The sequence below is a fragment of the Actinomyces slackii genome (genome assembly GCF_900637295.1).
Taxonomy (GTDB): domain Bacteria; phylum Actinomycetota; class Actinomycetes; order Actinomycetales; family Actinomycetaceae; genus Actinomyces; species Actinomyces slackii.
Genome location: NZ_LR134363.1, coordinates 518,688 through 634,030, shown reverse-complemented (window position 1 = coordinate 634,030; position 115,343 = coordinate 518,688). Strand labels below are relative to the sequence as shown.

The 115,343-nt window shown below is 69.8% G+C and carries 94 protein-coding genes, 1 tRNA gene, 1 other RNA gene and 2 pseudogenes (2 of these 98 cut by a window edge); 56 read left to right on the top strand and 42 right to left on the bottom strand.

The features are described from left to right. Positions 1 to 436 carry the final stretch of a hypothetical protein gene (locus tag EL266_RS13475; protein WP_051280938.1) on the top strand. It extends 446 nt beyond the left edge of the window, so only the last 436 of its 882 coding nucleotides appear in the window; its start codon lies beyond the left edge, outside the window; its stop codon occupies positions 434 to 436. 24 nt (positions 437 to 460) lie between these two features. Beyond that, positions 461 to 1,951, top strand: coding sequence for a glycoside hydrolase family 36 protein (locus tag EL266_RS02595; RefSeq protein ID WP_026426243.1), 1,491 nt, complete (start codon positions 461 to 463; stop codon positions 1,949 to 1,951). A gap of 46 nt (positions 1,952 to 1,997) precedes the next feature. On the opposite strand, the gene EL266_RS02590 is transcribed toward EL266_RS02595, so the two are convergent. Together EL266_RS02590 and gabT are read right to left on the bottom strand one after the other, a co-directional pair. After that, positions 1,998 to 3,548 (bottom strand): DUF4832 domain-containing protein, encoded by a 1,551-nt coding sequence (locus tag EL266_RS02590; RefSeq protein ID WP_051280937.1) that lies wholly within the window; start codon positions 3,546 to 3,548, stop codon positions 1,998 to 2,000. Between the two features lie 86 nt (positions 3,549 to 3,634). Beyond that, positions 3,635 to 4,975, bottom strand: a complete 1,341-nt coding sequence (gene gabT / locus EL266_RS02585; RefSeq protein WP_026426241.1) for a 4-aminobutyrate--2-oxoglutarate transaminase — start codon at positions 4,973 to 4,975, stop codon at positions 3,635 to 3,637. A 292-nt stretch (positions 4,976 to 5,267) separates the two neighbouring features. Here gabT and EL266_RS02580 point away from each other — a divergent pair, with 292 nt between their 5' ends. The 10 genes from EL266_RS02580 (at position 5,268) to EL266_RS02535 (ending at position 18,726) form a co-directional block, all read left to right on the top strand. Then, positions 5,268 to 6,725, top strand: coding sequence for an aminobutyraldehyde dehydrogenase (locus EL266_RS02580; RefSeq protein WP_051280936.1), 1,458 nt, complete (start codon positions 5,268 to 5,270; stop codon positions 6,723 to 6,725). A gap of 46 nt (positions 6,726 to 6,771) precedes the next feature. Next, positions 6,772 to 7,653: a universal stress protein gene (locus tag EL266_RS02575; RefSeq protein ID WP_051280935.1), complete on the top strand. Its 882-nt coding sequence runs from the start codon at positions 6,772 to 6,774 to the stop codon at positions 7,651 to 7,653. Then, a complete protein-coding gene (locus tag EL266_RS02570; RefSeq protein WP_084500441.1) occupies positions 7,650 to 9,257 on the top strand; it encodes an APC family permease in 1,608 nt (535 codons plus the stop codon). Before EL266_RS02575 ends, EL266_RS02570 begins: the two co-directional genes overlap by 4 nt. Before the next feature lie 140 nt (positions 9,258 to 9,397). Continuing rightward, on the top strand, positions 9,398 to 10,774 hold the full coding sequence (locus EL266_RS02565) for an aspartate aminotransferase family protein (RefSeq protein ID WP_026426238.1): 1,377 nt from the start codon (positions 9,398 to 9,400) through the stop codon (positions 10,772 to 10,774). Positions 10,775 to 10,993: 219 nt separating this feature from the next. Further along, entirely contained in the window at positions 10,994 to 12,394 is a 1,401-nt protein-coding gene (locus EL266_RS02560) for an ATP-binding protein (protein ID WP_026426237.1), read from the top strand. A gap of 249 nt (positions 12,395 to 12,643) precedes the next feature. After that, positions 12,644 to 13,723 (top strand): 3-phosphoserine/phosphohydroxythreonine transaminase, encoded by a 1,080-nt coding sequence (gene serC / locus EL266_RS02555; RefSeq protein ID WP_026426236.1) that lies wholly within the window; start codon positions 12,644 to 12,646, stop codon positions 13,721 to 13,723. Beyond that, complete coding sequence (locus EL266_RS02550) at positions 13,723 to 14,904, top strand: phosphoglycerate dehydrogenase (protein ID WP_026426235.1); 1,182 nt, start codon at positions 13,723 to 13,725, stop codon at positions 14,902 to 14,904. Before serC ends, EL266_RS02550 begins: the two co-directional genes overlap by 1 nt. A 58-nt stretch (positions 14,905 to 14,962) precedes the next feature. Beyond that, complete coding sequence (locus EL266_RS02545; RefSeq protein ID WP_026426234.1) at positions 14,963 to 16,273, top strand: MFS transporter; 1,311 nt, start codon at positions 14,963 to 14,965, stop codon at positions 16,271 to 16,273. Positions 16,274 to 16,513: 240 nt separating this feature from the next. Beyond that, the gene (locus EL266_RS02540) at positions 16,514 to 16,738 is read left to right on the top strand and encodes a hypothetical protein (RefSeq protein WP_026426233.1); all 225 of its coding nucleotides are present in this window, start codon (positions 16,514 to 16,516) and stop codon (positions 16,736 to 16,738) included. After that, positions 16,735 to 18,726 (top strand): hypothetical protein, encoded by a 1,992-nt coding sequence (locus tag EL266_RS02535; protein ID WP_051280934.1) that lies wholly within the window; start codon positions 16,735 to 16,737, stop codon positions 18,724 to 18,726. Before EL266_RS02540 ends, EL266_RS02535 begins: the two co-directional genes overlap by 4 nt. A gap of 90 nt (positions 18,727 to 18,816) precedes the next feature. Here EL266_RS02535 and EL266_RS02530 read toward each other — a convergent pair whose 3' ends face one another. Beyond that, positions 18,817 to 19,224: a phage holin family protein gene (locus tag EL266_RS02530; protein WP_026426232.1), complete on the bottom strand. Its 408-nt coding sequence runs from the start codon at positions 19,222 to 19,224 to the stop codon at positions 18,817 to 18,819. Positions 19,225 to 19,326: 102 nt separating this feature from the next. Here EL266_RS02530 and hisC point away from each other — a divergent pair, with 102 nt between their 5' ends. Beyond that, complete coding sequence (gene hisC / locus EL266_RS02525; RefSeq protein WP_197719262.1) at positions 19,327 to 20,418, top strand: histidinol-phosphate transaminase; 1,092 nt, start codon at positions 19,327 to 19,329, stop codon at positions 20,416 to 20,418. A 42-nt stretch (positions 20,419 to 20,460) separates the two neighbouring features. Then, complete coding sequence (locus tag EL266_RS02520; RefSeq protein WP_051280933.1) at positions 20,461 to 22,275, top strand: glycoside hydrolase family 13 protein; 1,815 nt, start codon at positions 20,461 to 20,463, stop codon at positions 22,273 to 22,275. Between the two features lie 34 nt (positions 22,276 to 22,309). Here EL266_RS02520 and EL266_RS02515 read toward each other — a convergent pair whose 3' ends face one another. The 5 genes from EL266_RS02515 to EL266_RS02495 form a co-directional block, all read right to left on the bottom strand. After that, on the bottom strand, positions 22,310 to 23,143 hold the full coding sequence (locus tag EL266_RS02515; protein WP_051280932.1) for a polyphosphate polymerase domain-containing protein: 834 nt from the start codon (positions 23,141 to 23,143) through the stop codon (positions 22,310 to 22,312). Between the two features lie 18 nt (positions 23,144 to 23,161). Further along, the gene (locus EL266_RS02510; protein ID WP_026426230.1) at positions 23,162 to 23,926 is read right to left on the bottom strand and encodes a DUF4956 domain-containing protein; all 765 of its coding nucleotides are present in this window, start codon (positions 23,924 to 23,926) and stop codon (positions 23,162 to 23,164) included. A gap of 378 nt (positions 23,927 to 24,304) precedes the next feature. Beyond that, the gene (locus tag EL266_RS02505; protein WP_051280931.1) at positions 24,305 to 26,008 is read right to left on the bottom strand and encodes a carbohydrate-binding domain-containing protein; all 1,704 of its coding nucleotides are present in this window, start codon (positions 26,006 to 26,008) and stop codon (positions 24,305 to 24,307) included. 33 nt (positions 26,009 to 26,041) lie between these two features. Continuing rightward, positions 26,042 to 26,908, bottom strand: coding sequence for a polyphosphate polymerase domain-containing protein (locus EL266_RS02500; RefSeq protein WP_051280930.1), 867 nt, complete (start codon positions 26,906 to 26,908; stop codon positions 26,042 to 26,044). A gap of 73 nt (positions 26,909 to 26,981) precedes the next feature. Further along, positions 26,982 to 27,635 (bottom strand): DUF4956 domain-containing protein, encoded by a 654-nt coding sequence (locus EL266_RS02495; RefSeq protein ID WP_084500439.1) that lies wholly within the window; start codon positions 27,633 to 27,635, stop codon positions 26,982 to 26,984. A gap of 611 nt (positions 27,636 to 28,246) precedes the next feature. Between EL266_RS02495 and nrdH the strand changes: the two genes are divergently transcribed. The 6 genes from nrdH to EL266_RS02465 all read left to right on the top strand — a co-directional run bounded on the left by nrdH (position 28,247) and on the right by EL266_RS02465 (position 32,835). Beyond that, positions 28,247 to 28,492, top strand: a complete 246-nt coding sequence (nrdH, locus tag EL266_RS02490; RefSeq protein ID WP_026426228.1) for a glutaredoxin-like protein NrdH — start codon at positions 28,247 to 28,249, stop codon at positions 28,490 to 28,492. A gap of 17 nt (positions 28,493 to 28,509) precedes the next feature. After that, positions 28,510 to 28,920, top strand: a complete 411-nt coding sequence (gene nrdI, locus EL266_RS02485) for a class Ib ribonucleoside-diphosphate reductase assembly flavoprotein NrdI (protein WP_026426227.1) — start codon at positions 28,510 to 28,512, stop codon at positions 28,918 to 28,920. Then, positions 28,905 to 31,061 (top strand): class 1b ribonucleoside-diphosphate reductase subunit alpha, encoded by a 2,157-nt coding sequence (nrdE, locus tag EL266_RS02480; protein ID WP_026426226.1) that lies wholly within the window; start codon positions 28,905 to 28,907, stop codon positions 31,059 to 31,061. Before nrdI ends, nrdE begins: the two co-directional genes overlap by 16 nt. 322 nt (positions 31,062 to 31,383) lie before the next feature. Next, entirely contained in the window at positions 31,384 to 31,629 is a 246-nt protein-coding gene (locus EL266_RS02475) for a FitA-like ribbon-helix-helix domain-containing protein (RefSeq protein WP_051280929.1), read from the top strand. Then, positions 31,629 to 32,048 carry a PIN domain-containing protein gene (locus EL266_RS02470; RefSeq protein WP_026426225.1) on the top strand — a complete coding sequence of 140 codons (420 nt, stop codon included), beginning with the start codon at positions 31,629 to 31,631 and terminating at the stop codon, positions 32,046 to 32,048. Before EL266_RS02475 ends, EL266_RS02470 begins: the two co-directional genes overlap by 1 nt. A gap of 301 nt (positions 32,049 to 32,349) precedes the next feature. Then, positions 32,350 to 32,835, top strand: coding sequence for a pyridoxamine 5'-phosphate oxidase family protein (locus EL266_RS02465; protein ID WP_169719933.1), 486 nt, complete (start codon positions 32,350 to 32,352; stop codon positions 32,833 to 32,835). 135 nt (positions 32,836 to 32,970) lie between these two features. Here EL266_RS02465 and EL266_RS02460 read toward each other — a convergent pair whose 3' ends face one another. Then, a complete protein-coding gene (locus EL266_RS02460; protein WP_026426223.1) occupies positions 32,971 to 35,715 on the bottom strand; it encodes a lysylphosphatidylglycerol synthase transmembrane domain-containing protein in 2,745 nt (914 codons plus the stop codon). Positions 35,716 to 36,087: 372 nt separating this feature from the next. On the opposite strand from EL266_RS02460, the gene EL266_RS02455 reads away from it, so the two are divergent. Together EL266_RS02455 and EL266_RS02450 are read left to right on the top strand one after the other, a co-directional pair. Beyond that, positions 36,088 to 37,059: an alpha/beta hydrolase gene (locus EL266_RS02455; RefSeq protein ID WP_026426222.1), complete on the top strand. Its 972-nt coding sequence runs from the start codon at positions 36,088 to 36,090 to the stop codon at positions 37,057 to 37,059. A 476-nt stretch (positions 37,060 to 37,535) separates the two neighbouring features. After that, the gene (locus tag EL266_RS02450; protein ID WP_331852940.1) at positions 37,536 to 39,227 is read left to right on the top strand and encodes a DUF5979 domain-containing protein; all 1,692 of its coding nucleotides are present in this window, start codon (positions 37,536 to 37,538) and stop codon (positions 39,225 to 39,227) included. A gap of 224 nt (positions 39,228 to 39,451) precedes the next feature. Here the strand turns inward: EL266_RS02450 and EL266_RS02445 are convergent, their stop codons facing one another. From EL266_RS02445 to EL266_RS02435, 3 genes are read right to left on the bottom strand one after another with little or no spacing between them, the layout of a single operon-like run. Then, a complete protein-coding gene (locus EL266_RS02445) occupies positions 39,452 to 41,968 on the bottom strand; it encodes a heavy metal translocating P-type ATPase (protein ID WP_034514610.1) in 2,517 nt (838 codons plus the stop codon). Positions 41,969 to 41,976: 8 nt separating this feature from the next. Continuing rightward, a complete protein-coding gene (locus EL266_RS02440) occupies positions 41,977 to 42,246 on the bottom strand; it encodes a heavy-metal-associated domain-containing protein (RefSeq protein ID WP_026426219.1) in 270 nt (89 codons plus the stop codon). A 41-nt stretch (positions 42,247 to 42,287) separates the two neighbouring features. Further along, positions 42,288 to 42,569, bottom strand: a complete 282-nt coding sequence (locus EL266_RS02435; protein ID WP_026426218.1) for a metal-sensitive transcriptional regulator — start codon at positions 42,567 to 42,569, stop codon at positions 42,288 to 42,290. 114 nt (positions 42,570 to 42,683) lie between these two features. On the opposite strand from EL266_RS02435, the gene EL266_RS02430 reads away from it, so the two are divergent. Further along, on the top strand, positions 42,684 to 43,502 hold the full coding sequence (locus EL266_RS02430) for a variant leucine-rich repeat-containing protein (RefSeq protein WP_026426217.1): 819 nt from the start codon (positions 42,684 to 42,686) through the stop codon (positions 43,500 to 43,502). Positions 43,503 to 43,590: 88 nt separating this feature from the next. On the opposite strand, the gene EL266_RS02425 is transcribed toward EL266_RS02430, so the two are convergent. After that, positions 43,591 to 44,295: a response regulator gene (locus tag EL266_RS02425; RefSeq protein ID WP_034514609.1), complete on the bottom strand. Its 705-nt coding sequence runs from the start codon at positions 44,293 to 44,295 to the stop codon at positions 43,591 to 43,593. A gap of 270 nt (positions 44,296 to 44,565) precedes the next feature. Between EL266_RS02425 and EL266_RS02420 the strand changes: the two genes are divergently transcribed. The 8 genes and pseudogenes from EL266_RS02420 to EL266_RS02385 all read left to right on the top strand — a co-directional run bounded on the left by EL266_RS02420 (position 44,566) and on the right by EL266_RS02385 (position 54,123). Beyond that, positions 44,566 to 45,915: a YcaO-like family protein gene (locus EL266_RS02420; protein ID WP_026426216.1), complete on the top strand. Its 1,350-nt coding sequence runs from the start codon at positions 44,566 to 44,568 to the stop codon at positions 45,913 to 45,915. Positions 45,916 to 45,940: 25 nt separating this feature from the next. Then, positions 45,941 to 46,561, top strand: a complete 621-nt coding sequence (locus EL266_RS02415; protein WP_034514608.1) for a TOMM precursor leader peptide-binding protein — start codon at positions 45,941 to 45,943, stop codon at positions 46,559 to 46,561. Beyond that, the gene (locus EL266_RS02410; protein WP_026426214.1) at positions 46,562 to 48,304 is read left to right on the top strand and encodes a TOMM precursor leader peptide-binding protein; all 1,743 of its coding nucleotides are present in this window, start codon (positions 46,562 to 46,564) and stop codon (positions 48,302 to 48,304) included. It abuts the gene before it with no gap. After that, entirely contained in the window at positions 48,294 to 49,064 is a 771-nt protein-coding gene (locus tag EL266_RS02405) for a nitroreductase family protein (RefSeq protein WP_051280928.1), read from the top strand. The genes EL266_RS02410 and EL266_RS02405 overlap by 11 nt, the downstream gene beginning before the upstream one ends. Positions 49,065 to 49,214: 150 nt before the next feature. Next, positions 49,215 to 49,307 (top strand): annotated as a pseudogene (locus tag EL266_RS13610) (thiocillin family RiPP); the annotation flags it as partial. Between the two features lie 192 nt (positions 49,308 to 49,499). Next, the gene (locus tag EL266_RS02395) at positions 49,500 to 50,684 is read left to right on the top strand and encodes a PqqD family protein (protein ID WP_026426213.1); all 1,185 of its coding nucleotides are present in this window, start codon (positions 49,500 to 49,502) and stop codon (positions 50,682 to 50,684) included. After that, positions 50,681 to 53,206: a lantibiotic dehydratase gene (locus EL266_RS02390; RefSeq protein WP_026426212.1), complete on the top strand. Its 2,526-nt coding sequence runs from the start codon at positions 50,681 to 50,683 to the stop codon at positions 53,204 to 53,206. The genes EL266_RS02395 and EL266_RS02390 overlap by 4 nt, the downstream gene beginning before the upstream one ends. Further along, positions 53,206 to 54,123, top strand: a complete 918-nt coding sequence (locus tag EL266_RS02385; RefSeq protein ID WP_034514607.1) for a thiopeptide-type bacteriocin biosynthesis protein — start codon at positions 53,206 to 53,208, stop codon at positions 54,121 to 54,123. The genes EL266_RS02390 and EL266_RS02385 overlap by 1 nt, the downstream gene beginning before the upstream one ends. Positions 54,124 to 54,610: 487 nt before the next feature. On the opposite strand, the gene EL266_RS02375 is transcribed toward EL266_RS02385, so the two are convergent. Beyond that, entirely contained in the window at positions 54,611 to 55,393 is a 783-nt protein-coding gene (locus EL266_RS02375) for a transposase family protein (protein ID WP_126412096.1), read from the bottom strand. A gap of 126 nt (positions 55,394 to 55,519) precedes the next feature. On the opposite strand from EL266_RS02375, the gene EL266_RS02370 reads away from it, so the two are divergent. Both EL266_RS02370 and EL266_RS02360 read left to right on the top strand, forming a co-directional pair. Then, positions 55,520 to 55,924, top strand: a complete 405-nt coding sequence (locus EL266_RS02370) for a DUF3800 domain-containing protein (protein ID WP_170175874.1) — start codon at positions 55,520 to 55,522, stop codon at positions 55,922 to 55,924. A 210-nt stretch (positions 55,925 to 56,134) separates the two neighbouring features. Next, positions 56,135 to 57,430 (top strand): integrase catalytic domain-containing protein, encoded by a 1,296-nt coding sequence (locus tag EL266_RS02360; RefSeq protein WP_232011975.1) that lies wholly within the window; start codon positions 56,135 to 56,137, stop codon positions 57,428 to 57,430. A 504-nt stretch (positions 57,431 to 57,934) separates the two neighbouring features. On the opposite strand, the gene purB is transcribed toward EL266_RS02360, so the two are convergent. Both purB and EL266_RS02350 read right to left on the bottom strand, forming a co-directional pair. Then, on the bottom strand, positions 57,935 to 59,380 hold the full coding sequence (gene purB, locus EL266_RS02355; protein ID WP_026427103.1) for an adenylosuccinate lyase: 1,446 nt from the start codon (positions 59,378 to 59,380) through the stop codon (positions 57,935 to 57,937). Between the two features lie 117 nt (positions 59,381 to 59,497). Then, the gene (locus EL266_RS02350; RefSeq protein WP_026427104.1) at positions 59,498 to 61,090 is read right to left on the bottom strand and encodes a S8 family peptidase; all 1,593 of its coding nucleotides are present in this window, start codon (positions 61,088 to 61,090) and stop codon (positions 59,498 to 59,500) included. Positions 61,091 to 61,630: 540 nt separating this feature from the next. On the opposite strand from EL266_RS02350, the gene EL266_RS02345 reads away from it, so the two are divergent. After that, positions 61,631 to 62,302 (top strand): hypothetical protein, encoded by a 672-nt coding sequence (locus tag EL266_RS02345; protein ID WP_026427105.1) that lies wholly within the window; start codon positions 61,631 to 61,633, stop codon positions 62,300 to 62,302. Here the strand turns inward: EL266_RS02345 and EL266_RS02340 are convergent. The 3 genes from EL266_RS02340 to EL266_RS02330 form a co-directional block, all read right to left on the bottom strand. Further along, positions 62,299 to 63,630: a hypothetical protein gene (locus EL266_RS02340; RefSeq protein WP_026427106.1), complete on the bottom strand. Its 1,332-nt coding sequence runs from the start codon at positions 63,628 to 63,630 to the stop codon at positions 62,299 to 62,301. The genes EL266_RS02345 and EL266_RS02340 overlap by 4 nt on opposite strands. A gap of 80 nt (positions 63,631 to 63,710) precedes the next feature. Then, on the bottom strand, positions 63,711 to 64,448 hold the full coding sequence (locus tag EL266_RS02335; protein WP_026427107.1) for a glutamine amidotransferase-related protein: 738 nt from the start codon (positions 64,446 to 64,448) through the stop codon (positions 63,711 to 63,713). Positions 64,449 to 64,549: 101 nt separating this feature from the next. After that, on the bottom strand, positions 64,550 to 64,987 hold the full coding sequence (locus EL266_RS02330) for a DUF4190 domain-containing protein (protein WP_126412094.1): 438 nt from the start codon (positions 64,985 to 64,987) through the stop codon (positions 64,550 to 64,552). Between the two features lie 230 nt (positions 64,988 to 65,217). Between EL266_RS02330 and EL266_RS02325 the strand changes: the two genes are divergently transcribed. Then, positions 65,218 to 66,606, top strand: coding sequence for a uracil-xanthine permease family protein (locus EL266_RS02325; protein WP_026427108.1), 1,389 nt, complete (start codon positions 65,218 to 65,220; stop codon positions 66,604 to 66,606). A 189-nt stretch (positions 66,607 to 66,795) separates the two neighbouring features. Here EL266_RS02325 and EL266_RS02320 read toward each other — a convergent pair whose 3' ends face one another. Both EL266_RS02320 and EL266_RS02315 read right to left on the bottom strand, forming a co-directional pair. Continuing rightward, positions 66,796 to 67,410, bottom strand: coding sequence for a LytR C-terminal domain-containing protein (locus tag EL266_RS02320; protein ID WP_034514959.1), 615 nt, complete (start codon positions 67,408 to 67,410; stop codon positions 66,796 to 66,798). Positions 67,411 to 67,493: 83 nt separating this feature from the next. Further along, positions 67,494 to 67,838, bottom strand: coding sequence for a hypothetical protein (locus EL266_RS02315; protein ID WP_026427110.1), 345 nt, complete (start codon positions 67,836 to 67,838; stop codon positions 67,494 to 67,496). A gap of 775 nt (positions 67,839 to 68,613) precedes the next feature. Between EL266_RS02315 and EL266_RS02310 the strand changes: the two genes are divergently transcribed. The 4 genes from EL266_RS02310 (at position 68,614) to EL266_RS02295 (ending at position 71,169) form a co-directional block, all read left to right on the top strand. Further along, entirely contained in the window at positions 68,614 to 68,901 is a 288-nt protein-coding gene (locus EL266_RS02310) for a hypothetical protein (protein ID WP_197719261.1), read from the top strand. A gap of 134 nt (positions 68,902 to 69,035) precedes the next feature. Then, on the top strand, positions 69,036 to 69,458 hold the full coding sequence (locus EL266_RS02305) for a hypothetical protein (RefSeq protein WP_034514960.1): 423 nt from the start codon (positions 69,036 to 69,038) through the stop codon (positions 69,456 to 69,458). A gap of 105 nt (positions 69,459 to 69,563) precedes the next feature. After that, a complete protein-coding gene (locus EL266_RS02300) occupies positions 69,564 to 70,445 on the top strand; it encodes a hypothetical protein (protein ID WP_026427112.1) in 882 nt (293 codons plus the stop codon). 259 nt (positions 70,446 to 70,704) lie between these two features. Beyond that, on the top strand, positions 70,705 to 71,169 hold the full coding sequence (locus tag EL266_RS02295; RefSeq protein ID WP_051281233.1) for a hypothetical protein: 465 nt from the start codon (positions 70,705 to 70,707) through the stop codon (positions 71,167 to 71,169). A gap of 66 nt (positions 71,170 to 71,235) precedes the next feature. Here EL266_RS02295 and EL266_RS02290 read toward each other — a convergent pair whose 3' ends face one another. Both EL266_RS02290 and ffs read right to left on the bottom strand, forming a co-directional pair. After that, the gene (locus tag EL266_RS02290) at positions 71,236 to 71,709 is read right to left on the bottom strand and encodes a septum formation family protein (protein ID WP_026427113.1); all 474 of its coding nucleotides are present in this window, start codon (positions 71,707 to 71,709) and stop codon (positions 71,236 to 71,238) included. 104 nt (positions 71,710 to 71,813) lie between these two features. After that, an RNA gene (gene ffs / locus EL266_RS02285) (signal recognition particle sRNA small type) lies at positions 71,814 to 71,908 on the bottom strand. Between the two features lie 474 nt (positions 71,909 to 72,382). Here ffs and EL266_RS02280 point away from each other — a divergent pair. The 7 genes from EL266_RS02280 (at position 72,383) to EL266_RS02250 (ending at position 81,234) form a co-directional block, all read left to right on the top strand. Then, positions 72,383 to 72,467 (top strand) — tRNA-Ser (locus EL266_RS02280). Positions 72,468 to 72,722: 255 nt separating this feature from the next. Next, positions 72,723 to 74,288 (top strand): SLC13 family permease, encoded by a 1,566-nt coding sequence (locus tag EL266_RS02275; RefSeq protein WP_026427114.1) that lies wholly within the window; start codon positions 72,723 to 72,725, stop codon positions 74,286 to 74,288. 94 nt (positions 74,289 to 74,382) lie between these two features. Continuing rightward, entirely contained in the window at positions 74,383 to 77,646 is a 3,264-nt protein-coding gene (locus tag EL266_RS13845; protein WP_034514961.1) for a DNA polymerase III subunit gamma and tau, read from the top strand. Position 77,647: 1 nt separating this feature from the next. Next, on the top strand, positions 77,648 to 78,250 hold the full coding sequence (gene recR, locus EL266_RS02265) for a recombination mediator RecR (RefSeq protein WP_026427116.1): 603 nt from the start codon (positions 77,648 to 77,650) through the stop codon (positions 78,248 to 78,250). A 96-nt stretch (positions 78,251 to 78,346) separates the two neighbouring features. Next, complete coding sequence (locus tag EL266_RS02260; RefSeq protein ID WP_126412092.1) at positions 78,347 to 79,006, top strand: hypothetical protein; 660 nt, start codon at positions 78,347 to 78,349, stop codon at positions 79,004 to 79,006. Positions 79,007 to 79,387: 381 nt separating this feature from the next. Next, the gene (locus EL266_RS02255) at positions 79,388 to 80,071 is read left to right on the top strand and encodes a hypothetical protein (protein WP_232012088.1); all 684 of its coding nucleotides are present in this window, start codon (positions 79,388 to 79,390) and stop codon (positions 80,069 to 80,071) included. A 359-nt stretch (positions 80,072 to 80,430) separates the two neighbouring features. Then, entirely contained in the window at positions 80,431 to 81,234 is an 804-nt protein-coding gene (locus tag EL266_RS02250) for a hypothetical protein (RefSeq protein WP_232012087.1), read from the top strand. 28 nt (positions 81,235 to 81,262) lie between these two features. Here the strand turns inward: EL266_RS02250 and EL266_RS02245 are convergent, their stop codons facing one another. Next, complete coding sequence (locus EL266_RS02245; protein ID WP_026427120.1) at positions 81,263 to 82,318, bottom strand: ABC transporter permease; 1,056 nt, start codon at positions 82,316 to 82,318, stop codon at positions 81,263 to 81,265. Beyond that, positions 82,315 to 83,283 carry an ABC transporter ATP-binding protein gene (locus tag EL266_RS02240; protein ID WP_026427121.1) on the bottom strand — a complete coding sequence of 323 codons (969 nt, stop codon included), beginning with the start codon at positions 83,281 to 83,283 and terminating at the stop codon, positions 82,315 to 82,317. Before EL266_RS02240 ends, EL266_RS02245 begins: the two co-directional genes overlap by 4 nt. 403 nt (positions 83,284 to 83,686) lie before the next feature. Between EL266_RS02240 and EL266_RS13605 the strand changes: the two genes are divergently transcribed. Beyond that, positions 83,687 to 87,169: a DUF4011 domain-containing protein gene (locus EL266_RS13605; RefSeq protein WP_051281235.1), complete on the top strand. Its 3,483-nt coding sequence runs from the start codon at positions 83,687 to 83,689 to the stop codon at positions 87,167 to 87,169. Between the two features lie 79 nt (positions 87,170 to 87,248). On the opposite strand, the gene EL266_RS02225 is transcribed toward EL266_RS13605, so the two are convergent. Both EL266_RS02225 and EL266_RS02220 read right to left on the bottom strand, forming a co-directional pair. After that, on the bottom strand, positions 87,249 to 89,318 hold the full coding sequence (locus EL266_RS02225; RefSeq protein WP_126412090.1) for a DUF6571 family protein: 2,070 nt from the start codon (positions 89,316 to 89,318) through the stop codon (positions 87,249 to 87,251). Between the two features lie 5 nt (positions 89,319 to 89,323). Then, the gene (locus EL266_RS02220; protein ID WP_126412088.1) at positions 89,324 to 89,644 is read right to left on the bottom strand and encodes a hypothetical protein; all 321 of its coding nucleotides are present in this window, start codon (positions 89,642 to 89,644) and stop codon (positions 89,324 to 89,326) included. Positions 89,645 to 90,288: 644 nt separating this feature from the next. On the opposite strand from EL266_RS02220, the gene EL266_RS02215 reads away from it, so the two are divergent. After that, the gene (locus tag EL266_RS02215; RefSeq protein ID WP_026427123.1) at positions 90,289 to 91,830 is read left to right on the top strand and encodes an aspartate kinase; all 1,542 of its coding nucleotides are present in this window, start codon (positions 90,289 to 90,291) and stop codon (positions 91,828 to 91,830) included. Continuing rightward, entirely contained in the window at positions 91,827 to 92,927 is a 1,101-nt protein-coding gene (locus EL266_RS02210) for an aspartate-semialdehyde dehydrogenase (protein WP_026427124.1), read from the top strand. The genes EL266_RS02215 and EL266_RS02210 overlap by 4 nt, the downstream gene beginning before the upstream one ends. 181 nt (positions 92,928 to 93,108) lie before the next feature. Here the strand turns inward: EL266_RS02210 and EL266_RS02205 are convergent, their stop codons facing one another. From EL266_RS02205 to EL266_RS02180, 6 genes are all read right to left on the bottom strand, one after another. Continuing rightward, positions 93,109 to 93,954: an IS5 family transposase gene (locus tag EL266_RS02205; RefSeq protein ID WP_026427125.1), complete on the bottom strand. Its 846-nt coding sequence runs from the start codon at positions 93,952 to 93,954 to the stop codon at positions 93,109 to 93,111. Between the two features lie 55 nt (positions 93,955 to 94,009). Continuing rightward, positions 94,010 to 94,351 (bottom strand): HepT-like ribonuclease domain-containing protein, encoded by a 342-nt coding sequence (locus EL266_RS02200; RefSeq protein WP_026427126.1) that lies wholly within the window; start codon positions 94,349 to 94,351, stop codon positions 94,010 to 94,012. Further along, the gene (locus EL266_RS02195) at positions 94,348 to 94,677 is read right to left on the bottom strand and encodes a nucleotidyltransferase family protein (protein WP_051281237.1); all 330 of its coding nucleotides are present in this window, start codon (positions 94,675 to 94,677) and stop codon (positions 94,348 to 94,350) included. The genes EL266_RS02200 and EL266_RS02195 overlap by 4 nt, the downstream gene beginning before the upstream one ends. 130 nt (positions 94,678 to 94,807) lie before the next feature. Next, the gene (locus tag EL266_RS02190; RefSeq protein ID WP_051281239.1) at positions 94,808 to 95,485 is read right to left on the bottom strand and encodes a GNAT family N-acetyltransferase; all 678 of its coding nucleotides are present in this window, start codon (positions 95,483 to 95,485) and stop codon (positions 94,808 to 94,810) included. Beyond that, positions 95,482 to 96,138, bottom strand: coding sequence for a TetR/AcrR family transcriptional regulator (locus tag EL266_RS02185; protein WP_169719954.1), 657 nt, complete (start codon positions 96,136 to 96,138; stop codon positions 95,482 to 95,484). Before EL266_RS02185 ends, EL266_RS02190 begins: the two co-directional genes overlap by 4 nt. Positions 96,139 to 96,245: 107 nt before the next feature. Continuing rightward, entirely contained in the window at positions 96,246 to 96,920 is a 675-nt protein-coding gene (locus EL266_RS02180) for a DUF1345 domain-containing protein (protein ID WP_051281241.1), read from the bottom strand. 156 nt (positions 96,921 to 97,076) lie between these two features. Between EL266_RS02180 and EL266_RS02175 the strand changes: the two genes are divergently transcribed. After that, positions 97,077 to 97,676, top strand: coding sequence for a GNAT family N-acetyltransferase (locus EL266_RS02175; RefSeq protein ID WP_232012086.1), 600 nt, complete (start codon positions 97,077 to 97,079; stop codon positions 97,674 to 97,676). A gap of 194 nt (positions 97,677 to 97,870) precedes the next feature. Next, positions 97,871 to 98,242, top strand: a complete 372-nt coding sequence (gene trxA, locus EL266_RS02170) for a thioredoxin (protein ID WP_026427130.1) — start codon at positions 97,871 to 97,873, stop codon at positions 98,240 to 98,242. A gap of 99 nt (positions 98,243 to 98,341) precedes the next feature. On the opposite strand, the gene EL266_RS02165 is transcribed toward trxA, so the two are convergent. Then, a complete protein-coding gene (locus EL266_RS02165; RefSeq protein WP_126412086.1) occupies positions 98,342 to 101,647 on the bottom strand; it encodes a DUF5979 domain-containing protein in 3,306 nt (1,101 codons plus the stop codon). A gap of 270 nt (positions 101,648 to 101,917) precedes the next feature. Between EL266_RS02165 and EL266_RS02160 the strand changes: the two genes are divergently transcribed. Next, positions 101,918 to 102,889, top strand: a complete 972-nt coding sequence (locus EL266_RS02160) for a macro domain-containing protein (RefSeq protein ID WP_126412084.1) — start codon at positions 101,918 to 101,920, stop codon at positions 102,887 to 102,889. A 70-nt stretch (positions 102,890 to 102,959) separates the two neighbouring features. Here the strand turns inward: EL266_RS02160 and hemL are convergent, their stop codons facing one another. The 3 genes and pseudogenes from hemL to EL266_RS02145 form a co-directional block, all read right to left on the bottom strand. Then, on the bottom strand, positions 102,960 to 104,330 hold the full coding sequence (hemL, locus tag EL266_RS02155) for a glutamate-1-semialdehyde 2,1-aminomutase (protein ID WP_026427133.1): 1,371 nt from the start codon (positions 104,328 to 104,330) through the stop codon (positions 102,960 to 102,962). An 80-nt stretch (positions 104,331 to 104,410) separates the two neighbouring features. Then, positions 104,411 to 105,223 (bottom strand): annotated as a pseudogene (locus EL266_RS02150) (Abi family protein); the annotation flags it as partial. Positions 105,224 to 105,244: 21 nt separating this feature from the next. Continuing rightward, positions 105,245 to 106,309, bottom strand: a complete 1,065-nt coding sequence (locus EL266_RS02145; protein ID WP_126412080.1) for an IS630 family transposase — start codon at positions 106,307 to 106,309, stop codon at positions 105,245 to 105,247. Positions 106,310 to 106,688: 379 nt separating this feature from the next. Between EL266_RS02145 and EL266_RS02135 the strand changes: the two genes are divergently transcribed. The 3 genes from EL266_RS02135 (at position 106,689) to EL266_RS02125 (ending at position 108,760) form a co-directional block, all read left to right on the top strand. After that, positions 106,689 to 107,984 carry an integrase catalytic domain-containing protein gene (locus EL266_RS02135; protein WP_232011975.1) on the top strand — a complete coding sequence of 432 codons (1,296 nt, stop codon included), beginning with the start codon at positions 106,689 to 106,691 and terminating at the stop codon, positions 107,982 to 107,984. A gap of 168 nt (positions 107,985 to 108,152) precedes the next feature. Continuing rightward, complete coding sequence (locus tag EL266_RS13965) at positions 108,153 to 108,383, top strand: FitA-like ribbon-helix-helix domain-containing protein (protein WP_026427288.1); 231 nt, start codon at positions 108,153 to 108,155, stop codon at positions 108,381 to 108,383. Further along, positions 108,380 to 108,760, top strand: a complete 381-nt coding sequence (locus EL266_RS02125) for a type II toxin-antitoxin system VapC family toxin (protein WP_034515053.1) — start codon at positions 108,380 to 108,382, stop codon at positions 108,758 to 108,760. The genes EL266_RS13965 and EL266_RS02125 overlap by 4 nt, the downstream gene beginning before the upstream one ends. Positions 108,761 to 108,773: 13 nt before the next feature. Here EL266_RS02125 and hemB read toward each other — a convergent pair whose 3' ends face one another. From hemB to EL266_RS02100, 5 genes are all read right to left on the bottom strand, one after another. Beyond that, entirely contained in the window at positions 108,774 to 109,805 is a 1,032-nt protein-coding gene (gene hemB / locus EL266_RS02120; RefSeq protein WP_034515052.1) for a porphobilinogen synthase, read from the bottom strand. Positions 109,806 to 109,816: 11 nt separating this feature from the next. Beyond that, a complete protein-coding gene (locus EL266_RS02115) occupies positions 109,817 to 110,821 on the bottom strand; it encodes a uroporphyrinogen-III synthase (protein WP_084500886.1) in 1,005 nt (334 codons plus the stop codon). Beyond that, positions 110,818 to 111,897, bottom strand: a complete 1,080-nt coding sequence (gene hemC / locus EL266_RS02110) for a hydroxymethylbilane synthase (protein WP_026427285.1) — start codon at positions 111,895 to 111,897, stop codon at positions 110,818 to 110,820. Before hemC ends, EL266_RS02115 begins: the two co-directional genes overlap by 4 nt. Positions 111,898 to 112,050: 153 nt before the next feature. Beyond that, positions 112,051 to 113,580 (bottom strand): protoporphyrinogen/coproporphyrinogen oxidase, encoded by a 1,530-nt coding sequence (locus EL266_RS02105; protein WP_084500884.1) that lies wholly within the window; start codon positions 113,578 to 113,580, stop codon positions 112,051 to 112,053. Beyond that, complete coding sequence (locus EL266_RS02100; protein ID WP_051281290.1) at positions 113,577 to 114,800, bottom strand: uroporphyrinogen decarboxylase; 1,224 nt, start codon at positions 114,798 to 114,800, stop codon at positions 113,577 to 113,579. The genes EL266_RS02105 and EL266_RS02100 overlap by 4 nt, the downstream gene beginning before the upstream one ends. Positions 114,801 to 115,055: 255 nt before the next feature. Between EL266_RS02100 and EL266_RS02095 the strand changes: the two genes are divergently transcribed. Beyond that, a protein-coding gene (locus tag EL266_RS02095) for a glutamyl-tRNA reductase (RefSeq protein WP_051281289.1) crosses the window boundary here: on the top strand, positions 115,056 to 115,343 show its beginning. 969 nt of this gene lie beyond the right edge of the window; 288 of the gene's 1,257 nt are visible here — the first part of the coding sequence; its start codon is at positions 115,056 to 115,058; the stop codon falls past the right edge of the window.

Genomic DNA, 115,343 nt, shown 5'->3' with positions numbered 1-115,343 from the left:
GCCCACCATCGACCGCAACCCCCGCCTCGATGGCTCCGAGGCCACCGTCGTGGGCTATGAGACCTGGGTATGGGCCACCGGCGAGACTCCCAGCGAGGTTCGGGCCACCGCCACGGCCGGCACCTCCTCCGCCCAGGTCACGGCCGCCTCCACCGGCCTGAAGCTGGAGGCCCCGGACAGCCAGGCCACGTGCACCGGATTCGGCCGGCCCTGGACCTCCGACCTGCCGAGCAACGCGACCAGCAACTGCACCCTGGTCTTCACCCGCTCCAGCGCCCACCTGGGCGGGACCACGCCCCTGACCGTCTCGGTGAACTACCACACCACCTTCACCGCCTCGGACGGCACCAGCGGCGGACTGGGAGTAGTCTCCACCCGCACCGAGACCTCCATCCCCGTCGCCGAGGTCCAAACCCTCAACACCACCGACGACTGAACCACCGACAACCGACCACCCCAGATGATCCACCACCTCGAACTCGCCGGCCAGGGCATCGCCCTGGCCACCAGTGGCACCGTCACCCGCCAGGGCCCGGGCGCCCTGAGCATCCAGGCCGACCACCTCAGCCTCCTGCACGACATGCGCCACGGCGAGGTCTACCGCACCGGCCAGAACTCCTGGTCCCCCTCGGGCTGGAGACACCTGGCCGAGTCCCCCATGCGCATCGACAGCCCCCTGCGCCGTCGCACCGCCGACGATGACTCCTGGGATGACGAGGTGCGCCACCACTCCGCCTGGATGACCGTCGTCGAGCAGGAGGGCGCCGCCATCCTCGTGGGATGCCTGAGCGGCCCCACCCCCCGCCTGCGCATCGACCAGGCCGCCATCGAGGCTTTCACCGAGAACGGACAGCCCGCGCAGTGGCTCATCCTGGCGGGCCCCGCCACCCAGGTCCAGGCCGACTACGCCCAGGCCCTGGCCCGCGCCCTGGGACAGCGCCCCATCCGCCCCCAGCGAGTCTGGTGCTCCTGGTACTCCTACTACGAGACCATCTCCCAGGAGGCCCTGGAGGCCGAGATCCCCGAGGCCGCCCGCCTGGGCGTGGACACCCTCCAGATCGACGACGGTTGGCAGCGGGCCGTCGGCGACTGGCTCCCCGGCGAGCGCTTCCCCCAGGGCATGGCCGCCACCGCCGCATCCATCACCGAGGCCGGCATGCGGCCCGGGCTGTGGATCGCCCCCTTCATCACCCTGCCCGACTCCCAGGCCGCCCGCGAGCACCCCGAGATGCTCGTCCGCGCCCTGGACGGCGCCCCGGCCCTGGCCGGCTCCAACTGGGGCACCGACTACCACGCCCTGGACATGACCCACCCCCGGGCCCAGGAGCATGTGCGCCAGACCATCGCCCGAGCCGTCCACGAGTGGGGCTTCACCTACCTCAAGCTCGACTTCATCAACGCCGCCGCCATCCCCGGCCTGCGCCACCAGCAGGCCGACCGCGAGCAGGTCTACCGCCAGGCCCTGCACCTGGTGCGTGAGGCCGCCGGAGAGGACGCCTTCCTCCTGGGCTCGGGCGCCCTCATCATGCCCTCCATCGGCATCCTCGACGCCGTGCGCGTGGGCCCCGACGTCGCCCCCATGTGGGAGAACTACGCCAGCGACGACCTGTCCGACGCCAAGGCCTACAACGCCCTGCACGCCGGTATCAACCGCCTCTGGCTGGGGCAGGTCATCGGCGTGGACCCCGACGTCGTCTTCTTCCGCCACCACCGCAACCTCCTGGATGACACCCAGATGCAGTGGCTGCAGGACCTGGCCGCCGCCTGCCGCTACCGCTGCCTGTCCGACCAGGCCGCCTGGCTGACCGACCAGGAGAAGGAGTCCATCCGCCAGTGGATGGCCCGTGACGAGCCGGTCGAGATCCTGGGGCGCTACCGCTTCCGCCTGGGCGAGCGCGAGATCGACCTGACCCGGGCCATTGAGGAGCCCGCCTCCCCCTACCCGCTGTAGGAGGCAACGCCTCCCAGGCTCGTGGGCCCGGGAGGCGCCAGAGGCCTCAGCTCTCGCGCGTGACCGCCCCCAGGGTCAGCCAGCCCTCGCGGTCGGCATCCTGGCCGGCGCTGGCGAAGCGCAGCGGCGCCCCGCCGGACATGGGGTTGACCGCCCGCAGCAGCAGCGTGGAGCTGCCCGCCCCCAACGCGAGTTCCCCGGAGAAGACCACCGTGGTCCCGGGCAGCACCTGGCGTAGATCACCCGTCAGCGTGGTGCTGGCGGTCTGCCGGCCCTGCGCATCCAGCACCACCGCCTCAACGGTCCAGTCGTAGTAGAAGGGGGCCACCCCGCTGTTGGTCAGCTCCACCTCCACCTCGTCACCGGTGGCCCGCCACCGCTGAACAGCCAGGTTGTAGCCGGTGTCCGTGCTGGCCCTCAGTGTGGCCTCCCGCTCCTGAGCGCTCAGCTCGTCGGTGAAGGCGTGATCATTGATCAGCCAGGTGGCGTGCGTGGCCGCGATCGAGGCCGGCACGTCATAGTTCCTGCCATCGGCGATCTGCTGAGAGGCGTTGGCGCAGCGGGCCGGATCCACCATGACGCAGTCCTGGATCCCGGGGTAGACCTCCCCGCCGATCGGCTGGCGCTCCCAGGCCCCGGTGGCGCCGGCGCGGTCCATGAGGGACATGAAGTGCCAGTCGGCATTGTCCAGGGTGGCGTACCCGAAGGAGTCATCGTGATAGCCCACATCCCGGCCCGCCCAGGCGGAGGCGGGGTACCGGGTCAGGGTCGGGGTGACGTCGAAGGCCTCATCCCAGGCCGCCACCAGCGCCGCCTGGTTGTCCGTGGAGGCCATCCAGTCCTCCCCCTTGGGGTTGGCCGTGGAGACATCCCCGTTCATGGGCCAGGTGTGCCCCTCGCCCCAGAAGCCCACCAGCCCCTGCGTGACGAAGCCCAGCCGAGGATCGCCGTCGTACTTGGCGCCGAAGGCCCTGATGAAGCCGGTGAGCATCCGCATCATGTCCGGGTCGTTGTAATCCGGGGCCAGCGAGGCCCCCGCCGTGTTGCCGTTGACCGTGTAGGAGCGCGTGGCCACCAGGCCGCGTTCCACCAGGTAGTCGGGGATCGCCGACTCGCGGCCCGGGTAGTCCACGTAGAAGCGCAGCACCGTCTGGTGCCCCCGCGCGGCGATGGCGTCGAGGCGGGACTCCAGGTAGGACCAGTTGTAGGCCCCCTCACCGGTGACGATCCTGTCCAAGGGGATGTAGACCCACTCCATCGTGTGGGGCAGGGCGGTATCCGCCAGCTGGGGGGCGGAGCCAGGCTCGGGTGCGAAGGGCATCATGCCCTTGAGCGGATTGGACTGAGGGGTCGGCCCGGGGGCCACCTCGATCCACGGCTCGCGCGACAGGCAGGCCCGTAGCCCCACCGCCAGGCAGAGGACGGCCGTCACGGCGACGACGATCGCCTGGGCTCTCGTGGGCCGCCACCGCCTCCCGACGGCGCCGCCACCGTCCTGCGCGGCCCCGCTCGCCTCGGGTGAGGCGGGGCCTGGGCTCTGGGATGCGGTCGGGTCGTGAGGATCATCGGCGGGAATGCCCTTGTCCCGTGGTTCCATGGGGTCCGCTTCTGTGGGGTGCGCTGACAGACGGTCAGCGTAGTCGCGCGAACCGCTCAGGTCACATAATGATCACGATCCCGGCCTCATGCCTCCGCGCGGTCCTGGATCGCCGACTCCAGGCAGTCGGCCAGGATGTCCATGCCGCGGTCGAACAGGGAGTCATCCATGGTCACCGGTGGCAGGAGGCGAATGACATTGCCGCGGGTCCCGCAGGTCAGCAGGATGAGGCCGGCGGCGCGGGCCCGCTGGGCGACCTGACCCGTCAGGGCGGCATCGGGCGCGCCGGTGCGCGGATCGGTGAGCTCCAGGGCCATCATGGCGCCCCGCCCGCGCACATCCCCCACCTGTGCCATGGTCTCCTGCCATCCGCGCAGGCGCTCCATGCCGCGCTCTCCCAGGTCCCGGGCCCGGGCGAGCAGCCCCTGGGACTCGATCATGTCGAGCACGGCCAGGGCGGCGGCGCAGGCCACCGGATTGCCGCAGTAGGTGCCGCCCAGGCCGCCGGGGGGCACACTGTCCATGATCTCGGCCCGGGCCGTGACCGCTGACAGCGGCATGCCCCCGGCCAGGCCCTTGGCGGTGGTGACCATGTCCGGGACCACGCCCTCGTGCTCACAGGCGAACCACGCGCCCGTGCGCGCGATCCCGGTCTGGATCTCATCGGCGATGAAGATGACGTCGTTGTCGGCGCACCAGCGCTGCAGGGTCGCCAGGAAGCCGGGCGCCGGGACGATGAAGCCGCCCTCGCCCTGGATCGGCTCGATGATGACGGCGGCGGTGCGGCTGGCGCCCACCTGGCTCTCAATGGCGGCGATGGCCCGGCTGGCGGCGGCCGGACCATCGAGCCCGTCGAGGAAGGGGTAGGAGGTGGGCACCCGGTAGAGCTCGGGGGCGAAGGGGCCGAAGCCGTCCTTGTAGGGCACCGCCTTGGCGGTCAGGCCCATGGTCAGGGCGGTGCGCCCGTGGAAGGCGTGGTCGAAGCAGACAATGGCCTGGCGCCCGCTGGCGCGCCGGGCGATCTTGACGGCGTTCTCCACCGCCTCGGCGCCGGAGTTGAACAGGGCGGTCTTCTTAGGGGCATCCCCCGGCGCCAGGGCGTTGAGGCGCTCGGCGAGCTCGACGTAGCCGGCGTAGCGGGTGATGGCGAAGGATGTGTGGGTCAGGCGGCCCACCTGCTCGCACACCGCCGCCGCCACCTGGGGGGCGGCCCCTCCCACAGTGGTCACGGCGATCCCCGAGCCGAAGTCGATGAGGCGGTTGCCATCGACATCCTCCAGGATCCCCCGGTCGGTGCGCTCGGCGAAGGTCGCCATGGCCGCGGTCATGGCCCGTGGCAGGGCCGCGGCCGCCCGGGCCTCCAGTGCCTGGGCCCGAGGGCCGGGCAGTGCGGTGGCCAGGTGATTGTCTTGCGGGATCGTTGACATGCTTCCTCGCGATCATGTGTGGGTCGGGCGCCGGCCTGATCGGGTGCGCGGAGGAGCGATGGACTGCGTCCCTGCGGGAGTGGGTCGAAATCGCCCTCGACAGTTCCACGGCGGCGTCGGTACGATGTAGTGCGTCACATGGGACTTAGGTACCAGGGGATGTCGTGCAGGCGGTCCTGGTTCCTCCAGGCAACAGCGGCGTTGCCATCGATATCGGTGTCGTGAGAGTCACGGTACCACGAGACACTCACCTCGCAGCCTCATCAGTCGTCACATCTGGAGCGTGCCCCCTATGTCATGGAACGAACAATCCACCGCCTCCTCCGACCTCATCACCCTGAGCAATGTCATCAACGGTCAGGCCGTGCCCGCCACCACCGCAGAGACGGTCGAGGTCATCGATCCTCGCAGCGAGCAGCCCGTGGCACTGTGCCCGCTATCGGGACAGGAGGACGTGGACGCCGCCTACCAGGCCGCCCAGGAGGCCTTCGCCTCCTGGCGCCTGACCACCCCCGAGGAGCGCCAGGCGCTCCTGCTCGCCCTGGCCGACGCCGTCGAGGCCCACGCCGATGAGCTGGTGGCCGCCCAGCAGCGCGACACCGGTCAGCTCGCCGAGGCCATCCGCGCCGAGGAGGTGCTCGTGGGCGCCTCCCAGCTCCGCTTCTTCGCCGGGGCCGCCCGCATCCACTCCGGACTGGCCTCCGGGGAGTACGCCCAGGGCGCCAACTCCCAGATCCGGCGCGAGCCGATCGGCGTCGTCGGCCAGATCGTGCCGTGGAACTACCCCCTGCTCATGCTCATCTGGAAGGTGGGGCCGGCCCTTGCCGCCGGTAACACCGTGGTCCTCAAGCCCAGCGCCTCCACCCCGCTGAGCGCCACCGTCTTCGCCCGGATCGCCAACGAGATCCTGCCCCCGGGAGTCTTCAACCTCATCCTGGGATCAGGCGCCACCGGCCGACTGCTCAGCTCCCACCCCACCCCGGCGCTCGTGGCCCTGACCGGCTCGGTGCGCGCCGGCTCCGACCTGGCCGAGCAGGCGGCCCGCAACGTGGTGCGCGTCCACCTCGAGCTCGGCGGCAAGGCTCCCGTCATCGTCTTCGCCGACGCCGATATCGAGTCCGCCGCCGAGGGCATCGCCGCCGGAGGCCTGTTCAACGCCGGCCAGGACTGCACCGCCGCCACCCGCGTCCTGGTCGAGGCCTCCATCGCCGAGGAGTTCACCCAGGCCCTCGTGCGCCACGCCCAGGCCCTGCGCACCGGGCCGATCCCCGAGGAGGAGGCCTTCTACGGCCCGCTCAACAATGAGCGGCACTTCAAGGCCGTCAGCGACATCGTCGACGCCCGGCCCGCTCACGCCCAGCTCCTGACCGGCGGGCACCGCGTGGGCGAGACCGGCTACTACTACGCCCCCACCGTCATCTCCGGCCTGCGACAGGACGACGACCTCATCCAGACCGAGGTGTTCGGCCCGGTCCTGACCGTCCAGGAGTTCACCTCCGACGACGAGGCCCTGGCGATGGCCAACGGCGTGGACTACGCCCTGGCCTCCTCCATCTGGACCGCCGATCACCGACGGGTGCTGCGCTTCAGCCGCGACCTGGACTTCGGCTGCGTGTGGGTCAACACCCACATCCTCCTGGTCGCCGAGATGCCCCACGGCGGGTACAAGCGCTCCGGCTACGGCAAGGACCTCTCGGTCTACGGCGTCGAGGACTACACGAGGATCAAGCACGTCATGAGTGCCCTGTGACCCGGCCCATGGCCGGGCCAACCACAATTTCAGCAGAAAGACCGCGATGAGAATCCTGTCGGCATTCACCAACTCCCTGGGGGGCCAGGACGCCTACAGCCTGGCCGCCACCCTGTCCGACTCCCTGGGCTGGCCCATGGACCTGGTCACGGTGGTGAGAGGGGGCCCCAAGCACACCATGCTGGAGGTCAGCGACCATGCCTTCCAGGACGTCGTCGTCAAGCAGGCCGAGGCCTGGATGGAGGAGGCCATCGCCCGCCAGACCCCCGCCCTGCCCGTGAGCAAGCACCTGCTCTACCACGACTCCTACCCCGAGGGGCTCATCGAGTCCGCCGTCGAACTGGGGGCGGGACTCCTCGTGGCCGGGGGAGGCCGTCACGGTGTCATGGGCCGGGTCTCGCTGGGATCGGTGGGCCTGACCCTGCTCAACTCCGCCCCCGTGCCCGTGGCCCTGGCCCCGCGCGGCACCCGCCACAACCCCGCCCGGGCGATCTCCCGCATCACCGTCATGCTCGGGGAGTCAGGGGACTGGAAGGGGCTGCTGGCCACGGCCCGAACCTTCGCCCAGCAGGCCGGAGTGCCGCTGCGGCTGGTCACCGTGGTCACCGACGAGGACCAGGAGGACGCCGCCGTCCTGGAGCGCACCGAGGGCTGGCTCGACGAGGTCCGCATGGATGTCAGCGGCCTGGAGGACCGTCACGTCAAGATCGTGCGCTCGGCCTCCATGAGCGCCGCCGTGGTGTCCATGAAATGGCGCAAGCACGAGCTGGCCCTGCTCGGCTCGGCGCGCCTGGCCCAGCGCGGGCGCCTGCTGCTGGGCGCCAACGCCAACAAGATCATGCGCAGCCTGCCCGTGCCCCTCGTGGCCGTGCCGGCCGGGCACATGAGCGCCGGCCCGCAGGGCCACGGGAGAGGGGATGAGCCATGAGCACGCCGAGCACCGACCCGCCGGCCGGAACCCCCGAGTCGACGTCGGCCCACCCCTGCCAGGGCCAGGCGGCGGGCCTGAGCCGCAAAGGACTGGCGGCGGGCAGCGTCGGGCTGACCGGGGCCATCGTCATCGGGGTGTCCTGCATCGCCCCGGCCTACACGCTCACCGGTGCGCTGGGGCCCACGGTCTCCGCGGTGGGAGCCCAGGTCCCCGCCATCTTCCTGGTCGGCTTCCTCCCCATGCTCCTGGTGGCCCTGGGCTACCGCGAGCTCAACGCCGCCATGCCGGACTCGGGGACCTCCTTCACCTGGGGCACCAAGGCCTTCGGCCCCTGGGTGGGATGGATGAGCGGGTGGGGGCTGGTCGTGGCCACGGTCGTGGTCCTGTCCAACCTGGCGGGAATCGCCGTCGACTTCTTCTACCTCCTGCTCTCCCAGATCCTGGGCGACCCCTCCGTGGCGGATCTGACCCGCAGCATGTGGGTCAACATCCCCACATGCCTGATATTCATCGCCGCCGCCACCTTCGTGTCATATCGGGATATGCAGACCACCCAGCGCCTGCAGTACTGGCTCGTCGGATTCCAGCTCCTGGTCTTCCTGGGATTCGGCGCCGTCGCCCTGGTGCGCTTCTTCAACGGCACCGCCTGGAGCCCCACCCCCATCGACCCGTCCTGGTTCAACCCCCTGGCCGTGGAGTCCACCTCCACCTTCATCGCCGGGGTCTCCCTGTCCCTGTTCATCTACTGGGGATGGGACGTGTCCCTGACCATCAACGAGGAGGCCGACGACGCCGGCTCCACCCCGGGGCGGGCGGCGGTCCTGACCGTGCTGACGATCGTGAGCATCTACATGTTCGTCACCATCGGCTCCATGGCCTTCGCCGGGCTCGGTGACACCGGCGTGGGCCTGGGCAACCCGGAGATCCAGCAGAACGTGTTCTTCGCCCTGTCCGGCCCCGTGCTCGGGCCCTTCGCGGTGCTCATGTCCATGGCGGTCCTGTCCTCCTCGGCGGCCTCGCTGCAATCCACCTTCGTCTCCCCGGCCCGCACCCTGCTGGCCATGGGCCACTACCGGGCGCTGCCGGAGGTCTTCGGGCGGATCTCGCCGCGCTTCTACACCCCCGGGAACGCCACGATCATCTCCGCCGTGGCCACCTCGGTGTTCTACACGCTGCTGCGCCTGGTCTCCGAGCGGGTCCTGTGGGACACCATCCAGACCCTGGGTGCCATGATCGCCTTCTACTACGGGCTGACCGCCTGCGCGGCCGTGTGGTACTTCCGGGGGCACTGGCTGCGCTCGGCGCGCGACTTCCTCCTCACACTGGTGGCCCCGGGGATCGGTGCGCTCATCCTGTTCAGCCTGCTCATCATGACCCTGCGGGACTCCATGAACCCCGCCTACGGCTCGGGCTCCCAGATCATGGGGGTGGGCCTGGTCTTCATCCTGACCCTGGTCCTCATCGGCTCCGGCGTGGTGATCATGATCATCCAGTACCTGCGCGACCCCGCCTTCTTCCGGGGGGAGGTGATCGCCACCTCCGACGCCGTGGCCGACGAGAATACGGCACGGGAGCAGGGCGCAGGCGCCACGCCCCCCTGAGCCCCGCACTGGGCCTCCCTCCGCGCCAGGCCGGCGGAGGAGCCCCGCAATGAGAAGGAATCAACGCAGAACGCGATGCGATGCCCCACCGGGCAGACGAGCTTGTGGACGCCAGGCCGGCCCGCGAAGGAGACAGACAGATGACCATCAACGCCATCAACATGGAGACTGTGGCCCGCCTTGCCGAGGCCGAGTCCAAGCGCCTCAACGAGGCCACCGGCGCCTCGCAGGAGATGTACCAGCGCGCCAGGAAGAGCCTGTCAGCAGGGGTGGCCTCCTCCTACCAGCTGCGCGACCCCTGGCCCATCTACCTGGAGCGCGGCCAGGGCCCCAAGGTCTGGGACGTGGACGGCAATGAGATGTGGGACTTCCACAACGGATTCGGCTCCATGCTCCAGGGCCACGCCCATCCCGCCATCGGACGGGCCGTGCGCGAGCGCTACGAGCAGGGGACGCACTTCGCCGCCCCCACCGAGGACGCCGTCGTCGTGGCGGAGAACCTCTCGGCGCGCTGGGGCCTGCCCAGGTGGCGCTACACCAACTCCGGATCGGAATCCACCATGGATGCCATCCGCATCGCCCGCGCCTACACCGGGCGCGACACCGTCATGAAGATCTTCGGCTCCTATCACGGCCACCATGACACCGTCATGGTCTCCATCGGCGTGGAGTACGACAAGATCGGCGACCACGAGAACCTCGCCTCCCTGCCCTACGGCGCCGGCATCCCCGACGCCACCGTCCAGATGACCGTGGCCGTGCCCTTCAACGACGCCGGCGCCATGGAGCGGCGCATCATCGCCCTGGACAAGGAGGGCCGCAAGCCCGCCTGCGTCATCATGGAGCCGGCCATGATGAACCTCGGGGTGGTCCTGCCCGAGCCCGGCTACCTGGAGGAGGTCCGGGAGATCACCCGCCGCCACGGCGTCGTCCTCATCTTCGATGAGGTCAAGACCGGGTTGTGCATCGGCCCGGGCGGGGCCACCCGGCGCTTCGGGGTCATGCCGGACATGGTCACCCTGGCCAAGGCGCTGGGCGGCGGCCTGCCCTCGGGGGCCATCGGCGGCACCGAGGAGGTCATGAGCGTGGTCGAGGACGGCTCGGTCTACCAGGTGGGCACCTACAACGGCAATCCCCTGGTGGTGGCGGCCATCCGCGCCAACCTGGAGGAGGTGCTCACCGATGAGGCCCACGCCCACCTGGACTACCTCAACGACCGCATCCTGGCGGGCTGCCGGCGCGTCATCGAGGACTACAGCCTGCCCGGCTACGCCGTTGGACTGGGCGGCAAGGGCTGCGTGACCTTCTCGCCCACCAAGGTCATCGACTACGAGACCTTCAAGGCCAACCAGAGCGCGGAGCTGTCCGACCTGGCCTGGCTGTTCAACATGAACCGGGGGATCTTCATGACCCCGGGCCGCGAGGAGGAGTGGACCCTGTCGGTCACCCACACCGACGAGGCCATCGACGCCTACGTCGACTGCTTCGAGGAGTTCGCCCAGGCCATCACCTCCTGAGCGCCTGGTCGGACAACGGCGCCGATGTGTCCGCCGTGAACAGTTTTAGCGGCTTCCGCACATGGGTATGTCATGGGAAGTATGTTCTGACCTGCGCGTTTGTGATCGCGGTGGTTGGCGGAGGGCTTGAAAGTTGTTCACGGTGGACACTTTGGCTCGCTCATGACCAACGTGCTTGGCGCGCACTCTTAAATACTCTAACAATGTTAGAGTTAGAGTATGTTTCCTGCCGAGGTGGATCAGGCCCTGACCCTCCCGCCAGACGATGCCATCGCACAGCTCCTGGCTCTGCCTGAGAGTCAGTGGTTCGAGCGCAAGTCGGGCTCCATCAGGGCCTCCGACTTCGCCATCCCACTGGTCGCCATGGCCAACGCAGAAGGTGGCGTCGTCGTCGCGGGGTTGCACGGTGGCACCGTCGTCCCTGTCGATGACAAGGCTGCCAATGCGCTGCGCCAGGCCGCCATCGACTTCACCACCCCCAGAGTCCATGCCCGTGTTCGCGAGCTGATCACTCGTCAGGGCCGGGTGCTCGTCTTCCTCATCCCTCCAAGCGAGTACGTTCACGAGACGCACCGCGGGGACTGCTACATGCGGATCGGCGACGAGTCCCGCCGGCTGACCTACACCCAGCGGCAGGAGCTCGAGTGGGATCGCGGCGTTGCGAGCTTCGACGGCACGGCTGCTTCAGGCGTGTCAGTCCACGACCTGGATGCCCCTAGGCTCGAGTCTTACCAGACAAGGCTTGGCTCCACCTCGCCGGAGTTGGCGCTCCAGGCCCGCAGCCTTCTCACGCGTGCCGGAGGGGTGACGGTTGCCGGGTACCTCCTGTTCGCCTCCCATCCGCAGGACCTGTACCCCAGCGCCCATGTGCGGGTCCTGGTCTACAACCAGAACGACCGCGGCACGGGACGGAGCCTGTCTCTGGAGGACGGCCACGACATCCGGTGCGAAGGACCGATCCCCGAGCAGATTGAGCGCGCGGCTGATACTGTCGCGGACCTCGTGCCCAGGCGACGAGCGCTGCAGGACTCCGGTCGCTTCGGCCCCGTCCCCTACGTCCCGCGCGATGCCTGGCTCGAAGGCCTGGTCAATGCGGTCGTTCACCGCTCCTACAGCATCAGCGGAGACCACGTGCGAGTGGAGATCTTCCCCAATCGGATCGAGATCACCAGCCCCGGCAGATTCCCCGGCCTAGCCGATCCGACCGACCCGCAATCGATCAGTCGCAACGCCCGCAACCAGCGGATCGCCCGTGTCTGCGCGGACCTGGGCGTCACCCAGGAACTGGGCGAGGGAATCCGCCGCATCTATGCCGAGATGCGCCGCGCCGGGCTGTCCGAGCCCGTCTACGTCCAGGGCCCTGCCGCCGTGCGGCTCACGCTTCTGGCAACCCGGGCGGTGCCAGACGATGTTGCCACTGCTCTGGGACCCAACGCTCTCAAGGTCCTTGAGGCGCTGCGCGTGGCTCAGCGCCCGCTGAGCACGGGACAGGTCCAGGAACTGGCCCACATGGCCCGGCCGACTGTCCTGCGGCATCTTCGCTCCCTCCAGCAGGCCGGCCTGGTGACATGGCAGGGCGAGAGCTCCCGCGATCCGCAGGCGACCTGGCGGGTGACGTGAAGAACCCGTTCCCGACGACCTCGGTGTGGCGCCGATGTGTCCGCCGTGAACAGTTTTAGCGGCCTCAGCCCATGAGTATGCCATGGTAAGTATGCTCTGACCTGCGCGTTTGTGATCGCGGTGGTTGGCGGAGGGCTTGAAAGTTGTTCACGGTGGACACGGTGGGCCCCACACATGGCCCGCGCCCCCAACGCGCCTCAGCAGGCGGACCGGATTGCCGCACCGGCCATCAGCCGCGAAGATGTGCCCGTGCGCGTCTACAACTTCTCCGCAGGTCCCGCCCAAATGCCCCTGCCCGTCCTGGAACGGGCCGCCAGTGAGCTCACCGATTGGGCCGGCTCGGGAATGTCCGTCATGGAGGTCTCCCACCGCGGCAAGGACTTCGTTGCCTGCGCCGCCGATGCCGAGGCCGCCCTGCGCCGCATCCTGGCCATCCCGGAGGGCTACCGGGTCCTGTTCCTCCAGGGCGGGGCCTCCGCCCAGTTCGCCGCCATCCCCATGAACCTCACCGCCTCCGGGGAGACGGTGGCCTACCTCAACACCGGCCAGTGGTCCGCCAAGGCCATCGCCGAGGCCCGCGCCCAGGAGGTCGAGGTGGTCGTGGCCGCCGACGAGGCCGACTCCGCCTACACCACCACCCCCGCCCCCGGCAGCTATGAGGTGCCGGCCGAGGCCCGCTACCTCCACTACACCCCCAACGAGACGATCGGCGGGGTGGAGTTCCCCGAGATCCCGCAGTCGCACGCCCCGCTCGTGGCCGACTTCTCCTCGAGCATCCTCTCCCGGCCCCTGGATGTCAGCCGATTCGGCCTCATCTACGCCGGTGCTCAGAAGAACATGGGGCCCTCCGGGCTGGCCGTGGTCATCGTGCGCGAGGACCTGCTGGGGCGGGCCCGCCCCAGCACCCCCAGCGTCCTGGACTACGCCCGCATGGCCAAGGCCGACTCCATGCTCAACACGCCCCCCACCTTCGCCGTCTACCTGCTGGGGCTCATCACCCACTGGATCGAGGAGTCCGGGGGGCTGGAGGCCATGGGCCAGCGCAACCAGGCCAAGGCCGCCCTGCTCTACCAGGCCATCGACGGCTCCGACTTCTACGCCAACCCGGTCCAGGAGCGCTCGCGGTCCTGGATGAACGTCCCCTTCACCCTGGCCGACCCCTCCCTGGACTCCGAGTTCCTGGCCGGTGCGCAGGCCGCAGGCCTGACCAACCTCAAGGGGCACCGCTCAGTGGGGGGAATGCGCGCCTCCATCTACAACGCCATGCCCATTGAGGGCGTGCGCGCCCTTGTGGACTACATGACCGAATTCGAGAGGACCAAGGCCTGATGACCAGCACGAGCAAGTTCCGCATCCGCACCCTCAACGCGATCTCCGGGGCCGGCCTGTCCCGCCTGCCCGATGAGCTCTACGAGGTCGGCGGATCCGTGGACGATCCCCACGCCCTGCTGGTGCGCTCCGCCAAGCTCCACGACACCCCCATCGAGGACTCCGTCCTGGCCGTGGCCCGCGCCGGGGCCGGCACCAACAACATCCCGGTCGCCGAACTGACCGAGCGCGGGATCCCGGTCTTCAACACCCCCGGGGCCAATGCCAACGCCGTCAAGGAGCTGGTCCTGGCGGGCCTGTTCATCGCCTCGCGCAACCTCATCCCCGCCGCCCGCTTCGCCCACGAGCTGCCCGGCGACGACGCTGAGATCGCCCAGGCCGTGGAGGCCGGCAAGAAGCAGTTCGTCGGCTTCGAGCTGCCCGGGCGCACCCTGGGGGTCATCGGCCTGGGCGCCATCGGCGTGCAGGTCTGCAACGCCGCACTGGGCCTGGGGCTCAACGTCGTCGGCTTCGACCCGGGGATCTCGGTGGATCACGCCTGGCATCTCAGCGCCGAGGTGGAGCGCGCCTCCTCCATGGAGGAGGTCTTCTCCCGCGCCGACATCCTCACCGTCCACGTCCCCCTCCTGGAGGCCACCCGGGGCCTGGTCTCCACCCAGCGGATCGCGCTGATGAAGGACTCCGCCGTGCTGCTGAACTTCGCTCGCGCCGAGATCGTGGACACCGAGGCCGTCGTCTCCGCCCTGGACGCCGAGGCGCTGGGCGGCTATGTCTGCGACTTCCCCTCCACGCTGGTGCACAAGCACCCCAAGTGCATCTCCCTGCCCCACCTGGGCGCCTCCACCAAGGAGGCCGAGCGCAACTGCGCCATCATGGCCGCCGACTCCCTGCGCGGCTTCCTGGAGGACGGGCAGGTGCACAACTCCGTGAACTTCCCCGAGGCCGTCATGGCCCGCCAGGAGGGCACGCACCGCCTGGTCATCGTCAACCGCAATGTGCCCAACATGGTGGGGCAGGTCTCCACCATCGTGGCCCAGCACGGCACCAATATCGCCAATCTGCTCAACAAGTCCCGCGGCGAGCTGGCCGTGACCCTGGTCGACGTCGAGAGCGAGCTGCCGCCCGGTGTCCTCGACGAGCTGTGCGGCATCGACGGGGTCCTGTCCGCCCGAGCCGTCTGAGCGCTGAGAGGGGTCCGGCGGGCTGGACCCGCCCGGCCCGCCGGGCCAGCATGAGCCCATGCGCCTGACCGCCGACCTCAAGGGACTCTCCGCCGTCCCGGCCTTCCGCACCCTGCTGGCCGTCAGGCTCATCTCCCAGACCGGGGACGGCCTGGTCCAGGCCGGACTGGCGGCCCTGTTCTTCTTCCGACCCCAGAACCTGACCAGCGTGACCGGGGTGGCCCTGGCCCTGGTGGTCATGCTGGCGCCCTTCACCCTGGTGGGTCCCTTCACCGGTCCCTTCATCGACCGGTGGCGGCGCCGCCAGATCCTCCTGTGGGGCAACCTGCTGCGCGCCGGCATCATCGCTGCCACGGCAGTCATGCTCCAGGTCGTGGGCGTGGGGGCGGCGATCTACGTCCTGGTGCTCATCGCCCTGGGCATCAACCGCTTCCTGCTGGCGGTCCTGTCCGCGGGCCTTCCCCAGATCATCCATCGGGAGCGGCTCCTGGTGGCCAACTCCATCGTGCCGACCATGGGGGGAGCGGCCTCCGCCCTCGGGGCCATCACCGGGGTGGTCCTGCGGCTGGTGCTGCCGGCCGGCTCCGCCCAGGACACGGCAAGTCTCGCGGTGGCCGTGGGCATGTACTGCGCGGCGGCGGCGATGGTCACCCGCCTGGGGATCGGGCAGCTGGGCCCCCAGGACTGGGATGCGAGCACCGGGGGCCGGGGGGCCGGCCTGGGCAGGGCCCTGGCCACCACGCTGCGAGAGCTGGGGCAGGCCGTGCGCTACCTGGTGCGCCGTGGCACCCCGGGCCTGGCACTGAGCACCATGGCCCTGCACCGCCTGGTCTACGGGATGCAGCTCATCACCATCATCGTGTCCTCCCGCAATCTTCTGGCCCCGCCCCACGACGCCGACGCCGGTCTGGCCGCCTTCGGGGCCCTCATGGGGGCGATGCTCGCCGGGCAGGGACTGTCCGTGCTGCTCACGCCCCTGGCCCACGAGTGGGTCGCGCCCTCGGCCTGGGTGGTCGTCTGCCTGCTGGGCGGCACGGCCGGGCAGGCGATTCTCGTATCCACCCATGAGCGGGCGTGGATGTGCGCGGGGCTGTTCGTGTTCGGCGTCGGCGTCCAGGGGGCGAAGATCGCCGTGGACACCATCATCCAGGCCGACACCGATGACGCCTACAGGGGTCGGGCCTTCTCGATCTACGACGTCCTGTTCAACACCGCCGAGTGCCTGGCCGCCGGCACGGCGGTGCTGGTGATGCCGGCCGTGGGCTGGGATCGGGGCCTGCAGGCGGGGCTCATGGTCATGGCCTGGGCGGTGGCCGCCTGGTGCTGGTGGGGCATGCGCCGCCTGGGAGGCCGGCCGCGCGAGGTCTGAGCCGGCCGAGCCCGGTGCTCGGATGCGCCGACGGCGCCGGCTCGCGCCATCGCACTGAGCCTCGCACAGGGGCGAGTGATGCGAAACCGCGCCCGCGACGCCAGGTGCGCCTGCAACGCCCTGGGCGGGCATCGGGATCCGCGGGCCTGGCCGCGCACCACAGGGACCGGATCGCCCCGGGAATCCACAGGGACGTCCCGCCCCCGCGCGCCCGCGCCGACGGCGCCCTAGCGTCAGAGCATGAGCCTCGCCGTCGCCATCGCAGAAGACCACTACAACACCGCCGTGGAGACCCTGCCCACCCTCGTCCCGGTCAGTTGGACGGGAGGGGCCGCCACCTCCTTCCAGACCTCACTGGATGCCGCCGTTCTTGTCGTCAGTGGGGTTTCCACGCTCCTCGAGACGGCCAACACCGCCGTCGACTCCCTGGACTCCGTGAGCACTCAGTGCGGGGTTGTGCCATGAGCGCCCCGACCTCCCGCAGCGACCAGGGCACCGTCCCGGGCCCTCCCGAGTCCCCGCCCACCGACACCCAGCTGCCCACCACACAGCATGACTGGACCACCCGGTGGAATGGCAGCGGGGCGGCCATCATCGTCAGTGGGGGCACCCTCAGCGTCAGCACCGAGGACCTGGACACCATGGCCACGACCCTGAGCACCGCCGCCGACTCCCTCGACGACGCGGTGACCCAGGCCAACAATGTGTTGGCGGAGGTCAGGACCCGTCCCGGACCCGTTGTCGATCCGGCGTCCGCGGACAGCGCGATTTTCTACAGGGTGCCATCAACATCCCAGATAGTCCTATCGATGGACGGGCCGATCCTCCCCACCTCCCCGGGAGTGGCGCTTGAGCCCATTCCAGTTGCGAGCCCCGCGATGGACTTCGAGGTGAAGCGCACCACCGCCATCAGCGCCCTGGTCAGCCTGACCACCGGGCCGGGCTCCCTGAGCGATGCCTCGGACACGCTCAGGGCGCTCTCCGCCGACCTGACCGCCTGCGCGGACCTGTACGAGCAGGCGGAGAATCGGGCCGCACCCGCGGGCACCAGCCCCGTGGGGGCCGTCGATGCGGCGGCCTTCGACAACGCGATGCTGGCCCTCGTGGGCCCGGCCCTGGTTGCCCTGGGCCAGGAGGCGACCGACCCCTCGAGCCTGGTCGAGGCGGCCACCCTCCTCCTGGCCGCGCAGGGCGATCAGCTGGAGATCTACCAGGGCGTGCAGGTGCTCCTGGGGGATCCCGGCACCGCGCAGTGGGTCAAGGAGGACTTCGCCCGCCTGGTGCTCATGAGCTGGTGGCTGACCGAGGCCAGAACCGGGCGGGAATCAGCCACGATCCAGGGCTACCTCGACGCGGTGGCCACGCGCCTCGACCCGTGGATCTCCCAGGGGCTCCCCTCCACCGCCCAGGTGGGCACCCAGGTGGTCCCCGTCGAGGACCTGACCGCCATGCAGCGGGCCTGCCTCTACCTCGCCCAGAGCAGCCGGAGCTCCGGGGCGCGCCTGTTCGGGACGCCCACCGGGGTCAGTGTCCGGCCCGTCGGCGGGCGGGAGGCCGTCGTCAGGCCTCCCGGCAGGGATCCCTACGGCCTGGCCTCCCCGGTTCCCGAGGGAAGCGCCGGCAGCGGGGCGCCCGCCCAGGCGCCGCGCAGCATCTCGGAGACCATCCGGCACTGCCACGAGGTCCAGGGCATCGCCGGTCGGGAGCGGTCCGCGGGCGCCGAGGTCGGCAGCATCTCCATCCAGCGCACGCAGCACGACGACGGCCGCGTCTCCTGGGTGGTCTATGTTCCGGGGACCACCGACTGGACCGCCGGGGGCAGCGAGCCCCAGGACCTGCTGACCAATCTCGAAGGGGTGGCCGGCGCTCCCACCGTCATGGAGAGCGCCGTCGTGACCGCCATGCGTCAGGCCGGGATCGCCCCGGGCGAGGAGGTCGCCATGTACGGACACTCCCAGGGCGGGATCACCGTGACCAACCTCGCCTCCGACCCCGCCATCCAGGAGCGCTATCACGTCACCTCCATCCTGACGGCCGGCGCCCCCACCGCCGGCGCCCAGCTGCCCGAGTCCGTCCAGGCCCTGCATCTGGAGAACACGGGCGACGCCGTCCCCGGGCTCGACGGCGCCGCCACCCCCACCGGGCCGAACCGCCAGGTCGCCCTCATCGACACTCACGACATGGACATCGCCGCCTACCCGCACGGCTCCCTGGTCTACGCCGACGCCGCCGAGGGGCTGGAGGAGCACTACCCGGAGATCGCCCCGTGGAACCAGGCCTTCACCTCAGCCTCCGGGGCCGGCGAGGAGGGGGCCACGACCACCGAGTACGTCTTCCTGATCAACCGCGACTTCACCGCGCCCAACCCTCGGCCGGCGCCCAGCTCCGCGCCCACGCCCTCCCTGAGTGAGCCCGTGGCCCGGCCCCAGCCCAGACCCGCCGATCCCGGATAGTCGGCGGACCCCGGCCACCGCAGGAGGCGGGATGGGGCCATCAGCGCCACCGGGCCGCATGCCCCAGGCCCACTGGGGCCAACTGGGGGCCTACTGGTCCCGGTCCACCAGGACCGAGACGATGATCGCCGAGATCACCGAGACGATGAGCGAGCCCATGATGGCCGTGCCGAAGGAGGTCACCTCCAGGCCCAGGGGGATCGAGCCGCCCGCCCCCAGCGCGCCAAGGCTGTCGGTCAGCCATCCCGCCAGGCGGAGCATCGCCCCGTTGACCACCAGGGCGAAGAGCCCGAAGGTCAGGATGTACAGAGGGAGGGCCACGAACTTGGCCACCGGCTTGACCAGGGAGTTGACCAGGGCCAGGATCGCCCCCACCACTAGCAGGTTGATCCACATTCCCGCCGTCGAGGCTCCCTCGGGAACGCTCAGGCCACTGAGCAGGCGGGTCGCCAGCCACAGCCCAACGGCATTGCCGAGAGTCCGAATCACCATCTCCATGCGCATCATCTCCTCATATGGTCATGCGCTCCAACAATCACTCCAACAGGTGCAGGTGGCTGATCCTTCCAGCGCATGCTGTGAGGTGCCAGGATGGGCAGCATGACCACGCTACGCATCCGCCCGGCCATCGCCGCCCTGCCCGCCTACGTCCCCGGGGCGCGCGCCGAGGGCCCCGGGGTGGTCAAGCTCTCCTCCAATGAGCTGGCCCTGCCCCCCAGCGAGCCGGTGGTGCGCGCCATCGTCCAGGTCGCCGAGGGCGCCAACCGCTACCCGGAGATGACCGGCCAGACCCTGGTGGAGGCCCTGGCCGCCCGCTTCGGCGTGGGCGCCGACCAGGTGGTGGTCGGCAATGGCTCGGTGGCCCTCATCCAGCACCTTCTGGACACGGTGTGCCAGGAGGGCGAGGAGGTCGTCCTGCCCTGGCGCTCCTTCGAGGCCTACCCGATCTGCGCCGCCGTGGCCGGGGCGCGGGCCATCACCGTCGCCCTGACCCCCCAGGCCCGCCATGACGTGCCGGCCATGCTGGCGGCCGTCACCGAGCGCACCCGCCTGGTCATGGCCTGCACCCCCAACAACCCCACCGGGCCCGCCCTCAGCGCCCAGGAGCTGGGGCAGCTGGTCGCCGGCGTGCCGAGCGACGTCGTCGTCCTGGTCGACGAGGCCTACCTGGACTTCGTCACCGACCCGGCGGTGGGCGACGCCCTGGACCTGCTGGCCGATCACCCCAACCTCGTCATCGCCCGTACCTTCTCCAAGGCCCACGCCCTGGCCGGGTTGCGGGTGGGCTGCCTCATCGCCGAGGCGGGCCTGGCCGCGGCCATCCGATCGGTGGCCACGCCCTTCGGGGTGAGCCTGCCCGCCCAGGCCGCCGCCCTGGCCGCCCTGGAGCCCGAGGTCTTGGAGGAGACCGCGCGGCGCAGCGCCGCCGTGGCCGCCGAGCGCGACCGGGTCGTGGCCGCCCTGCGGGACCAGGGCTGGGCCGTCCCCGAGTCCCAGGGCAACTTCTACTGGCTGGGCGTGGGGTCCCGGGCCGCGGCGCTGGCCGAGCACTTCAGGGACGCCGGCATCCTGGTGCGCCCCTTCGCCGGGGAGGGGGTGCGCATCACCGTGGGCACCCCTGAGGAGAACGACCGGGCGCTCGCCGCGGCCGCCTCCTGGGGCGGGAGTCGGGAGGCGGAGCCCACTCACTGACTTCGTTTCAGACCCCCGGCCGGACTGTGGCATGGTCTGCCCGTGACCACGAGCCCCGCTCCCGCGAGCCCCTCCGCCCCCTCACAGGCTGCCGACTCCCGGGCCGGTGAGCGCCCCTGGTGGGCCGACGCCGTCATCTACCAGATCTATCCGCGCTCCTTCGCCGATGATGACGGCAACGGCATCGGCGACCTGGCCGGCATCACCTCCCGCGCGCCCTATCTGGAGGCCCTGGGCGTCGATGCCGTCTGGCTCTCCCCCTTCTACCCCTCCGCCCTGGCCGACGGCGGCTACGACGTCGACGACCACCGCGATGTGGCCCCCGAGATCGGCACCCTGGAGGACTTCGATGCGATGGTGGCCGCCCTCCACGAGCGCGGCATCCGGGTGATCACCGACATCGTCCCCAATCACTCCTCCAACCGCCACCAGTGGTTCCGCGCCGCTCTGGCCGGCGGTCCCGATGCCCCCGAGCGGGCGCTCTACCACGTCGTCCCGGGCTCCGGCCCCGACGGCGCGGAGCCGCCCAATGACTGGCGCTCCCTGTTCGGGGGCCCCGCCTGGGACCGCATCGATGATGTCGACGCCTCCGGCAGGCCCCTGACCGGGCCGGGAACCGGCCGGCCCTACCAGTGGTACCTCCACCTCTTCGCCCCCGAGCAGCCCGACCTCAACTGGGACAGTCGCATCGTGCGCGAGGACTTCCTGGACACGCTGCGCTTCTGGGCCGATCGCGGGGTGGACGGATTCCGCATCGACGTGGCCCCCGGCATGGCCAAGGACATGTCCCGGCCCTTTAGGCCCTTCAGCGAGATCCCCTGGTGGCCGCTTCCCGAGGACGGCTCCCACCCCCTGTTCGACCGCGACGAGGTCCATGAGATCTACCGCGAGTGGCGCGAGGTCCTGGAGGCCTACGATCCACCGCGCTTCGCCGTGGCCGAGGCCGGTGTGGCGGCCTCGCGCCGCGCGGCCTACGCGGCCAGCGTCGGCCAGGCCTTCAACTTCCAGATGCAGGACGCCGACTTCACGCCCGTGTCCTATCGGTGGGCCATCGAGGCGGGGCTTGCGGATCTGGCCCAGTGCGGATCGACCACCTGGGTGCTGGGCTGCCATGACGTTATCCGTGTGGCCAGTCGCTACGCCTTCGACCCCCGCCAGGAGGCGCCCACCGCCCCGAGCGACGGCCCCGACCGCGCCTACGACCCAGCCGCCGGGCAGGAGGACTTCCCCGCGGGCCGCTCCCTGGCCCTGGCCCGGGCCTGGCTCCTGGCTGACGGCGATGCGCCCGGCATCGTCGACGACGCCCTCGCCGGCGAGCGCCGCGCCCGAGCCGGGGCGCTGGCGGTGATGGCCCTGCCCGGCTCCATGTACATCTACCAGGGCGATGAGCTGGCCCTGGCCGAGGTCCCCGACATTCCTGAGGAGCGCCTCCAGGACCCCATCGCCGTGCGCAACCGGGCCGTGGAGAAGGGGCGTGACGGCTGCCGCGTGCCCCTGCCCTGGACGGAGGCGGGCTCCAGCCTCGGATTCGGCCCCGAGGGCTGTGAGCCCCACCTGCCCCAACCCCGGGACTGGGGGAGCAGGTCGGTCGCCGTCCAGGACGAGGACCCCGACTCCACGCTGGCCCTCTACCGGCGGGGCCTGGAGCTGCGACGCCGGCACTGGAGGGCCGGGGCGGAGCTGGTCTGGCTGGAGGCCCCCGAGCATGCCCTGGCCTTCCAGCGCGGCGAGGTGCAGTGCTGGACGGCTTTCGGCGCCCCGGTGGAGCTGCCCGACGGCGAGGTGCTCATCTCCAGCGCCCCGATCCACCGGGGCGTGCTGCCGGCGGACGCCACGGCCTGGCTGATCCCCGCCTGATCCCCGCCTGATCCTCTGACGGAGGCCGGCCGGCTCAGGCGGCGTGGCGGGCGGTGTAGGGGGCGGGACCGGCGTCGGCGAGCTGGCGGGTCAGGAGCCGGTGCCACTTGTTGGTCGGCAGCCCAGGGGTCAGCAGGGCCATCCCCGTGGCGTACTTCGACAGGCCTGCCGGCCGATACCCCAGGGACCACAGGTAGCGGTCCGCCAATGACGGGGTGGAGGGGTTCTTCGTCTCGATGACGACGTAGTCCTTGACGCAGGCGGGCGGTCTGGCCCCCGAGCCCAGGATCCTCCAGGTCAAGTGGGTGTCGACGGTGACCCGGGCGGCGTCGTCGGGCAGGTGGAGGGTGATGCGGTCGTAGTTGTTGGCCAGGACCGGTGTCAGCGCATTGGTGAAGGCGGCGGCGTCGGCCGTGCCGGCGATGCTGGACTCCGTCAGGCGCATGGCCACGAAGGAGCTCCCGGAGTTGGTGAGCCGGTTGGCGTCCTTGGGGTCGTAGGGCAGGCGCGTCTTGATGGTGGACTCGCGCGTGCCCACGGTCTTGACCTCCAGGAAGCACAGGGCGGAGTCCAGGTAGGTGCGGGTGCGGACCTTGAATCGACGACGGCGCTTGCGGGCCGCCAGCATGTATGTCCCCAGGCCGGGGGTGTCGAAGTAGGTCGAGGCGTAGGAGAAGGACTGCAGCGCGCCGATCTGGAGGACCTGGCTGCGCGGGGCGAGGATGTCGAGAAGTCCCTGGGCCTCGGATGAGGGGATGAGGTACTTGCGGTCGATGCGGGTCAGCAGATCGGCCTCCTCATTGAGCTGGGCCAGGGTGATGGTGTCCATGGCGCTGGTGCGCAGGGCGGCCTGTGCGTGCTTGGGCATGGCTGGCTCCTGACCGGGTCACATGGGCCGAGTCGCCACCGGCTGCCTGGCGCTCCGGTTCATGGGCATGCCGTCGGGCCAGGCGCTCGGCTGGCTCATGGGGTCGACGACCTGGAAGGCGGGGCGGGGCTCAGGGCGCGGCACCGCATGCGGCGCTGACGGCGGGGCGGGCTGGGACATGACCGGCTCCTCGTGACGGGCGCGACGGCGCTGGGAGCGGGGCATCCGGAAGCGGACATCGACCAGGGTGGTGTCGTTGACCATGTCGAGGCGCCGGACCTCCAGGGACTGGACACGGCCTCCGAGCAGCTGCTCCAGGTGCGCGGTGAGAATGGGCTCATCACTGATGGCGCGGTCGAGCAGGATGACCTGGTGGCGGTTGCGGCCCATGAGGGCGGGGTGGTCGCAGATCCACAGGGAGGCGACGACCAGGGCCATGAGCGCGGACACCAGGGGGATCGGCGCGGTCTGGATGCCGCCGAGCAGGCCCAGGGCCAGGGCGGCGAAGAAGTAGGCGACCTCATGCTGGCTCAGCTCGGTGGAGCGCAGGCGGATGATGGACAGCACGCCGAACAGGCCCAGGCCCAGGCCCGCGCCGACCTCGGAGGAGGACAGCAGGAGGGTGACGGCCAGGATCCCGATGTTGACGCCGATGTAGGCGGCGGTCAGGTCTTTGCGGCTGTGGCGACGGGCGTAGAGGGGGCCCACCAGGACGGCCAGGGCGATGAGATCGGCGCCGATATGAGGCAGGGACGCCACGGCGGTGAGGGATGTCAAGGACATAAGGGGGCTCCTAACGGCATATGTGGGGGACCGTTGTATAGGACGGGAACATGTGGTGCGAACCTAGGAGCGCTCCCTAAGAAAACTATGAGGAAATACTGTGAATACGGTCGGCTGGAGCAATTGCCGCAGGGAGAAAAGGTTGGTATCGCAGGAGAAGATCCGCATGATGGATGTGTGGGAAAATGAGGAAATCTTCCCGGTGAAACCCTGGGAGAAGTCTGGGGCGCGCGGTGGGTCTCCGCTGGGCCGACCGGGTCCCCGAGCGGCCCTGGTCCTGCGGAGGCCATCCGCCCGGTGCTCGCCGCTGCTCATCGGCGGGCACCGGGCGGATCGACCGCACCGGGCCCTGCGCGAGCAGGGCCCGGTGACCGGGGCTCAGCTGCCGCTCGGGGGCTGGCCCCCGGGGCCGCCCTGACCGCCCATAGGACCGCCCATCCCGGAGGACAGGGCCGCCGCCGTCCCCGTGGACGAGCCGCCCGAGGTCGAGGACACCGTGTACTCCTCGCCCTCGGTCAGCCCCAGCACGGTGATCGCCGAGGCCGTGAAGTTCACATCGACTGTGGTCTCCTTCCCGCTGGCATCGGTGATGGTCAGGGTGTCCCCGGCGGTCACGCTCGGCGAGCCGGTCACGCCCACTAGCTGGGTCTCGCCATTGGCGTCCACCGAGCCGTCCATGGCGCCCGCCTGCCCGGAGACCACGACCGTTCCGCCCGTGACGTAGGCCGAGCCGTTGGAGTCCAGGCCGTCGGAGGAGGCGAAGGAGACCTCCACCTGGCCGCCCGAGATCGTCAGGACCGAGCCGTCATCGGACTCCGAGTCCGCGCTCTCGTGGCCCTCGATGACGTAGTCCCCGTTGGAGGCGTTGATGCCGTCGTCCCCGGCGGCGATGGACAGCTCCCCGCCGTTGACGTTGACGAAGGCCGCCTGGATGCCCTCATCGGCCGAGTTGATAGTCACCGTTCCGGAGTCCTGCGTGTAGCTCACCCCCGCGTTGATGCCCTTGGGGGAGGGGGTGGTGTCCTCGGCCTGAGAGTCCTGGGTGTCCTGCCCCGGAGGGGCCTGCTCCTCGGGGACGGCGTTGGCCTGGCCGCCACCCGCGGTGATGCTCAGGGTGGTGCCGTCCACGACGACGTCGGTGACGGCGGCGATGGCATCATCATCGGAGGTCAGGGTCAGGATCGCCTTGCCCAGGGAGACGAAGCCCTTGGTCTCGTCGTTGTCCTCGCTGGACTTCAGGGCGTCCCCACCCGCGGTGACGGTGACGGTCCCCGATGTGATCGCCAGGTAGTCCTTGCCGCGGATGCCGTCGTCGGCCGCATTGACCTCAATGGTGGGGGTGCCGGTGATGATCAGGCCGTTCTTCGAGGAGATGCCGTCCTTGTAGGAGCCGGTCACGCTCAGGGAGCCGGTGCCCGTGAGGGTCAGCGTGTCGGAGGAGAACAGGGCCGCGGTGGGGGCCTCGGAGGAGGTGTCGGCGTAGGAGGAGCCATCGGCCAGGGTGTTGGTCGAGCCCTTGGCCAGGACCACGATCGCCTCGCCGGCGTCCTGAACATCGATGGCCGGGGCGTCCTTGTTGGTCAGGGAGACACCGTCCAGGACGATGCGGACCTCGGCGTCGGGAGCCGCGACGACGATCTGGCCATCGCTGCTGCTCCCCGAGACCACGTAGGTGCCGGCCTCGGTGATGGTGACGGTCGAGCCCTCGGCGCTTGCGCCCGAGCCGGAGACCTTCGCCGAGGAGTCGGACAGGGCGATGGTCGTGGCCCCCGACGTGTCGGTGGTTCCGGCGTCGTCGGCCTCGGTCGAGGCGCTGGTCACCTCGGCGTTGGCGCCCAGGATGTCCGCGGCGCTGGCCCCCGTGGAGGCCGAGGCGGTCTGGGAGCTGATCGTGGTCCACGCGGCGTTCGAGCCCGAGGACGAGGAGGATGAGCTCTGGGCGCTCGCGGACTGCGAGGATGAGCCCTGGGAGCTCGCGGAGGTGTCGGCGGCGCTGGTCGAGCATCCGGCGGCCAGGGCCAGGGCGGCGGCCAGGGCCAGAGCGCCGGTGGCGCGGTGGGTGAGGCGAGTGCGGTTCTTCACGGTGTTCTCCTGATCGTTGTGCCTGGTCGGTGCTCAGGCGGCGGTGGTGAGCTCGGCGAGCTCGTGAGTCATGGTTCGGTGCCACCTGTTGGCTGGCAGTGCGGGATGCAGCAGGGCCATGCCGGTGGCGTACTTCGAGATGCGCCGGGGGCGGTGGCCGCCGGCCCACAGAAGGCGGTCGGTCGAGCTGTGGCCCGACAGGCTCTTGGTCTCCACGACGGCGCAGCCGGTGGTCAGCGGCTCGCTCGGGCTGACGCGACGAGGCTCTGCCGGTGCCGGGGTGGGGGCCGTGGGGGCGCGCCGCGAGCTGCGGGTCAGTCGCCGCCAGGTCAGCGTGGTGTCGAGGGTGGTGCGGGTTCGGTCGGGCAGTAGCAGGGTGGTGCGCTCGTAGGTGGTGGATAGCACCGGGCTCAGGGTGAGAGCGAGCTCCTGTGCCTCATCGGGGGCGGCGACCCCCGAGGTGATGAGGCAGTCCGCCACGAAGGCGCGGTCCTGATCGGTCAGGTGGGCGTCGTCGGCCTGGTGCTCCAGGCGGCACTTGACGGTGGTGCCGCGTGCGCCGACGGTCTTGACCTCCAGGAAGCACAGGGCGGAGTCCAGGTAGGTGCGGGTGCGGACCTTGAAGCGCCGCCGGCGCCCGCGGGCGGCCAGCAGGTAGGAGTCCAGGTCCGGGGTGTCGAAGTAGGTCGAGGCGTAGGCGAAGCGGCGCCTGCCGTGGATCTCCAGGACGCGGGCGCCCTTGAGGCGGTTGACGAGCACCTGGGCCTGGCTCGCGGGCAGGAGGTACTTGCGATCCACGCGGGTCTGGAGCCCTGCGGCGGCGTTGAGCTCGGCCAGAGTGGTGGTGGGCAGGTGGGCGGTGCGCACATCCGGTGCGATGGGTGCGATGGGCGTGGTCATGGGCAATCCTCTCTGCGAGCGCGTGGCTGGATTCCGGGCGGTTCGTGCTGGTCGTGGGCGGCGAGGGGCCGGCTCAGTTCGCGGCGACGGCATGCTGGGCGCCGGCCCAGGTCTCGGCCGGACTCGCGGTCGGGGAGACGGCGGGCGGGAGCACCATGTCGGTGGGCGGCAGGGCGTGGGAGGGTCGCGGCAGCTGGAAGCGGACGTCGACCATGGTGGTGTCGTTGACCAGGTCGAGGCGCTGGACCTCCACCGAGCGCACGCGGCCTCCCAGAGTGCGCTCCAGGTGGGCGATGAGCGCGGTCTCGTTGGGGATGGCGCGGTCGAGCAGGATGACCTGGTGGCGGTGGCGGCGCATGAGGGCGGGGTGGTCGCCGATGAACAGGGAGGCGACGACCAGGGCCATGAGGGTGGCGGTCAGGGCCAGGGGAGCGGAGTTGATGCCGCCGAGCAGGCCCAGGGCCAGAGCGGCGAAGAAGTAGGCGACCTCGTGCTGGCTCAGCTCGGTGGAGCGCAGGCGGATGATGGACAGCACGCCGAACAGGCCCAGGCCCAGGCCGGCGGCCACGGTGGCGGTGGACAGCAGGAGGGTGACGGCCAGGACGCCGATGTTGACGCCGATGTAGGCGGCGGTCAGGTCCTTGCGGCTGTGGCGCGGGGCGTAGAGGGCGCCCACGAGGATGGCCAGGGCGATGAGGTCGGCGGCGATATGGGGGAGGGCGGACATGAGGGGTGACTCCTGAGTGTTGCGTGGCCCGTTCGGGCTGACAGTGATGAGTCAAGGCGCGCAGTCAATGAGGAGCCTGTGAAAGGAGCATGGGTCAGGTATGGGTTGATCTGGCCCGCTCCGGCTGGGCGGTGCGGGTGGGAAGGCGCGCCGCTCGGGGCTCGTGTCTGTGGGTCGGAGGCGACACGCCGGAGACACGCCGGGGCGCAGATGAGTTCGAGGGATTTTTCCCCAGCGTGGGGATGAGGAGGGGGCGGGGGTGGGGGAGCGCTTGTGGTGACGAGGCCCGATTCATGTCACACCCCTGAGAGACCATGGTTCCGCGGATTGAGGAGCAGGCATCCAGGACGCTCTCAGGAAGTGTTCTGGAGTCTGTCCACGATCCCTCCACAGTCGGTTGGGATGATTTCCACAGGGGGGAGCTCGCTGTGCACAGGGCCATGTCAGACACATCATGTTGGGGTGGTGGACCCGATCGACCCCTAGGGGTAGTGTCTTGCTCAACGGGGGCATCCAGGCCTTCCGTGAATGACAAGCATGTGGTTACACCGGTGCTCTCCCCCTCCAGGGACGGTCCGGCCCAGCCACAGGAACCCGAGGAAGAGACTGCCATGTCCATCACCGTCTTCAGCAAGCCCAACTGCGTCCAGTGCACGGCCACCTACCGCGCCATGGACAAGGCCGGCCTGCCCTACGAGACGGTGGACATCTCCGTGGACGCTCAGGCGCTGGAGCAGGTCAAGGCCCTCGGCTACGCCCAGGCCCCGGTGGTCATGGCGGGTGGCGAGCACTGGTCCGGCTTCCGCCCGGACAAGATCAAGGCCCTCGCCTCCGCCGTCGAGGTCCTCGCCGTCTGAACCGGGGGGCGTGCGCTGTGAGCAGCAAGCCCCTCCTGGTCTACTTCTCCTCCACCTCGGAGAACACTCACCGCTTCGTGAGCAAGCTGGGCTTCCCAACGGCCCGCATCCCGCTGCGCCCCGGTGAGGGCGAGTTGACCGTGGAGGAGGAGTACGTCCTGGTGGTGCCCACCTACGGTGGTGGGTCTGCCAAGGGGGCGGTTCCCAAGCAGGTCATCGCATTCCTCAACGACCCGCACAACCGCTCGTTGTGCCGAGGCGTCATCGCCTCGGGCAACACCAACTTCGGCGAGGCCTACTGCCTGGCCGGTGACATCATCGCCAGCAAGCTCGGGGTGCCCTTCCTGTACCGCTACGAGCTGCTCGGCACCCCGACGGACGTTGCACGCGTCAAGCAAGGATTGGAAGACTATTGGCAGACACGCTGACGGACACCGGCTCGGAGACCGTGTCCTCCCCGGAGATGGACTACCACGCCCTCAACGCCAAGCTGAACCTGTATGACGCCAATGGCCTCATCCAGTTCGACGCCGACCATGAGGCGGCTCGCCAGTACTTCCTCCAGCACGTCAACCAGAACACGGTCTTCTTCCATGACCTGGAGGAGAAGCTGGAGTACCTGGTGACCGAGGGCTACTACGAGGGGCACATCCTGGAGAAGTACTCCCCCGCCTTCGTCAAGTCGGCCTTCAAGGCGGCCTACGCCCACAAGTTCCGCTTCGAGACCTTCCTGGGCGCCTTCAAGTACTACACCTCGTACACGCTCAAGACCTTCGACGGCAAGCGCTACCTGGAGCGCTTCGAGGACCGGGTCACCATGGTGGCCCTGACCCTGGCCGACGGCGAGGAGCAGCTGGCCCTGGACCTCATCGAGGAGATGATGACCGGCCGCTTCCAGCCGGCCACCCCCACCTTCCTCAATGAGGGCAAGGCCCAGCGCGGTGAGCCGGTCTCCTGCTTCCTGGTGCGCATCGAGGACAACATGGAGTCCATCGCCCGGGGCATCAACTCGGCCCTGCAGCTGTCCAAGCGCGGCGGCGGCGTGGCCCTGCTGCTGACCAACCTGCGGGAGATGGGCGCGCCCATCAAGCGGATCGAGAACCAGTCCAGCGGCGTCATCCCCGTCATGAAGCTCCTGGAGGACTCCTTCTCCTACGCCAACCAGCTGGGGGCCCGCCAGGGCGCGGGGGCGGTCTACCTGCACGCCCACCACCCGGACATCATGCGCTTCCTGGACACCAAGCGCGAGAACGCCGATGAGAAGATCCGCATCAAGACCCTGTCCCTGGGCGTGGTCATCCCGGATATCACCTTCGAGCTGGCCCGCAACAACGAGGACATGTACCTCTTCAGCCCCTACGACGTCGAGCGCGTCTACGGGGTGCCCTTCGCGGATATCAACGTCACCGAGAAGTACCGCGAGATGGTCGACGACGGGCGCATCAAGAAGAAGAAGATCAACGCCCGCACCTTCTTCCAGACCCTGGCTGAGATCCAGTTCGAGTCCGGCTACCCCTATGTCATGTTCGAGGACACGGTCAACCGGGCCAACCCGATCGCCGGCAAGATCATCATGTCCAACCTGTGCTCGGAGATCCTCCAGGTCTCCGAGGCCAGCCGCCTCAACGAGGACCTGTCCTTCGATCACGTGGGCAAGGACATCTCCTGCAATCTGGGCTCTCTCAATATCGCCAAGACGATGGACTCCCCGGACTTCGCCAAGACGATCCGCACTGCGGTGCGCGGGCTCACGGCGGTCTCCGACCAGACGCACCTGCCCTCGGTGCCCTCCATCGATCGGGGCAACCACGAGTCCCACGCCATCGGCCTGGGGCAGATGAACCTCCATGGCTTCCTGGCGCGCGAGCGCATCTTCTACGGCTCCCAGGAGGGCCTGGACTTCACGAATGTGTACTTCGCCTGCGTGCTCTACGCGGCGCTGAGCGCCTCCAACGAGCTGGCGGTGGAGCGCGGTGAGAGCTTCGTGGGCTTCGAGGACTCGGCCTACGCCAGCGGGGAGTTCTTCGAGAAGTACACGACTCAGGACTTCGTGCCGGTGACCGATCGCGTCAAGGAGATCTTCGAGAAGTCCTCGGTGCATGTCCCCACGCGCCAGGACTGGGCGGAGCTGGCGGCCCGGGTCAAGGAGGGCGGCCTGTACAACCGCAACCTCCAGGCGGTGCCTCCCACCGGGTCGATCTCCTACATCAACAACTCGACCTCCTCGATCCACCCGATCGTGGCCAAGGTGGAGATCCGCAAGGAGGGCAAGATCGGACGGGTCTACTACCCGGCGCCCTTCATGACCAATGACAACCTGGAGTACTACCAGGACGCCTACGAGATCGGGCCCGAGAAGATCATCGACACCTACGCCGCGGCCACCCAGCACGTGGACCAGGGGCTGAGCCTCACGCTCTTCTTCCCGGACACGGCCACCACCCGCGACGTCAACCGCGCCCAGATCTACGCCTGGCGCAAGGGCATCAAGACCCTCTACTACATCCGCCTGCGCCAGGCCGCCCTCATGGGCACCGAGGTCGAGGGTTGCGTGTCCTGCATGCTGTGAGGCGGAGGGTCGGGAGATGGCGCACGGTCCAGGACGACTGAGCGACCATCTCGCCGGCCCGGGCGTCGACTACTGGGTGTGTCATGCGCGAGACCCGGCTCGCCCACCGTCCGGAAGGCTGCCGGGTTCATTTCGCAGGGCTACTGCCCTGAGCGGGTCCCATCATACGCCAGCGTTTGTCCACAAGGCTGACGTTGTCAGCCCTCAGCACGGGCCCTGGGAGCCCGGGCGATCCATCGCTTGGCGGCGCCCGGGCTGTCCTGTAAGCGCTCGCCGAAGTCGCCTGGGCCTGCTCTCACAGGTCAATGCTAGCATTGCTGTCATGTCTACGCTGACGATCCGCAATCTGGACTCGGCGACGCACCGGGGCTTGCGGCTGCGCGCGGCTGCGCATGGGCGCAGCGTCGAGGCTGAGGTCCGTGCCATTCTCGACGACGCGACCCGTCGCCAGCGGCGCGGCAACATCGCCCTCGCCTTTCGCGACCTTGCGCTCGCCGAGGGCGGCATCGACCTCGATCTGCCGCCGCGCACCATCGACGACGACCACCGCGCGGTGGAGCTCGACTGATGTTCCTCCTCGACACCAACATCATCTCCGAGGCCATGCGCACCACGATGGACCCGAAGGTCGAGGCATGGCTGAACGACTCCGCTGCCGTCGACTCCTACCTGTGCGCCGTCACTCTCATGGAACTGCGGTTCGGCTACCTGCGCCTGCCGCGAGGACGCCGTCGTGACTACTACGAGTCAATGACGGATGTTGTGGAGCAGCAGTACGCGGACCGGCTGCTACCGGTTGATGCCGCGGTAGCGCGCCTGGCCGCGCGCGCTCGAGCCGAGCGCCAAGAACAGGGCATGGCGACCTCCGTTCCGGATGCGCAGATCGCTGGGGTGGCGCTCGCCCACCACCTCGTGCTCGCAACGCGCAATATCAAGGACTTCGCGGGCATCACCGGGCTGCGCGTGCTCAATCCCTTCGAGTCGTAACCGGCCTTTCTCGCCATCCGTGTATCGGCTCCTCCTCCGATCGGCTACCCCACATGGGCGATCCGTGCCATACCTGGCCCTGGGGTGAGTGGTGTTTGGCGGGCATTCCTGTTCCGCCGCCTGGCCCGTTGCGTCGAGCGGGACTGGAGGCAGACGATCGAGGCGACTTGCCCCGCCTCGGCGGCAGATCCGCCGCGAGTCGTTGCCCGCTGCTGTTGGCGCTGTACCTGCGTGACTGGAAGACTGGTGCTGCCCGCGCCGAGGAGGGCGCCCGGCTGTGCTGAGAGAGGATGGGATCGCCGTGAACTGGACGACCGATGGTCCACTGGAGATCGGCGTCGTGCTTGCGCGCGTGGAGGAGGTCCTGGCCACCCACCAGTTGTGCATCCTGGGAACCCATGAGGAGCAGGGGCCGCGGATGACGCCCTGCTTCTTCGCCCCGATGTCGGGGCCTCGCCTGGTCTTCGTCTCCTCGACCAGCGCCCGGCATATCACTAATATTGAGGCCGACTCGCGCAGTTCCGCCCTTATTGTGGACTCGCCCGGCTCGGGGGAGCGGCGCCTGGTCTCTCTGCAGATGACCGGGACGGTGCATGGGGCCACCGGCACTGAGCGCCTCAAGGCCGCGGCCATCTATGCCAAGCATCAGGCGGCTCGCCTGCCCGGAGCGGCCAAGGCGGCCGACCTGGGCTCCAAGCGGGTCTTCATCCTCCAGCCCCACAGCATCGAGCTCCTCGACACCGACCTCCACCGCCAGACCATCCGCCTCCAGATGTCTCCACGGTGACCCCATGTCAGCTCTGCGGCCGCACAACCCAAGCGCGTCCACCCAGGTCATGACGTAGTTGCCGTTGGGCACTGAACCGCTTGGCCGCCTAACGACGGTCGCCGCGGACACACAGGCCCGCCATGCTGACCCGCTCTACAGATCCCCGAGCTTTTGGAGGCGCTGGAGGCTCAGCCAGCCCACGGGGATGGGGATCCAGAAGGTGACCAGGCGGTAGACCAGGGCGGTGGACAGGGCCACGCCGGAGGGGATCCCTGCGGTCACGAGCCCGGCGGTCAGGGCCAGTTCCACCGGCCCGATGCCGCCGGGGGAGGGCACCACGGAGCCCACCGTGTTGGAGGCCAGGTAGGTGATGGCCAGCACCGAGAAGGACAGGGTGTAACCGAAGGCCCACAGGCTGGCGCTGAAGGCAAGCACATAGCTGAGCGTCAGCATTACCGCGCCGCCCACCCCGGCGGCCAGCCGCACAGGATTGGACACCACCCACAGCAGTCGGGGCAGCACCTGACGGTAGGTCGGCTCGACCTTGGCCCACACCCAGGTGCGGGCCGAGGGCACCAGCAGAGCCCCGGCCACCAGCAGCACCAGGGCGCCGGCGGCCACCAGCACCCATCCCGAGGGCAGGGTCAGGCCGGTGGACTGGCCGGTTGTGGCCGCCAGGATGATGAGCAGCAGGACGGTCACGGCGAACTGCACCACCTGGACCAGCGCGACCGTGGCCACCCCGGTCGCCGTCGGCACGCCCTTGCGGTTGAGGAAGCGCAGGTTGATCGCCGCGCCGCCCACCCCGGCGGGCGCCACCAGGGCCACCACGGAGCTGGCCAGGTGCACCTCGGTGGACTTCCACACCGAGAGCCTCTCAGGGCTGAAGGCCACCAGCGTCAGACCGGCCCCCACATAGGTGGCCAGGGAGAAGGCCAGCGCCCCCAGCATCCACCAGACATTGGCCGCCGACACGGCCTGCGCCACCTGCTCGAAGTTCAGCTGCGCCAGCACCGTCCAGATCGCCACCAGGGCCACCACCGCCATGATGACCGTGCGCGCCGAGAAGCGGTTGAGCCGGGCGGGCTCGGCGTGAGCCGTGGGCGTCAGGGCCACCAGCGCGTCGCGCAGATCCTGGAGGACCTGCCGGTTGGCGCCGCGCCAGCCCAGGGTCTCGCGGGTCTCATGGGGCAGGACCACCCGCTGGAGCATGGGGGCGATCGAGGCCAGCTGCTGGGTGCTCAGCGAGCGCGAGGCCGCACGAATCGCGCGGTCGACCCCGGCGGTCAGCGCCGTCAGTGCCAGGGCCTGGGCCAGGTCCACGCGCCGTGACAGCTCCGAGGAGATCGTCGCCCCGGAGTCCCAGTCCAGCAGCCAGACTCGGTCAGCGGCGTCGACGACGACGCTGGAGGCGTCGATCGATCCGTGCGCCAGCCCCGCGGAGTGGGCGCGGCGCAGCTGGTCCCACAGCTGGCCCAGGGCCCGGTCGCTGACCTGCTCGCCCAGCTCGCGGATGGACTGGGCCCCCACCACATGCTCGGTGACCAGCAGCACGGACTCCTCAGCCTCGGCCATTCCCAGCAGGCCGGGGGTGCGCACGCCGGCGCGGCGGGCCTCCAGGGTCATCAGCGCGGCGCGCTCGGCGGCGGACCGCAGGGACAGATCACGCCCGGGGGACAGCCCCTTGATCCGGAGCTGGTCCCAGACGGTGCTGAGGAATCCGGCCACCTGCCGGTCGGCGTCCAGAACGGTGACGTCGCGCCGCTGCCCGGCGGCGTCCCAGACGGCGTACATGCGGTGAACCGAGGCGCGCCCATGGGACAGGGCAGAGTTCGAAGCCTCCTGGAGAACCGAGCCCAGGTCGACGTCGCTGGCCGGGGTGATCGTGTTGGCCGGCTCCTGCGGCTCCTGGTCACCCGGGGAATCCTCCCCGATCTGCCGCTCATCGTCCTGGTCGGGCAGGGGCGCCGTCAGCGGGCTCTCGCGGACCTGCACGGTGTAGCCCAGGGGGGCCGTGGTGGTCACCATCCACGCGCTGGCATCGGCGCGGTCCATGCGCACGACGCGCTCGGCGTCGATCCCGGCCCGGCGCAGCGCCCTGATGAGGGTGATGCCGTGGGCCCGGCGATCCTCGACTCCGAAGATGTATCGCGCCACCAGTCCGATGAGGCGGCCCAGCAGCACGGAGAGGATGGCGCCGGGAAGGGTCAGCGCGCTGCGCAGCACCGCCAGGCCGATGACCACCCACAGCGCTCCCCAGCCGGTGCGCACCACGGTGGAGCCATGGCGGTCACCGGCCCCGGTGAGCAGCCCGGCCAGGGCTGCTAGAACCGCCGAGATGCCCACCTGCGCTTTGCCCGAGGGGGTGACGGTCAGCCCCGCGATGAGAGTCTGGGGCGCCCACATCGCGATCGCGGCCACGCTCATCTGGGTGAGGAAGTAGCCGGCGATGCCGGCCAGGGCCGCCTCACCGGTGGAGCGCCACGAGCGGCGCAGGAGGCGATCCAGCAGGACCGCCAGGGGGATGATGAAGGCGACCAGGCCCTCAATGGCCTGCAAGGGGAAGACCACGATCTGGCGCAGGACGGAGGCCAGCACGTTCTGGACATCCTCCGTCACCCCGGTGGTGGTCTCACGGGCGTAGATCGCCAGGATGAGGACGGCGCCGATCCCCAGGATCGTCAGGGTCAGGTCGAGCAGGTCCTCGGTGCGCCGCAGGCGGCGGGTGGGCACATCCACCAGGAGCGCCGTGGAGCGGGGCGAGGCGGGCTGAGGGGTGGGGGAGGGCTCGACGGCGGTGGTCACGCCGATCGCTGGAATGCCGACCGGGGACGTGGAGGGAGTCGCTGCCACGGGCGGATCCTGGCGCGTGCCGGCGCCGTGGGACAGATCGGTCATGAGCCAGATTCTACGAGCGGACCTGCCAGCGCTCATCATGTGGCGGTACGAGCCCGCAGGGCTGGAGCGCCTGCGATGGGCAGATCGCCCCCTGTCGGGCCAGGGGCCGGTATGGGGAGACTGCCCCATGGGGCTCAGATCTCACGAGCGGGCCCGGCGCCGGGGCGCGGTATGCGCAGGCCAGAGGACGTTTGACTCACGGGTTGCACCGAGAATATTCCATGGGGTAGCGTCCATGACGCGTTCCACGAGAACTGGATCAATATCGCTCAGAACCGTTGTTCCTGACTGGATGCGATCCAGTGCAGTGGAATGAGTCCAATGCGGGGCATGCTCAGCTGCCCCGCTGCGAGCCACACACAAGGAGGCGCCATGCCCCAGAGCACCAAGCACAGCCAACCAACCCGAATCCGGATAGACCGCCGCAGCATGCTCAAAGGCTCCGCCGTTCTGGCCACGGCATCGGTTGCGGGTGTCGGCGGGAGCCTGGTCGGTGCCGCACCCGCCCACGCCGCGGGGATGGAGGCCATCGACGACAGGACTCATGGCCGTATGCGGTACGTCCTGGCCTCAACCCCGTCCATCGACTGGAATCCCAGCGTCAACGTGCTCCTCCCGGACGGCTATGACCCCGCTCGGCGCTACCCCGTGCTCTACCTGTTGCACGGAGGCGGGCAGAACTTCCAGAAGTTCAAGGAGGACGACATCGAGGGTCTCACCGCAGGGCGCGATCTCATCGTGGTCATGCCCGACGGCGGGATCGCGGGCTGGTACTCCAACCCCGTGACCTCGAATGCGGGGATGCGCAACTGGGAGAGCTTCCACATGGATGAGCTCATCCCCTGGATCGATGCCAACCTCAGCACCATCCCCGAGGCCGGGGGCAGGGCGGTGTCCGGGTTCTCCATGGGCGGCTTCGGGGCGCTGAAGTACACCGCGAAGTACTACGGCCACTTCGCCTCGGTAAGCAGCCACTCGGGACCCGCCAATCTTCGCGGCGATTGGGGGCACGTGGTCACCGACTGGGCCAACACCACGTCTATGGCCGAGCTCCTGGGCGGCACCGTCTACGGGGTTCCCTGGGATGAGGCTCGTGTCAGCGCCGACAACCCCATGGAGCGCATCGAGAGTTACCGGGGCAAACGCATCTTCCTCGTCGCCGGCACTGCACCGCTGGACCAGGAGGCCGTCGTTCTGGCCACCCAGCGCGAGTTCGGCGGGGCGCTGGAGGCCGCGGGAATCCCCCATGAGCGCTACGAGGAGCCCGATGGGCACTTCGTGCGCAGGGAGCGCCTGCAGCAGGACATTGACGGAGTGATCGACTACCTCATCAAGGCCGGCTGACACGCGGTCCCACCGCAGTGCGGGGGGGGGCGGGCGCACTGCCCGGCCCCCCGCATGCTGCTCCTGGTGCCGCCAAGCAATGGCGCACCACTGGAGTACGGGATGATTTTCGGGCAGTGTTTTGTGTTGGCCAGGCTGCCTCCTCGTTGCTTTCACCACCTGATACCAAGTCGGAGCGAACGTCGCATATCCCAGGGCTGAATCCCTGAGTTCGTATGTGTTGTGGGCGCCGGGTGAGGCTTCGGACGTCGCGGTGTTTTCATGCTCAGAGCTCGGCGATAATCCAATCGTTCGGGTGTTCTGAACTATTGGGTGGCCAACATGGGAGAGGGTGTTTGAGAGATGTGACCGTTTTGCGTCTGATTCGTGACCCGGGGGCGGTGTGCGGGATGGGGATTGGTGGGTAGCCTGGTTGGTGGCGTGCTTCCCCGGCGCGCTGCGACTCCCTGCGCCAGCGCCTCGTGGCTGCGTGCGCGATGCGGCGTTGCTTTGTTGTTGGCTTGTTGAATGGAGCATCGATGCGAGGTCTGCCCGCATTCATCACAGGGCGCGCACACCGTGGCCGGGACCGGAGCGGTGGTTCGCGCCGCCGTGGCGCGCTGCTCGTCGCTGCGCTCCTGGTCGTCGCGGTTCTCATCCCTGCGGGGCGCCCGCCGGCCACCGCCCAGGACTGGGTGGGTCTCAACTTGCGTGTCGTTTATTTGGCTACCGGTGACACCAATGAGATCTCAGCGACAGCATTCGTTGGCTCCAACCCAACCTCCACATTCGCGTACGAGTGTTACGAAAGTGGCAAAGAGGACGAAGGCCCTTTCGCGGAGGGAAAGGTGACGGTGAAGAACCGCGAAGAAACTCGCCTCGATTTCCCCTCGCGCAGCGATGTGAACGACTACTGTAGATTCCGAATCGTCGATGAAAAGGATGTGCACGTACCTGGATTCACGTTTGAATACATGGAGCCACCGATTGCAACCAAGTATCTGACCTCGGATCCGTCAATTATTTCTAGGCTGTATCTCTGGTATGATGTGGTGTGGGGTGATTTCACGGTGTCGAAGGTGGTGTCCGGCGATGACCTTGAGTCGGTGCGGGACAAGACCTATCGGGTTGGTTACTCGTGCACAACCGATGGTGGTGCGGTGATGGACGGCGTGGTCGAGGTCAAGGCCGGGGAGTCGGTGAAGACGACGGTTGTTGAGAGTGACTGCGTCATTACGGAGGAGGACGCCTCGGTCCAAGGTGCTGCTCTGACGACGTCCTATTCGGTCAATGGTGGCGCGTCGACCAGTGAGCCGCCGACGGTGAGGGCGACGCGCGGTGATGGGGGGAACCCGACTGTGACGGTGAATAACCACTATGCCGAGCTTCGCGGTGACTTCGCCGTGGTCAAGACGGTGACGGGGGCTGATGCGGGTGATCGGGAGTTCGTGTTCACCTACACGTGCACCGACCCTGACGAGACCTCGGGCTCGATGAGGGTCCGCGCGGACGGGCAGCCCGTCAACGCCGGGTTCTCACTGCCGAAGGACACCACGTGCACGATCGTCGAGCAGCGCGAGGGAACCGAGATCGAGGGCTACACGCTCTCCGAGCTCGGCCAGGCCACGGTGACGATCACGGCGGGCGCCACGGCCCGCGCCGAGATCGAGAACACCTACACGCCCGTTCCCGCCCCCGAGCCCAGCCCGGAGCCCACCGCCACGGCCACCACCGAGGCCCCCAGCCCCGAGCCCAGCCCTACGGCCACGCAGGCCCCGAGCCCGGAACCCAACCCGGAGCCCACCGCCACGGCCACCACCGAGGCCCCCAGCCCCGAGCCCAGCCCGGAGCCCACCGCCACGGCCACCACCGAGGCCCCCAGCCCGGAGCCGAACCCGTCAGCTACCACGCAGGCCCCCAACCCGGAGCCCATTCCCTCGGCCACCACGCAGGCCCCCGCTCCCGCGCCCAGCCCCTCGGCGGATGGGAATGCGACGGCACCGTCGTCGGCTCCTGCGCCCGCCGGCTCGGCGAGTGCTGGTGCGCCCTCAGCGGGCAGCGGTAGCGCCAAGGACCGCCCGGCACTGGCGCGCACCGGAACCAGCCCCGTTGTTCCCGCCCTCCTGGGCAGTGGGACCGTCCTGGTAGGCCTGGCGCTGCTGCGGGCCCACTCCCGCCGGCGGAACTGAGACCGCCTCAGAGGCACTGAGACGCGCGCCATGACATGATGCGGAGGGCTGCCCCACAAGGCAGCCCTCCGCATCATGCTCCCCACAGCGCAGCAGACCGGTGCGCAGCTCGGCTCCCGGGCGCTGGGCGGGGCTGGCCTGGTCCCGACCCTCGGGGGAGACCAACGGCTCCTGGGCGGCATCCACGCGCCCCGCACCCTCGGGCAGGCCCACGATGAACAGCCTCAGCCCGCGCGGCGCAGGCGCAGGGAGTTGCTCACCACGATGAGGCTGGAGGCGGCCATGGCGGCCCCCGCGATCATGGGGTTGAGCAGGCCCGCGACCGCCAGGGGGATCGCGGCCACGTTGTAGGCGAAGGCCCAGAACAGGTTCTGCTTGATGACGCGCAGCGTCGCCCGGCTCACCCGCACGGCGGAGACCGCCGCCTCCAGATCCGCGCGCACCAGGGTGATATCGGCGGCCTCGATGGCCACATCCGTGCCCGACCCCATCGCCAGGCCCAGCCCCTGCATCCCGGCCTGAGCCAGGGCGGCCGCATCATTGACGCCGTCGCCCACCATGCCCACCACCGCGCCGCGGCCCTGGAGCTCGGCGACGACGTCGCGCTTGGCCCCCGGCATCACCCCGGCGCGCACATCGCCCGGGTCGATCCCGATCTGGGCCGCCACATGGCCGGCGGCGCGCGCATTGTCCCCCGTCAGCAGGATCGGGCGGATCCCCAGGTCCCGCAGCGCGGCGATCGCGGCAGCCGAGGAGTCGCGGACGGTGTCGCGCACCGCCAGCACGGCGGCGGGCTCACCATCCACCGCGACGACGACGGCCGTCGCCCCCGTGGACTCGGCGCCCTCCAGCGCCGCGACCAGGGGCTCGCCAAGCCCCGCACCGCGCTCGGCGATCCAGGATGCGCGGCCCACCGCGACCTCATGGGCATGGTGGCCGGCGCTCACCCGGCCGCTCACGCCCCGGCCCTCATGGTTGACGAAGTCCTCGACGGCGGGCAGCTGGGTCCCCATCGCCTCGACGCGCTCGCGGGCCGCGGCCGTGATGGCGGCCGCCACCGGATGCTCACTGGAGGCCTCAAGCGCCCCCGCCAGGATGAGCGGATCGGCGGCGATCGGGACGGCCCGGCTGCCCGAGTCCGCCTCGACGGGCTCGATCCCGGCGCTGGCGGCGGCGTCGAGACTCATCTGCGCCGTCGTCACCGTGCCGGTCTTGTCCAGCACCATCGTGTCCAGGGCCCGCGTGGACTCCAGGATCTCGGGGCCCTTGATGACGGCCCCCAGTTGGGCGGCCCGGCCCGTGCCCACCAGGAGCGCCGTCGGCGTGGCCAGGCCCAGGGCGCAGGGGCAGGCGATGACCAGCACCGCCACCGCCGCTGTCACCGCCGCCTGCGCCCCGCCGCCGACGGCCAGCCAGCCGATGAGGGTCAGCGCGGAGATCACCAGGACCACGGGCACGAAGACCCCGGAGACGCGATCGGCCAGGCGCTGGATGGGGGCCTTGCCCGCCTGGGCCTGGACCACCATCGCGCCGATGCGGGCCAGGGTCGTGCCCCGCCCCACGGCCGTGGCCCGGACCAGCAGGGCGCCGGAGGTGTTGACCGTGGCGCCGGTGACCTCCTGGCCCACGCCCACATCCACGGGCACGGACTCGCCGGTCAGCATGGAGGCATCCACGGCCGATCGCCCCTCGACCACCACCCCGTCCGTGGCGATCTTCTCCCCGGGGCGCACCGCGAACAGGTCGCCGACCATGAGGTCCTCAATGCTGATGCGCTCCTCGACCCTGCCCCCGGGCGCATCCGCGTCAGCCGGGCGCACCCGAGTGACCTCCTTGGCCCCCAGCTCCAGCAGGGCGCGCAGCGCATCCCCGGAGCGGTGCTTGGCGCGGGCCTCGGCATAGCGGCCCGCCAGGAGGAAGGTGGTGATCCAGGCCGCCGACTCGAAGTACATATGGGGGTGGTGGCCCTGCCCACGGGGCAGCAGCTCCATGGACATGCGCATCCCGACCTGACCCGCGCCCCCCAGGATCAGGGCCCACAGGCTCCAGGCGGTCGAGGCGATCACCCCCAGGGACACCAGGGTGTCCATGGTCAGGGCGCCGTGGCGCAGCCCGGCCAGAGCCGTGCGGTGGAAGGGCCAGGTCCCCCAGGTGGCCACCGGCAGCGCCATGAGCGCCACCGCCCACTGCCAGCCGGGCCACTGGAGGGCCGGAAGCATGGAGATGGCCATCACCGGCACGGAGAGCGTCAGGCAGTAGGCCAGGCGCATGCGCAGCTCGTCGGCCCGTGCCGCATGGGAGGCCCCGATCTGCGCCGTCGACCCCTGGGCGGCGATGGGGTCGGCATTCTCGATCCGGCGGTCCGCTCCCGCGGATTGCGGCCCTGCTGGCGGGCCCTGCTCTCCGCCGGCCCGCCGGGCCTTATCCGGCTCGGCATCCGCCGCGACTGCTGCGGCTGCCGTTGTTGCCGTGCTGGCTGCGGCTGCTGTGACTGCGGCAGCGCTTGCCGGGTCGGATGACTCCAGCACCGAGGCCGTGTACCCGGCGCGCTCCACCGTGGCGATGAGCTCGGCGTCGGTGATCGGGGCGCTGACCACCAGGCGGGCGGACTCGGTGGCCAGATTGACCGAGGCCTCAACCCCATCGAGCCGGGAGAGTCTCTTCTCCACGCGAGCCACGCAGCTCGCGCAGGTCATCCCGCCCACCGTCAGGTCGACGACCCTGGCATCGGCGCCGCTCATGGGGATCCTCAGGCCACCGGCTCGTCGCGCTCGACGGCGTCCAGCGTGTAGTCCCCGGCCTCGTCGATGGCCCGGGCCAGGGCGGAGTCGGTCAGCAGGACGTCGGAGACCACCGTGACGGTGGACTGCCCCTCCTTGTTCAGCAGGATGGAGACGTTCTTGACCCCCTCGATCGCCTCAAGCTCCTCGGTGATGTGGGCGACGCAGTGCCCGCAGGTCAGTCCTGAGACCTTCAGCGTGGTGGTGCGGTCGATGCCGGTGTCGGTGAAGTCGGCCATGATACTGCTCCTTGTCGGTGATTCGTGAGATGGGTGCGGTCTTAGGAGCGCACGAGTCGCGCGATGGCCCGGTAGGCCTCGTCGATCTTGTCCTGACCCTCCTGGGGGTCGGTCTGGGCGGCGTGGAGGACGCAGTGGCTCATATGCTCCTGGAGCAGTCCCAGACCCACGGCCTGGAGGGCCTTGGTGGCCGCGGCGATCTGGGTCAGGACGTCGATGCAGTAGACATCCTCCTCCACCATGCGGGAGATGCCGCGGACCTGGCCCTCGATGCGGCGCAGCCGCCCCAGGTGGTCCTCCTTGGTCCCGCTGTATCCGGCCATGCCAGCCTCCTCGACGTCTGCGGACTGCATGGGGACCATACCCCGCGGGGGTATGACGGTCAAGTACCCCCAGGGGGTACTGCTTGCGGTTGCGGCTCATGGGATGCTCAGGTCATGACCGCCCTCGCCGACCGTGATCGCGCCGCCCTCGCCACCGCACAGGACCCCGGCACGCCGACCGGCAGCCTCATGGTGCTGGCCGGCAACCATCCGGAGCTGCGCCGCGTCATCGTCGACAACCCAGCCTGCTCGCCGGAGCTGCGCGAGTGGATCATCCGCCTTGAGGCCGCCGACGACGAGCGCCCCGGAGGCGAGCGCCGGGCCGATGAGGACTCCCTGGCGCCCTTCGGCTGGGAGCCCTCCGACATAGGCGCAGACCCCGACCCCTTCGGCACCGTGATCGGCGACCCGCTCATGGGCTCCCCGCTCTTTGATGAGACGGAGAGCCGGGCCGACCCGCCCGAGCAGGAGGCCGACAGCGGGAAGACCGGTCGCCCCGGTGGTGCCGGTCCCGCCGCGTCGCGGTCGGCCAGTGCCGCGCGACCGGCCCCCAGGCCCTCGGGCCCGCCCTCGGTCTCGCAGCAGCCCCCCACCAGGCCTGGCGCGCCTTCTCAGGTCCCGGCGCCCGTCCCCGGCGGGCCCGCGCAGGCCGGTGCGCCGGACCGCAGCGCGCCCGGTTACGGTGTGCAGACCTATGGGGCGCAGACCTATGGGCAGACCTATGGGGCGCCCGGTGCTCAGGCCGGCCTGCCCGGGGTGGCGCCGCCTCCCGCCGTGCCCAGGCCTCACCCGGCAGCGGGCGGGCCGGAGCAGAAGGACGATGGACGCCCCGCCAAGGGCGCGCAGAAGTCCCAGAGCGGCAGCGGCTGTACGAATGTGCTGGCCTGGGTCATGCTGGTGCTGATCTTCCTGGCGATCCGGAGCTGCTCCTGAGGCCGGGCGGTCGCTGGCGCGACCCGGGAGCCCTGCGCTGAGCGGCATGCGATGGGTCGCCAGGCCCACCCTCGAGCGCGCCCCGGGGTCAGCAGGGCGTGCTCACGGGCTCGGCGGGCTGGCGGAGCTGCGAGGCGTAGCCGTGCCGGAAGGCCCACACGACGATCTCCAGGCGCGAGGAGGCCCCGGTCTTGTGCAGCAGCACGGAGACATGCGTCTTGACCGTGGCCTCGGAGATGGACAGCCGCGAGGCGATCTTGCGATTGGAGGCCCCGTCGCACAGCAGGCGCAGCACATCGTGCTCGCGATCGGAGAGGTCGACACTGCCGTCGGCCGTGCGCATCGAGGCCAGGGCGTGGTCGATGAGGCGGGCGGTCTTGGCGGGGGCCACGACCTTGCCCCCGGAGTGGACGGTGCGCACCGCGGCCATGATCTCCTCAGCGGAGGCGCTCTTGAGCAGGAATCCGCTGGCACCGGCGCGCAGGCCCACCATGAGGTCATCGTCGGTGTCCGTGGTGGTCAGCAGGATGACGCCGGTGCGCGGGCAGGCCGCCAGCGCCTGACGGGTCAGCCCCGCCCCGTCCAGGGCGCCCAGTTGGACGTGGATATCGGTGATGAGAACGTCGACCTGCTGGGATTCGAGGAGCCGTATGGCCTTCTCGGCCGAGCGGGTGGCCAGCAGGACCCTGATATCGGGGGCGGTGGTGAAGTAGGACTCCAGGTGGGCCAGGGCCATGGCGTCGTCGTCGACCAGGGCGACGCCGATGGGCGGTGGAGTGAGCCGGGAAGACATGTCTCTCCTTGGTCATGTCGGTGCTCGCCGCGGAGGGTGGGGTGCGGCGGGCCGGGAACGTCACCAAAATACCTGAATAGAACCGATCACTGATACCAACGGATCACTTGATTCCGCAATTAACTCATGATGCTCCTGAAAAAGGATGAGTGTGGGTCCTCCCAACAGCGGAGCATCTGTAGATCGACGGCCGAAGCGGCCGCTCCGCCGCATCGGGCAGGCTCTCGGCAGGAACAGCGCCGCCCCCAGGCGGCCGGATAAGGAGGGCCTATGCACCGGTCAGCACTCACTGAGGATGTGCCCCCCTCCCTGGCCCGCGCGGCCGAGCTGGAGTCCCCCTACGGCCTGGTCTCGCGCTCGGCCGAGCTCCCCCAGGCCGCGGGCGAGCCGGTCTTCGCCATCTGGACCGCCTTCCTGGGGGACCTGTCCGCCGCACTGGACTCCCAGCGCGTGTGGAGGCACCGGGCCGAGTCGGGCAACATCGACGGCGCCGGCGGGGCCATCGACGCCGACCGCGCCCGTCATATCGCCATCGTCGAGTCCATGGAGCGCTACTCCTCCTGCGCCTGGAGCGAGGACGAGCTCATCTGGGACACCGCCGCCGGCCTGGGGGAGGGCGCGATCGGCCCCGAGCACTGGCCGGTCTGCTCGCCCACCGAGCTGGCCGACCCCCACTGCGGCCTGCGGGACCCCGACCCCCGGGTCCCCATCCGCTGGGTGCGCGGATGGTCCCTGACCCGCGGACGTGAGGTCTTCGTCCCCGCCATCCTGGCCTACCTCAACTTCCCCCTGCACAGCCCCAGCGAGTTCTTCACCAACCCGGTCTCCACGGGCACCGCCGCCCACGCCGACCTGCGCGAGGCCGTCCTGGGAGGCCTGCTGGAGGTCATCGAGCGGGACTCGATCTCCCTGACCTGGCTCCAGCGCCTGCGCCTTCCCCGCGTGGAGGTCGACCCCGACGCCCTGGACGCCGTGGCCGCCGAGTACCACCGGGTCGGCACCTCCACCGGGCTGGAGGTCCATCTCTTCGACGCCACCACCGACTACGGCGTGCCCGTGCTCTACGCCGTTCAGACCTCCAGCGACGATACCGAGCTCGCCCAGGTCGTGGCGGCCACCTGCGACCTGGACCCCCAGCGGGCCCTGGCCAAGATCTACCGCGAGCTCGCCTCCCTGCGCATCGCCCTGCGCAGCTATGCGCGCAACCCCCGCAGCAAGAAGGAGGTCACCGACCAGGACCTCACCGTCGTCGGGGGAGCCCTGGCCAATGCCGACCCGCAGATGCGCCACGTCTTCGACTTCCTCCTCCAGGGCCCCCGGCCGGTCCGCCCCCTGTCCCAGGTGGGCGCCCTGCCCGAGGGGGGCGACCCCCTGGAGCGGGTTGTCTCCCACCTGGAGAGGGCCGGCGCCGAGGCTATCGTCGTCGACCTGACCACCGATGAGGCCCGCCAGGTGGGCATGCATGTCATCAAGGCCCTCATCCCCCAGGCCATGCCCCTGTCCTTCAGCCACCGCGCCCGCTTCCTGGCCACCCCCCGCCTCTACCAGGCGCCCCGGGCCATGGGCCTGGAGGTCCATGAGGAGAAGGACATCAACCCCGTCAAGCAGCCCTTCGCCTAAGGCCCGTGCACAGGAGCGAGGAATCATGAGCACCACCCGGCCGGTCACGGCCTACCTGCCCCAGGGGGGATTCGGCCACGCCGTCGCCCGGCGCCTGGCCGGCCCCCACGACCCGGTCCTGCCGGTCGACGACGGACTGGCCAGTGCCGCCGTCCCCTTCGCCGAGCGCCTGGTCATGATCTGCGACCCCGAGCAGAGCGAGCTGCGCCAGGCCCTGGATGCCCTGTCCTTCGCCAGGCGCCTGCCCTCGGTGGGCCTGGAGCTGGATCCCACCGAGCTGCGCTGCGGCCCCCTGGTGGTCCCCGGGGCCAGCGCCTGCCACACCTGCCTGACCCGCCGGCGCCGCCAGCACGGCCACCGCCCCCGCCCCGAGGGTCTGGCACCCCTGCCCCAGGGCTACGCCCACCACCACGTGGTCATCGGCGCCGGCCTGATCGGCCTGGCCCTGGAGGCCCTCGACAACGGGCCCCAGGATGAGGGGATCGGCGGCCAGGTGTGGACCATGGACCTGGTCTCGGGGGCGACCGCCTGCGCCCGGACCGTGGCCGTGGACCGCTGCCCCACCTGCTCGGGGCGCTACGCTGCGCGCCGCGGCTCCCTGGCCGGCTTCGCCGAGCTCCTTCCCCACCGCAGGGAGGTGGGCTGAATGGCCGGGTCAGTGATGCGCGCCGACGACGTCGGCCGGGCCGCCCGCAGCGACCTGCAGTTCCGCATCCCCCGCCGCCCCGTGATGCGGCTCGGGCTTCACGCCCGCCTGAGCGATGAGGGCCTGGTGATCGACGGCGCCCGCAAGACCCAGGTCCTGGGCGGGGCCTTCGCGCGCGAGCACCTGGCAGACCTGCTGGAGGCCTGCGACGCCAGCCGCAGCATCGAGCAGATCGGCCAGGACACGGGCATCGGGGCCCAGGCCGCCTTCCAGGCGGTCTCCCTGCTGTGGACCGGCGGCATCGTCGAGGAGGGAGACACCCCGCCCCTCCAGGAGCCCGGCCCCGCCCCGGAGCTGGCCTGCCTGCTCTCCCGCCTGGGGGACTCCACCGGGGTCAACGACTCCTGGCAGGACGCCGCCCGACGCCTGGGCGCCGCGCGCGTCGTCGTCCTGACCGGTCCGGGCACCACTGGGCCGGCAGCCGATCTGGCCGACGAGCTGGTGGCCGCCCTGGAGCCCACCCTGGCGGTGCGCGCCGGAGACCCGCAGGACGATGACACCCTGGCCGTCCTCATCGAGACCGCCGCGGACAAGGCCCCCGGGATCGCGGGGATGGCCCAGCGCTGCTGGCAGGCGGGCCTGCCCCTGCTGCGAGTGCGCGCCGAGGATGGGGCCGTGACCATCGGGCCCTACGTGGATCCGGCCTTCTCCCCCTGCCTGGAGTGCGCCTCCAGCGGAGAGGATGAGGCCGGGCCCGCGCCGTCAGCGGCGCGCCGCGACATCGTCGTCGGCCTGGCCGCCCGGGCCGTGGCCGAGCTCATCGCCCGCGCCACGACCATCCACCTGCCCGGGGACTCGCGACGCATCGACCTGGAGACCCTGGCCCACACCGACCGGCCGGCCGTGACCCGCCCCGGCTGCCCGGTGTGCTCCATCAGCGGCGACGACGGCGCACCGGTGTCCCCCACCGCCCCCATCGGAGCCCGCTACGAGCAGTCCGTGGCCATCCCCCCGGCCGCCTTCGTCGACTCCAAGGGCCACCAGCAGCACTACAAGCCCTCCAACCTGCGCCTCCAGCACGAGTTCCGCGACTGGCCGGTCTGCCCGCGCACCCCCCTGCCGCCGGCCGACCTGGGCCTGCTGGAGCGGCCCTGGCCCACACCGCCCACACCGCCCACACCCGCCCCGCCCCTGACCGAGGCCGGCCCAGGGCCGGCACTGCCGTCACTGGTCGAGGTGGCCACCGTCCTGGCCCTGGCGGTCGGCGTGCGCGAGCCCCTGGAGCCGGGCGCCGACCCCGAGGACCCCCGCAACAAGCTGCGCCGCTGGACGGCCGCCGGCGGCAACGTCGGCTCAGTGACCGCCTACCTCCTGGTGCCCGAGCCGGATGCCCCCGACGCCCCCGCGGACCTGGCCCCCGGCACCTACACCTACATCGAGCGCGACCACGCCCTGGCCCTCGTGGGCCCACCGCCCCTGGCGCCCCGCAGCGGCCTGCGCCTGGTGCTGACCGGCAACGTGGACAAGCTGGCCCGCAAGTACTTCGCCTTCGGCCTGCGCCTGGCCATTCAGGACTGCGGCTGCTCCTTCGCCGTCATCCGCCTGGTCGCCCAGGCCCTGGGACTGCCCATGCGGGCCTGGGCCCTGTGGGACGAGCAGGAGCTGGCAGCCCAGTTGGGCACCGACCCGCGGCGCGAGCCGGTGTGCGCCGTCGTCGACCTGAAAGGACGCCATGCGCTCTGACTACCAGACCCTGCGGGAGATCCTCTCCGGATTCGCCGACCCCGACCAGCCCTCCAGCGCCGACGGCCTGGCGGGCCAGCGCCGCGCCCGAGCCCTGGAGGGCCAGGGCCTCAGCCTCCCCGAGCCCGGCCCCCATCCCCGTGACCTGCGCCAGACCCTGGTGCAGCGCTCCTCGACCACCTCCTACGGGCCCGAGCCCCTGGACGCCGCCCCGCTGCTGGGCATGGTGCGCCAGGCCCTCATCGAGGACCAGACCACGTGGGGGCGGCAGGCCGACCTCGTGGCCCTGGAGCCCTTCGTCCTGCTGCTGCGCCCCCGAGGCGCCGAGCCGGGCATCTACCGGGTGGGCCGCGACGGCGCCGAGCTCCTGCGCCCCCTGCCCACCTACGAGCAGATCGAGGGCATGGCCGTCCAGAAGGAGTTCGCCCGCGCCGGGGCCATCGTCTCGGTGGCCGCCGACCTGGACGGGGCCGACTCCTGGGCCGGTGCCCACGGGTACCGATTCGCCATGATGCGCAGCGCCTCCCTCATCTACTCGGTGCACCTGCGGGCCACCGCCCACAGCCTGGCCGGGACGGTCTTCGCCGGATTCTCCACCTCCATGGTGCGCCACCTCCTGGACTCCGACGGCGTGAGCCGGCACCAGATGTTCGCCGTCACCGTGGCCGCCCCCCAGTCGGCTGAGCCGGCAGAACAGGCAGAGCCGGCAGGGCCCGCAGAGCCGAGCGGGGCGGCCCCCTCCACGGACGATCCACCCTGAGCCGAGCCGGCGCCAGGCGCGCCGTCGGCCCCATGACTGCCCCGATCACGGGGCGAAGGGGCCCGGCCCCCACAGGCCGGACCCCTCCACGGGTCCCATGGGACCCGCTCCAACCCAGCGAGACATGCCAGTGAAGGAGGTGAACAGCATATGACCACGATTGATCTGACACTCGCCGACGGCGACTTCGGTGTCGAGGAGCTCCCCGAGGGCAACGCCCTGGGTTGCGCCTTCTGCGCGGCCTCGGCCTCGTGCCCGTCCTGCGCGGCCTCGTCGTCCTGCCCGTCCTGCGCGGCCTCGTCGTCCTGCCCGTCCTGCGCGGCCAGCTCGTCGACCGTCTGCTGACGCCATGTTGACACCGTCACCACAGGCGGGCGGGGGAGATCATCCCCCGCCCGCCATCGGCGCCACGAACCAGGATCGAGAGGGCTAACGATGAGCACCACCAGTGATATCCCGCGCTTGCGCCCCGGAGTGACGCTGATCGTGGGCATGGACAACCAGGCCATGCTCTTCGACAGCGCCTCCGGCAGCTACCACCGCCTGGGCGCGGCCGCGGCCTTCATCGTCAACCAGTTCGACGGCCTGCGCAGCCTGTCCACCATCATCGACCAGCTCCCCCAGGACATCGATGACGCCGGCGTCCAGCGCATCACCGGCATGGTCGAGGCGCTGCGCTCCAAGCGCCTCCTGGTGGGACCCGGGCCCGAGCGCGCCGTCGGCCCGCCCCCCAGCCCCGCCAAGGTGCGGCGCGCCCGCCGCGTGCGGGGCCGACACGTCGCCTACCCCCGGATGGGGCGTCACCTGCAGGTCTCCTCCCCGCGCTGGAGCGGAGGATGGATGCTGCCGCGCCTCATGGTCATGCGCAGCTTCAACCGGGTGGTCGCCCCGCTTGCCGCCCTGCTTCACCGCCTGCCCGCCCGGGCGCTGAGCTGGGTCTTCCTGGCCGCCTCCGTGGCCGGATTCGTCGCCGGGGCGGTCGCCCTGATCAACCTGGCCGGAGGGCCCCCGCCGGGCATGCACGTGTTCGTCATCGCCGTGGCCATCCAACTGGTGAGCATCGTGGCGCACGAGTCCTGGCACGCCATTGTCGCCGCCTGGCTGGGCACCCCCGTGCGAGGGCTCGGGGTGGCCTTCATGTTCTGGGTCCTGCCCATCGCCTATGTGGACCGCACCGACTCCTACCGGGTGCGCTCGCGGCTGGGCAGGGCCATGCTCGCCCTGGCCGGCATCTGCTCCGACGGCGTCATCTGCGGCATCGAGGCCGCGGTGGCCGCCTCCTCCACCGGGACCGTGCGGCATGTGGCCCTCACCCTGTGCGCCTTCCAGCTGACCATGCTCATCACCAACCTCAGCCCCCTCACCCAGTCCGACGGCGTGGCCGCCGCCGAGGCCCTGACCGGAACCGTCAACCTGCGCGGGCGCTCCATGCTCATCCTGGGAAGCGTGCTGCGGCGTGAGCCCCTGCCCGCCGGCCTGGCCTCCCTGCGGCCCGCCGTGCGCTGGGGGTACTTCGCCTATGGGCTGGCCTGCACCCTGCTGGGGGCGGCGACCATGGTGGTCAGTGTTGTCTGGATGGGCTTCCTGGCGACCTACCTCGTGAAAGGCCTCCTGGCATGACCTCCCCGAACCTGTCCCTTCCCACCCTGGTGCGCGTGGGAGGGCTCCCCGCCAGCGCCGTGCCCGCGCCCGGTCCCGAGCTGCTCGACGCCCTGGAGGACCTGCGCCGCCTGGAGGAGAGCGCCCGGCGGGCCGGCCAGGACATGCTCGACCCGCTCTACGAGATCGTCCCCGGCCTGGAGCGCCAGCAGCGGCGCGCGGTCCTGCGCGCCAAGCGGCGGATCTTCCAGGGCCGGGCCACCGGCATCCCCCAGGACGAGGCAGAGGCGCTGCCTGAGCCCGCCGGCACCATGCTGACCCGCTGGGACGCGCTGATGAGCAGGATCGCCCAGGCCCGCGAGCGCCTGGAGACCGCCGTGGCGGCGGATATGGAGCGCAGCCGCCAGGTGCTGGCCGCCGGCCTGGACGAGCCCGGATACCTGCGCTCCCTGGCGATCGCCGCCCCGGGGCTTGTGGCAGAGATCGTCAGGAGGGGCCCGAGACTGGAGGATCCGCGCCAGGTGCGCAGCCTCTACGCGCTGGCCACTCGGGCGGGCCTGAAGACCAGCCCCTTCTCCGGGATGACCACGGTGGCCGAGGCGGGCAGGGCCGGGAAGGGGCGGCGGCTGTGCACGGTGGCCGTCCACCTGGCTCACGGGCTGTTGATGCGGGCGGCCGGCGAGGTCGATACATCCGGCTCCCTGGCCATCGAGGCGCTCCCCGTGCGTCAGGCCGTGCCCGTGCTCGCTGAGCCCGATGAGGCCTCCGGGCAGGCCGCATGGGTCGGGCCGCTGGCCATCGTCGGGGAGCACAGCTATGCCGACGGGCTGCCCTTCCGCCAGGAGCGCGTCCAGCCCGCCCGGTGGCTGCTGGCGGCCCACCGGGCCCTGTCCGCGGACCAGGATGGGAGCGAGGATCGGCTTGGATCGGGGGCCCGCCCCCACCGGGAGGCGGCGCCCCGCTCGCCGGTGGAGCCGCCCGCCGTGAGCCTGGAGGAGGCCGGCCGGCGCCTGGGCGGTCCTCAGCCGCGCCGTCGTCTTGAGCGCCTTCTGGCGGCCGGGGCGCTGCATGTCCGGCCCCCCTGGATCAGGGGGCAGGACCCGTTCCCCGCGCTGGGGCAGGCCCTCTCGCAGCGCCAGCGCGAGGTCTGGCGCCAGGACCTGGAGCGCCTGGGGGCGCTGGCCCCCATTGTCGAGGTCGCTGATGGGCCGGCTCGGGCCGAGCTGCTGACCCGCGGCAAGGAGATCGCCGGCCGCATCTTCCCGGACGGTGAGCTGGGCACCAGGCCCGGCGGCCTGCTCTACGAGGACTGCGAGTCCCAGGTGGAGTGGGCTGATCCCCTCAGCCAGGGGCCCTTCCGCCAGGATGTCGAGGCGCTCGCCGACATGGCTGACCCCTGGGTGACCCGGTCCCATCTCTACGACCTGCTCGTCGAGCGGTTCATCGCCCGCTACGGGCGCGGGGGCATCTGCGAGGACCCCCTGGCCTTCGTCATGACCCTGGCCCACGCCCCCGACGGGGATGTCGAGATGATGCAGGCGGCCATGCGCGACCTCGCGGGCGGGCCCAGTCCCGAGCGGGCCGCCATGCCCGGGGGCCTGTCGGGGGCCCCACGGCATATGGGCGCCTATCTTCAGCCGGTGGCCGGGCCCGGCCAGGACGCGGGTCTTATCGTGGTGGGAGGCTTCACCAACGGCAATGGCTCCGCGCAGGCCCGCTTCCACCGACTCCTGGGGCAGGACTACGGTCAGCGCCTGGCCAGCGGCATCCGTCAGGCCTGGGGGCTTGACCGGGTCCTGGAGCTGCAGGTCTCCACCGACTGCAACACCGGCCAGGCCATCGCCGGCGGTCTGCTGCCCCCGCTGGGGCTGCCCGGTGAGCCCGGGGCGCCCGACGCCGTCGGGCTGTCCACTCTGAGACTGGTCCACGACCCGGCCACCAGCACCCTGTTCCTGGCCGACTCCCAGGGGCCGGTGGGCCTGGCCTACCTGGGCCTGACCGCCCAGCACCTCCTGGGCGGGTACCTGGCCTGGCTGGTGCTCATCGCCGAGCCCTGGGCGCGCCTGCCCCCCATGGCCGATCACTGGACCAGCCGTGAGCGCGACAGGACCGGGCCGCGCCCCGATCGCCTCGTCCACAGCCCGCGCATCACTGATGGACGCCTGGTCACCCGACGGGAGTCCTGGACCTTCCCGGCCGGTGAGCTCACCGGCCTGCTGGGGGCGGATCTGACGGACAGCCTGCTGGGGGTGGCGGGCCTGCGCGAGCGGTGGGGGCTGCCCGCACAGGTCTATGCCCATCAGCACCTGCCCCCCAGGGGGGCGACCTTCGATGAGCACAAGCCCTTCTACGTCGACCTGACCTGCCCGGCCTCGCTTCTGGCGCTGCGCGGGTGGATCGATGCCAGCGCTGAGCACCTCAGCCTGATCGAGGCCCTGCCGGGGCGCGAGCAGGTGGCCGGCACCACCGGCTCGGGGCGGGCCACGGCGCTGGAGTACCTGGTCAGCGTGCAGTGGCCCAAGAGCGGTGAGGGAGGGCAGTGATGGGATCCGGAGCCGAGGGAGAGCTGGACTGGCTCTATGCGCGCCTCTACTGCGCGGGGGGCGATGACACCGACGCCCTGCTGCCGGCTGTGGGGCGCTGGCTGGAGGGGATGCGGAGGCGGCCGATCCACTCGGCCCATTTCCTGCGCTTCGTCGACCTGCGCGGGCATCACCTGCGACTGCGCATCCAGGCCGCGCCGGAGGTCCTCGATGAGGCCTATGCCAGTCTCGGCGTGCTTGATGAGGCGGCGCGCCGCGCTCCGGTGGGGCAGGTCGAGCGCCTCGTGGTCGATCCCCTGACCGCTGCGGGCCCCGGGCGTGCCGGGCTCAGCCTGGCCGTCTACGGCCCCGAGTACGACAAGTACGGGGGAGAGGCGGGAGTCGAGGCCGCGGAGGATCATTTCGCGGCCTCCACCGCATGGTGCCTGGAGCAGCGGATCTGGCGGGTGGGGCGACCGCTTCCCCGAGTGGCCCTGGCCGCCAGGTACATGGCCCTGGTGGCGGCCGGACTGGGCGGTGATGGCAGCGACGGCACTGACGGTGCTGGCGGCGGCGACGGCAGCGGCGATAGTGACGGCAGTGCAGCCGGCTGGCTGCTGGGTGAGCAGTTGCGCCTGTGGGGGCCGCGCCTTCCCGCTGAGTTGCGCGGGGCTGAGAGCCTCAAGGCGCTGGTGGGACAGGTCCTGGAGGTCGTCGGGCAGGGGGCCGCGCAGGAGCCGAGGGATGGGCTGGAGGACCTGGCCGCCGATGCGGTGGCGGCCATCAGTCGCATGGGAGCCGGGCCTGCGGGCCGGCGGGCTCTGGACCTCATCCACATCGACATCAACCGCCTCGGCCTCAACCCCGCCGAGGAGGCCGTGGCGGGCGTGGCCGCCCGCCACCTGCTGGCAGGTCAGGCGCCGTCACCCCCTGGCTGAGGCGCCGGCTGTGGGCAGAGCATCAGCGCCGTGCCTGCGGGCAGGCATTGCTGAGGCGCACCTTCTCCAACATCTTCAGCGCCCACCCCTGGTAAGAGAGTCTCGCCGCACTCCTGAGAACAGGCGTGGCAGAATACGCTCATGTATTTGTGTTACGTGGATGATTCCGGAGATTCCAAGCACGGGGTGACCTTGTCTGCTCTTCTTGTCAAGGATCGCGCATGGACTGAGGTCCTTGGTGCGTGGCTGGAGGGTCGTCGAGAGATTAGTAGGGAGTTTGGCGTGCTCAAATCCAAGGAACTGCATGCGGTTGATCTGTACAAAGGTCGTGGGCGCCTCGTGGATCGGGATTCGGGCAGAATCCTCACTATGGAGCAGCGAGAGGCGACGGGTCGTATTATGCTCTCTCAGTTGTCGAGGGCTGCAGGTTTCCATGTGGTGACCCTAGTGACCTCCGGGTGCTCTAAGGGTGTTATTCATGTGGGGGTTACCAGCCTGTTCTGTAGAGTTCGAGTTTGGTGATCAGGGTGATGATGCTGGGGAGCTCTGCCAGGCGGTGGCGGTAGCCGGTGGATAGGATCTTCCATTTCTTCAGCGTCGCGATGGTGTGCTCGATGGCGGCGCGCGTGGATGACACGGCTCTGTTGAAGTCTTTCTCCCATTCCAGACGATCTCTTCCCGGCGTCTTCTTGATGGGGGTCAGTGCGCCATGAGCGGTGTATGCGGTATCGGCGATCCAATCGGCGCCGGTGAGGATCGTGTCCCAGCCGCACAGGCTCAAGGCGGCGCTGTCGTGACGTGAGCCGGGCACCGGGTCCGAGACCGCCACCAGGGTGGCGTCGGTGGTGGCGGCGACCTGGACATTCAGGCACTGGGCATGGTGCTTGCCCGAGTAGTTGGCCTTCTCGACCTGCCTGCCGGCTGCGGGCCTGTTACCAGTGGGGATCGGCGTGCCATCAACGAGCAGCAGGCTGCCCTGAGCCACTGCCTGGGACAGAGAGATCCCACTCATGGCCAGCACATGGGTCAGCAAGGGGACCATGCGCCTCCAGATCCTGGAGACGGTGGGCTGGGAGACGCCGCACATGTCGGCGGCCAGGGCCTGGGAGATGTTATGGCGCGCCAGAATCAAGGTCAACTCCACCTGCTGCCTGAGCCCCAGGCGGTAGCCCAATAGACTCTGGCCCCGAGATTCGAGCACCTCTTCGATGCGCCCGACAAGCTCATCGATATCCTCATCGCACAGCCCCGTGGTAGACTCGTAATGCATCGGCCGCCTCCCCAAGAGAATCGAGTGTGGTAACCCAATTCTCTCCCGAGACGGCCGATGCACCAACTAACGACACGAACAAACCCCCATGAATAACACCCTAAGCCCGATGCCTACAGGAAGTTCCTGAGGTGGCTCGATGATTGGGCAAAACAGGAGGATGAGACGGCCATGGTGTTCTACGATGGTCATCAGGGCTACTCGCCTGAACTAAGAGGAGGGGAATCGGCGGAGAATGCGCATGAGTGGGAGACAGCTTTGCGAGAGGCAACTCCGTTTCGGGATGCTCATCGTGGTCTTGAGATTTCAACTCGCCGTATCGTAGAGGATGTCCTCATGCAGGACAGTAGGTACAGCCAGTTGATCCAGGCGGCAGATCTTATTGCCTACGGGGCATTCCATAAGCATGCCCAAGATTATCCAGGGGTGTGGGTGGGAATTAGGCCGGTTCCTGGGGCGATTCGGGCCTATATGAAGACGTGCTCCCATTGGGTTCCGAATTCAGAGAACGGCATCATCTGGTTGGAGTAGAAAACGCAAAGACCCCCGGACGGAGCCGGGGGTCTGCGAGGGGCGAGACCCCGTGGGTGACCCTGGTGGTCGCATAGGGCCTCGCGTGCCCGAGTGTACGTCAAGCCTGAAGGGAGGGCAAGGCAGCGACGAGACTCATCGTGGATGCCCGCGAAGGAGGTCCCGTGCCTCATGTGGAAGTGCCCGCGAAATCCGCGGACCGTGGTGGGCATGGGAAGCGAGTTGTCGATGGGGGCTAGGGCTGAGATCACCAGGAAGTACGCCACGGCGTATGCCAGGGCGTCCAAGGGCGATAAGGGGCGGATGCTCGACGAGGTGTGCGCGGTGACTGGCTGGAGCCGGGACAACGCGCGCAGGCGCCTGACCCAGGCCGCCAAGCGCCCTGGCGGGGCCAAGAAGGAGGCGCCCAGGCCCAGGGGCCGCAAGTACTCCTATGACGCCCTGAAGGTCCTGCAAAAGGTGTGGGCGGCCAGTGGCGGGCAGTGCGGCAAGTACCTGGCGGCGTCCATGCCGCTGCTGCTCGACCTGCTCCAGTCCCACGGGGAGCTGGATGACGAGCCCCGATACACGCCCCAGGTGCGGGCAGAGCTGGAGGCCATGAGTGCGGCGACCATCGACCGGTACCTGGCCCCAGTACGCGCCAAGGACCCCGTCCGGGGGATCAGCACCACCAAGGCCGGGCCGCTGCTGCGCAACTCGATCACCATCCGCAAGGCCGGTGACGAGATCGAGGCCGCCCCGGGGTTCTTCGAGGTCGACACCGTCGCCCACTGCGGCCCGGTCCTCAAGGGCGAGTTCGCCCGGACCCTGAACATGACCGACGTGCTCACCGGGTGGGTGTTCACCCGCACGATGCGCAACAACGCGGAGAAGCACATCATTGCCGCCCTGGACGCAGCCATCGACGCCGTCCCGTTCCCGCTGCTGGGCATGGACTTCGACAACGGCAGCGAGTTCATCAACCACGGGGTCGTGGCATGGGCCGGCAACCTGGGCATCTACTTCACCAGGGCCCGGCCCTACCGCAAGAACGACCAGGCGACCATCGAGTCCAAGAACAACCATCTCGTGCGCCGCTACGGCTTCTACTACCGGTACGACACCGACACCGAGCGCGCCACCCTGAACCGCCTGTGGTCCCTGGTCGACGACCGCCTCAACTTCCTGACACCCACCCGCAAGCCCGTCGGGTGGGGCACCGACAAGGCCGGGCGGCGCAAGCGCCTCTACGACGCCCCCGCCACCCCGCTGGAGCGGCTCCTGTCCACTGATGCCCTGACCGGCCAGCACAAGGATGAGCTGATCGCCTACCGCGACAGCCTCAACCCCGCCAAGATCGCCAGGCGCATCCACGACCTTCAGGCCTCCCTGATCATGCAGGCCAAGACCAAGACCGACGAGCTCTACGCCGCCCAGATCCCCAGCGCCCTGCCCGACGTCCACCACAGCATCCGCGTCAAGAAAGCCTCCCGACACCCCACCCGTTTTGCGGGCATTCCTACATGAGGCACGGAGAAGATTTCGCGGGCACCTTGACATGAGGCACCCCGGGCAGCGACGGGGCTCGTCGTGGATGCATGTGAGGGTCGCTCCACCGCCGGTAGGGTTGGCGAAGCTGAAGGTCTTGAGGTCTTGGCCTCGACGGCGAGGTAATCCCCCGTCATCGACACAATCATGGACACAGTTGTCTATGACGGTGTCGATGAGTGTATATGACGCCGCAGGGTGTGTATGACGGTGCGCCTGGGTCCTCGGCGACTGCTTTGGAGGGGATTGCGCGTGGGCACGGAGCACTCCTCAGCCAGACGCGCAGTTCAAGGCGTGGTTACTTCTTCATACTAAGAAGGCGGTCAGGCCAATGTCCTCCAAAACGGTCACCTCGCGCCGGCCCTGGAGGGAGACGGAGGCGGCGCTGCCCGTCCGTCATGCACACTGTCATCGACACAGTTGTCTATGACGGTGTCGATGAGTGTGCATGACGGCGCCTGGGGCGCGAGGGCGCGCCGTCGCTCAGTCCTCCAGGTGATCGACGAGGCGGGCCGCCAGGCCCGTGTAGGTGGCGGGGGTCAGGGCGAGCAGGCGGGCCTCGACTTCCTCGGGCATGCCCAGGCCCGCGATGAACTCCCGCATCCCCTCAGCCGTCACCCGCTTGCCGCGGGTCAGCTCCTTGAGGCGCTCGTAGGGGTCGGCCATGCCGGTGGCCCCGGCCACGGCCGCGGCTCGCATGGCCTGCTGGACCGCCTCGCCCAGCACCTCCCAGGTGGCCTCCAGATCCTCCTCCAGGCGGGTGCGGTCCACGTCCAGGCCCGCCAGGCCCCGGCGGATGTTGTCAATGGCCAGCAGTGAGTGCCCCAGTGCCGTGCCGACATTGCGCTGCGTCGTCGAATCCGTCAGATCCCGCTGCAGGCGGGAGGTGACCAGCGTGGCCGACAGCGTGTCCAGCAGCGCGCAGGAGATCTCCAGATTCGCCTCACCGTTCTCGAAGCGGATCGGGTTGACCTTGTGGGGCATGGTCGAGGACCCGGTGGAGCCCTGGGCGCTCAGGCGCTGGTGGAAGTAGCCCAGGGAGATGTAGGTCCACACATCCGTGGCCAGATTGTGGGCGATCCGGTTGAAGCGGGCGATGTCCGAGTAGAGCTCGGCCTGCCAGTCATGGGACTCGATCTGGGTGGTCAGCGGATTCCAGGTCAGGCCCAGGGCCTCGACGAAGTCGCGGGCCACCGCCTGCCAGTCGGTCCCGGGCACGGAGACCGCATGAGCCCCGTAGGTGCCGGTGGCCCCATTGATCTTGCCCAGGTACTCGATCGCCTCGACGCGCCGCACCTGGCGGCCCAGGCGGTGCGCGAGCACCGCGAGCTCCTTGCCCAGCGTGGTGGGCGTGGCCGCCTGGCCGTGAGTGCGCGCCAGCATGGGGGCCTCGGCGTGCTCGCGGGCCATGGCCGACAGGTCGGCCACCAGGCCCCGGGCCGCCGGCAGCCACACCTGCTCGATCGCCGAGCGGATCGTCAGCCCGTAGGCGAGGTTGTTGATGTCCTCGGAGGTGCAGAAGATGTGGACGATCTCCCCCACCTCCGGCAGGACGCTGGCCCCGCCGTCGGCCCCGGTCACGCCCGGAGCCTGCGCGGCGGCGGCCAGACGGCGCTTGAGCAGGTACTCCACCGCCTTGACGTCGTGGCGGGTCTCGGCCTCGATCGCGGCCAGCTCGGCGATGTCCTGGGCGTCGAAGCCCTCGACGACGCCGCGCAGGTAGGCCCTCTCAGACTCGCTGAGCACCGGAGCCCCGGGCAGGGCGCCGGCCTCGCTCAGGTGGATGAGCCACTCGACCTCCACCCGCAGGCGCGCCCGGTTGAGGGCGGCCTCCGAGAGATGGTTGACCAGCGGGGCGGCGACGGCGCGGTAGCGGCCATCCAGCGGGCTCAGGGCGATGTGGGGAGTCACGGTGGCGAGATCGACCATGGCCCCATTGTGTCAGGTGCTCGGGCCCTGGCGCGCCGGGCGACGACGAGCGGCGGCCGCCGGGCGGCCCTGCTGGGCCGGCTCCGGCAGCCGCCTCACGGTGGGCCTCAGCGGGGCTCACTCCTCGTCGGTGGTGATGCGGTTCCACAGGTCCTTGATGGTCTCGCGCAGTCCCGGCTTGCTGGCGTCGTCACTGGGCTCCTCGGTGGCCTGGCCGTCACCGGGGGCGGGGACCTGATCCGAGGCGACCTGCTCCACCGCGGCCTTGGCGTTGATGATGCCGGCGCCGCAGGCGTCCCGGTCGCAGGAGTGCATCGTCTGGGAGGTGGAGGTCAGGGTCTCGGTGATCTGCTCGACGGTGAGATCGGGCTTGATGCTCAGCATGAGGGCGACCACGCCCGCCACATGCGGGGAGGCCTGGCTGGTGCCCTGCATGAACGTATAGGCGGGCTCGCCGGAGGAGGGGTGCCGGAACAGGGACAGGACGCCGTCGTCGGTGGTGAGATCACCCCCGGGGGCGGTGACGTCAACGGTGCTGCCGTAGTTGGAGTAGACGGCACGGTCGCCCGAGGCATTGGAGGCCCCCACGGTGATGACGTTCTCGCAGCCGGCGGGGCTCACGAAGCCGGCATCCTGGTCCTCATTGCCGGCGGCGGCCACGATGATCGATCCGCGGGCCACGGCCTCATCGATCGTGCGCTGGAAGTAGACGGGGCAGATATTGGGGCCGCCCAGGCTCAGGTTGATGACTTGGGCGGGGTTCTCGTTGTCGGGGACGCCGTTGACGCTGCCGCCCGAGGCCCAAGTGATGGCGTCGATGATGTCCGCCCCGCCACCGCAACGGCCCAGTGCCCTGACCGGGACGATCTTGGCATCGGGGGCCACTCCGGCCATGCCGGTGCCATTGTTCGTCGAGGCCGCGATGATCCCGGCCACATGCGAGCCGTGCCAGCTGGAATCCGTCGCCTCATTGTCATTGCCGCACTCTCCGGCCTGGACGGCGTCGCCCATATCGGTGGGGTCGGCATCCCGGCCGTCGTTGTCCCCGCCGGCCCAGGGGTCGGACAGGAAGTCATAGCCGGGCAGGAGCTGGCTGCTGATATCGGGGTGGTCGGGCAGGATCCCCGAGTCGATCACGGCGACAGTGACATCCTTGCCGGTGGACTTGCCCCAGGCCTCCACCACATTGAGGCCCCGCTGGTCGGAGGTCAGGGCCCACTGCTTGTCGAAGTACTCGTCATTGGGCGGGCTGGCGCTGGTGCTCAGCGCCGTCATCGTCACCTCGGGCTCGGCGGCCTCGATCGAGTCATAGGACAGCAGGGCCTGGATGAAGGCCTGGGCCTTCTCCGAGGGAAGCACCTCACTGAGCCTGACGGCGGTCAGGCCCCCCGCATGGGCGGTGGCCGCCTTGACCGACACCGAGGCCTGCTCGGCCGCGGTCTTGATGGCGTCCTGATCCTCCTGGGGCAGGGAGCTGATGATATCCACGCCGTAGTTCTCCACCGAGGAGACGAGTTTGGCGGCCTCGGAGTCCTTGGCCCAGGTGATGACGAATCGGTCCGAGGCGGGGGTGGTGACTGTGGCGGTAGGGGTCGGCGTCGAGTCCTGCGCGGATGAGCCTCCTGAGGAGCAGGCGCCCAGGGCCGCGGTCAGGGTCACTGCGCATATGACGGCGAGAAGAGCGGGGAGTCGGCGGGAAGCGGTTGGCATCGGATCGTCCTTGGTCGGCAAGGTTCCTGTGGGGGAAGCCCCGCGGATGCGGGGCGCAATGAGTCTGACACAGGGCGCCGGGCCGCGGTGCGCCGCCGATGGGCAGGATTGCCCGCAGCTGCCGTGGATCGCCTCACTGCTCGCCCGTGTCCACGGCGCGTGGATGCCTGGTGAGAACTGGGATTGAGAGCATCGCCGGTACCGCGTGGCCAGGGTCCTGGACGGGGTGATCGGGGCGTGTGGCGAGCTCCCCATCGAGGGGCGGATCGGATCTGGCGGATCGGGGCCGCGGGCGCCGGGGCAGGCCCGCCCCGCGGGCATGATCCTCTAGGCTCGCGCCATGACGAGCTCACAGTGGCGCGGACGCACCAGCGGCGTCGGTCCGCAGCACCGGCAGCGGATGACCGGGCTGGGCCTGAGTGGCCGTGGCGGTCAGGGCTGCCAGTGCTGCCAGTGCTGTCGGGGCAATCGGCGCGGTCGCAGCGGCCACAGCGGTCGCAGCGGCTATCCGGTGCCCACCACGGATGGGCCGGAGACGCCGTGAGCGGCGGCAGCGATACCGGCGATGCCGGTGATACGCAGCGCCCGGACCTTGAGGAGCTGCCGGCCTGGTTGGCGGAGGTCGTCGTCCTGGCCGAGCACGCCCGGGCCATCCTGCGTCGCCAGGTGGCGCCGATCATCGGCGGCTGCCTGGTGCTGGTGGTCGCGGGGTGGGCCGGTCTTCCCGCGCTGCCCTGGGCGGCAGGGGGCATGGCGCTCGCCGCCGGCCTGATCGGGATGAGGAATGCGCGGGCCCCTCAGGGCGCAGACCTGCGCGCGGGTGCGTGGAGCGGCATTGTCCTGCTGGTCCTGGACATGGTTGTCACGCCCTGGGGGCTGGGCCTCCTGGCCGGCCTGCACCTCGGTGGCGGGCAGCGGCCCCTCCTCCACGCTGCGACCTGCACGGTGATCGCCTCAGCCGTGGGGACGGCGGGTCTACTCGCCCGCCTGGTGGGCCCCAGCGGCTCCTCCCGGCGCGCAGGTCTCGGCGCCTGGGAGCGCACCGTGCCATGGGTGGTGGTGCTGGCGCTGGGGGCGGCCCTGGTCTGGCTCCTGACGGCCCGCCTGTCCTGGTGGTGGGTGGGCGCTATTGCCCTGGGCTCGGAGGCGGGCACCCTCCTCACGCTGCGCGCAGGTGCCCGGGCCGAGTCCCGGCCCGCTGAGGCGGCCTAAACCACCCGCTGCCATCCTGCCGGTGGGATGGGAAGCGCCGGGTTGAACCAGTCCTGTGCCGAGCGATGCAGAGGAGCCAGGGCGCCCGCCAGGGCCAGGCCGGAGCCCAGCAGGGCAGATACCCAGGCCAATCGCAGGTCGGAGACCTGCACATGGGGACTGAGGCCCACGGTCAGCAGGAGCAGGTTGTGCCCCAGCGGGATCATGCACAGCAGGACGGTGAGGGTGACCGCCGTTCGCCTGGCGCGCCGGGTGCGCAGCAGATAGATCGCGGTGCACCCCAGAGCGGTGGCGACCAGGAACTCCAGTACGCCGACGTACACCGGCAAGCCTTCGAAATCGAGGAATGGGACATTCCAGACCCAGAGAAAGGTGCGATGTTTTTCACTTCCGCTCGCTGCCTCTAGGACGGCGAGAAAGGTTTCCATGGGCACAAAGCTCATGAACAGGGATAGGTGGAACAGGACCGCGCTGATCGCCACCGTGATGCTCCATGGACAGTGTTCAGGATGTCGGGCGTTGGTGCGCAGAGAGATGATCGCCGCGATAGCACAAATGGATATGAAGACACATGTGAGGATGATTTCGAGAATTGGAGGTACGGGATCGTCGACTATCTGGTCGAAAACTGGATCTATGAAGATTCCCGTGACTGTCAGGTGCAGTACCGCCACATACGCTCCTGTGACGCGGCGCCGCAGAGTCTGGGCAAGGCCGAGCAGCAGGAGGACGAGCGTACTACTGATCAGGAACATTGGGATGAACACGAGGCTCGTCCAGTTCAGGTCGTCAAGCAGGCCGTCGTATCGAAGGTTGACGGTGATCTTGATGATCCAGATGAGCAGGGCGAATGCCGAGGCAGCCAGGGCGGCAAGGTCCCAGCGGCTCCACGGTCGGCGCTGGAGGGCTCGGGTGGCGAGTTGTCCAGCAACGGGAGGAGCAAGAGCGGCAGAGGTCTCCCCGGGTGGCGCCATGGGGCCTGCCTGGTGGGGCGCCGAGACGGGAATGAGCCTGGTCGGCGGAGCGGCTGAGTGGGCCAGGTGGGCGCTGTAGGGGGAGGGTGGGGGATGCGCCGCGGAGAAGGCTGCATAGGGCCCGTCGACGGCGTAGGCGCTGGTCGTGCGAGCGGCGGTCGGCGTTGCAGGGCCCCAGGGCGGTACCCCCACCGGAGCCTGCATGGTCGGGATGCCCGGCTCCGGCGGGCCAGCGGGAAGATCAGCGGATTCGGCGTCGGCCTGACCGCTGACCGGCACCAAACCGTAGGCCCCCCGCCGATAGCCGGGGCGACCCGACTCCTGGGGGCCGTGGTAACCCGGCGTCGTCGTCATGGCTCCCATCCTCTCCCACCGCCCCGAATGATTCCGGCATAACGGGAGTCGACGGCGGTGCGCCCGGCCCGCGCCCTGCCTCAGTCGCGGGCGAAGTGCGACACGAAATTGCGAATGATCTGCCCCGCGGCGTGAGGCTCCTCGGACCGTGCCTTGGACAGGATGTCCTCGTTCATATCCGGGTCCCCGTAGCCGGCCTCGTCATAGATGCCCACGCGCTGGGCGAAGCGCTCAGCATCCAGCTCCGGATTGAACTGGGTGCCGTAGACCTTGGTGCCCACGCGCAGCATCTGCACCGGGCAGTCGGGCGAGGAGGCCAGCAGGGTGGCGTGCGCAGGGACCTCGCCCACACCCTCGTCATGGCCGACGAACACCGTGAAGGCCTGCGCCAGGCCCTGGAGCAGCGGATCCTGCCGGCCATCGGCGGTCAGGAAGATATCCGCTGAGCCGAGCTCCTCGCCGAACTCCGCGCTGGCGGGCGTTCCCAGGTAGCCGGCGAGCACCTGCAGCCCGAATCCCGTGGCCAGCAAGGGCACCCCCTCCTTGAGGACCACGGCGAGCAGGTCGCTGACCTGCTCCTCCACGCGCACCTGGCTGCGGGTCTTGGCCGCATCCGGAGTGGTGGTGTTGAAGGGGCTCCCGCCGATGAAGATGCCGGAGACATCGCTGGCGGTGAAGGCGTTGAGAACGTCGATCTCCTCGAGCTGCAGGTGCTTCAGCGTCGAGGGGCTCAGGCCGCTCTGCGTGAGGAAGGACTCGTACTCGTCCTGCGCCGCCTCCAGCTCGGGGCGCGTGGATACCATGATGAAGGGCTTCACAGGGCCAACTCTACGGGCACTGGCGGGGCCCATGGGGCCGATCCCGGGCAGCCCGCCGCCGCACGGGGGGCCGAGCACTGCCAGAGGCGATCCAGCGGTCCTTAGGACACCAGGGCGAGGATGCCCAAGAACCACAGGAATGCCACGGAGGTGGCTGTTCCCACCACCACCGCCAGCCAGGCCATTGCCTCGCCGGAGGCCCGGGAGCGCCGCAGACGATGCAGCGCCCACGCGCCAAAGCCGGCGGCGACCAGTCCTATCCCGGGGAGGAAGCTGAGCAGGGCGAAGACCAGGGCCGCGAAGGCCACGGGGTCGGTCCGCGGCTGTGGTGACTGGTAGCCAGGAGTGGCGAAGACCTCGACGGGATTGACCTGGTCCGTGCCGGGGAAGACGAAGCCCTCGGGAAGGCCCGCGGTGGCGCCCCCGAGGGCGGGCGGGACGGGAGCGACTGGCTGAGCCGGGGCGGCCGGCGCGGAAGGGTACTGGGCGCGGGCAGCCTGAGCGCCGGGCGCGTACGGTCCGGGAGGCACTGTGCTCATGGGGTCATGATGCCGGTTGCGCGCCGTCGTCGTCTGCTTTCCAGGGTCACCGGTGGGCCGTGGTCACGCGACCCGTCCCGGGGCGGGATGCTCGGTGGCTGGTGGGCCACTATGCTGAAGTCCCGGCAGGTCCTGCCGGATCCTGCCGTGCTCGCGCGTCGAGTCCGCGGCCCCACGGCCCAGGTGGTCCGACGTCGAGCACCAGCTGCTCGACACGAAAAGAGACCGCCGTGTCCCCATCGTCCTCATCGTCTCGCCTTGGCTGGAGTCTTCACGGGGATGGCCGATCCATCGCCCCCGGGGAGGTCGTCGGCCCCTCGGAGCGCCTGACATGGCCGCGCACCGTGGGCATCGGCGTCCAGCACGTCGTCGCCATGTTCGGCGCGACCTTCCTGGTGCCCCTGCTCACCGGATTCGATCCCGCCACCACGCTCTTCTTCACCGGAGTGGGCACGCTCCTGTTCCTGGGGATCACCAGCGGTCGCCTGCCCAGCTACCTGGGCTCCTCCTTCGCCCTGATCGCCCCCATCGGGGCCGTGACCGGCTATGTGGCCGACGGCGGAGGGCCCCTCGACCCGGCCAAGGCCTCCCTGGCTCAGGGCGGGGTGGTCTCCGCCGGCCTGGCGCTGGTGCTGGTCGGCGCGATCGTGCACGTGGCGGGGGCGGCCTGGATCGACCGGCTCATGCCGCCCATCGTCACCGGGGCGATCGTCTCCCTCATCGGCTTCAACCTGGCGCCCTCGGCCTGGAACAACGTCAAGCAGGCGCCGGTGACGGCGGTGGTGACGATCGCCTCGATCGTGGTCATCACCGTGCTGTTCAAGGGGATCATCGGCCGCCTGGCCATTCTCATCGGCGTGCTCATCGGCTACGCCACGGCGGTGGTGCGCGGGGAGGTGGACTTCTCGGCGATCTCCTCGGCCCCGTGGCTGGGGGCTCCGGAGTTCCGCGCACCGTCCTTCGACGTCTCCCTGCTGGGGCTGTTCGTCCCGGTGGTGCTGGTGCTGGTGGCCGAGAACATCGGGCACGTGAAGTCGGTGGCGGCCATGACCGGGGAGAACCTCGATGGGGTGACTGGCCGCGCTCTGGTGGCCGACGGCCTGTCCACGGCCCTGGCGGGAGCCGGGGGAGGCTCGGGAACCACCACCTACGCGGAGAACATCGGGGTCATGGCGGCCACGCGCGTCTACTCCACGGCCGCCTACGTGGTGGCGGCCCTCACCGCTCTGGGCCTGTCACTGCTGCCGAAGTTCGGCGAGGTCATCGCCACCATCCCGCCCGGGGTGCTCGGCGGGGCGGCCACGGTGCTCTACGGGATGATCGGCATGCTGGGCGTTCGCATCTGGGTGCAGAACCGCGTGGACTTCTCCGACCCGGTCAACCTCAACACGGCGGCCGTGTCCATGGTGGTGGCCATCGCCAACTACACGCTGGTGGCCGGCTCGGTGACCTTCGAGGGGATCGCCCTGGGGTCGGTGGCGGCGATCGCCATCTACCACCTCATGCGCTGGATCTCGCGGGTGCGCGGCACCAACCTGGAGCAGGCCTCGCCGGCCTCGGCTCCGGCCGGCACGGAGCTGGAGGGCCCCGCCTACTCCTCGCGCGCGGCGCAGCACTGAGGCCGGTGGCTGGTGCCGGTGGCCCCGCCGCCGTCGTCTCTTGCCGCCGCCCCCGGCCGTCGTTCCTTGCCGCGAGGTAGACATTTTCCGCCGAGATAGACGACGAATGCGTCTATCTCGGCGGAAAATGTCTACCTCGGCGCGCGCAGGGGCGTGGGGAGCGCGCGCAGGGGTGCAGGGAAGACGAGATCAGCTCTTCTTCGTGGCGGCTGGGGAGGGGACCACGCAGTTCGCCGGGGCGGAGATGGCCTGGCCGCCGCCGGTGATGGGCTCGATCTCCTCGGCGGACAGCACCGTGTGGCCGTACTTGTTGCCCAGGACCACCGAGACGCTGGTGTCCTCAGCATCCAGGGTGGGGTCGAGCTGCACGACGGCGTCTTTGAAGACCTGGGCCAGGGAGTAGGCGTTGGTCAGCCCAGCGGGCGAGGACATGATCTGTACGCCGCCCTCATAGGTGCCCTGCGGCCAGTCCGCGGCATTGGCGACGCTCAGGCCGGCGTCAGTCAGGGCCTCCTCGACGGTGCCCGCCAGGCCCACGGTCTCCGAGCCGTTGTAGACATTGATGGTCAGGTCCGTCAGAGCCACCGTGGTGGCGCCCTCCGGGGGGCAGGGCGGCGGGGTGTAGGCCTGAGTGACCTCCGAGCTGGAGAAGCCCGGCCCCTTGATCGGAATCACGCCTGTCCACACCAGCATGCTGAGGGTCACCAGTCCGACCATGATCGCGGCGATCGAGCCGATGACAGTGGTCTGACGGCGCAGGGCGCGGCGCCGGTACTCAGTGCGTGGATCTGCAGGCGTGCTCACACACCCAGACTAGTGGACGACGCCGTCAGGCGGGTTCCTCCCCGGATGACCAGGCGAGCGCTGTGGCCCGGTCCACGCATGGGTCAGGACTCGGGCAGGGGAGGAGCCGGGGCGAGGTGGGGCACGCCGTCGTCGTTGATCTCCAGGATGCGGGCGTGGATGGCGGTACGGCCCTGGAGGGCGGCGCGAAGGGCTCGGTGCAGGCCGGTCTCCAGGTAGAGCTGGCCGCGGTAGGACACCACATGCGCGAACAGATCGCCGTAGAAGGTGGAGTCGTCGTCGAGCAGGCTGCGCAGGTCGAGGGTGGCGCGGGTGGTGGTCAGGTCGGCCAGGCGGACCTGGCGGGGCGCGATCACCGCCCACTCGCGCTGAGTGGTCACCCCATGCTCCGGGTACGGAGCCGTCTCGCGCACTGCCTTGAAGATCACTCGACCATCTTAGGGCGAGTCCGGGCATCCGGCTCGCACGCACGCGGTGGTGCAGTCCCCAGAACCGCCCTGGCCGTGTCGGCGCGGCCGTGGGCCCCCGGGGCAGGTCTCGCTGTCTCGCAGTCCTCTCGGCCGGGGCGTCGAGCTGGAGCCCAGCGCCTAGTACCATTGCGGACGTGACTTCGCGTTGACGACGTGACTTTGCGTCAATCGCCCCTGTGCGGAGCTCAGTGGGATGACGCGAACCCTCGTCGTCGACGCGAACCCTCGTCTCCGCCTCCCGTCCCTGGGCGACGCGCCGGGGGCATCCCAGCCCAAGGCCGGAGCCCCGGCAGCCCTTGTCCGACAGGGGTGCCTGGTGGGACGTCTTTGAGTGGGTTGAAGTCGCCGGATGGCGTGACATTAAATTCCGACCGCGTTCCTATGAGTTTTAAGGCTTCTTGGATTGACTCGGATGGCGTGCTCAGAGATGCACCATTCACCGACTTCTGAACTGAAAGACCGATGCGCCGTGAGTCCACGAAATTTATCTGCCGAGGAGGCTTGGGGGAGAGCCGAGCGACTCTTGTCGGACTGGTTGAGGGGCGAGGGTGCTGATAGCCTTGAGATCACCATTTATGGGCTTAGTTTGGCTCAGAATGTTACTACTTGGTTCCGCTTCGATTCCGAGTCGCGTAGCATGCGGTTGCCTCGCGAGCCCGGATTCGCGGTCGCACATCTTCGGCGTGCTCAGGCGTTGCCCGGGTGGGGTGCGTGGACGTGGGCGCATCTGTGGATGGCTGCTGATGAGGGAATTCTGCACGGCGAATATGATTGGATGAGGGAGCCGGTCCTGCTTTTTGACTACAGCGACGCGGATTGTGCAGTAGAACTGGATCGCTATCCCCGGGATCCGGAAAACATTCCGGAATGGATGGCGGCAGGGGTGGCTGCCTTTGAGAAGCGTGAGGCGAGGAACGCTCGTCGGCGCGAGCGGTATCGTGAGCGCAAGGAGCAGAAGGCTCAGGAGACCGAGGCGCAGAATGATCACGCGGACACCGCGGGATCCAGCGTCGAGGAATAACCGGAGAGTGGGTGGCGGATCCCGCGGGATGCGGCCTTGAGAAAAGGGTCACGTCTCCCGCCGTGGCCCCCTGCCCTGCAGGCCGATAGGATCAATTCGGCTTGATAGACAGGCTTGAGAGGAGAGGATCAAGCATGAGTGACTGGTCATTCGAGGCGCAGATGATGGCGGTGGACAACCTCCAGACCCGCCTCGCCGAGTTCATGCGCACCGCGAGCCTTGCACAGGTCATCATCGAGGTCGAAAGCGTCGGCAAGCGCGCCGCCGCGCGCACCCAGGCCAAGCGACCCGGCCAGGACTGGGAGCTCAACACCGTTCCCGGGGACCTCATCCAGGACTCCGTGCGCCTGCGCGCGCCCATGGCTCGGCCCGGCGGCGGCACCTGGACCTACGCCTCCCTGACAATGAGCAGCGAGGACTACCGGCTCATCACCGACTTCGACTACGACCGCCAGCCCAACCTCGACCCGCCCGTGGGCCCGCAGGACTGCGCCGACGAGCTGAGCCTCTTCCCCCGAGACCCCCGCGCCACACCCGACTGGATGACCGCCCGCTGACCCTGCGCAACCCCCCGCCTCACGCCACCGGCTGGAGCCGGGGGTCGCTCTGGTGCGCGCAGCGCACAGCACGCCAATCACGCGCCCTTAGGAACGACGGATCACATGACCCAGCACACCCCCGGCCAGTACGGCATGCAGCCCGAGTCCAACGCCCCCATTGAAGGTACTCCCAGTGGAGATGCCCTCTCTGCGCAGCACACCACCTCAGAGAGCATCGGAACCACGCCCTACTCGCCCTACTACGGCTCGCCCTACGGCGCCATGCCCCCTGCGCCGGGCGCCGCCCCGGCCTACCCTCCCGCCTACGGCGGCTACCACCCGCAGGCCCTCAACCAGCCCCGCGTTGGAGATGCCTGGAAGTGGTCCTGGGCGCATGTCAAGGCGCGTCCTCTCATGCTCGCGGCGTTCCCCTTCATTGCTTTCCTCCCTGTGCTCGTCTTCGCGATCCCCTCCGCAACACTCGACTCCATCCTCTACTCGATGAACAGCCCCAGCCAGGATGTTGTGTGGCCGCATGTCGCCATGGCGATCTGCGGCATTCTATGCTTTTTCTACCTGCTTCTAGGGGCCTTTCACTTCTTCCTTAAAATCGCCAGGGGCCAGGATGCTCGCCTCAGGGATCTCTTCGTCGCCCCCAATGCTCTGCACGGCATGATCGCCATGGTCGTGACCGGAGTCATCACCTACGTCGGCTCCGTCTTCCTCATCTTCGGGCTTATCGCTCAGTACTTCTTCCTCCTCACCGGTCTCATCGCCGTCGACCAGCAATGCCACGCCTTCGCGGCCATCAAACGATCGTGCTCGCTTATGGCCAAGGGAGGCAATAACATTGTCTTCTTCCTGACCTTCATCGCCATGGTTTACGCAGGTCTCCTCACCGCCGTCGGATGGATCATTCTGGCCCCTATGGGCGTGCTCATGAACGCCTACCTCTACCTGCGCCTCAGCGGCCAAGATGTCGCCGCGGCCGGTGGGCAGCGCTGAGGCGCAGCCCGCAGAGACCGCCCCAACGTCACCTCCAGGGACTCTCCCCAGGGGAGAACTCCCCGCCATCGGCGCAGCCTCTCCGAGAAGAGACTGCCGGACGCCGCCCTGCGCCACCGCCGGCATCCCATGGGCGGCGATGAGACGGCATCGCGCTCCACGTAACAGTCCGGTAACGTGAGCGATGATGCTCCGCTCCCTAGCGGAGGCGCCCGATCTGCCCATGCCCTCACCCGCCCCCACGGAAAGGACGGCAACCATGATGACCAGCGAGCAGAGCTGCCACGAGCAGAGCGTCGAGGCCTGCGCCGCCCTCGACGCCTTCTCCCAGCACTGCGCGCAGTGGCTCCGCACCACAGGTGATGATGAGCTCGTCATCGAGATCGACGCCCTCGGGGCCCGCCACACCACCGCCAGCCGAGCACTGCGCAGAACCGGCCTGCGACGTCGACTCACCTGGGTCGAGGACGGCGTCAGCGCCCGACTCATCGCCGAGGCGCTCGCACTGCGCGACGTCATGGCCACCCCCTCACGGGGCGCCTGGACCGTCGCCTACCTGTCCATGAGCACCAGACAGGGCGAGCTCATCACCGACTTCGACTACGACCGTCAACCGCACCTGACCCCGCCCCACACCCGCGCCGACATCATCGAGGAGCTGCGCCGCCACCCCCGCCGGCCCGCCTTCACCCCGGACTGGCTGCGCGAGACGACGTCGTCCTGACCGCCCCCACGACAACGGCGCGGCACCCGAAGGTGCCGCGCCGAACTCGCCGATGGGGTCAGGAGGTCACTTCGCGCTGTCCTTGGCCGAGGCCGTCAACTCGGACTCATCCAGAGTCGACAGCACGCAGGTCACCTTGCGGTCGCCCGCATCCCAGGTGTCCTGGCTGGGGGAGAGGTAAGTGGCGACGTACTCCGTCTCGGTGACGGGAGCACCCACATACTCCTCGAACCCAGAGCCGAAGCAGGCGTCCTCGGCCTCCGTCTCGACCTCGGTCGCCGAGGGCAGCGAGTCGCCGCTCAGCTCGACCTCGGCGTAGACCTCGTAGAGATGGGGCTCGGAGCAGTCGACCACCTGGACCTGGCCGACCTGGTTGTCTGAGCCGGTGACATCGCCGTCAAGGCTCTTGATGCAGTCGCCCACGGCGAGATCCACCGAGTGCGTCCCGCCGATCAGCGACTGAACAACTGAGCACCCCGACACCGACAGGGCCAGGGCTGCGATCATGGGAAGGGTAAGGACATGCTTGAGGGTTCGCATGGACGGATGCTAGCCCCACTGTTGTCATTCTCCACAACCACTGGGCTGCGGCGGCCGCCTGCGACGTCGAGACCGGCAGCGCCGGCAGTCCCGGCAGCTCCGGCACTGAGGACCCCTCGCGCACCCGCCAGAGCCTGCTTACCCTTGCTACCTTCCGGTCCTGGGGGATTCACTGGATGACGCCGCACGAGGGGCCGCGTGAGAGTGTACCCGACTCAGGCGCCCACCTCGACCAGGTGCCCGACGGAGCGCTCAGGGCGGAGTGCTCGCGGCGGTGCGCCCGCGGCGGTGCACTCGCGGCGGCGTCGGACGTGCCTTTGCGTACCGGACCAGGGTTCGCGTCATCGAACTGGGGGTAGCACAGGGGTGATTGACGCGAAGTCACGTCGTATACGCAAACCCACGTCCGCCGCGGCCCGCCCCCCGGCCCGCCGCGGCCCGCCCCCCGGCCCGCCCCAGCCCGCCCTGCCTGCCCGGGCCCGCCCCTGCCTGCCCGGGCCCGCCCCAGCCCGCCCTGCCCGCCCCAGCCCGCCCTGCCCGCCGCGGCCCGCCCCGGCCTGCCCCGGCCTGCCCCGGCCGCGTGAGCGATGCCACCGCCCGCGGCTGGCCCCCGCCCCGGTGTCTCCGATATATTCCTTACCTGTTGCACGCGGCCGCGCCGCGTGGAGCGCCTGGAGGATTCGCCTAGTGGCCTATGGCGCACGCTTGGAAAGCGTGTTGGGTGCAAGCCCTCGGGGGTTCGAATCCCCCATCCTCCGCCGCCGAGCCTCGCAACCACCGAGGCTCTGGGGCTCCTGGTCACGACGCCGTCAGACCCGGCCATGCAGGAGCCGCCCGAGGGCCGATACGGGGTGGAACACCGACACGTCCGACCTAAGCCCTCCCCCGCGCCATGCCTCTCAAGAAGACAGGGAGGCCGCGAGCGCGTACCGTGCTTAGATCCCACGACGCCGCCTCTTCGCCGCGTCGTGGGTCTGCTCATTGATCATGCCGATGACGTCGTGAGGACCATCATGAGTACACCCGTGACCCACCCGTCCACCAGCCAAGCAGCAGGCCAGCAGGCCACACCCCCCTCGCCAGGCACGCGCCGCAGGCAGGCCATCGGAGGCGGCCTCGGCGTCGTCCTGGCCATCGCCGCGTATGTGGCCATGCCGGATGACGCACTGAGCACGGTCCTGGCCGCCGATCCAGAGGCGGCCGGCACCGTCACCGAGCATGGGCTGCGCCTGACCGCGGCCGTGGCCATCCTCATGGGCGCCTGGTGGATGAGCGAGGCCATCCCGCTGGCCGCCACCGCCCTCGTGCCGTTGGTCATCTTCCCCATCGCCAACGTCTCCAGCCTCGAGGACACCGCCAAGCCCTACGCCTCAGGCACCATCTTCCTCTTCATGGGCGGCTTCATGCTCGCCCTGGCCATGCAGCGCTGGAACCTCCACCGCCGCATCGCCCTGCTCACCGTCACGGCCCTGGGCGTCAGGCCCAAGAGCCTTGTCCTGGGCTTCATGCTCGCCACCGGCTTCCTGTCGATGTGGGTGTCCAACACGGCGACCGCCGTCATGATGCTGCCCATCGGCACCTCGATCCTCATCCTGACCGGCCAGATGGAGCAGGCCTCCGGCCAGGGGAGATCCGGCCGGACCCGCTTCGCCACCGGGCTCATGCTCGGCATCGCCTATGCCGCCTCCATCGGGTCCCTGGGGACGATCATCGGAACCCCGCCCAACACCCTCCTCATCGCCCACCTCCGGGAGACCTACGGCATCGGCATCGGATTCGGCCAGTGGATGGTCATGGGCGTGCCGCTGGCCGTCGTCTTCCTCCTCATCGCCTGGTGGCTGCTGACCAGCGTCCTGTTCCGGCCCGAGATCGATGAGATCCCCGGCGGCAAGGAGATCATCCGCGACGAGCTGCGCGCCATGGGGCCGCTGACCTCCGGGGAGGCATGCGTGGCGGTGGTGTTCGTGACCGCCGCGCTGTCCTGGGCGCTCATCCCCACCCTGTGGCCCGACTCCCCGCTGAGCGACAACGTCATCGCGGTCCTCGTGGCCCTTGTGCTGTTCGCCGTGCCCGCCCCGGGGCAGAAAGGCACGCGCCTGCTCGACTGGGAGTCCGCCAAGGACCTGCCCTGGGATGTCCTGCTGCTGTTCGGCGGCGGCCTGGCGCTGTCCGCCCAGTTCTCCTCCCAGGGCCTGAGCGTGTGGATCGGGGAGTCCGCCAAGGGGCTCGGCGTCCTGCCGGTCGTCCTCCTCGTGGCGGCGGTGACATGCCTGGTCATCTTCCTGACCGAGCTGACCTCCAACACCGCCACCGCGGCCGCCTTCCTGCCGATCATCGGCGGGATCGCCGTCGGCCTGGGGATCGACCCCCTCCTGCTGGTGGTGCCGGTCGCGCTCGCGGCCACCTGCGCCTTCATGCTCCCCGTGGCCACCCCGCCCAATGCGATCGCCTACGGCTCGGGGTACGTGGACATGAAGGACATGATCAAGGCCGGGATGTGGCTCAACATCATCGGGCTCATCCTCATCACGATCACCGTCCTGGGCCTGGGGGTCCCCGTGCTGGGGATCGAGCTCTGAGCGGCGGGAGCGGCCGGGGCGGCGGCAGCGGCGGGGCGAGCGCCGTCCCGTGCCGCCGTCGCGCCGTGTCAACCCGGCCGCATAGAGTCTGACCGTGACCACCGCCCTGTACCGCCGCTACCGCCCCGACACCTTCCAGGACGTCATCGGGCAGGAGCACGTGACCGCCCCGCTCATGGCGGCGCTGCGCGCCGAGCGCGTGACCCACGCCTACCTCTTCTCCGGCCCGCGCGGCTGCGGCAAGACCACCAGCGCGCGCATCCTGGCCCGCTGCCTCAACTGCGCCCAGGCCCCCACCGACACCCCCTGCGGCCAGTGCCCCTCCTGCAGGAATCTGGCCACCGGCGGGCCGGGCAGCCTGGACGTCGTCGAGATCGACGCCGCCAGCCACAACGGGGTCGACGACGCCCGCGACCTGCGCGAGCGCGCCGCCTTCGCCCCTGCCCGGGATCGCTACAAGATCTTCATCCTCGACGAGGCCCACATGGTCACCGCCCAGGGATTCAACGCCCTGCTCAAGCTCGTCGAGGAGCCGCCGGCGCATGTGAAGTTCATCTTCGCCACCACTGAGCCGGAGAAGGTCATCGGCACCATCCGCTCACGCACCCACCACTACCCCTTCCGCCTTGTCCCGCCCGACACCCTGGAGGGCTACCTGGGGCACCTGTGCGGCGCCGAGGGCGTGAGCGCCGGGCCCGGCGTCTTCCCCCTGGTGGTGCGCGCCGGCGGGGGCAGCGTGCGCGACACCCTGTCCGTCATGGACCAGCTCATCGGCGGGGCGGTCGACGGCGCCGTTGACTACCAGCGCGCCGTCGCCCTGCTGGGCTACACGGACACGACCATGCTCGACCAGTGCGTGGATGCCATCGCCGCCGGCGATGGCGCCGGGGTCTTCCGTGTGGTGGACCGCGTGGTCACCTCCGGGCATGATCCGCGCCGCTTCGTCGAGGACCTCCTCCAGCGCCTGCGCGACCTGCTGGTCATCGCCCTGGCCGGGTCCCAGGCCGGTCCCGCCCTGGGATCCCTGCCCGACGACGAGCTGACCCGCATGGACCTCCAGGCCCGCACCATGGGTGCCGCTGTCCTGTCGCGCGCCGCGGATACGACGGCGCAGGCCCTGACCGCCATGGTGGGAGCCACCTCGCCCCGCCTCCAGCTCGAGCTCCTCGTGGCCCGGCTCGTCATCCCCGCCCAGCCCCGGGGCGAGGCCCAGGCGCCTGCGGCACCGGTGGGGTCGGCGGGGTCTGCGGGGCCGGCGCAGCAGGGCGGCCAGGTCGCGCCGGCCGCCTCCGCCGGGGCGGGATCGGGCAGGGCGGTCGCTGGGACCACTGCGCCGGCCTCCCGACCAGGCGAGACGCCGGCCGGGCCCGGTGGGGCCAGCGGGTCCGATGGACCCGCGGCCGGGGCGGGCTCGCCTGTCGTCGTGGACTGGGAGGGGACGGGAGCCTCGGCGCCCGCCTCCCCGAGCCCCGAGCCCACCCAGGCTCGCGCCGCCGCTCAGGCCCCGCAGGCCGCCCCGCAGGCCGTCTCCGCGCCCCCCGCCGTCGAGGACTCCGGGGCTGCGGACGGGGAGCGCCCGCAGCCGGGGGTGCCCAGCAGCCCCCCAGCGGCCGCGCAGGGGCCCGGTGCGGCCGAGGCGGAGATGATCCGCACCCGCTGGGAGGAGGTGCTGGAGGCGGCCAAGCGCTCCCGGCGCGCCACCTGGGCCCTCGTGGGGCCGAACTCGCGCCCCGGCACCCTGACGGCCGGCGTCTTCACGCTCCTATTCAACGCGCCGGGCCTGGTGGGTGCCTTTGAGAATGGCGGGCACGGCCCGATCTTCTCCGCCGCCATCCACCAGGCCCTGGGGCTGCGGGTGGAGGTCCACGCCATCCTTGCCGGCCCCGACGGTCCAGGCGGCCCCGGCGGGCCCGGCGGTGGGGCGCCTGATCCATCGGTTCCCTCCGGCCCGGGCGGACAGGCCGACTGGGCCGCTCCGGTCGCGCCCGCCTCCGCGGGGGACGTCGGCGGCTGGGAGCGCAGCGCGAGCCCAGGAGGAGGCGCCTTGGGCCCCCAGGCCCTCGACCAGGGCAGTGCGAGCGGCGTCGAGCCCGATCCGCGGGCGTCGGCTGCGGCCCTGGGCCCTGAGCCCGAGGAGGAGCCGGGTGAGCCCACGGCTGCGGAGGAGCCTGAGCCAGTGTGGGATGAGGCGGTGCCGCCCGAGCCCCTTGCCGACGTCGAGGTGCCGGCCAGTGAGCCTGCCAACGAGCCTGCCAACGAGCCTGCCAACGAGCTGGCCAATCAGTCGGCCTATGAGGAGGCGGAGTCCTGGACGCCCGGCCCGGGGACCACCGTGCCCTGGGCCGGCGAGTCCGCGATCGAGCAGGACTGGGCGGTGGGGCCGGCTGCGGGCCGGGGGATGCCGCAGGCACAGGCCGCCCCTGGATCGGAGCCCTCCGAGGAGATCGGGGCCGAGCCGCAGGGCCAGAGTGATCGGCCCGAGCCTGCCACGGCGACGCCGGTCGCCGATGATGCCGCGCCCGGTGATCAGGCGGCTGATATCAGCGTTCCCCCCGTTGAGGACCCGGCCCCCGCCGATGACGGCTGGGGGCCGGTCGCCGTTCCCGGCGGTCAGGCGACCCCGGATGCCGCCGGGTCCGTGGAGGCGGATGGGGGCTCCGGTCCGGCGTCTGTCGACGATGACGGCTGGGGGCCGGTCGCCGTTCCCGGTGGTCAGGCGACCCCGGATGCTGCCGAGTCCGTGGAGGCGGATGGGGGCTCCGGTCCGGCGCTTGCCGACGATGACGGCTGGGGGCCGGTCGCCGTTCCCGGCGGTCAGGCATCCCCGGCTGCCGTCGAGCCTGCGGAGGCGCCTGAGGATTCCGGGGCTGGGGAGAGGGACGGTGCCCAGGTTCCAGCGGCCTCTCCCGAGCCCGAGGCGCCCCTGGCGACCGTCCACCGCCTGCGCGCGCTGCCGCCAATGCCCGAGCCTCAGCCGCAGCAGGCCGCGCCGCAGCGGCCGGGGCTGACGCCTGTCAGCTGGGACGGCCCTGCCTTCTCCGACGGCGTCCCCCTGCCCGAAGAGCCCGGGGACCCGGATGGGCCCGCCGGCCCCGAGCCCGCCTCCCCGGGCATAGCGGCCCCCAGCCCCGACGCCGCCACCTGGACACCCACGGGCGTTCCCGGCTCCAAGCTCGCCGCCGCCATGGCCGCCGCCCGCGCCGCAGCCGAGGCCACCGAGTTCTCCCTGGAGGAGGACACCCCCAGCGAGGATGACGAGGACGCCGAGGACGCGGGGGTCGTCGGCCTGGAGGTGGTCAAGCGGATCCTGGGGGCCACCGTCATCGAGGAGGTCACCGTGACCCAGGAGGGACACTGAGATGCCCGCGATCTACGAGGGAGCGGTCCAGGACCTCATCGACGAGTTCGGCGAGTTGCCGGGCATCGGACCCAAGTCGGCCCAGCGCATGGCCTTCCATGTCCTGTCCGCCGATACGGCCGCCGTCGAGCGGCTCATCGAGGCGCTGCGCGCGGTCAAGGCCAAGGTCAGGTTCTGCGAGACCTGCGGCAATATCGCTGAGGCCCCCCAATGCGGTATCTGCCTGGACCCGCGCCGCGACAGCCGGGTGATCTGCGTGGTCGAGGAGCCCAAGGATGTCGTCGCCATCGAGCGCACCCGGGAGTACCGGGGCCTCTATCACGTGCTCGGCGGGGCGATCGACCCCATCAACGGGGTGGGTCCCGATGACCTGCGCATGCGCGAGCTCTTCGCCCGCGTCGCCGGGGTGGAGGAGATCATCCTGGCCACCGACCCCGACGTCGTCGGCGAGGCCACGGCCGCCTACCTCACCCGCATGCTGCGCTCCATGGAGGTGCCGGTCTCCCGGCTGGCCTCCGGGCTGCCGGTGGGCAGTGACCTGGAGTACGCCGATGAGGTGACCCTGGGCCGAGCCTTCGAGGGCCGGCGCCGGGTGGAGGACTGAGCGCGCCGCTGACTGATGGGTCCAGCAGCCCATGGACGCTCCGCGGCTTCTCCGTGACCATTGGATCCACCGTCCCTCCTGTCCTCGGAGAAGCAGATGAATGCTCGTGCTGCCGTAGAACTGTCGTTGCGGGCGCTGTGCGCCACCGCCCTGGGCCTGGTGGCCGCCTGTTCGGGCGGAGCGAGCGGTACAGACATTCCCAGCTATCAGGCGAGCGCCTCGTCGGGAGCGCCGGAGTCGGCGTCCCCGACGGCCACAGGCACCGCCTCGGCAACGGCCTCGCCACTGGCCGTCGAATCCGTGTCCACGGAGAAGTACACGCTGGTGACCGCCCCCAAGGGCCTGGCGCGCATGGAGGCGAGCATGCTGGAGGGCTTCGTCGCCGCAGACAAGCTCACCTGGGATCTCTGGTTCGAGAGGCCCGGCGTTGACAAGGCCGAGGAGGCGGCCTCCGGCACTGCCCTTGAGGAGATCAAGGAGGACTATGCGCAGTGGGAGGGCATCACCCTGGAGGGGAATGTTCGCGTGGCCATCGATCGGGTCGAGATCACCCGTTCCGACGGCCTGCCCGCCGGAGAGGTCTCCTACTGCGTCGACCAGTCGGGGCTGACCGTCCGCGACGCCTCCGGCAAGGACGTCAGCGAGTCAAAGGGACTGGACGGGCGATTCGGCTATATCGCGACCCTGGAGTTCCAGGACGGAACCTGGAAGATCATCTCTGTTGAATACGTCTCCCTCAATGAATGCGCGGTGTGAGTGATGAGAAGAAGAATCGGCGCCCTTGGCGTCATCATATGCTCCCTGACCTCTCTGGCTCTGGGCCTGACCGCCTCAACGGCGAGCGGTGGGCCGGGGGACTCCGGGAAAAATCCCTCGCCGCGCTCGGGGGGCAGCGTTTCGGCCGGTCCGTCGGGGTCTCAGAGCCTTCAGGTGCACGTGTCAACAACATACTCCACCAGCGGCGGTGGCGGAGGGTCGTCGAGCACGACCGTCTCCGGGGAGGACATCAGCGGCTGGGTGCATCCGGTGTGCTGGTACGAGCCTGTATGGACGGGGGAGGAGCTGGCGAAATACATGGATCGCGGTGATGTTCATAAAGACGAGAGAAGATTTGGTGAGACGGGCCACTATCAACGCATGAAGGAAAGGTACTCGGATTACAAGAAATATGCGACGGACGGCGAGGGGAACTGGCACGACGTTCATTGTAGTTCTGAGTACATGCCCGAAGGCTCGGAACTTGATGAGTTCTTCGCCTATTCCGATGAGTACAGGAAGAGCCATCCGGCAATCTATGTCCCCGCCGGCTCGGCCCCTCCTGCTCCGGAGATCCCGGCCACTGTGCTGGCGCGGGTCGCGTGGAACTCAGTGACCATCCCGGCGCCGAGCGTGGACTACAACCCCAAGATGTCCCTGAGTGGGGTGGCGGAGGGGGCCACCATCGTGGGCTATGACACCTGGGTGTGGGCCTCGGGGGAGACTCCGACGACTGTGACGGTGACGGCCACGGCGGGCAGCGCCTCGGCGACGATCACGGCCTCTGCCAGCGGGATGAGGCTCTCGGCGCCGGACTCCACGGTGTCGTGCCGGGGATTCGGGGTCGCGTGGAGCCCGGACTCCTCCTCAACGGACTGCTCCATCATGTTCACCCGCTCCTCGGCGCACCTGGGCGGGACCACCCCGCTGACCACCTCGATCACCTACTCGGCGACCTGGACCTCCACCACCGGGGAGAGCGGCGACCTTGGCGGAGTCACCACGACCTCGACCACCCAGATCCCGGTTGCCGAGGTCCAGACCCTCAACACCTCCGACGACTGACCGCTGCCTCTCCCGCTGTGCTGGCTGCGGCGAGGGGCCCAAGCGACCGATTTGGAGGGCATTGGCCTCGTCCAACATCTAGTATGAAAAAGTACTATGCGTCGACCTGCGGGCCTGCGACAACGCTGTGGTGTGCCCGCGCTTAATCCCCTCCAAATCGGTCTCCGGGTTATCCACAGCCCTTCTCGCGAGTGGCGGTCGCCCGTAGAGCCATTCCATCATTAAGTTATGTTTGCTATTGATGGAGAACTCGTAAACCGTTTTACATCGTTTCAAGGTGCGATGCGATTGTCAGAGTTGTGCTGCAGTCGTTCGGAGCGACTCCATGCTCGGCGCATGGTCGAGGATGGTCCCTCGTCATGCACGCCAACAGCGTTGTGGCGCTGCACGATGCGGACCCCCGCGTCGTGCTGTGCCGGCGCATCGGGGGAGTGATGACCTGCGCTCACGCTTTGAGGCTCTACGGACTGCCTGCGCAGGAGGAGCCTGGCGCCCTTCATGTCGCGGTCCCCGCCCATCGCGGCCGGATTCCAGGCGACCTGGGGCGCACGGTGATCCATCGAGTCGCGGGGCAGGATGCCTCGCGGATGCCGGTCGCGTCGATCGAGCTGGCACTCGTCTGCTACATGCGCTGCGCTGAGGAGCTGGATGCGCTGATCGCCGTAGACGCCGCGCTGCATGCCGGCCTTGTGCGCTTGGAGGAGCTCGAAGGCGCGCTGCCTGGGCCTCGCAACGGGCCGGTGAGAAAGCTACTGGCGCGCGCTCACCCGCAAGCCCGGTCGATCCTTGAGACCATCGCGCGCTATGAGCTCGAAGAGGCGGGATACGCGCCATTCGTGGCCGTCTATGTCGAGGGTGTTGGTGAGGTCGACATCCTCCTGACCGCCTACCCCGGAGACGTGGTTCCAGGCCCGCGCGGCGCCCTCATGCTCCGGCCCGATGCCGAGCCCGCGCTCATCATCGAGACCGATGGCTATGCCTACCACTCCTCCCGTGTCAACTGGGAGCGGGATCGGATGCGGGACCAGGCCTCGGTGACATGCGGTCATATCACCGTGCGCGTGTCAGCCAGCCAGGTCAGGGCGCATGCCACGGTCGGGATCGTCGCGCCAATCGCCGCGCGGATGGGGATCGAGCCCATCCGCGATCTCCGGGTGAGGTGAGACCACCCGCGCCGGCGGAGCGCGGTCCTCAGGCCAGGCGCACGCCCTTGGGCAGCCTCCCGGCCGGCACCTCCAGGCGCCTGACGGCGGCGACGACCCCGCCCGTGCCCAGGAGCACCAGCACCAGCAGCCCCGCGGGCCAGAACGCCAGATGCTGGGGAGACTGCGAGTCCTCATCGAAGGAGGGCTCCTCGGTGGCCGTTCGGTCGCAGAAGTAGTGAACGACCTCTGCGGGCTGCGGATTGCGCATCTCATCGATGCCCAAGCCAGAGGACTTGAGCAGCCCCGCGTACGGGTCCCCTCTCGTGTCGCGGGCGCTGATATCCGCCAGCATGAGGAAGGGATTGGGGGTGAGCATCCACCAGATGCGGTCGGTGTGGATCACCTCCTCGATCTCCACGTGCGGCTTCTCCTCGCACTTCACCGAGTCGTCGGTCGAGGCGTCGTAGTCCGCCTCGTAGTAGATGACTCTCTGCGTTCCACGGGCCGCCATCGTGGACGCCGCGGTGGCCAGGGGCGTGCCCACCACCAGCACCGCGACCACCAGGTAGGTCAGAACCGCGGAGGCCGAGGTGCGCGCGGTCAGGCCGGACATCCCCAGGCCGATCGCGCACACCGAGCCCAGCGTGACGAGAAGAACCAGCGCATGCCCCAGCAGTGTCAGCGGGCTCGCATCGGCCATGAGCGCCAGGACCGCCAGGAAGGGCAGCGCTACCGCCAGGAAGGTCATGGCCGCCAACCAGGCGGCCAGGAGCTTGCCCACCGCGATCTCACGGGCGCGCAGCGCGGTGGCCTGCAGCAGTGCGAGCGTGGCATCGGCCCTATCTCCGTTGATCGACATCGCCGAGAGCGTGGGCGCCACGATGAGCCCGATGCCCAGGACGAAGCAGACGACGACGTCGTACAGGGCGAGGTAGTCCCGGGAAGCCGGGTGATAGCCGTTCGCCAGCATCGCGGCCATCAGCCCACCGCAGACCAGTGCGAGGACGACCGCCCAGATGGCCAGCATCAGGCGCCAGCGCGTGGCCCTCACGCGCTGACGCAACTCCAGCACCGCAACGGTGCGCACGCCCTTCCAGCTCATCGCCGCTCCTCCTCCATGGCCAGATAGGTCTCCTCCAGGGTCCCGGTCACCGGCCCGAATGCCATCACCTCGACGCCGGCCTCCACCGCCTGGCGCAGCGCCTGCGCGGCGGCGCGGTCGTCGGCCAGCTCCAGGCGCACAGCGCCAGGCTCCTCAACCACTCCCGCCAATTCCGAGCCTCGGAGCCAGTCGGCCAGGAGATCCCCGTCGAGTGCGCGCATCCGCCAGGCGGTGCGCACCGGTCGCGGCCGCCCCGCGGCACCGGTCGAGCCCTCAGCGGTCTCCACGCCGGCGTCGCCGGCCTCATCAGCGCCGCTCACGGCCCCGTGCACGGTGCGCCCCCGGGAGACGAAGGCGACGTGGTCGACCATCTCCTCCAGCTCGCCGAGGATGTGACTGGAGACCAGGACGGTGACCCCGGCCCCCGCCAGCTCGCGCAGCAGGATGCGCAGGTCGGCGCGCGATCGTGGATCCATCCCGGAGGCGGGCTCATCCAGCAGCAGCACCTGCGGGCGGTGCACCAGGGCGCGGGCCAGGCCCAGGCGCTGCTTCTGGCCGCGCGAGAGCACCCGCGCCGGGGCGCTGGCCATGTCCGCGAGGTGCACGGTGCGCAGCATCTCCTGGACCCGGTCCATGATCGTGGACCGCTCCACATCCTGCGCCACGGCGAAGGTCTCCAGGATCTCGCTGCAGGTCAGGGAGTCCCAGGTGCCGAAGGCATCCGGCATCCAGCCCACCGCCTGATGCACCTGACGGGGCTGGGCCACCGGGTCCAGGCCCGCCACCCGGATCGATCCGGAGTCGGGGCGCAGCAGCCCCGCCAGCATGAGCAGCAGCGTTGTCTTGCCCGCGCCATTGGGGCCCACCAGGCCCGTGACGCTGCCGCTGGGCACGGACAGGTCTAGCTGCCAGACAGCGGCTGCCTGCCCGAAGTACCGGGTCACCTGAACGGCCTCAATGCTCATGGCTCGATGCTAGGGCGCCTCGCCGTCCTGCGCCCAGGACTGTGGGGCCTTCTACCCATCCGATTCCCGGCGCGGAGGGTCGTTGAGGGCTTGGGTGTCCCCGGGACGCGCCCCGACTGCCGCAGGCCCGCCGGATCGCTGCCTGACCTCCTTGCCACCTCCCGTCGCAGATGCGAGTTAGGCCGTGACCGGGGCGACTCAGCGCAGCTGGTGATCAGCCCCCAAGACCGGCCTGGTGGGAGCGAGGATTCATGTAGCCTGCATACGCTGGCCATAGTCAGCCCGTCCTCTCGTCCGTACCACCTAAATTTCCTAGTCGCACCACCTGACTCCTCCGGTCCCCCGCCGCATCCCGCATCGGTGCTCCGTCAGGACAGGCGAGTGCGGCTCGGGGAAGCGAACTATGAAGCTCGACAATCGCGATCTCGTCACCCAGGGCCTCCTCGACGTTCTGCCGGGGCAGCTCGAGCCCTACCTGCGCACGATCCTCGGCGGTCCCGTGCTCGAGCGATTGCTGACCCGATTGAGCGGCGGGCCGGACTCCAAGGCCCCTGATCTGGCCGACTTGTCCACCCAGATCCGGCTGCTCACGGCGCGCGGCCGTGACGGGAGCTACCTGCTGAAGCTCACTGACGAGCTGGGCTCGGCGCTCCAGGAGGTCAACCGCTTCCGCTACGAGGCCGCCCGGGGACAGGCCTTCGACGACGAGCGCACCCGCGAGGCCCTGGAGGCCGCCGGCCGCACCCTGCGCCTGATCGAGGCGCCCGGGGGCCATGAGGAGATCGAGGGACTCATCGCCGCCATCGGCCAGAGCGACGAGCAGCAGGCCCCGGCCCCCCAGGACCCGCCCCCGGAGGCCGCCGTCCAGGACAGCGCCCGGCGACTGGAGGACTGGAAGCGCAGCCTGCTGGACCTCACCCTCAGCAACCCCCTGATCAATCGGGCCCAGACAGCCATCGAGCTCATGCTCCCCGGGCATCTGGTGGGCCAGTTCGAGGACTACGTCAACCATCGCGAGTTCATCGCCCTGCGCCCCGCCGGGCCGCAGGAGGACCGGGAGGCCCGGGCCGGTGAGCTGCTGGCCCAGGACCGCGCCGTCGAGGTGGACCTGGGCGAGCAGGACTACGCCTCCACCCTCCAGGTGCTCACCACCAGGTCCCAGACCATCATGTTCGAGACCGGGGCCAACAACCTCTACCTGGCCATCGGCACCCTGGAGTGGCGCAGCCAGGACACCCCGGTGCGCTCACCCCTCATCCTCATCCCCGTGACCCTGCACCGGGTCGAGGACGGCTACCGCCTGCTGCCCGACCAGCTCGACGCCTCCACGCCCAACTACTCCTTCCTGCATCGCTTTGCCCAGGACACCGGGGTTGAGCTGACGGAGTTGATTCAGCCCCGGCATGATGCGTATGGGATCGATGTTGAGCCCACGCTGGAGGCGGTGCGCGGGCGCCTGCATCGGGCCGGTGTGGAGACAGTGGTGACTCCCACTGTTCACCTGGGCCTGTTCAATTTCTCGACCTACCGGATGTGGCGGGATCTGGAGGAGTCGTGGTCGACGATCAGCGCCAACCCGCTGGTCAGTCATCTTGCGGAGACTCCTGATCGCGCATTTGATGATCCTGCTGATGCTGCGGCGCAGATTCGCAGCGTTGACGAGGTCACCGAGAATCTGCCTCTGGTGGCTGATGCCACGCAGGCCCAGGTGGTCGGCGAGGCGGCGGCCGGGCGCAGCCTGGTGGTGGAGGGGCCTCCGGGGACGGGCAAGTCCCAGACGGTGGCCAACCTGATCTTCCGGGCGCTGTCGCTGGGTCGCACGGTGATGTTCGTGGCGGAGAAGAAGTCGGCTCTCGACGTGGTGGCCAGGCGCCTTCGCGAGGAGGCCGGCATCGGCCCCCTCCTGCTGCCCTTGCACGACAACGACGTCAAGTCCGGCCACATGCGCCGGGCCCTGCGCGAGGCCCGGGAGTTGCGGACCGAGCCGGTGGACGCCGAGAGGCTGGCCGATCGCCGTCGGGACCTGGAGTCGATCCGCGGACAGCTGGAGGCCTACCGGACCGGGCTGCATGGGCGCAACTGCGTGGGCCACTCCTACCTGGGGGCGCTCGCGGACCTGCTGACCACCCCCGGCGAGCCCGAGCAGTGCCCTGACTGGGATCCCCTGGCCCAGCACCCCGACGACGTCGCCGCCTTCCTGCACGCCGCCGGCCTGGGGGATGCGGCCGAGGGCCTCATGCAGGAGGTCGCGCGCGAGGACTTCGACCCGCACGGGATTGAGCCGGGGCTGCGGCGCCGCCTGGCCCAGGCCTCCTTCGAGGAGCGCTCGGCCAGGGCGGGCTTCGGGTCCTTCGACGTCGCGGCCCATGCGGGCCTGCTGGATGCCTACCGCCAGGTCCAGGAGCGGCTGCGCACCGGGCTTCGGGCCGAGCTGCTGGAGGGCGCCCTGGCCCGCCGTGACCGGGTGCTGGCCGAGGAGCGCGTGCGCCTGGACGCCCTGGACCAGGAGATCACCCTGCGCCGCGGCACCATGAGCATCCGGGAGATGATCGACTCCTACGGGGACCTGGTGGTGGCGCTGACGCCGTGCATCCTGGTCTCCCCGGACTCGGTGTCCCGCTTCTTCCCGGCCGACCGCCAGTACGTGGATATCGTCGTCTTCGACGAGGCCTCCCAGATCCCGGTGGCCGACGCGGTGGGCACCATGGGCAGGGGGCGCTCGGTGGTCGTGGTGGGTGACCCCGAGCAGATGCCGCCCACCGCCTTCGAGGAGCGCGGCGCCGCCCAGGACGAGGACCCCCAGCACGAGCAGACCGAGGAGCGCGAGTCGATCCTGGACAGCTGCCTGGCCGGCGGTGTGCGCAGCCACCGCCTGACCTGGCACTACCGCAGCCGGGTGGAGTCCCTCATCGCCTTCTCCAACGAGCGCTACTACGACGGCGCCCTGGCCTCCTTCCCCAGCCCCCTGGGGGTCATGGCGCCGGAGGGCCCCCTTGACGGCCACGGCACCAGCCTGCGGCGCGTCGACGGCTTCTACATCCGCCCCGAGGAGGCTGAGCAGCACCCCGACGCCCGGCCGGGGACCAACCCGGCTGAGGCCCGCGAGATCGTCTCGGAGGTCCTGGCCCGCTTCGAGGCCTCGCCCGAGGTCACGCCCTCGCTGGGTATCATCACCCTGAACGCCAAGCAGCGCGATCTCATCGAGTCCCTGCTGCGGGCGGAGGGCTCCCAGCGGATCGTGTCCGCCCTGCATGAGACCGACGGCCTGTTCGTCAAGAACCTGGAGAACGTCCAGGGCGATGAGCGCGACACCATCCTGTTCTCCCTGGGCTTCTCCGCCAACTCCGCGGGCGAGCTGCCGCTGGACTTCGGGCCGCTGAGCTGGGCCGGCGGCCAGAAGCGCCTCAACGTGGCCATCACCCGGGCCCGGCGCCAGGTGATCGTCGTCGCCAGCTTCGACCCCGAGGATCTCCACCTCGACGAGGCCTCCCCCCAGGGGCTCAAGGACCTGCGCGCCTACATGGAGCAGGCCCGCGGCAACCAGGAGGCGGGAGGCGCTGCGCCCCAGGGCCAGGCTGAGGCGTACCGCGAGGAGATCGCGGGCGCCCTGCGGGAGGCCGGGCTGGAGGTCCGGAGCGGTGTGGGCCACTCGGCCTTCGTCATCGACCTGGTGCTCTCCGGCGGACCGGGGGAGCGGCCGCGGGTGGCGGTTCTGCTCGACGGGCCGGACTGGGAGCGCCGCACCAGCGTCACCGACCGCGATCTCATCCCCGTCGATGTGCTGGGGCAGATGGGATGGGAGCGCGTGGAGCGCGTCTGGACCCCGGAGTGGGTGCGCGACCGCCAGGCGGTCATCGACCGCCTCGTCCAGGCCGCCCGGGGCTGAGATCTGCTCTCTGGGGCTCTGGGCCTCGGACCCGCGAGGCCCAGAGCCCCAAAGAACAGGCCCTCAGCCAGAGAAGCGCTTACTTGATTTTTTTCACAATCTCGCAGCCCTCATCGAACCGATCCACCACGTATGATTCGAGTGGCTCTTCAAAGCCGGGCATGATAGAAATTTTCTTGGAGGCGTGATCCAAAGCCATTCTGACATCCGCCGCGTCTTCTGCCCTCAGGGCCTCAGGGGAGATATCTAAATTCTCATTCTCGTCGTAGAGGTGGTCTCGAATCACCGCATCGGCACGCAAGTCTTCTATATCTCCTTCTTTTAAGCGCATTTCTTCTGGTGTGAGAGGGTTGCTTCTGGAGTCTAGAATAGCCAAGGTGATTCGCGACTTGGTTGAGTCTCGAGCGATGTCGGTTAGTTTATATGATAAATTCTCAGACTCGTCCTTGTTGTTGGGCTTGAAGAAAAAGTCGTGTACCCATTCGGTGACAGTTGCCGCTTCTCCTCCTATCACGGGAATATGGCTCGCAAGCCAGGAAGTGGCCGCCTTGTCGACTTGCAGTTTTGCATCCTCAGCCTCCCCTATCTCGGTGTTATGCCAGGCGTCTGAGCCAGCTATGAACCCGTTGGTGCGACTGATATCATTGATCACGACCGTGATTTTATGCCGACGATCGGGGTCGTAGTTTGTCAGTGCAGTCTCAATTTCACGGTCATGATGATTCTGAATAGAATTTCCGAACCCGTGATGCTCCCCCATTCCTGCAATTAGATTGCGCAGTGCCTTGTCCGTAAGAATGGGCTGGGTGCTGCTGTAACCCAGGTCGTTCAAGAGCTTTCCGTCCCCGTTCCCTTCCTCCGTTGACTTGTCTATTCCGGCCGGATAGCGGGATAGCACATCTCCTATGCGTGATCGCGTCTTGTCTGAGAGATGGTCTTTGAAGACCCAGGGCTCCAGATGCTCGCCGACTCCGTTCATGATTCCAGAGACGGCCGCAGTATTGCGTGTGTCCTCATAAGAGTGCGGCACGATTGTGGGCCCATGGCCTGCGTCTCCGCGACTGATTCTATCAGCAATGGAGGTCCAGTCCTCCGTCCAGTTCTCATACCTGAAATCGCATCTGTTGACCAGGCCTTCTATCCTGCTGATCATATCAGAGGAAGAAGTTGCAGTCAGTGGAGTCTTTGATGGATCCGAGGGAGCCAACCATTCCAGGGCCGCCGAGGGATTAGCGGTCATAGCCCGCACCACTCCGGGCAAAGGATCCTTGAAGTACCCTAGTTCGGGTGGAAGAGTAGAAAAGTCTCGGGTTTCGTGAGCTGGGGTATCTATCTCAGGGTCTTCGAATGCTTCCAGTCGCCTCGCCAGGGTGATGAGCATGGCGTCGTTGTAATCCAATGCAGTCGCTTCGCCATCCTTCTGATCGGTGGTGAAGAGGGTGGCGTTGAGATTACACATTCTTCGGGAATTATATTGAGCCGCATCCGCTAATTGATTGGCGAAGGCGGAAGATTTCTCATCCCCCCAATTGCGCGATGCCGATGCGAGCATGTGACCAAAGATGTTATTCAGATCGTGCATAGCCTGAGGGTTCCTGTGCCTGAAATCTCCCGTGGCGAGTCCGGGTTTAAATCCGAACATATCCATCGTTCGATAAGGGAGATCGAGCATTCCCTCCGGGCCTATGTAAGAGAGGACCGCGTCGGCGTATACTCCATCATTTTGATTATTCTGGAGTCGATTTATCAACTCGTTCCAGGTTTCTTCTGAAGGCTTCTCGTTTTTCTCCGCAAGCTTCGTGAGCTCGTTGGCGTCCAGGAGGCCATTGGCGTGCCTGACGACGACATCCGCATCGTCGTCTGTCTTTTCTGGGACCACGTAGGAGATCAGGTTCCCGTCGGTGGGGGTGATTCCGTTCTCGTTGAGGGATTTCGCGGTCTCAACGCGGTTGTCGATCTCTGCGGAGGTGTCCCTTAGTTCGGCAACGAGCTCCCCCCAGCTCATTATGCCGTCGATATCGCCGGCACCATTGTTGTTCTCATTGGCTCGTCGGATCTCCGCCCCTGACTGCTCGATAGCCTCCGCGTAGTTGTTCAACTCCGCGACGACGGTCTTCATCTGAGCATAGTCCAGGTACACATAAGTCATGGTCGTCACCTTATCTCCAGGAAATGGGCCTTCCAGCCCTCGTCGGAATCCTCGTCGACCATCGGCTTGTCGCGCTCAGGATCGGTCTTCGCCTTGGTGGCATCGTATGCTGTGCCCCAGCCCTCCGTTATTCGGGTCACGATGCCGCGAACGACCTCTGCGTATTCCTTGGCCTTCGGGGAAATCCACGAGGATTCTCCCACTTTGGAGCCCAAAGATGCCGCCTTACTGCCCGGATCGCTTCCGACCACTGCTTCGTTACGACGCTGGAACGCCGATTCCACCGCGATGAGCGCTGATCGGTATTGATTGGGTTTTTTCGCCATGGCTTCATCCTTCCTGTGAGACAATGCTCGTGCACGTAGTTTGGGCGGCGCCGAGAGGCGCGGGGGCAGGGGCCGTTCGGGTGAGGAAAGTGGACCATGAGCTCCACTCCCCTCCCAATGGGCACGGCTGCCCATATCTGCTTTCCTGATGCGCGCTCGATAGGCGCCCGATGAGAGCGGAGTCGAACAGGGTCGCCGGCGCGTAATCGAGGTCGCGCAATGGGCTGTTCGCCACGGGTAATTCTGCCCAGCAGCCCACCATCTCTGGGCGCAGTAATGATCAGAAGTGGGCCATAATCTACCCGTATCACTCGATGCTGCTCCTATCTCCCAGCAATCGCACACCAACGATCACTTCGGGAATATTGTCAGCGCTTCAGCGAGGCATATCCCGAGACTGCAGTATCGACCCGTCACGTCCATCCGACCCAGGTCCCTCCCCGCTCAAGACAACTCAAGACAGGCCCAGGGCCGGGCCGCGTCTCGCCATGGGGAACTCCACACGCCGCACCTGCGCCGTGGCCTTATGCTTGGCCCTGCCACGTCGTCGTGGGTGCCACCCGCGGTGAGATCCCCGTCCTGCCCCCAAGGTGCGCCCAGGCCGCGCGGCACCCAGGAAGAGGCACAGGACTCAAGGAGAGCCCATGGCACTGGTCGTGCAGAAGTACGGCGGGTCGTCCGTCAGCGACATCGACGCCATGCGCCGCGTTGCGCGCCGCGTCGTGGCCACCCGGGAGGCGGGCAACACCGTGGTGGTGGTCGTCTCGGCCATGGGGGACACCACCGATGAGCTGCTCGACATGGCCGGTGCCCTGACCTCCCAGCCCCCCGTGCGTGAGATGGACATCCTGCTGAGCGCCGGGGAGCGCATCTCCATGGCCCTGCTGGCCATGGCCATCAACGAGCTGGGCGTTCCCGCCCACGCCTACACCGGCGCCCAGGCCGGGGTCCTGACCGACTCGAAGTACGGGCGCGCCTCCATCGTCGGCGTCCTGCCCGAGCGCGTGGCCCGCTCCATCCAGACCGGGGCCGTGGCCATCGTCGCCGGCTTCCAGGGCATCAACGAGGTCGAGGACGTCACCACCCTGGGGCGCGGCGGCTCGGACACCACGGCCGTGGCCCTGGCAGCTGCCCTCAACGCCGACGTCTGCGAGATCTACACCGACGTCGACGGCCTGTTCACCGCCGACCCCCGCATCGTCCCCACCGCCCGACGCGTCGAGGCCCTCTCAAGCGAGGAGACCCTGGAGCTGGCCGCCCACGGCGCCAAGATCCTTCACCTGCGTGCCGTGGAGTACGCCCGCCGCTTCGGGGTGCCCCTGCACGTGCGCTCCTCCTTCTCCGACAAGACCGGAACCTGGATCTATGACGGGCGCCGCCCCGGAGCCTTCGTCCCGTCGGCCGCGGCCGCCATGCTCGACGACGTCGTGGCCGCCGACACCGACCTCGGGGACACTGCGCCCACAGCCCCGTCAACAGTCACTGGGACCGCTGAGCCCGCCGAGCAGCCCGCCCCGCAGCCCTCCGGGGTCGCCGGGCAGGCCGGCCGGAGCGCCGGCCCGCTCGCCGAGGGCCCCTCGGCCACCGACGTCGAGACCGCCCATCGCAGCGCCGTGGCCGCCCGTGCCGGCGCCCGCCCCCGTTCATCCGCCAAGGAGGACCACGTGGAAGCCCCCGTCATCTCCGGAATCGCGCACGACCGCAGCCAGGACAAGATCACCCTGGTCGGCGTGCCCGACGTTCCTGGTGCCGCCGCCCGCATCTTCGCCATCGTGGCCGGCACTGACGCCAATATCGACATGATCGTTCAGGACGTCTCCGCCGAGGACACGGGCCTGACCAACATCTCCTTCACCTGCCCCGACGGCGACTCCGCCGCCGCCCGCAAGGCCCTGGAGGGCGCCAAGGAGGAGCTGGGCTTCCGCTCCCTGCACTTCAACCCCGACATCGGCAAGCTCTCCCTCGTGGGGGCGGGCATGCGCTCCCACCCGGGGGTCTCCGCCCGACTGTTCGGCGCCCTGAGCGAGGCGGGGGTCAACATCCACATGATCTCCACCTCCGAGATCCGCATCTCGGTGGTGGTCGACGACGCCGTGCTCGACGAGGCCGTGCGCGCCGTCCACTCCGCATTCGGCCTCGACGCCGAGGCCGCCGAGGCGGTCGTGTACGGAGGGACCGGACGATGAGCCAGCAGACCAGCCAGCGCAGCGCAGTGATCAACGAGTACGAGGGCCCCGCCGACGGCGTGGTCGTGGCCGTGGTGGGCGCCACCGGCCAGGTGGGTCGAGTCATGCAGGCCATGCTGGCCGAGCGCGACTTCCCGGCCCGTGGCGTGCGCTTCTTCTCCTCGGCCCGCAGCGCCGGGACGGTGGTGGACTTCCGCGGGGCGCGCGTGGAGGTCGAGGATGTGGCGAGTGCGGACCTGTCCGGCATCGATGTGGCCATCTTCTCCGCCGGTGGGGGCACCTCCAAGGAGCACGCCCCCCGCTTCGCCGCCGCCGGCGCCGTCGTGGTGGACAACTCCTCGGCCTGGCGCAAGGACCCCGAGGTGCCGCTGGTGGTCTCCGAGGTCAACCCGGAGGCGCTCGCCGACCGCCCCAAGGGGATCATCGCCAACCCCAACTGCACGACCATGGCGATCATGCCGGCCCTCAAGGCTCTGCACGAGGAGGCCGGCCTGGTGCGCTTCATCGCCTCGACCTACCAGGCGGTCTCCGGCTCCGGCAGGGCCGGTGTGGCCGAGCTGGCGGGGCAGGTGCGCGCCGTGGTGGACCAGGACATGGAGGGCCTGGGCGTGGACGGCCGCGCCGTGGAGTTCCCCGAGCCGAGCGTCTACGTGGACACCATCGCCTTCAACGCCGTGGCCTGGGCCGGCGGGGATGCGGGCGACGGCTCCGGTGAGACCGATGAGGAGCAGAAGCTGCGCAACGAGTCCCGCAAGATCCTGGGGCTCCCGGAGCTGCGGGTCTCGGGCACCTGCGTGCGCATCCCGGTCTTCTCCGGGCACGGGGTGAGCGTCTCGGCGGAGTTCGCCCGCGAGATCACCCCGGAGCGCGCCCGCGAGATCCTCGCCGCCGCCCCCGGCGTCACCTACGACGACGTCCCCAGCCCCCTCAAGGGCGCCGGCCGCGACGGCACCTTCGTGGGCCGCGTGCGCGCCGACCAGGCCTGGGACGAGGGGCACGGCATCAGCTTCTTCGCCGTGGGGGACAACCTGCGCAAGGGCGCCGCCCTCAACGCCGTCGAGCTGGCCGAGCTCGTCGCCGCCGAGCTGCGGGGCTGAAGCGGCGCGAGGCGATTGCGAAGCGAGCAGCCGAGCGCATGCGCTGATCTTGGCGGCTTTTCAGTACTCGTGCGGCAAGGAGTCGCGGCGGCCTGACTGGTGGGCGTCGCGACCTCAGGCTCCGAGCGATACCAGTCTTCTCTCGATAATGCTTCTTAGAGGGTGCGCGGATAGGTGGGTTTCATCGCCATTGGTAGGGATGCTGGGGGCGGGTGTCCCAGCGGTGGGTGGTCCAGGCGGTGCGTAGTAGCAGCCGGATGGTGATGATGGTGTTGGCCAGGGCGATGTAGGCGCCAATGACGCTGGTGCGTCGCTCGGTGCAGATGGCCAGCTTCTTGAAGCCCCTGTTGTGCCAGGAGTTGGTACGTTCCACGACCCACCTGACACCAACCTGAAGGGGTGTTCCTGACCGGGAGATCTCGTAGTGGCAGCCCAGGCGGTCGAGCAGGGCGCGCGTGCGGGCGCTGTCGTAGCCCGCGTCCAGGTGCACCGTGATGTGCTGGGGCGTGTCGAACCCGAACCGGCTGAACCCGGCCTCCAGGGTGGGGGCCAGCAGCGGGGAGTCGTGCCGGTTGGCCCCGGCGACCACCACGGCCAGAGGGATTCCGTGGGCCTCTACCATCACCGAGCGCTTGGTGCCCTGCTTGCCTCGGTCTACCGGGGATCGCCCGGAGGCCTGGCCTGCGCAGGGGGCCTTGGTGATGCACCCGTCGACGCACACGTCGGTCAGGTCCAGGCCTGTGACCTGGTCGAATGCCTTCAGGGCGAGGTCTTCCAGGGCAGTGAAGACGCCCGCGGCGATCCACTCGTCGCGCCTGGTGCGGATGGTGGTCGCCGAGCAGGTGGAGTCGGCGATCTTGTTGTAGGAGGCGCCCAGCACCAGGACCTGGACGAGCTTGTCGAACACGATCCGGTCAGGTACACGGGGACGGTGGCATCCCAGCGGGTGGTTGTCCTCAACCGGTGGGACCAGCGCGGCGAACTGGACCCACAAGGGCTCCATGACGGACGATGGGACAGCGGGCATGAGGACTCTCCTGGACCATGAGGCGAGACTTTGACACCACAGCTTCTACAGGCCCTCATGCCCGCCTCCACGCAGCGCCGCACCCCCCATCCCTATCCGCGCAATCTCTTAGTTCGGGAAGGTCTTCAGTGACCGTCGCATCGATAATCTCGCTGCTGACGGTTAGGTATCCATGGACGATGCGATTGCGAGTCGCCTTGATGTCGTACCAGGCATCACCGAACATCCCGATCACCTCATCGCTCGGGAGGCGGGTGAGGGCATCAATCGCGGCGGCGAGGCGCAAGGCGATCGCGTCGCGAATGGCATCGTCGGAGAAGTCGCGTTCGGCGTACCGTGCGACCTGGTCGAGGTGCACGAGAGCTTCGAGAAGGCTCTCGCGTTGGGTGCGACTCACAGCGGGACCGCCTCGCTGAGGATCTGCTCGCGCAGGTCGGGTCGGATCGCGTCGTCGGGGACGATGTCAACTGGTGCGCCAAGAAGCGTCTGCAGGCCCCGCTCAGCGCGGGCGAGCGTGAAGAGGCTGGGTGCACGGTCGGCCTGGACGAGGAGATCGATATCCGAGGTCTCTCTGTCCGAGCCCCTGGACGTCGAGCCAAACACTCGCACGTTGCTCATATGAAACCCAGTGAGGTAGGCGCGCACCTCATCGCGGTGACTGCGCAGTCTCAGCCCGAGCGGGCCGAGGACAGGCTCACTGGGAGCGGTCGCGGAGGTCGTCATGGCATGACGGTAGCAAGCAGAGTCGTTGTCGTCCTGAGGGACATCCTCGCGTCGGCATGCGCTGGGGGCCGCTGGGATCCGCTGTGCCTGAGTCGGAGCGGCCGCAGCGCTGCCTTCGCCCTCCCGGGCCTCAGCGAGGGGCACCGGCGCGGCTGAGGGCCCGCTCCGGGACTCGCCCGGTGTAGAGGTAGACCTCCACCGTGTTCGGCAGGCCCTCCACCTGCAGGGCCATATCCTCCTCGGCGGCGCGCACCATCGCCTGGCGCTCATAGAACTGGTAGGTGCACAGCGAGTCCGTGTACAGGTAGAAATCAGTGCGGCCGTGGGCGCGCAGATGCGCCATGTAGTCCTGGAACAGGGCGCCGCCCACGCCAAGTCCCCTGGCGGAGGCGTCGACGGCGAAGAGGGTCAGCTCATCGCCCGGGGCCTCGCGCACGGAGGTGCGCAGGCGCTCATAGATCCGCTCGAACTGCGAGTAGTAGCGCAGGGTCCTCCTCTCGGGGAAACCGGTGAGGAGCAGCCGGAGCATGCCGCCGGCGGCGCGCAGGCGGTTGCCGAGGCGGCCGGGCAGGCGCGACTGGCCCTCCACGCGCCCCATGATGATGCCGATGACGCGCCCACTCTGCTCGGCGACTCGGGCGTAGGTGGACTCCAGGAGCACCTCGCGAAGGTAGAGGTCTACGGCGGCGGCGTGCAGGCGCGGGGCGCGGGCGTAGCGGTGGATGTGAAAGGCCTCGTCAATGATGGACTTCACGGCATCGGCGTCCTCGGGCCGGTAGGGGCGGTAGTTCACAGTCCTCGTGGTCATGCGCCTTCTCCTGCGTCTGGCTGATCAGTTCGTATATGGGTGATGAGCACGTTGGCCAGCTGATCCATGGTGGAGCGGGCGAGCTCGGGGTCGCGGCTGGTCAGCCACATCCAGGTGGCGCCGTCGAGGGCTGCCAGGACGAGCCCGGCCAGCGGCCGGACGGGGCTGGCGAAGCGAAATCCGGCCTCCTCCTGGAGCCGGGCGAGGCTGGCTGCGGCCAGGTCGAGGGAGGCCTGGTACTGCTGGTCGAGCAGGTCGCGCAGATCGGGGCTGCTGAGCACCGTGGACTCCAGGTCGAACAGGACCCGCTGGGCGTCGGCGTCGACCTCCACCTGAGCCCACAGCGCCCGCACGAGCGTCACGATCGCCTCAGAGGGCGAGGCATGGGCCACCTGCGACCAGGCCTCCGAGAGATCGGAGATGACGTCCATGGACAGCACCTCGGCGTAGAACTCCTTCTTCGTGCGGAAGCAGTAGTGGAAGGCGCCGTGCGGCATGCCCGCCTCGGAGCAGACCGCGCGCGTGGTCGCCGCGGCGACCCCCTCGCGCTTCATCACCCTCAGGGCTGCCTCGGCCAGGAGGCGACGGCGCTCGCCCACCGGCAGACGTGTGCGTTCCGGTGCACCGTGCGGATGCCGATCCTCAGTGCTCATGGCGGCACAGTAACTGTTGGCCAAATGACTTGTCCAGTTGGCCAACATTGTGCCTGACGCCGGAGCGGGACCCGGAGGCGGATCGTGCGGGTTGCTGGACGTGCGCGTCAGTTGCCGGTCAGCAGGCGGACCACGACAGCGATGACGACGGCGTTGTACAGGAAGGCCAGGATGGTGTGGCTCATGACCGCCCAACGGGCACGCCGGCTGCGCACCGTGACATCCGAGGTGCCGAAGGTGGCGCCCAGGGTCATGCCCAGGTAGAGGTATTCGACACTGCTGGCCTGAGGCGTCGCGGGGAAGGCGAAGGCGCGACCGCGGCTGAGCATGTCGATGCGCTGGTAGAGATGGGCGTATCCGACATGGAGGACGAACCAGCCCAGCGTGCCGATGATGATGGTGAGGAACTCGCTGTCGTCCAGTGCCAGGAAGAGATCAATGAGCCCGCGCAACGCGGAGTCGCCCACCTCCGTGGAGGCGGTGGGGCCGAGGTAGCTCACAGCGGAGAGCAGGCCGGTGGCCGCGGCCAGGATCGGGGTGAGATCGGACAGCCCGCGGACCCAGGTGGGGAAGCCGCGAACAGAGGATGGGGAGAGCCTGAGGGTCGGGTCGGCCTTCTGCCGTCGGGCGATCTCCAGGGAGCCGATGACGTAGGCGGCAGCCAGGAAGATCCAGGACAGCACGCATATCGCGGCGAGCCCCAGGGTGGGGGCGAGGAACTGCGCGACCCCCGCCAGCAGCAGGAGGATCTCGACCACAGCCAGCGACCGGCTCAGATGCACGGCCACCCTCCTTTCCCCGGTCCATGACCGGCGTTAACCCGGATCACTCTAGACCCGCCGGGACTCCCTGCGAGCGCAGGGCGCGGGTACTGCGCGGTCCCGCGCGGTAGCCTAGGGCGGGTTGCTGCAGGTGCGAGGAGTGAAGGAGTCCAGCGCGTGACACCCACGGGCGGTGCGCAGAAGAACGGGGCGCTGGGTGTTGGCGGGACCGGTCTGACGACCCGGGCGCTCACCCGCCGCCTGCCCGAGTACCGGGAGGTCATCGCCCTCTACCGCAGGGCCTTCCCGCCCGAGGAGCAGATCCCGATGTGGCAGTTGCGGCTCATGGCGCTTCGCCGCGGTGTGGCGCTGCGCGCCTGGTACGACGGCCATGTCCTCGTGGGCATGACCTACACCGTGGAGTCCCCGACCATGGTGTGGCTGTTCTACCTGGTGGTCAATGACGCCGTGCGCTCACAAGGGTACGGGTCGCGCATCGTCCAGCAGGTGCGCCGACGTGCGGCGGGCCGCACCATCGTCCTGGAGATCGAGCCGCTGGACGACACCGCCGCCAATGCCGAGCAGCGCCGCCGGCGCGTGGCCTTCTACGAGCGCAACGGCTTCACCCTGTCCGGGCGCAGCATCGTCTACGGAAGCAGGGCCAGCTACGCCCTCATGGCCGATGCCGAGCTTGACGTCGACGGATTCCTTCGCCTGGTCCGCCGCTTCAGCCTGGGCCTCGAGCGGGTCAACATCCAGGCCACGTGTCCACCGTGAACAACTTTAAGCGATGACAGCGACAAGGGCCATGGAGGGAGTGCAGGTCAGGACTCAGTAACTCCTGGAAACCTTGCGGTGGGAACGGTTAAAGTTGTTCACGACGGACAAAGTGGCGCTCCCAGGAGCAGGAATAGCGGCTGAGCCGGCACTGTTGCGGCCTGCAGATGGCCCCGATTTGAAAGGCAGACGCTATGGCCACCACCACGATCACCGGACCCGAGTTCAAGGACGCCGTCCACGGCGAGGGCATCACGATTGTCGACTTCTGGGCCTCCTGGTGCGGCCCGTGCATGCGCTTCGGCCCGGTCTTCGAGAAGGCCTCCGAGGCCAACCCGGACATCACCTTCGCCAAGGTCAACACGGAGGAGGAGCAGGACCTGGCCGCGGCCCTGGGCATCTCCTCCATCCCCACGCTCATGGTCTTCCGCGACGACGTCCTGGTCTACCGGGAGGCGGGCGCCCTTCCCGGCCCCGCCCTGGACTCCCTCATCACCCAGGTGCGCGAGCTCGACATGGAGGCCGTCAAGGCCCAGATCGAGCAGGAGGCCGCGGACGCCGAGTAAGCGCACCGCGCCAGCAGCGCCGAGCACAGGACCGGGCGGCCGGTCGAGGCATCACCTCGATCCGACCGCCCGGTCCCGCGTTGCCGGAGCCGGCGTCAATCAGGCCCTACGGCGCTGCACCAGCAGGAGACCTCCTGCTGCCAGGGCCGCCACGGCCACCACAGCGATCCCCACGGCGGCGCCGGTGCTGGCCAGCGAGCCGGTGTTGATGGGCACCGTGGTCCCGGGCGTCGCGCAGGGGTCCTGCGAGGCGCTCGGCCCAGCGGAGCCGGACCCGCCAGCCGTGCCCGACGGGCTCGCGCCGGGCGTGGAGCCGTCGCCGGACTCGGAGCCGTGAGGCGTCACGCAAGTCGCCGAGGGCTCAGGGGCCGGGGCGCAGGGGTCGGGCGTGGAGCCGTCCCCGGGTGTGCTGCCGTCGCCGGACGTGGAGCCGTCGCCGGGCTGGGAGCCCTGGGGCGTCACGCAGGTCGCCGAGGGCTCAGGGGCCGGGGCGCAGGGGTCGGGCGTGGAGCCGTCGCCGGGCGTGGAGCCGTCGCCGGGCTGGGAGCCCCGGGGCGTCTCGCAGGCCTCGGGCGAGGGCTGCGGGGTGGGCGGCGTCGGCTTGGGAGTGGGCGTGTAGGTGTTGGTGAAGGAGGCCTCGACCACCTGGTCCTTCGCCTCGATGCTCACGGACTGGGCCTTGGGGACCTCCACCGTGTAGCCCTCCGCCTGAGCGGTGCCCTCGTGCTCCGTGATGGTGCAGGTGGTGCCGATGGGCAGGTCCTTGCCCGCGGCCACGGCCTTGCCGTCCCCGGGGACGATCAGGGTGCCCTCGGTGGCCTCGGGGTCATCGCAGGTGTAGGTGAAGGTGAACTGCTTGTCCGCGAGCTCGGCTCCCTCGACCTTCTTCACCACGGCGAAGCCGCCCTTGTCCACCGTGTAGGTGTTGGTGGCCGCAACCGCCACGGCGGCGTCCTGGCTCACCGTGAAGACAGCCGTGCCGTCAGCGGCCTCCTGGCCGTCAACGGTCAGGGTCGTGACCAGGGCGGTCCCCTCCACACTCGCCGAGCGCTCGGTCACCGTGCACTCGCCGGTGGGGATGGAGTCGACCGTGGCCACGGCGCCGCCCTTGACGGACACCGAGTCCTTGACGGTCTCCTTGCCGGCGGCGTCACGGCACACGTAGTCGAAGGTGAAGGACTCCGGGGCCTTAGCGGCGCCGTCGCCCGCGACGGTCTTGGAGACCTGGAAGGAGCCGGTCAGGCGCTCGTAGGTGTTGGTCACCTCGACAGCGGCGCTCTTGTTCGCGGCGATGGTCACCGTGTCAGTGGCGGTGCCGTCAACCGTGATGGTGGCGGCCGCCGAGTAGCCCTCGCGGTCGCGGGTGTCCTGCGGCTCGGAGATCACGCAGGTGGTGCCCACCGGCAGGGTCGGGCTCTGGACGGGGGAGCCGTCGCCCGAGACCTGCAGCTCGGCCTTCTGCGCGGCGCCATTGGGCGGGGTGCAGGAGTAGGCCACGGTGAAGGTGTCGGCGGCGAAGGCGCTCTCCCCGGCGACCTTCTTGGCCACGGTGAAGGATCCGGTGGACTGGGTGTAGGTGTTGGTGGCGGTCACGACCACGGTGAAGCCGCCCTTGATGGTCACGGCGCTCTGCGACAGCTCGGAGGCCACGCTGTGGCCGTCACGCGCGGCGGACGCGGCGTCCTCGGTCAGGGTGCACTTGGTGCCATCGGGCAGCTCGGGGCCCTCGACGGCGGTGCCGTTGCCCGGGACGACCAGGGTGCCATCGGTGCCGTCCTCACAGCTGAAGATGAAGGCGAAGGCCGTGGAGGCGAAGTCGCCGTCGCCCGCCACGGACTTGGCGATGGAGAAGGTGCCGGTGGCCGGGGCCGCCGTCGGAGTGTTGCGCAGGGTCACATCCGTGGACTCCTGGTCCTTGACGGTCAGGGTGTTGGTGGCGGCGCCGTCGACCATGAACACCGGCTCACCCCACCCCAGGCCCGGGGCGCCCGTGGCGGTGGAGGTGTCCTCGCTGAGCCTCAGCACGGTGCCGGCCGGGAAGGTGCCGTTGTAGGTGGTCACGTTCCCGGTGGTCACCGTGAAGCTGGTGGTGCCGCCGGTGCCCGAGTCGTTGAGGGTCCCGGGGGCGGTCCAGCCGGGGTAGGTCTGGGCCGTGGCCCCGCCGGGCAGGGTGTAGTCGATGCCGACCTCGAAGGTGGTGCCCGCGGGGACCTTGGCCGCCTGGTCACCGCTCAGCAGCTTGGTGACGCTCAGGCCGCCGAAGCCCGGCTCCATGGTCACGTTGATCGTGAAGGAGGCGACGTAGTAGGAGCTGGCGTCGCTGGTGACGCTGGAGCCCTTGACGGAGGCGCTGTTGGTGTACTCCATCCCCGCCTGGACGACGCCGTCATCGGTGGTGGGGGTGGTGTCGTAGTAGATGACGTAGTTGGTGTCGGCGGTGAAGGGGCCGACCACCGTGATGGTGGCGCGGTTGCCCTGGATGTCGACATTCAGGTCGTAGTCGCCATGGTCGGTGATCTCGTCCGCGCCGTTGCCGCGGGTGACGGTGCCCAGCATGGAGTCGCGCGTGGCCGAGGTGCCGATGTCGAGCCTCCAGCGGCTCATGTCGGTGGAGAAGGCGTGACCGGGGCCGAGCTGGTCGACGAAGGTGATGGTCTCACGGGTGGTGCCGTCGGCCGTGATCGGCGCGCCCGCCTCCTCGGTCAGGGGCTTGATGCCGGGGACGCCGAAGTTCAACTGCCAGGTGAGCCTGGAGTCCGTGCTGGTCACGGGCAGCGCCCACTTGCGCAGGGTCTCGGGGGAGTAGTTCAGGCTGGTGATGTCCATGATGCGCCCGCCCGGGATCGCCAGGGAGGTGATCGTGCCGTTGGCCTCGAAGTCGGCCGTGGCGTTGTTGGTGGCGGACACCGCCTTGATGAGGGCCGAGCCGTTGCCGCGCAGGCCGGAGAAGCCCTGGGCGATCAGGGTGTCCACCTCGGAGGTGAAGGTGCAGACGATCTCCTTGGGGTCGAGCTGGCAGGTGCCGATGCGCGTCTGGGACCCGTTGTGGGGCACCGTCAGGTCCTGACTCTTGTTGGACTCGAAGTTGTCGAACATGTCGGGCAGGCCGATGCGGAAGGAGTCGCCGGCCGAGACCCCCGCCTGGGTGGCATCCCAGTTGAAGGACATGCGCAGGATGTCGTCGACGCGCACGGAGGTGTCAGAGGGGTCGTCCTGACCGGTTCCCGAGGACATGACCAGGGACAGGTCGGTGACCAGGATCCGCGAGTTGATCGCGGCGCGGGCGACGGGCTGGAGAAGCACCAGCGAGGCCACCAACGTGGTGAGAACGACCAGGGCGCAGGCGGATAGCCAGGGGGTGGCTGCCTGGCGCGCCCGGCTGAGGGGCCTCGCAGGGCGAGGCACGGCATGGGATGGCACGGGATTCCTTTCGGGACGGGCGGTGGTCCCGGGGGAGCGGAGCCACCATCCGTATGGTTGATACCTATACGATCGGGGATGAAATTAGTGAGATCGTTATGACGGAGTCAACGTGAACCGACCGAAAACAGGTGACGGTTCAATACCGGTTCGGTACCGCCCCCGTGATCCGGCGTGAGCGAGGTCCAACGCTGCCGACTCTCCGATTGGGACGAGGAGGGGCTATGGTGGAAGTCGACAACGTCAGGAGGGGAGATGAGTGGTTGTCGTCAGGGCGCGATGGGCGCTCAGGAGGAGCTGCTCGCGCGTGCGGCGGGAGCCTCCGGTGCTGGCGCCCAGGGCCTGAGCGGAGCGGCGGACAGGGGCCCCTGGGACCGGCTGTCCCTTCTGCGCAGGCTCGTGCTGGAGCTCATGCGCACCGACGGCCCGGTTTTCGACAGCTGGGGGGATATGACGATCCCCGCCGGGGTCGAGGAGCTGCGCGTCTACCTGGACTACCTCCTGACCACTCGGCCCCCCGGCCCCCTGCCCGACCATGCCGCCGCCGACCTGGACCTCCTGCTGTCGGCTGAGGCCGCGGCCCGTGGCGCCGTGGAGGCCATGTCCCTTCCCACGCTGGCCTCCACCCACGGCGTGCCCGGCCTGCTGGGCGAGCGCGTGGCCCTGTGGCACGGCGAGCTCGCCCGCCTGCGCGCCGACGCTGTGGTCAATGCCGCCAATTCCCGCATGATCGGCTGCTTCGTGCCGGGGCACAAATGCGTGGACAACATGCTGCACTCGGCGGCCGGCCCGGCCATGCGCGCCGAGTGCGCCCGCTACATGGCCGACGCCGAGGCCGCCGATCCCAGCCGGCGCGACACCGGGGAGCCCAGTGGGCGCGCCGTCCTGACCCGTGGCTATCACCTGCCCGCCCTCTACGTCATCCACTCGGTGGGTCCCATGGCCGACCGCGGCCAGGGGCCCAATCCCGCCGACCGGGCCCTGCTGGAGTCCTGCTACACCAGCTCCCTGGACTTGGCCGCGGATATCGGCATGAACAGCGTGGGCCTGTGCTCCATCTCCACCGGCGCCTTCGGCTACCCCAAGCGGTGGGCCGCCACCGCGGCCATGGACGCCCTGGCCCGATGGGTGGTCGATCACCCTCACTCCCCGATGCGCATCGTCATCGGGCTCTCAGCCCAGGCGGAGTTGAACGCCTACGAGCAGGCCCTGGCGCCCGCTCCCTGAGGGCGCGGGCTGTGCGCGCAGCTGGAGCGCCCCGCGCGTCCCGCTGCGGCGGGGCGCGCGGGGCCCGGGCTCAGGAGGGCTGCGCCTGGGCGGCGGCGCGGGCGGCCTTCGGCGCCGCCGCCGCGATGACCTCGAGCTCGGCCGGCCCATGAGCGGCCGAGACGAACCACGCCTCGAAGACCGAGGGCGGCAGGGCCACGCCGCCCTCCAGGAAGGCGTGGAAGAAGGGGGCGTGGCGCCAGGTCTCCTGAGCCCGGGCGGCCTCGTAGTCGGCGACCCCCGCGGCCGTCCCAGCCCCGAACATGATGGAGAACAGGGAGCCGGCCCACTGCACCCGGTGCTCCACGCCCTGGGCGCTCAGCGCCTGGGAGACCGTGGAGGCGATCTGCTGGGAGGCGGACTCCACGGCGGCGTAGACGGCGTCGTCGGCCAGCTGGAGGGTGGCCAGGCCGGCGGCCGTGGCCAGCGGGTGGCCTGACAGCGTCCCGGCCTGGTAGACGGGCCCCAGCGGCGCCAGCAGGTCCATGATCTCCGCTCGCCCGCCGACGGCGGCCAGTGGCATGCCCCCGCCCACCACCTTGCCGAAGGTCAGCAGGTCGGGCACCCAGGCGGCCTCCTGGGTGGAGGCGGGCCAGCGGTGGGCGGCGGTGGGCGCCTCGATGCTCCAGCCCTCGACGGCCTCCAGCCCCCACCAGCCGGCCGGGCCCACGCGGAAGCCGGTGAGCACCTCGTCGAGAATCATCAGGGCACCGTGCTCGGCGGTGATGCGGCGGATCTCGGCGTTGAAGCCGCGCGCGGGCGGGACCACGCCCATATTGGCCGCAGCCCCCTCGCAGATGACGGCGGCGATCTGCTCCCCGCGCGCCTGGAAGCAGGCGCGCAGCGCCTCGACGTCGTTGTAGGGCAGGACAATGGTCTGAGCGGCCACCGCCTGGGGCACGCCCGCGCTGCCGGGCAGGCCGCCCGTGGCCACGCCCGAGCCGGCCTCGGCCAGCAGGCCGTCGCTGTGGCCGTGGTAGCAGCCGGCGAACTTCACCACGAGATCCCTGCCGGTGGCGCCCCGCGCCAGGCGCACCGCCGTCATGGTGGCCTCGGTGCCGGTGGACACGAAGCGCACCTTCTGGACGGCCGGGACCCGTCGGGCGACCTCCTGGGCCAGCAGGGTCTCACCCTGGGTGGGGGCGCCGAAGGACAGGCCCCGCGCCGCCGCCTCCTGGACGGCCGCGACGACCTCGGGGTGGGCGTGGCCCAGCAGGGCGGGGCCCCAGGAGCCCACGAGGTCCACGAGCTCGGCGCCCTCGGCGTCGCGCACCCGGGCGCCGCTGGCCGAGACGATGAAGCGCGGCGTGCCGCCCACCGAGCCGAAGGCCCGCACGGGGGAATCCACACCCCCCGGGATGATGGCACGGGCGGAGTCGAAGAGGGCGGCGTTGGTGGGCATGAGGGGCTCCTGCGCGGGCTGGTCGGACGGACAAGGCGGCTGCGGCCCGAGCGTATCGCGGCCAGGGTCGGGCAGTGCTGTTACGTGCTCAGGTCGGCCTCGCCGTATCGGCGCGGGTGGCGGATTCCGCGATCCAGCAGGGTGTTTCCCTTCAGGATGGGGTCGACGACGTCGGTCAGCCAGTTTTCGTGGAGGTGTGACTGCTCAAGGATCAGGCTGAGCACGACAAGGACGGCGTAGGTCGAGTGGTCGTCGAACTGACCGTGTCGCCTCTTGATGCGCTTCCGTGAGCGCCCAAGACCGGGGGCGTCGGCAACGGAGTGGTTCCAGATCTTGGCATGATGCGCGATCCGGTCTCGGAGGTACACGAGGCTCTTGACCATGGAGGCAAACGTGTCTCGCTTCATGTCAAGAGATTTCGTCAGGTGATCCAACACTCCACTGTCAGCAGAAGCAGCGATGCAGCGAGACAGAGTGCCGAAGGAGAGGACCTCGACAGCTGCCCACACGTAGAGGTGCGGATATCGGTCTGCGGGCTTGTTGTCCTGAGGCGGATCTTGGCGGCTTCGGACGATGAAGGACTCCTTGCTCTGGTCAAGATCGCGGCGCACGTAGTAACTGACTGGGTTCTGCTCGGAGTTCGGAGGAGGGGGTGAGATTCCTCTGTCAACGCTCAGCCCACCCTGGGAGGTCACATGCATGGAGTAGTAGTAGGCGAAGCGTGTGCGCAAGAGAATCTCGACCTGTCGCAGCGCCCGTGTGGCCTCGACCGCGAGGCTTTCCTCGGCTAGGTACAGGTCTCGGATCGTCTCCAGGTTCGCCCCGTCGATGAAGGTGTTGTCTCCGTAAGCGGGGTCCTTTTGCCAGTATCGGAAGTAGCCCGAGAGGCGGTAGTAGTTGACCTGTGGCCGGCTTTAAACAAGGTTTCCTTCTGGTGGGGTGATTGGTAGGTGTTCGAAGTCGTAGTCGAAGGTGCGGCTAGTGATGTAGCTGGTGAACGCGGTCCAGGTCTGCTCGGGGGTGTCGCGTTGAATGTTGGCGATGTGACCTTTCGCGGTGTTCCAAACGTGCTCGGTGGGGTTGTGGTCCGGCGCGTAGGGCGGTAGGTAGATCGGGGTGATACGGTCTAGTGCCTCGCCGGGCTCGTACAGGCTGGTCAGGGCCTTGGCGTGGTGGAATCTGGCGTTATCCAGGACGACAGCGATCCTGTCGTTGTCTGTTTCGCGTGCCAGGCGAGCCATCGCCAGGATGATCTGTTCGGCGTTCTGGTTGCCCTCGATGGGATAGACCTTCATCTTCTTGGTGGTCAGGCTCAGGGCCCCGAAGAAGGATTGGGCCGAGCGCGTGCGGTCAACGTGGATCTTGGTGCGCTCGCCCTTGGGCAGCCACATACGACGGGTCTCGGCCTCGTGCTCCACACGGACCTCATCGACGGTGTACACCTCCCAGCCGCCGGCCAACAGGCCGGCGACCTCGGCGCGGATCTGCGCCATCCGCTCGGTGATGGCCTTCTCATCGCGGCGCTTGTCGAAGGGATCGGGCAGCTTGAAGCTCATGCCGGCCAAGCGCAGGAGCAGCTGGTAGGAGGAGTCCGAGGCGTACTCCACGCCGAACCTCGCACTGACCACGTCGCGCAGGGCGGGTACGTCCCAGAAGTCGGCGGCGATGCCGGACCGCGATGGTGGCTGGCTCAGGACCTCCTTGAGCTGCTCCTTTTGGGTGCGGGTGAGTTTCGCGGCGTTCTCATTTCCGGCGTGACCGGTCACGACGGAATGCAGTCTGGTGCGCCGCCAGTCCGCCAGCCATTCCTTCACGGTTCTCTCGCATCGGTCGACCATTTCAGCGATAACACCCACGTCAACGCCACGGGACGCGTAGAGAATCGCCTCGGCTTTCAATCTGACCAGGATCAGCGTGTCATTGCGCTTCTTCCATCCCAAAAGGACATCGCGCTCATCCGACGTGACATCAACCCGCATGCGCCCATTCTATACCTCGCCCGCACCAATATCCACCCAAGAACACACCGGAATACGGTTTTGTTTAATTCCGGCCATGGCTGAGAAGGTCGATGCAGTCTGCCTCGCTGGTCATGCGCAGGCCTCGAGAGGCGAGAAGGTTGGTCTGCTCTATATAGCTCAGCCTCGGTTTGTGATCCATCGTGCGCCCTTGCAGAAGAAAAGTTCCCGACCTAGTTTGCATCCGGATGGAGAGGCCTGGTCGGGAATCGATCACTCTCATTATGCACCATGTGTGTGTGACGGGGCAACTGGCCGACGAGACTCATCGTGGATGCCCGCGAAGGAGGTCCCGTGCCTCATGTGGAAGTGCCCGCGAAATCCGCGGACCGTGGTGGGCATGGGAAGCGAGTTGTCGATGGGGGCTAGGGCTGAGATCACCAGGAAGTACGCCACGGCGTATGCCAGGGCGTCCAAGGGCGATAAGGGGCGGATGCTCGACGAGGTGTGCGCGGTGACTGGCTGGAGCCGGGACAACGCGCGCAGGCGCCTGACCCAGGCCGCCAAGCGCCCTGGCGGGGCCAAGAAGGAGGCGCCCAGGCCCAGGGGCCGCAAGTACTCCTATGACGCCCTGAAGGTCCTGCAAAAGGTGTGGGCGGCCAGTGGCGGGCAGTGCGGCAAGTACCTGGCGGCGTCCATGCCGCTGCTGCTCGACCTGCTCCAGTCCCACGGGGAGCTGGATGACGAGCCCCGATACACGCCCCAGGTGCGGGCAGAGCTGGAGGCCATGAGTGCGGCGACCATCGACCGGTACCTGGCCCCAGTACGCGCCAAGGACCCCGTCCGGGGGATCAGCACCACCAAGGCCGGGCCGCTGCTGCGCAACTCGATCACCATCCGCAAGGCCGGTGACGAGATCGAGGCCGCCCCGGGGTTCTTCGAGGTCGACACCGTCGCCCACTGCGGCCCGGTCCTCAAGGGCGAGTTCGCCCGGACCCTGAACATGACCGACGTGCTCACCGGGTGGGTGTTCACCCGCACGATGCGCAACAACGCGGAGAAGCACATCATTGCCGCCCTGGACGCAGCCATCGACGCCGTCCCGTTCCCGCTGCTGGGCATGGACTTCGACAACGGCAGCGAGTTCATCAACCACGGGGTCGTGGCATGGGCCGGCAACCTGGGCATCTACTTCACCAGGGCCCGGCCCTACCGCAAGAACGACCAGGCGACCATCGAGTCCAAGAACAACCATCTCGTGCGCCGCTACGGCTTCTACTACCGGTACGACACCGACACCGAGCGCGCCACCCTGAACCGCCTGTGGTCCCTGGTCGACGACCGCCTCAACTTCCTGACACCCACCCGCAAGCCCGTCGGGTGGGGCACCGACAAGGCCGGGCGGCGCAAGCGCCTCTACGACGCCCCCGCCACCCCGCTGGAGCGGCTCCTGTCCACTGATGCCCTGACCGGCCAGCACAAGGATGAGCTGATCGCCTACCGCGACAGCCTCAACCCCGCCAAGATCGCCAGGCGCATCCACGACCTTCAGGCCTCCCTGATCATGCAGGCCAAGACCAAGACCGACGAGCTCTACGCCGCCCAGATCCCCAGCGCCCTGCCCGACGTCCACCACAGCATCCGCGTCAAGAAAGCCTCCCGACACCCCACCCGTTTTGCGGGCATTCCTACATGAGGCACGGAGAAGATTTCGCGGGCACCTTGACATGAGGCACCCCGCTGGCCGACGAGGCTCCTCCCAAGGGTCGGCGGCGAGGCCGGCTGTCGCGATCCTCACCGCCTCGGGTCCTGGGCGATCTCGCGAGCCCTTGCATGCAGACTGCATGTATCTCATGCTAGTTGCATGGCTACCACGCTTCAGATCCGTCATGTCCCTGAGGATGTCAGCGCGCGGCTCAAGGCGCGCGCGGCCTTGCAGGGCCTGTCGCTGAGCGACTACCTCCTGGCGGAGGTGACGCGGCTGGCCGAGCGGCCGGACCGCGCCGAGCTCCTCGCCAGCATCAGGGCCGCGGGTCCGGCGGGCACGACTCCCGCCGTCGAGGTCCTGCGCGCCTCCCGCCAGGATCGCGCATGATCCTCGTCCTGGACGCCTCCGCAGCGGCGGAGGTGCTGATCGGCAGCCAGAGGGGCCGGGCTGCGGCCGACCTCATCGCCGACGCCGACCTGTACGCCCCTCAGCACCTGGCGGTCGAGGTGATGTCCGTCCTGCGCGGTTGGGTCCTGGGGTCGGAGATCACGGCTGAGCGCGCCCGCACCGCGCTGATCCACCTCGAGCAGCTGGACATCCACTGGATGGATGTCCCGCCCCTGCTCGACGCCGCATGGACGCTGCGCAACAGCATCTCCGCCTATGACGCGGTCTACGTCGCCCTGGCCGAGGCGCTCGACTGCCGGGTCGTCACCTTCGACCGGCGGCTGGCCAGGGCCTCATCGCGCTGCATCGTGCCCTGAGCCGCTCACAGCCTCAGTGCCTCCCCAGGCCCTCGGCGATCTCGCGGGCCCAGTAGGTCAGGATCATATCCGCCCCGGCCCGCACGATCCCCAGGACCGACTCGGCGATGACGCGCTCGCGCTCGACCCACCCGCGCTGCGCGGCGGCCTCCACCATCGAGTACTCCCCGCTGACCTGGTAGGCGGCCACCGGGACCGGGCTGGCCGCCGCCACATCCGCCAGCACATCCAGGTAGGGCCCCGCCGGCTTGACCATGACGATGTCCGCCCCCTCGGCCACGTCCAGCATGACCTCGCGCAGCCCCTCGCGCCGGTTGGCCGGATCCTGCTGGTAGGTGCGCCGGTCCCCGGTCAGCGTCGAGCCCACCGCCTCGCGGAAGGGGCCGAAGTAGGCCGAGGCGTACTTGGCCGAGTAGGCCAGGATGGCGACGTCGTCGTGCCCGGCGGCGTCCAGGGCGCCGCGGATCGCTGCGACCTGGCCATCCATCATCCCCGAGGGGGAGACCATATGCGCCCCCGCCTGGGCCTGGGCCACCGCCATGCGCTGGTAGAGCCCCAGGGTGGCGTCATTGTCCACCTCGCCGTCGCGCCGCCCGCCCTGGCGCAGCACCCCGCAGTGCCCGTGACTGGTGAACTCGTCCAGGCAGGTGTCGGCGCACACCACCAGGGCATCGCCCACCTCGGCGCGCACCGCCTCGATCCCCCGGTTGAGGATGCCCGCGGCATCCCATGCCCCCGAGCCGGTCTCATCGCGGTCGGCGGGCACCCCGAACAGGTCGATGCCCCCCACGCCGGCCTGCGCGCAGGCCGCCGCCTCGCGGCGCAGCGAGTCCAGCGTGTGCTGGACGACCCCCGGCATGGCCTGAACCGGGTGGGGCTCGGTGATCCCCTCGCGCACGAACACCGGCAGGATGAGGCTGGCCGGGTCGATGGCATGCTCGCGGGCCAGGCCGCGCATCGCAGGGGTGCGGCGCAGCCGTCGCGGGCGGACGACGGGCGCGTCCGGCTGCGGGGCGCGGCGGCCGGCGAGGGCATCGGTGCTCATGCGTGGTCTCCTCAGGCGGGCTGCGGGCCCTGCTGCGGGCCCTGGTCCACCGTAGCAACAGGGAATCCCAGGGCGCGCAAGACGGCCTCGCGCACCCCGGCTGGGGTGGGGGCCCCGGCCGTGGCGGCCACGGGCAGGCCCATGGCGGTGGCTGCCCGCGCCGTGGTCGCCCCGATGGCGATGAGCCGGGCGCCGCGCGGCGGGCCCAGCAGGTCCAGCAGGGCGCGGGTGGTGGAGGGGGCGGTCAGGACGGCGGCCTCCACCTCCTGGCGCCAGGCCCGCTCCAGGCCCGGCGGGAGGTCATCGTGCCCGACGGCGGCCGTGGAGTAGGCCGCGGCGCGCACCACCTCCCACCCGGACTCGCCCAGGGCGCGGGCCAGAGCGGGATCGGCCAGGGCGGAGGCGGGCAGGAGAAGGCGCCCGGTGCCGCGGGCCAGCTCGGGGTGCCCGGCCAGGGCGGCCGCGCTGCCGGCGGCCACCAGATCCGGGGCGGTGCCGGTCTCCTCCACCCAGGCGCGGGCTGTCGCCGGCCCGACGACGGCGACCCGAAGCGGCAGGCGGCCAGGGCCGGCCTCGGCGGCGCGCAGGTGAGGGGTGAGGGCCCAGACGGTGCGGGCCGAGGTCAGGACCAGCCAATCGGCCTGCCCGGATGCGGCCAGGCGCGCCAGCTCCGCCAGTGCCGCGGTATCTCCCGGCACGGTCCGGGTCAGGGCCGCGCGCACAACCCGCGCCCCCGCGCTCTCCAGCTCGTCGGCCAGGGCGTCGGGCTCGCGCAGCCGGGGCAGCAGAATGCAGCGCCCGGCCAATGGCTGGCAGGACGGTGGGCCGGCGGACGGCGTGCCGGGCTGGGCAGGTGCCGAGGGCCCCGTGCGGGAGGCGGAAGGCGCTGCTGCCTCAGCCAGGCCTGTGGGCGGGGCGGATGCGTCGGGCTCATGATGCCGGGGCGCCACGACCTCGCCCCCGGCCAGGGCGCCTCCGCCCGGGCCTCGCGGGGCCGAGGTCTGCGGGCCGCTCATGCGCGGCCCCGGGGCGGCATGTGGGAGGGCCTACTGGCGCGCAGGTCGACGATGCCGGCGGCGCCGTTGTCCAGGAGCGAGCTCGCCGCCCGGGCGCCGAGCTCCTCGGCGGCGGCATGATCGTCGCCCGCCCCGGCCGCGCCGGGCAGGGGCGTCCGCAGCTCGCAGTGGCGCTGGCGGCGCCCATCAGCAGAGCAGACCAGGGCGCGCAGCACCAGGTCCCGGCTCCCGGGCGCGGCCCCGGGCTCGACCACCTGGGCCAGCGCCCCCACGGGGGCGGCGCAGCCCGCCCCCAGGGCGGCCATGAGAGCGCGCTCGGCGGTGATGGCCAGGCGGGTGCCGGCGTCCTCCAGGCGCGCCGCCGCCCCGGCCAGGGCCTCGTGCCCGGCGGCGGCCAGGAGGTCGGCGCGGGCCTCGATGGCCAGGGCGCCCTGCGCCGGGGCGGGCAGCATGACATCGGTGTCCATCACCTGGGTGGCGAAGCGCTCCAGGCCCAGGCGCCTGAGCCCCGCCATGGCCAGGACCACCGCATCCAGGTCGCCGCGGGTGTCAGCGGTGGCGGGCGCCACGGGCTCGTCGGCGCCCATGTCCAGGCCGCGCACTCGGGACAGGCGCGTGGGCACGTTCCCGCGCAGGTCCACCACCTCCAGGTCCGCCCGGGCGGCCAGGAGCTGGGCGGCGCGGCGCGGTGAGCCGGTGCCCACCCTCGCGCCGGGGGGCAGGGTCGTCAGGGTCAGGCCGTCGCGGGCGCACAGGGCGTCGCGGGGATCCTCGCGACGCGGCACGCAGATGAGCTCCAGGCCGTCGACCGGCCGGGAGGGCAGGTCCTTGCAGGAGTGAACGGCCAGGTCCACCTCCCGATCCAGCAGCGCGCGCCGCAGCCTGGCCGCGAAGACGCCCACGCCGCCGAGCTCGCGAAGGGGGGTGCGATCGCCATCGCCGCCGGTGCGCACGGTGACCAGCTCAATGGCCGGGGCGCCGGCCGCCTCCAGGTCGCGCGCCGCCTGCTCGGACTGGACCAGCGCCAGCCGCGATCCGCGCGTTCCCAGCCGCAGTGCCCGACCGTGTCTGTCCATGCCGCGAGCCTAGAGGATCGGCCCGCGCCCAGTGGTGCCAGTGGTGACCGGGCCGATGACCGGGTGGACGACCATTGTGGAGGGCATTAACCTCAGCGCCTCCTGGCTACCCGAGGGTTACTAAGGCGTGACCTGCGGAGATGAAATCCGCGTTCAGGGTGCCCCGATCTCATCCCCTCCAAACCGGTCGCCCGCCAGCCGGGTTCCGGCGCGGCGGGCATGGCCGACCACCGCCGCGATCCCCGTTCCGGCGACCCACGCCCCCGTCACCGCCAAGCCCTCAAGCCCGGCGACGCTCTCCTCCAGGCGCGCCACGCGCTCGCGGTGCTCGGGCGTGGCCGGGGGCAGGGTCCCGTCCCAGCGCACCAGCTTGTGCTCGATCACCGCCTCGGGCCCCAGGCGCACCCCGGTCAGGACGGCAACATCCTCCAGGGCGGCCGCCAACTGCGGGCCGCCCGCCCCGTAGGACAGGCGCAGGGCGTGGATGCCCGGGCCGTGCTCCTGCCGCAGCCCTCGCCCGATCCACGGCCACTTCACGCTCAGATGCGTCAGCGCCCTGGCGCCCACCGGCGCCTGCCCGGGCGCCACGAGCAGCCCCGAGCCCACCGGCTCCCCGTCGAGGCCGGGGGCGCGCAGGACCATGATGAGGCGGGCGATGGGGGCGCCGCGGGCGATGGGCACCTCGGTGTCGAGGCCCGCGCCGGTCAGGAGGCGCAGCGCCGCGCCCGCCGAGCAGGCCAGCACCACGCGCCCGGTGCGCACGACCTCCTCGGGCGCCACCGGCACGGGCTCATCAGACGGCGTGGCCCCCCTCCCGGTGGCGGCGATCCCCAGGCTCCAGGCCCCGGCCTCGCGGCGCATCCACTGGGCCCCGGTACGGGTCGCCACCGTGCCCCCGGCCGCCTCGATCGCCTCGCGCAGGGCGCCGGTCAGGGCCAGCATGCCCCCCTCGACACTGGCGCTGCGGCTGGCCGAGCGCGTCCCGAGCCTCGATTCGACGGCCGCCGCCAGACTGCCCAGCCGCGCGGTCTCGCGGCGCAGGCCGGGGGCGATGGCGTCGGCCGCCAGGAGGCTCGGGTCGGCGGTGTGGATGCCCGCGACGATCGGGCGGACCAGCCGCTCAAGGACCCCCGGCCCCATCCGCGCCGAGACGAATGAGGCCAGGTCGCCGGGGGCCTGGGGGTCCGTGCCCACGGCTGCCGGCAGCTCGCGGTCGGCAGCCGCCCGGTGCGCGGCCTCCTGGCCGATGATGTCCACGACATCGGCGGCCAGGGGGTCGGCCGGGATGCCCAGAAGGGCCTGGGCGGGGAAGCGGTGCAGCGACCAGGCGCCGGTGCCCTCCAGTGGTGGCAGGAAGAGCCGGGGCCTGCCCTGGGGGGCGCGAACCGCCAGGCCCAGCTCCTCGGCCATCTGCGCCACGGGGAAGACGCCGTCCCCGGCGCCGCGCAGCGCGAAGCCCTCGGCGCCCAGGTCCATGGGGACCCCGGCGATCTCCGCTCCGGCCACCAGGCCCCCCGTGTAGCCGCGGGCCTCGATGAGCAGGGGGGCCAGGCCCGCGCGGGCCAGCTCCCAGGCGGCGCTCAGCCCCGCGATCCCGCCTCCCACGACGACGGCGTCCCACCGGCCGGCGCGCTTCGCCGCCGGCTCCGGGGTGGGGCCGGCCGGGGTGCCGGGCCCGCTCACGACTCCTCCTCGGGGTCCCAGGCCCGGCGCGCCGTGGCATCCCAGTCGGCTGAGCCGTGCACCTGCGCCACGATGCGGGTCAGCACGGCAGGATCCGTCCCGGGGGGCACCCCGTGCCCCAGGTTGACCACGTGCCCCGGGGCCTGTTGCCCCGCCGCCAGGCACTCCTCAACGCCGGCCTGGACAACGGGCCAGGGCGCTCCCAGAAGCGCCGGGTCCAGGTTCCCCTGGAGCGGGCAGGCCCCGGCGCGGGAGGCCTCGACGGCCCGGGCCGCCTCCTCCAGCCCGGTACGGTCATCCACGCCGACGGCGTCGGCCCCCGCGTCCCGCATATCGGCCAGGATGCGGGCGGTGCCCGTGCCGAAGTGGATCAGCGGCGGGGGCGCCCCCGTGGTGGGGGAGTGGGCCCGGCCGGCGACCTGGAGGGCCAGGGCCGAGTAGGGCTGGACATGGCGGCGGTAGTCCGCGGGGGAGAGGCTGCCGGCCCAGGAGTCGAAGAGCTGGGCGGCGGCCGCCCCGGCGCGCACCTGCGCGGCGATGAAGGCCCCGGTGACCTGCGCGCACCAGGTCATGAGCCTGTGCCAGGAGCTCGGATCGGCGTGCATGAGGGTGCGGGCGGCCAGGTGGTCGCGGCTGGGGCGGCCCTCGACGAGGTAGGCGGCCAGGGTGAAGGGCGCGCCCCCGAAGGCGATGAGCGGGGTCCATCCCGCCTGACCGGCGCTGACCTCCAGGCCGGCGCGCTGGCGTGGGCTCAAGTGCTCGCGGCTCCCCGGCCGCCCTGGCGCCCCCAGCTCGACGACCACGCGGCGCGCGGCCTGCGCCACCGACTCCAGCCCGTCGCCTGCTGGAGGGGCGGCCACCAGGGCGTCGATCTGCTCGCGGCTGCGCACCGGGGCGGCCAGAACCGGGCCCACCCCCTCCTCGATGCGCACATCCACCCCGGCCAGGAGCAGCGGGACCATGATGTCGGAGAAGAGCACGGCGGCATCGACCCCGTGGCGCCGCACCGGCTGCAGCGTGATCTCCGCGGCGAGCCCGGGATCCAGGCAGGCCTCCAGCATGGACAGGCCCGCGGCGGCCCGGGCGCGCCGGTACTCGGGCAGGGAGCGGCCCGCCTGGCGCATGAACCACACGGGCGTCCGCTCGCCCCGCTCGCCGGCCAGTGCCTCCAGCAGCGCGGGGAGGCGGTGAGATGAGTCAATCCGATGAGATTTCAGCAATGATTCGCTTTCAGAAATTGTGTCGAAGGATTGCGGATCATGACGCCGCGTAGTGTCAGCACCATGCGCCGTGGATGGTCCTATCATTGCGCGAAGAACTCCTTGAGAGGCGATTCCGGCGGGAATCCAAGAGAAGGTGTGCGCAGGTCAGCCTGATTCCATATATCTGACGGAGCGTCAGAACGATTCTGCTCCTGCGATAGGCGCCATTGTGCTCACAGCTGCCAGCGATGATTCAATACAAGCACTGTGTCCATGTATTTTCTCTCCGCCGATCACCGCCGCCTGAGCCTCGACGCCGTCGCGCGCCTCAGCGCCGCGGCGCCGCGCCTGGGGCCCGACCTCATGTCGGGCTTCGCCCTGCGCGGCGCCCTTGTCCTGGCCACCTGCAACCGCCTGGCCCTCCTCCTGGAGGCCGACGAGCTGGACGCCAGCGCCATCGCGCGCTTCCTGGCCAGGCGCGCCGGCCTTGACCAGCCCCCGGAGCTGTCCAGCTGGCAGGGGGCCGAGGCCCACCGCGAGCTCTTCGCCACCGCCAGCGGG

Coding starts and splice junctions, on each gene's coding strand:
- EL266_RS02570 (WP_084500441.1), top strand. CDS start 7,650: ATGAGCACGCCGAGCACCGACCCGCCGGCCGGAACCCCCGAGTCGACG.
- EL266_RS02275 (WP_026427114.1), top strand. CDS start 72,723: ATGAGTACACCCGTGACCCACCCGTCCACCAGCCAAGCAGCAGGCCAG.
- EL266_RS02440 (WP_026426219.1), bottom strand. CDS start 42,246: ATGGCCGACTTCACCGACACCGGCATCGACCGCACCACCACGCTGAAG.
- EL266_RS02405 (WP_051280928.1), top strand. CDS start 48,294: ATGCGCTCTGACTACCAGACCCTGCGGGAGATCCTCTCCGGATTCGCC.
- EL266_RS02160 (WP_126412084.1), top strand. CDS start 101,918: ATGAGTGGTTGTCGTCAGGGCGCGATGGGCGCTCAGGAGGAGCTGCTC.
- EL266_RS02410 (WP_026426214.1), top strand. CDS start 46,562: ATGGCCGGGTCAGTGATGCGCGCCGACGACGTCGGCCGGGCCGCCCGC.
- EL266_RS02135 (WP_232011975.1), top strand. CDS start 106,689: ATGGGAAGCGAGTTGTCGATGGGGGCTAGGGCTGAGATCACCAGGAAG.
- EL266_RS02450 (WP_331852940.1), top strand. CDS start 37,536: ATGCGGCGTTGCTTTGTTGTTGGCTTGTTGAATGGAGCATCGATGCGA.
- EL266_RS02245 (WP_026427120.1), bottom strand. CDS start 82,318: ATGAGCTGGAAGGGCGTGCGCACCGTTGCGGTGCTGGAGTTGCGTCAG.
- EL266_RS02580 (WP_051280936.1), top strand. CDS start 5,268: ATGTCATGGAACGAACAATCCACCGCCTCCTCCGACCTCATCACCCTG.
- EL266_RS02240 (WP_026427121.1), bottom strand. CDS start 83,283: ATGAGCATTGAGGCCGTTCAGGTGACCCGGTACTTCGGGCAGGCAGCC.
- EL266_RS02115 (WP_084500886.1), bottom strand. CDS start 110,821: ATGAGCGGCCCGCAGACCTCGGCCCCGCGAGGCCCGGGCGGAGGCGCC.
- EL266_RS02360 (WP_232011975.1), top strand. CDS start 56,135: ATGGGAAGCGAGTTGTCGATGGGGGCTAGGGCTGAGATCACCAGGAAG.
- EL266_RS02445 (WP_034514610.1), bottom strand. CDS start 41,968: ATGAGCGGCGCCGATGCCAGGGTCGTCGACCTGACGGTGGGCGGGATG.
- EL266_RS02460 (WP_026426223.1), bottom strand. CDS start 35,715: ATGACCGATCTGTCCCACGGCGCCGGCACGCGCCAGGATCCGCCCGTG.
- EL266_RS02125 (WP_034515053.1), top strand. CDS start 108,380: ATGATCCTCGTCCTGGACGCCTCCGCAGCGGCGGAGGTGCTGATCGGC.
- EL266_RS02515 (WP_051280932.1), bottom strand. CDS start 23,143: ATGCCCAAGCACGCACAGGCCGCCCTGCGCACCAGCGCCATGGACACC.
- EL266_RS02415 (WP_034514608.1), top strand. CDS start 45,941: ATGAGCACCACCCGGCCGGTCACGGCCTACCTGCCCCAGGGGGGATTC.
- hisC (WP_197719262.1), top strand. CDS start 19,327: ATGACCACGCTACGCATCCGCCCGGCCATCGCCGCCCTGCCCGCCTAC.
- EL266_RS02430 (WP_026426217.1), top strand. CDS start 42,684: ATGACCGCCCTCGCCGACCGTGATCGCGCCGCCCTCGCCACCGCACAG.
- nrdH (WP_026426228.1), top strand. CDS start 28,247: ATGTCCATCACCGTCTTCAGCAAGCCCAACTGCGTCCAGTGCACGGCC.
- EL266_RS02590 (WP_051280937.1), bottom strand. CDS start 3,548: ATGGAACCACGGGACAAGGGCATTCCCGCCGATGATCCTCACGACCCG.
- EL266_RS02545 (WP_026426234.1), top strand. CDS start 14,963: ATGCGCCTGACCGCCGACCTCAAGGGACTCTCCGCCGTCCCGGCCTTC.
- EL266_RS02260 (WP_126412092.1), top strand. CDS start 78,347: ATGAATGCTCGTGCTGCCGTAGAACTGTCGTTGCGGGCGCTGTGCGCC.
- EL266_RS02435 (WP_026426218.1), bottom strand. CDS start 42,569: ATGGCCGGATACAGCGGGACCAAGGAGGACCACCTGGGGCGGCTGCGC.
- EL266_RS02395 (WP_026426213.1), top strand. CDS start 49,500: ATGAGCACCACCAGTGATATCCCGCGCTTGCGCCCCGGAGTGACGCTG.
- EL266_RS02215 (WP_026427123.1), top strand. CDS start 90,289: ATGGCACTGGTCGTGCAGAAGTACGGCGGGTCGTCCGTCAGCGACATC.
- EL266_RS02340 (WP_026427106.1), bottom strand. CDS start 63,630: ATGACGACGACGCCGGGTTACCACGGCCCCCAGGAGTCGGGTCGCCCC.
- EL266_RS02145 (WP_126412080.1), bottom strand. CDS start 106,309: ATGCGGGTTGATGTCACGTCGGATGAGCGCGATGTCCTTTTGGGATGG.
- recR (WP_026427116.1), top strand. CDS start 77,648: ATGCCCGCGATCTACGAGGGAGCGGTCCAGGACCTCATCGACGAGTTC.
- EL266_RS02310 (WP_197719261.1), top strand. CDS start 68,614: ATGGCTGCTGATGAGGGAATTCTGCACGGCGAATATGATTGGATGAGG.
- EL266_RS02550 (WP_026426235.1), top strand. CDS start 13,723: ATGACCAGCACGAGCAAGTTCCGCATCCGCACCCTCAACGCGATCTCC.
- EL266_RS02425 (WP_034514609.1), bottom strand. CDS start 44,295: ATGTCTTCCCGGCTCACTCCACCGCCCATCGGCGTCGCCCTGGTCGAC.
- gabT (WP_026426241.1), bottom strand. CDS start 4,975: ATGTCAACGATCCCGCAAGACAATCACCTGGCCACCGCACTGCCCGGC.
- EL266_RS02475 (WP_051280929.1), top strand. CDS start 31,384: ATGTCTACGCTGACGATCCGCAATCTGGACTCGGCGACGCACCGGGGC.
- EL266_RS02205 (WP_026427125.1), bottom strand. CDS start 93,954: ATGCCCGCTGTCCCATCGTCCGTCATGGAGCCCTTGTGGGTCCAGTTC.
- EL266_RS02375 (WP_126412096.1), bottom strand. CDS start 55,393: ATGCATTACGAGTCTACCACGGGGCTGTGCGATGAGGATATCGATGAG.
- EL266_RS02565 (WP_026426238.1), top strand. CDS start 9,398: ATGACCATCAACGCCATCAACATGGAGACTGTGGCCCGCCTTGCCGAG.
- EL266_RS02300 (WP_026427112.1), top strand. CDS start 69,564: ATGACCCAGCACACCCCCGGCCAGTACGGCATGCAGCCCGAGTCCAAC.
- EL266_RS02350 (WP_026427104.1), bottom strand. CDS start 61,090: ATGCCAACCGCTTCCCGCCGACTCCCCGCTCTTCTCGCCGTCATATGC.
- EL266_RS02390 (WP_026426212.1), top strand. CDS start 50,681: ATGACCTCCCCGAACCTGTCCCTTCCCACCCTGGTGCGCGTGGGAGGG.
- EL266_RS02220 (WP_126412088.1), bottom strand. CDS start 89,644: ATGGCGAAAAAACCCAATCAATACCGATCAGCGCTCATCGCGGTGGAA.
- EL266_RS02495 (WP_084500439.1), bottom strand. CDS start 27,635: ATGTCCGCCCTCCCCCATATCGCCGCCGACCTCATCGCCCTGGCCATC.
- EL266_RS02575 (WP_051280935.1), top strand. CDS start 6,772: ATGAGAATCCTGTCGGCATTCACCAACTCCCTGGGGGGCCAGGACGCC.
- EL266_RS02470 (WP_026426225.1), top strand. CDS start 31,629: ATGTTCCTCCTCGACACCAACATCATCTCCGAGGCCATGCGCACCACG.
- EL266_RS02420 (WP_026426216.1), top strand. CDS start 44,566: ATGCACCGGTCAGCACTCACTGAGGATGTGCCCCCCTCCCTGGCCCGC.
- EL266_RS02210 (WP_026427124.1), top strand. CDS start 91,827: ATGAGCCAGCAGACCAGCCAGCGCAGCGCAGTGATCAACGAGTACGAG.
- trxA (WP_026427130.1), top strand. CDS start 97,871: ATGGCCACCACCACGATCACCGGACCCGAGTTCAAGGACGCCGTCCAC.
- EL266_RS02535 (WP_051280934.1), top strand. CDS start 16,735: ATGAGCGCCCCGACCTCCCGCAGCGACCAGGGCACCGTCCCGGGCCCT.
- EL266_RS02185 (WP_169719954.1), bottom strand. CDS start 96,138: ATGAGCACTGAGGATCGGCATCCGCACGGTGCACCGGAACGCACACGT.
- EL266_RS02305 (WP_034514960.1), top strand. CDS start 69,036: ATGAGTGACTGGTCATTCGAGGCGCAGATGATGGCGGTGGACAACCTC.
- EL266_RS02500 (WP_051280930.1), bottom strand. CDS start 26,908: ATGACCACGCCCATCGCACCCATCGCACCGGATGTGCGCACCGCCCAC.
- hemB (WP_034515052.1), bottom strand. CDS start 109,805: ATGAGCACCGATGCCCTCGCCGGCCGCCGCGCCCCGCAGCCGGACGCG.
- EL266_RS02540 (WP_026426233.1), top strand. CDS start 16,514: ATGAGCCTCGCCGTCGCCATCGCAGAAGACCACTACAACACCGCCGTG.
- hemC (WP_026427285.1), bottom strand. CDS start 111,897: ATGGACAGACACGGTCGGGCACTGCGGCTGGGAACGCGCGGATCGCGG.
- EL266_RS02385 (WP_034514607.1), top strand. CDS start 53,206: ATGGGATCCGGAGCCGAGGGAGAGCTGGACTGGCTCTATGCGCGCCTC.
- EL266_RS02455 (WP_026426222.1), top strand. CDS start 36,088: ATGCCCCAGAGCACCAAGCACAGCCAACCAACCCGAATCCGGATAGAC.
- EL266_RS02530 (WP_026426232.1), bottom strand. CDS start 19,224: ATGGAGATGGTGATTCGGACTCTCGGCAATGCCGTTGGGCTGTGGCTG.
- EL266_RS02330 (WP_126412094.1), bottom strand. CDS start 64,987: ATGAGCACAGTGCCTCCCGGACCGTACGCGCCCGGCGCTCAGGCTGCC.
- EL266_RS02190 (WP_051281239.1), bottom strand. CDS start 95,485: ATGACCACGAGGACTGTGAACTACCGCCCCTACCGGCCCGAGGACGCC.
- EL266_RS02295 (WP_051281233.1), top strand. CDS start 70,705: ATGATGACCAGCGAGCAGAGCTGCCACGAGCAGAGCGTCGAGGCCTGC.
- EL266_RS02560 (WP_026426237.1), top strand. CDS start 10,994: ATGTTTCCTGCCGAGGTGGATCAGGCCCTGACCCTCCCGCCAGACGAT.
- EL266_RS02255 (WP_232012088.1), top strand. CDS start 79,388: ATGAAGGAAAGGTACTCGGATTACAAGAAATATGCGACGGACGGCGAG.
- EL266_RS13605 (WP_051281235.1), top strand. CDS start 83,687: ATGAAGCTCGACAATCGCGATCTCGTCACCCAGGGCCTCCTCGACGTT.
- EL266_RS02250 (WP_232012087.1), top strand. CDS start 80,431: ATGCACGCCAACAGCGTTGTGGCGCTGCACGATGCGGACCCCCGCGTC.
- EL266_RS02225 (WP_126412090.1), bottom strand. CDS start 89,318: ATGACTTATGTGTACCTGGACTATGCTCAGATGAAGACCGTCGTCGCG.
- EL266_RS02595 (WP_026426243.1), top strand. CDS start 461: ATGATCCACCACCTCGAACTCGCCGGCCAGGGCATCGCCCTGGCCACC.
- EL266_RS02290 (WP_026427113.1), bottom strand. CDS start 71,709: ATGCGAACCCTCAAGCATGTCCTTACCCTTCCCATGATCGCAGCCCTG.
- EL266_RS02510 (WP_026426230.1), bottom strand. CDS start 23,926: ATGTCCTTGACATCCCTCACCGCCGTGGCGTCCCTGCCTCATATCGGC.
- EL266_RS02195 (WP_051281237.1), bottom strand. CDS start 94,677: ATGACGACCTCCGCGACCGCTCCCAGTGAGCCTGTCCTCGGCCCGCTC.
- hemL (WP_026427133.1), bottom strand. CDS start 104,330: ATGCCCACCAACGCCGCCCTCTTCGACTCCGCCCGTGCCATCATCCCG.
- purB (WP_026427103.1), bottom strand. CDS start 59,380: ATGGTCGATCTCGCCACCGTGACTCCCCACATCGCCCTGAGCCCGCTG.
- EL266_RS13965 (WP_026427288.1), top strand. CDS start 108,153: ATGGCTACCACGCTTCAGATCCGTCATGTCCCTGAGGATGTCAGCGCG.